90 protein-coding genes, 2 tRNA genes and 1 riboswitch (1 of these 93 running past the window's edge) are annotated in these 115,343 nt (G+C 32.7%); of the genes, 21 read left to right on the forward strand and 71 right to left on the reverse strand.

Annotated elements, in window-relative coordinates; translation table 11 throughout:
- Positions 1-174: 174 nt before the first annotated feature.
- Together ACREWB_RS15580 and ACREWB_RS15585 are read right to left on the reverse strand one after the other, a co-directional pair.
- On the reverse strand, positions 175-3,231 hold the full coding sequence (locus tag ACREWB_RS15580) for an insulinase family protein (protein WP_431548382.1): 3,057 nt from the start codon (positions 3,229-3,231) through the stop codon (positions 175-177).
- Positions 3,232-3,396: 165 nt separating this feature from the next.
- The gene (locus ACREWB_RS15585) at positions 3,397-4,338 is read right to left on the reverse strand and encodes a VgrG-related protein (protein ID WP_431548383.1); all 942 of its coding nucleotides are present in this window, start codon (positions 4,336-4,338) and stop codon (positions 3,397-3,399) included.
- Positions 4,339-4,632: 294 nt separating this feature from the next.
- On the opposite strand from ACREWB_RS15585, the gene ACREWB_RS15590 reads away from it, so the two are divergent.
- A complete protein-coding gene (locus ACREWB_RS15590; RefSeq protein WP_431548384.1) occupies positions 4,633-6,219 on the forward strand; it encodes a ClC family H(+)/Cl(-) exchange transporter in 1,587 nt (528 codons plus the stop codon).
- A gap of 49 nt (positions 6,220-6,268) precedes the next feature.
- On the opposite strand, the gene ACREWB_RS15595 is transcribed toward ACREWB_RS15590, so the two are convergent.
- Positions 6,269-6,715 carry a hypothetical protein gene (locus ACREWB_RS15595; RefSeq protein WP_431548385.1) on the reverse strand — a complete coding sequence of 149 codons (447 nt, stop codon included), beginning with the start codon at positions 6,713-6,715 and terminating at the stop codon, positions 6,269-6,271.
- A gap of 308 nt (positions 6,716-7,023) precedes the next feature.
- On the opposite strand from ACREWB_RS15595, the gene ACREWB_RS15600 reads away from it, so the two are divergent.
- From ACREWB_RS15600 to ACREWB_RS15610, 3 genes are all read left to right on the forward strand, one after another.
- The gene (locus ACREWB_RS15600; protein WP_431548386.1) at positions 7,024-7,848 is read left to right on the forward strand and encodes an undecaprenyl-diphosphate phosphatase; all 825 of its coding nucleotides are present in this window, start codon (positions 7,024-7,026) and stop codon (positions 7,846-7,848) included.
- 79 nt (positions 7,849-7,927) lie between these two features.
- Positions 7,928-8,212 (forward strand): hypothetical protein, encoded by a 285-nt coding sequence (locus tag ACREWB_RS15605; protein ID WP_431548387.1) that lies wholly within the window; start codon positions 7,928-7,930, stop codon positions 8,210-8,212.
- Between the two features lie 23 nt (positions 8,213-8,235).
- Positions 8,236-8,829 carry an NUDIX hydrolase gene (locus ACREWB_RS15610; protein WP_431548388.1) on the forward strand — a complete coding sequence of 198 codons (594 nt, stop codon included), beginning with the start codon at positions 8,236-8,238 and terminating at the stop codon, positions 8,827-8,829.
- 163 nt (positions 8,830-8,992) lie between these two features.
- Here the strand turns inward: ACREWB_RS15610 and ACREWB_RS15615 are convergent.
- The 3 genes from ACREWB_RS15615 to ACREWB_RS15625 all read right to left on the reverse strand — a co-directional run bounded on the left by ACREWB_RS15615 (position 8,993) and on the right by ACREWB_RS15625 (position 10,583).
- Positions 8,993-9,069: transfer RNA gene (locus tag ACREWB_RS15615), tRNA-Lys, on the reverse strand.
- A 108-nt stretch (positions 9,070-9,177) separates the two neighbouring features.
- Positions 9,178-9,993: a purine-nucleoside phosphorylase gene (locus ACREWB_RS15620; protein ID WP_431548489.1), complete on the reverse strand. Its 816-nt coding sequence runs from the start codon at positions 9,991-9,993 to the stop codon at positions 9,178-9,180.
- Positions 9,994-10,022: 29 nt separating this feature from the next.
- On the reverse strand, positions 10,023-10,583 hold the full coding sequence (locus ACREWB_RS15625) for a nitroreductase family protein (protein ID WP_431548389.1): 561 nt from the start codon (positions 10,581-10,583) through the stop codon (positions 10,023-10,025).
- A 180-nt stretch (positions 10,584-10,763) separates the two neighbouring features.
- Here ACREWB_RS15625 and ACREWB_RS15630 point away from each other — a divergent pair, with 180 nt between their 5' ends.
- Positions 10,764-11,882, forward strand: coding sequence for a serine hydrolase (locus tag ACREWB_RS15630; protein WP_431548390.1), 1,119 nt, complete (start codon positions 10,764-10,766; stop codon positions 11,880-11,882).
- 122 nt (positions 11,883-12,004) lie between these two features.
- The gene (locus tag ACREWB_RS15635) at positions 12,005-13,630 is read left to right on the forward strand and encodes a methyltransferase (protein WP_431548391.1); all 1,626 of its coding nucleotides are present in this window, start codon (positions 12,005-12,007) and stop codon (positions 13,628-13,630) included.
- A 68-nt stretch (positions 13,631-13,698) separates the two neighbouring features.
- Here the strand turns inward: ACREWB_RS15635 and ACREWB_RS15640 are convergent, their stop codons facing one another.
- The 6 genes from ACREWB_RS15640 to ACREWB_RS15665 form a co-directional block, all read right to left on the reverse strand.
- Positions 13,699-15,471, reverse strand: coding sequence for an aminopeptidase P family protein (locus tag ACREWB_RS15640; protein ID WP_431548392.1), 1,773 nt, complete (start codon positions 15,469-15,471; stop codon positions 13,699-13,701).
- Between the two features lie 56 nt (positions 15,472-15,527).
- Positions 15,528-16,841 carry an HD domain-containing phosphohydrolase gene (locus ACREWB_RS15645; protein WP_431548393.1) on the reverse strand — a complete coding sequence of 438 codons (1,314 nt, stop codon included), beginning with the start codon at positions 16,839-16,841 and terminating at the stop codon, positions 15,528-15,530.
- A gap of 198 nt (positions 16,842-17,039) precedes the next feature.
- Positions 17,040-17,666, reverse strand: a complete 627-nt coding sequence (locus ACREWB_RS15650; protein WP_431548394.1) for a cyclase family protein — start codon at positions 17,664-17,666, stop codon at positions 17,040-17,042.
- A gap of 10 nt (positions 17,667-17,676) precedes the next feature.
- The gene (gene zwf / locus ACREWB_RS15655) at positions 17,677-19,182 is read right to left on the reverse strand and encodes a glucose-6-phosphate dehydrogenase (protein ID WP_431548395.1); all 1,506 of its coding nucleotides are present in this window, start codon (positions 19,180-19,182) and stop codon (positions 17,677-17,679) included.
- Between the two features lie 271 nt (positions 19,183-19,453).
- Positions 19,454-19,825, reverse strand: coding sequence for a CoA-binding protein (locus tag ACREWB_RS15660; protein ID WP_431548396.1), 372 nt, complete (start codon positions 19,823-19,825; stop codon positions 19,454-19,456).
- Positions 19,826-19,927: 102 nt separating this feature from the next.
- Complete coding sequence (locus ACREWB_RS15665) at positions 19,928-20,125, reverse strand: hypothetical protein (RefSeq protein ID WP_431548397.1); 198 nt, start codon at positions 20,123-20,125, stop codon at positions 19,928-19,930.
- A gap of 215 nt (positions 20,126-20,340) precedes the next feature.
- On the opposite strand from ACREWB_RS15665, the gene ACREWB_RS15670 reads away from it, so the two are divergent.
- Both ACREWB_RS15670 and ACREWB_RS15675 read left to right on the forward strand, forming a co-directional pair.
- Positions 20,341-20,655, forward strand: a complete 315-nt coding sequence (locus ACREWB_RS15670) for a PadR family transcriptional regulator (protein WP_431548398.1) — start codon at positions 20,341-20,343, stop codon at positions 20,653-20,655.
- Positions 20,656-20,664: 9 nt separating this feature from the next.
- Positions 20,665-21,285, forward strand: coding sequence for a DUF2812 domain-containing protein (locus tag ACREWB_RS15675; protein ID WP_431548399.1), 621 nt, complete (start codon positions 20,665-20,667; stop codon positions 21,283-21,285).
- Positions 21,286-21,374: 89 nt separating this feature from the next.
- On the opposite strand, the gene ACREWB_RS15680 is transcribed toward ACREWB_RS15675, so the two are convergent.
- From ACREWB_RS15680 to fliB, 6 genes are all read right to left on the reverse strand, one after another.
- A complete protein-coding gene (locus ACREWB_RS15680) occupies positions 21,375-21,836 on the reverse strand; it encodes a hypothetical protein (protein WP_431548400.1) in 462 nt (153 codons plus the stop codon).
- 2 nt (positions 21,837-21,838) lie between these two features.
- A complete protein-coding gene (locus ACREWB_RS15685; protein WP_431548401.1) occupies positions 21,839-22,033 on the reverse strand; it encodes a helix-turn-helix transcriptional regulator in 195 nt (64 codons plus the stop codon).
- 166 nt (positions 22,034-22,199) lie between these two features.
- Complete coding sequence (locus ACREWB_RS15690; RefSeq protein WP_431548402.1) at positions 22,200-23,093, reverse strand: MYG1 family protein; 894 nt, start codon at positions 23,091-23,093, stop codon at positions 22,200-22,202.
- Positions 23,094-23,203: 110 nt separating this feature from the next.
- On the reverse strand, positions 23,204-24,256 hold the full coding sequence (locus ACREWB_RS15695) for an N-acetylmuramoyl-L-alanine amidase family protein (protein ID WP_431548403.1): 1,053 nt from the start codon (positions 24,254-24,256) through the stop codon (positions 23,204-23,206).
- Positions 24,257-24,566: 310 nt separating this feature from the next.
- Complete coding sequence (locus ACREWB_RS15700; protein WP_431548404.1) at positions 24,567-24,755, reverse strand: ferredoxin; 189 nt, start codon at positions 24,753-24,755, stop codon at positions 24,567-24,569.
- Positions 24,756-24,784: 29 nt separating this feature from the next.
- Positions 24,785-26,011, reverse strand: a complete 1,227-nt coding sequence (gene fliB, locus ACREWB_RS15705; protein WP_431548405.1) for a flagellin lysine-N-methylase — start codon at positions 26,009-26,011, stop codon at positions 24,785-24,787.
- A gap of 301 nt (positions 26,012-26,312) precedes the next feature.
- Between fliB and ACREWB_RS15710 the strand changes: the two genes are divergently transcribed.
- A complete protein-coding gene (locus ACREWB_RS15710; RefSeq protein WP_431548406.1) occupies positions 26,313-27,749 on the forward strand; it encodes a L,D-transpeptidase family protein in 1,437 nt (478 codons plus the stop codon).
- Between the two features lie 129 nt (positions 27,750-27,878).
- Here ACREWB_RS15710 and ACREWB_RS15715 read toward each other — a convergent pair whose 3' ends face one another.
- The 7 genes from ACREWB_RS15715 to ACREWB_RS15745 all read right to left on the reverse strand — a co-directional run bounded on the left by ACREWB_RS15715 (position 27,879) and on the right by ACREWB_RS15745 (position 36,086).
- On the reverse strand, positions 27,879-28,082 hold the full coding sequence (locus ACREWB_RS15715; RefSeq protein WP_431548407.1) for a hypothetical protein: 204 nt from the start codon (positions 28,080-28,082) through the stop codon (positions 27,879-27,881).
- Positions 28,083-28,245: 163 nt separating this feature from the next.
- Positions 28,246-29,316 (reverse strand): glycoside hydrolase family 113, encoded by a 1,071-nt coding sequence (locus ACREWB_RS15720; RefSeq protein WP_431548408.1) that lies wholly within the window; start codon positions 29,314-29,316, stop codon positions 28,246-28,248.
- 26 nt (positions 29,317-29,342) lie between these two features.
- Positions 29,343-31,436 (reverse strand): cellulose biosynthesis cyclic di-GMP-binding regulatory protein BcsB, encoded by a 2,094-nt coding sequence (locus ACREWB_RS15725; protein WP_431548409.1) that lies wholly within the window; start codon positions 31,434-31,436, stop codon positions 29,343-29,345.
- A gap of 27 nt (positions 31,437-31,463) precedes the next feature.
- Complete coding sequence (locus ACREWB_RS15730; protein ID WP_431548410.1) at positions 31,464-32,726, reverse strand: glycosyltransferase family 2 protein; 1,263 nt, start codon at positions 32,724-32,726, stop codon at positions 31,464-31,466.
- A gap of 4 nt (positions 32,727-32,730) precedes the next feature.
- A complete protein-coding gene (locus ACREWB_RS15735) occupies positions 32,731-34,383 on the reverse strand; it encodes a DUF2334 domain-containing protein (protein WP_431548411.1) in 1,653 nt (550 codons plus the stop codon).
- Positions 34,373-35,218, reverse strand: coding sequence for a GGDEF domain-containing protein (locus ACREWB_RS15740; protein WP_431548412.1), 846 nt, complete (start codon positions 35,216-35,218; stop codon positions 34,373-34,375). Before ACREWB_RS15740 ends, ACREWB_RS15735 begins: the two co-directional genes overlap by 11 nt.
- A 232-nt stretch (positions 35,219-35,450) precedes the next feature.
- On the reverse strand, positions 35,451-36,086 hold the full coding sequence (locus ACREWB_RS15745; protein ID WP_431548413.1) for a CatA-like O-acetyltransferase: 636 nt from the start codon (positions 36,084-36,086) through the stop codon (positions 35,451-35,453).
- 383 nt (positions 36,087-36,469) lie between these two features.
- On the opposite strand from ACREWB_RS15745, the gene ACREWB_RS15750 reads away from it, so the two are divergent.
- Together ACREWB_RS15750 and ACREWB_RS15755 are read left to right on the forward strand one after the other, a co-directional pair.
- Positions 36,470-38,023 carry an Eco57I restriction-modification methylase domain-containing protein gene (locus tag ACREWB_RS15750; RefSeq protein WP_431548414.1) on the forward strand — a complete coding sequence of 518 codons (1,554 nt, stop codon included), beginning with the start codon at positions 36,470-36,472 and terminating at the stop codon, positions 38,021-38,023.
- Positions 38,011-38,949: a BsuBI/PstI family type II restriction endonuclease gene (locus tag ACREWB_RS15755; protein WP_431548415.1), complete on the forward strand. Its 939-nt coding sequence runs from the start codon at positions 38,011-38,013 to the stop codon at positions 38,947-38,949. Before ACREWB_RS15750 ends, ACREWB_RS15755 begins: the two co-directional genes overlap by 13 nt.
- Before the next feature lie 74 nt (positions 38,950-39,023).
- Here the strand turns inward: ACREWB_RS15755 and ACREWB_RS15760 are convergent, their stop codons facing one another.
- The 7 genes from ACREWB_RS15760 to ACREWB_RS15790 form a co-directional block, all read right to left on the reverse strand.
- Complete coding sequence (locus ACREWB_RS15760) at positions 39,024-40,058, reverse strand: DMT family transporter (protein WP_431548416.1); 1,035 nt, start codon at positions 40,056-40,058, stop codon at positions 39,024-39,026.
- A gap of 16 nt (positions 40,059-40,074) precedes the next feature.
- Positions 40,075-40,356 carry a metal-sensing transcriptional repressor gene (locus ACREWB_RS15765; protein ID WP_216300845.1) on the reverse strand — a complete coding sequence of 94 codons (282 nt, stop codon included), beginning with the start codon at positions 40,354-40,356 and terminating at the stop codon, positions 40,075-40,077.
- Between the two features lie 337 nt (positions 40,357-40,693).
- Positions 40,694-40,785 (reverse strand) — tRNA-Ser (locus tag ACREWB_RS15770).
- A gap of 144 nt (positions 40,786-40,929) precedes the next feature.
- Positions 40,930-43,365 carry a heavy metal translocating P-type ATPase gene (locus ACREWB_RS15775; protein WP_431548417.1) on the reverse strand — a complete coding sequence of 812 codons (2,436 nt, stop codon included), beginning with the start codon at positions 43,363-43,365 and terminating at the stop codon, positions 40,930-40,932.
- A 15-nt stretch (positions 43,366-43,380) separates the two neighbouring features.
- Positions 43,381-43,626 carry a metal-sensing transcriptional repressor gene (locus ACREWB_RS15780; protein ID WP_431548490.1) on the reverse strand — a complete coding sequence of 82 codons (246 nt, stop codon included), beginning with the start codon at positions 43,624-43,626 and terminating at the stop codon, positions 43,381-43,383.
- Between the two features lie 163 nt (positions 43,627-43,789).
- Positions 43,790-43,972 carry a CC/Se motif family (seleno)protein gene (locus ACREWB_RS15785; protein ID WP_431548491.1) on the reverse strand — a complete coding sequence of 61 codons (183 nt, stop codon included), beginning with the start codon at positions 43,970-43,972 and terminating at the stop codon, positions 43,790-43,792.
- A gap of 268 nt (positions 43,973-44,240) precedes the next feature.
- A complete protein-coding gene (locus ACREWB_RS15790; protein ID WP_431548418.1) occupies positions 44,241-44,684 on the reverse strand; it encodes a tellurite resistance TerB family protein in 444 nt (147 codons plus the stop codon).
- Between the two features lie 279 nt (positions 44,685-44,963).
- Between ACREWB_RS15790 and ACREWB_RS15795 the strand changes: the two genes are divergently transcribed.
- A complete protein-coding gene (locus tag ACREWB_RS15795; RefSeq protein ID WP_431548419.1) occupies positions 44,964-46,484 on the forward strand; it encodes a ThiF family adenylyltransferase in 1,521 nt (506 codons plus the stop codon).
- Between the two features lie 48 nt (positions 46,485-46,532).
- Here the strand turns inward: ACREWB_RS15795 and ACREWB_RS15800 are convergent, their stop codons facing one another.
- From ACREWB_RS15800 to ACREWB_RS15895, 20 genes are all read right to left on the reverse strand, one after another.
- On the reverse strand, positions 46,533-46,757 hold the full coding sequence (locus tag ACREWB_RS15800) for a MoaD/ThiS family protein (protein WP_431548420.1): 225 nt from the start codon (positions 46,755-46,757) through the stop codon (positions 46,533-46,535).
- Positions 46,758-46,786: 29 nt separating this feature from the next.
- Positions 46,787-48,583, reverse strand: coding sequence for an aldehyde ferredoxin oxidoreductase family protein (locus ACREWB_RS15805; RefSeq protein WP_431548421.1), 1,797 nt, complete (start codon positions 48,581-48,583; stop codon positions 46,787-46,789).
- Positions 48,584-48,761: 178 nt separating this feature from the next.
- On the reverse strand, positions 48,762-50,663 hold the full coding sequence (locus ACREWB_RS15810) for a sigma-54-dependent Fis family transcriptional regulator (RefSeq protein ID WP_431548422.1): 1,902 nt from the start codon (positions 50,661-50,663) through the stop codon (positions 48,762-48,764).
- 3 nt (positions 50,664-50,666) lie between these two features.
- Positions 50,667-51,101 (reverse strand): MOSC domain-containing protein, encoded by a 435-nt coding sequence (locus ACREWB_RS15815; protein ID WP_431548423.1) that lies wholly within the window; start codon positions 51,099-51,101, stop codon positions 50,667-50,669.
- Positions 51,101-51,580 (reverse strand): cyclic pyranopterin monophosphate synthase MoaC, encoded by a 480-nt coding sequence (gene moaC, locus ACREWB_RS15820; protein WP_431548424.1) that lies wholly within the window; start codon positions 51,578-51,580, stop codon positions 51,101-51,103. The genes ACREWB_RS15815 and moaC overlap by 1 nt, the downstream gene beginning before the upstream one ends.
- Before the next feature lie 32 nt (positions 51,581-51,612).
- On the reverse strand, positions 51,613-52,050 hold the full coding sequence (locus tag ACREWB_RS15825; RefSeq protein WP_431548425.1) for an MOSC domain-containing protein: 438 nt from the start codon (positions 52,048-52,050) through the stop codon (positions 51,613-51,615).
- Positions 52,051-52,115: 65 nt separating this feature from the next.
- A complete protein-coding gene (gene moaA / locus ACREWB_RS15830) occupies positions 52,116-53,075 on the reverse strand; it encodes a GTP 3',8-cyclase MoaA (RefSeq protein ID WP_431548426.1) in 960 nt (319 codons plus the stop codon).
- Positions 53,076-53,086: 11 nt separating this feature from the next.
- Positions 53,087-54,994: a molybdopterin biosynthesis protein gene (locus ACREWB_RS15835; RefSeq protein ID WP_431548427.1), complete on the reverse strand. Its 1,908-nt coding sequence runs from the start codon at positions 54,992-54,994 to the stop codon at positions 53,087-53,089.
- A gap of 36 nt (positions 54,995-55,030) precedes the next feature.
- Entirely contained in the window at positions 55,031-56,254 is a 1,224-nt protein-coding gene (locus ACREWB_RS15840; protein ID WP_431548428.1) for a molybdopterin molybdotransferase MoeA, read from the reverse strand.
- Positions 56,241-56,750, reverse strand: a complete 510-nt coding sequence (locus ACREWB_RS15845) for a MogA/MoaB family molybdenum cofactor biosynthesis protein (protein WP_431548429.1) — start codon at positions 56,748-56,750, stop codon at positions 56,241-56,243. The genes ACREWB_RS15840 and ACREWB_RS15845 overlap by 14 nt, the downstream gene beginning before the upstream one ends.
- On the reverse strand, positions 56,719-57,453 hold the full coding sequence (locus ACREWB_RS15850; RefSeq protein ID WP_431548430.1) for an ATP-binding cassette domain-containing protein: 735 nt from the start codon (positions 57,451-57,453) through the stop codon (positions 56,719-56,721). The genes ACREWB_RS15845 and ACREWB_RS15850 overlap by 32 nt, the downstream gene beginning before the upstream one ends.
- 10 nt (positions 57,454-57,463) lie before the next feature.
- Positions 57,464-58,150: an ABC transporter permease gene (locus ACREWB_RS15855; RefSeq protein WP_431548431.1), complete on the reverse strand. Its 687-nt coding sequence runs from the start codon at positions 58,148-58,150 to the stop codon at positions 57,464-57,466.
- Positions 58,119-58,937, reverse strand: coding sequence for an ABC transporter substrate-binding protein (locus ACREWB_RS15860; protein ID WP_431548492.1), 819 nt, complete (start codon positions 58,935-58,937; stop codon positions 58,119-58,121). Before ACREWB_RS15860 ends, ACREWB_RS15855 begins: the two co-directional genes overlap by 32 nt.
- A gap of 84 nt (positions 58,938-59,021) precedes the next feature.
- Positions 59,022-59,137: riboswitch (molybdenum cofactor riboswitch) on the reverse strand.
- Between the two features lie 153 nt (positions 59,138-59,290).
- On the reverse strand, positions 59,291-60,289 hold the full coding sequence (locus ACREWB_RS15865) for an SDR family NAD(P)-dependent oxidoreductase (RefSeq protein WP_431548432.1): 999 nt from the start codon (positions 60,287-60,289) through the stop codon (positions 59,291-59,293).
- A 13-nt stretch (positions 60,290-60,302) separates the two neighbouring features.
- Positions 60,303-61,361, reverse strand: coding sequence for an FkbM family methyltransferase (locus ACREWB_RS15870; protein WP_431548433.1), 1,059 nt, complete (start codon positions 61,359-61,361; stop codon positions 60,303-60,305).
- Positions 61,362-61,373: 12 nt separating this feature from the next.
- The gene (locus tag ACREWB_RS15875; protein WP_431548434.1) at positions 61,374-62,234 is read right to left on the reverse strand and encodes a dTDP-4-dehydrorhamnose reductase family protein; all 861 of its coding nucleotides are present in this window, start codon (positions 62,232-62,234) and stop codon (positions 61,374-61,376) included.
- Positions 62,235-62,246: 12 nt separating this feature from the next.
- Positions 62,247-63,323: a non-hydrolyzing UDP-N-acetylglucosamine 2-epimerase gene (gene wecB, locus ACREWB_RS15880; protein WP_431548435.1), complete on the reverse strand. Its 1,077-nt coding sequence runs from the start codon at positions 63,321-63,323 to the stop codon at positions 62,247-62,249.
- A 2-nt stretch (positions 63,324-63,325) separates the two neighbouring features.
- The gene (locus tag ACREWB_RS15885; protein ID WP_431548436.1) at positions 63,326-65,311 is read right to left on the reverse strand and encodes a glycosyltransferase; all 1,986 of its coding nucleotides are present in this window, start codon (positions 65,309-65,311) and stop codon (positions 63,326-63,328) included.
- Between the two features lie 229 nt (positions 65,312-65,540).
- On the reverse strand, positions 65,541-66,023 hold the full coding sequence (locus ACREWB_RS15890; protein ID WP_431548437.1) for a hypothetical protein: 483 nt from the start codon (positions 66,021-66,023) through the stop codon (positions 65,541-65,543).
- Between the two features lie 151 nt (positions 66,024-66,174).
- Complete coding sequence (locus tag ACREWB_RS15895; RefSeq protein ID WP_431548438.1) at positions 66,175-67,551, reverse strand: hypothetical protein; 1,377 nt, start codon at positions 67,549-67,551, stop codon at positions 66,175-66,177.
- A gap of 142 nt (positions 67,552-67,693) precedes the next feature.
- On the opposite strand from ACREWB_RS15895, the gene ACREWB_RS15900 reads away from it, so the two are divergent.
- Positions 67,694-69,478, forward strand: coding sequence for a glycosyltransferase (locus tag ACREWB_RS15900; RefSeq protein ID WP_431548439.1), 1,785 nt, complete (start codon positions 67,694-67,696; stop codon positions 69,476-69,478).
- 67 nt (positions 69,479-69,545) lie between these two features.
- Here ACREWB_RS15900 and ACREWB_RS15905 read toward each other — a convergent pair whose 3' ends face one another.
- From ACREWB_RS15905 to ACREWB_RS15915, 3 genes are all read right to left on the reverse strand, one after another.
- A complete protein-coding gene (locus ACREWB_RS15905) occupies positions 69,546-70,340 on the reverse strand; it encodes a DNRLRE domain-containing protein (protein ID WP_431548440.1) in 795 nt (264 codons plus the stop codon).
- 89 nt (positions 70,341-70,429) lie between these two features.
- On the reverse strand, positions 70,430-70,717 hold the full coding sequence (locus ACREWB_RS15910; RefSeq protein WP_431548441.1) for a hypothetical protein: 288 nt from the start codon (positions 70,715-70,717) through the stop codon (positions 70,430-70,432).
- A 95-nt stretch (positions 70,718-70,812) separates the two neighbouring features.
- Positions 70,813-72,207 (reverse strand): glycosyltransferase, encoded by a 1,395-nt coding sequence (locus tag ACREWB_RS15915; RefSeq protein WP_431548442.1) that lies wholly within the window; start codon positions 72,205-72,207, stop codon positions 70,813-70,815.
- Between the two features lie 162 nt (positions 72,208-72,369).
- Between ACREWB_RS15915 and ACREWB_RS15920 the strand changes: the two genes are divergently transcribed.
- A complete protein-coding gene (locus ACREWB_RS15920; RefSeq protein WP_431548443.1) occupies positions 72,370-73,443 on the forward strand; it encodes a tetratricopeptide repeat-containing glycosyltransferase family 2 protein in 1,074 nt (357 codons plus the stop codon).
- 74 nt (positions 73,444-73,517) lie between these two features.
- Here ACREWB_RS15920 and ACREWB_RS15925 read toward each other — a convergent pair whose 3' ends face one another.
- The 7 genes from ACREWB_RS15925 to rfbF are packed head-to-tail and all read right to left on the reverse strand — an operon-like array spanning position 73,518 to position 81,899.
- Positions 73,518-74,423 (reverse strand): glycosyltransferase family 2 protein, encoded by a 906-nt coding sequence (locus ACREWB_RS15925; protein WP_431548444.1) that lies wholly within the window; start codon positions 74,421-74,423, stop codon positions 73,518-73,520.
- A gap of 20 nt (positions 74,424-74,443) precedes the next feature.
- Positions 74,444-75,796, reverse strand: a complete 1,353-nt coding sequence (gene rfbH, locus ACREWB_RS15930) for a lipopolysaccharide biosynthesis protein RfbH (RefSeq protein ID WP_431548445.1) — start codon at positions 75,794-75,796, stop codon at positions 74,444-74,446.
- Between the two features lie 49 nt (positions 75,797-75,845).
- On the reverse strand, positions 75,846-77,315 hold the full coding sequence (locus ACREWB_RS15935) for a glycosyltransferase (protein ID WP_431548446.1): 1,470 nt from the start codon (positions 77,313-77,315) through the stop codon (positions 75,846-75,848).
- A gap of 10 nt (positions 77,316-77,325) precedes the next feature.
- Positions 77,326-79,092 (reverse strand): biosynthetic-type acetolactate synthase large subunit, encoded by a 1,767-nt coding sequence (gene ilvB, locus ACREWB_RS15940; RefSeq protein WP_431548447.1) that lies wholly within the window; start codon positions 79,090-79,092, stop codon positions 77,326-77,328.
- An 11-nt stretch (positions 79,093-79,103) separates the two neighbouring features.
- Positions 79,104-80,042 carry an NAD-dependent epimerase/dehydratase family protein gene (locus ACREWB_RS15945; RefSeq protein WP_431548448.1) on the reverse strand — a complete coding sequence of 313 codons (939 nt, stop codon included), beginning with the start codon at positions 80,040-80,042 and terminating at the stop codon, positions 79,104-79,106.
- A 1-nt stretch (position 80,043) separates the two neighbouring features.
- The gene (gene rfbG, locus ACREWB_RS15950; RefSeq protein WP_431548449.1) at positions 80,044-81,147 is read right to left on the reverse strand and encodes a CDP-glucose 4,6-dehydratase; all 1,104 of its coding nucleotides are present in this window, start codon (positions 81,145-81,147) and stop codon (positions 80,044-80,046) included.
- On the reverse strand, positions 81,129-81,899 hold the full coding sequence (gene rfbF / locus ACREWB_RS15955) for a glucose-1-phosphate cytidylyltransferase (protein WP_431548450.1): 771 nt from the start codon (positions 81,897-81,899) through the stop codon (positions 81,129-81,131). Before rfbF ends, rfbG begins: the two co-directional genes overlap by 19 nt.
- Before the next feature lie 197 nt (positions 81,900-82,096).
- Between rfbF and rfbA the strand changes: the two genes are divergently transcribed.
- Positions 82,097-82,978: a glucose-1-phosphate thymidylyltransferase RfbA gene (rfbA, locus tag ACREWB_RS15960; protein ID WP_431548451.1), complete on the forward strand. Its 882-nt coding sequence runs from the start codon at positions 82,097-82,099 to the stop codon at positions 82,976-82,978.
- An 85-nt stretch (positions 82,979-83,063) separates the two neighbouring features.
- Here the strand turns inward: rfbA and ACREWB_RS15965 are convergent, their stop codons facing one another.
- The 4 genes from ACREWB_RS15965 to ACREWB_RS15980 form a co-directional block, all read right to left on the reverse strand.
- Positions 83,064-84,275 (reverse strand): hypothetical protein, encoded by a 1,212-nt coding sequence (locus ACREWB_RS15965; protein ID WP_431548452.1) that lies wholly within the window; start codon positions 84,273-84,275, stop codon positions 83,064-83,066.
- A 75-nt stretch (positions 84,276-84,350) separates the two neighbouring features.
- Complete coding sequence (locus ACREWB_RS15970) at positions 84,351-89,879, reverse strand: beta strand repeat-containing protein (protein ID WP_431548453.1); 5,529 nt, start codon at positions 89,877-89,879, stop codon at positions 84,351-84,353.
- Between the two features lie 365 nt (positions 89,880-90,244).
- On the reverse strand, positions 90,245-93,352 hold the full coding sequence (locus ACREWB_RS15975) for an exosporium glycoprotein BclB-related protein (protein ID WP_431548454.1): 3,108 nt from the start codon (positions 93,350-93,352) through the stop codon (positions 90,245-90,247).
- A gap of 196 nt (positions 93,353-93,548) precedes the next feature.
- The gene (locus tag ACREWB_RS15980) at positions 93,549-94,289 is read right to left on the reverse strand and encodes a hypothetical protein (protein ID WP_431548455.1); all 741 of its coding nucleotides are present in this window, start codon (positions 94,287-94,289) and stop codon (positions 93,549-93,551) included.
- Positions 94,290-94,547: 258 nt separating this feature from the next.
- Between ACREWB_RS15980 and ACREWB_RS15985 the strand changes: the two genes are divergently transcribed.
- On the forward strand, positions 94,548-95,684 hold the full coding sequence (locus ACREWB_RS15985; RefSeq protein ID WP_431548456.1) for an aminotransferase class V-fold PLP-dependent enzyme: 1,137 nt from the start codon (positions 94,548-94,550) through the stop codon (positions 95,682-95,684).
- 34 nt (positions 95,685-95,718) lie between these two features.
- Here ACREWB_RS15985 and ACREWB_RS15990 read toward each other — a convergent pair whose 3' ends face one another.
- Positions 95,719-97,287, reverse strand: a complete 1,569-nt coding sequence (locus tag ACREWB_RS15990) for a hypothetical protein (RefSeq protein ID WP_431548457.1) — start codon at positions 97,285-97,287, stop codon at positions 95,719-95,721.
- A gap of 179 nt (positions 97,288-97,466) precedes the next feature.
- Between ACREWB_RS15990 and ACREWB_RS15995 the strand changes: the two genes are divergently transcribed.
- The 5 genes from ACREWB_RS15995 to ACREWB_RS16015 all read left to right on the forward strand — a co-directional run bounded on the left by ACREWB_RS15995 (position 97,467) and on the right by ACREWB_RS16015 (position 110,403).
- Positions 97,467-98,345 carry a hypothetical protein gene (locus ACREWB_RS15995; protein ID WP_431548458.1) on the forward strand — a complete coding sequence of 293 codons (879 nt, stop codon included), beginning with the start codon at positions 97,467-97,469 and terminating at the stop codon, positions 98,343-98,345.
- A gap of 192 nt (positions 98,346-98,537) precedes the next feature.
- Positions 98,538-99,422: a single stranded DNA-binding domain-containing protein gene (locus tag ACREWB_RS16000; RefSeq protein WP_431548459.1), complete on the forward strand. Its 885-nt coding sequence runs from the start codon at positions 98,538-98,540 to the stop codon at positions 99,420-99,422.
- A 180-nt stretch (positions 99,423-99,602) separates the two neighbouring features.
- The gene (locus ACREWB_RS16005) at positions 99,603-99,863 is read left to right on the forward strand and encodes a putative Se/S carrier-like protein (protein WP_431548460.1); all 261 of its coding nucleotides are present in this window, start codon (positions 99,603-99,605) and stop codon (positions 99,861-99,863) included.
- A 27-nt stretch (positions 99,864-99,890) separates the two neighbouring features.
- On the forward strand, positions 99,891-109,709 hold the full coding sequence (locus ACREWB_RS16010) for a beta strand repeat-containing protein (RefSeq protein WP_431548461.1): 9,819 nt from the start codon (positions 99,891-99,893) through the stop codon (positions 109,707-109,709).
- A 214-nt stretch (positions 109,710-109,923) separates the two neighbouring features.
- On the forward strand, positions 109,924-110,403 hold the full coding sequence (locus ACREWB_RS16015) for a hypothetical protein (RefSeq protein ID WP_431548462.1): 480 nt from the start codon (positions 109,924-109,926) through the stop codon (positions 110,401-110,403).
- Between the two features lie 140 nt (positions 110,404-110,543).
- On the opposite strand, the gene larA is transcribed toward ACREWB_RS16015, so the two are convergent.
- The 4 genes from larA to ACREWB_RS16035 form a co-directional block, all read right to left on the reverse strand.
- Positions 110,544-111,818, reverse strand: a complete 1,275-nt coding sequence (gene larA / locus ACREWB_RS16020; protein ID WP_431548463.1) for a nickel-dependent lactate racemase — start codon at positions 111,816-111,818, stop codon at positions 110,544-110,546.
- Between the two features lie 12 nt (positions 111,819-111,830).
- Positions 111,831-113,354, reverse strand: coding sequence for an L-lactate permease (locus tag ACREWB_RS16025; RefSeq protein WP_431548464.1), 1,524 nt, complete (start codon positions 113,352-113,354; stop codon positions 111,831-111,833).
- Between the two features lie 110 nt (positions 113,355-113,464).
- Complete coding sequence (locus ACREWB_RS16030; protein ID WP_431548465.1) at positions 113,465-114,862, reverse strand: FAD-binding oxidoreductase; 1,398 nt, start codon at positions 114,860-114,862, stop codon at positions 113,465-113,467.
- A gap of 53 nt (positions 114,863-114,915) precedes the next feature.
- Positions 114,916-115,343: the final stretch of an electron transfer flavoprotein subunit alpha/FixB family protein gene (locus ACREWB_RS16035; RefSeq protein WP_431548466.1), read on the reverse strand. 787 nt of this gene lie beyond the right edge of the window; only the last 428 of its 1,215 coding nucleotides appear in the window; its start codon lies off the right edge, out of view; the stop codon is at positions 114,916-114,918.

The following is a 115,343-nucleotide window of genomic DNA, read 5'->3' on the forward strand; positions in this document are numbered from 1 at the left end:
GCCTAGACCTTCCTTCAGATTCCTCATCGCTAAGGACACCCTTGGTGTCGGCTATGTGCTTGGCACTATCAACCCGCACTCGGGACTTACACCCGTTAGATTGCGCCCATGCCGGGCGCACAAAAAATAAAAACCAGTAAATTCTACTGGCTTTTTATGCTTATATTCTAACTATTACTGTTTAGAATTCTTAATAGGAACAATAATTCTATGAAATAGCTTCTTGTTTTCATTTACTTTAGTTTCTCCACCAACAACGCAATAAAAATTTTGTTTTATCACATTTTCAATTAGTGCTGCATAGTTTCTTATATCCTCTGAAGTAGTAGCTAGCACCTCATCTCGCTCTCTTTGAACATCCTCCTGCGTTATGCCTTTAAAATACATATTGTCGCCTATCACACCTTTATATTGTGGAGATGTTAGCGAATCCATATTTCCTATAGTCCCTATTATATAATTAACCATTTCACTATCATCGGCTTTAAAGTTTTTTAAAAAATTTATAGCCTCATCGAAAGTATTCAGTGTTTCTTTTAAATTAGGATCACGGTAAGAGTAGAATAAGACTTCTTCACTTGTAAAACTCATAGCCCCACCATAGGCACCACCTTTTATTCTAAGCTTTTGCCATAAATAATCACTATTTAAAATATTTTCAAGAACCTTCATGCTTCCATTATAGATATACCCTGCTTGTTTAAAACTTCCAGCCTTCACCACATATTGTACTTGTGAGGGAATGACAAAAGCCTCATTCTTAGTTGTAAAATCAAACTTATATTCCTGTTTCGCAAATTTTTCATCCTTTATTTTTTCTTCCAAACTCTTAAGGCTATAAGCAAATTCAGGATAAAATTTTTCATCCCCCGTGTAACTTACCACCAATTTTTCTTTATTAAAAACAATATCTTTAACATGATTTAAGCTTTTTACAATTTCATCAAATTCTGTATCAAAGTTATCATCTAAATTGCAAATGAAATCGTAATAAGTCAAATAATCCAAGTCATTATACTTACCACTGTCTGATATATATGATAACGCACGTTTCATAGCAAGAATATTCCCTCCACTTGTAAACATAGATTCGTAATTTATTCTTAACATTTTAATTAATTCTTTAATACGATTCTTATCATTAAACACACTATGATTTATTATTTCATCTAATATCTCCAAGGCATTTGATAAGGTATTATTAAGCGTTTTAACTGAAATACTCATTTTAGGTTGGTACTCATCACTATCAGTATTTTTTTTAAATGCTGTTGAAGTAAAACTAATCCCTCCAGTATCCTTCATTATTTTATTTGATAACTGCATGTGGTCATATTTTTCAGTGTTAGTATTCCCCAGTATATTAGACAAAAGTTTCAAATATAATAGTTCTTTTTGGGGCACTTTTGAACTGTCAAAATACAAATTGCAGTAAGTAATCCCATCAGTAAACATAGGATGATCTAGTACTTTTATATCACCTTCTTTTTTTTCTATTGTATGAATTTGTTCAGCTAATATGTTTAAATCTCCCCGTGTTAGTGTTGGTATTTTGGATAAATTCACTTTTGAATCTACATTATCCTGCCATTTTTTTAAGTTTTCTGTGTTTTTTATAATTTTATCTAGTTCAATCTCTGATATAGATGATTTAAAGGATGCGAGTTTAACTTTTGTTATTTCTTCTTTGACTTCATTTAAGCCACTAGATGGTTTTAATACAACTAATGAATTATGATTGTTATCCAATAAATATTTTTGTATTAACTTTTCAAAATATCCACTAAATAGTTTAGATTTTATTTTGTTAAGTGCAGGAGTTACCTCTAGATATTCTGTAGGGCTCATGTCGTAATTCCAGGAATTCAAAGCAGCGGACATATAGTTCATACCTCTATTGGCATCTGAATGTTCGGTCCGCAAACTAAACTCAATAGCGTTAAATACAGAATTTACTAGTTCCTCGTCAAAACCTTCACTTACTATTTTCTTTAATGCATTCTCAACAATTTTTTTGAAATTATCTTTTTCCGACTCATTTGTATTAGTGATAACAATGCTAAAGGTCGGCTGTGCCATTGAGGAATTAAAATTTGCAAAAGAATTAGCTCCAATATGGCTATCCCCTAAAGCTTTCCTTAGAGGTGACGCTTTAGTATTTAAAAGGATTGATTCTAAAATTTGGAAAGCTAAAACGCTCTCTACATCCGATCCATTATTTATCAAATAATTAGATGATAGATAAGTCATATTCGCTGTAGTTGCATCTTTAGCTACTGGGTAAAATGCTGTTTTTTCAGACTTTGCTTCAGGTGAATTTTCTAATTTAATTACACTATCCACACTGGTTTTTTTAAACTTAGACAAATAATTTTCATCCATAAATTTCAAAGTATTTTCAATATCTAATTTTCCATATAAATAGATAGAACTATTTGACGGAACATAATACTTTTTATATGTTTGTATAATTTTGGAGTAGGTTAAGTCAGGTATATTTTCTGGATTACCACCAGATTCAAAAGCATAGGAATTGTCTTTAAAAAGTGACTTATTAATAGTGTTTCTTAGTATCATTTGAGGTGAAGAATAATTTCCTTTCATTTCATTGTATACTATTCCATTATAATTTAATTCACCTGTTTCCCTATTAACTTCATAATGCCAACCTTCTTGCTGAAGTATTCTAGGATCTTTAGATAAATTAGGGTAAAACACTGCATCCAAATACACACTCATTAGATTCCGAAAATCTTTTTCATTTTTACTGGCTACTGGGTACATTGTAAAATCCGGACCTGTAAATGCATTTATAAAGGTATTCAATGATTGCTTAGTCATAATTAAAAATGGATCTTTAACCGGATATTTCTCTGAACCACAAAGTACTGAATGTTCAATAATATGATTCACTCCAGTATTATCACTTACCGGCGTACGGAAACTTATAGAGAAAACTTTATTTTCATCCTCATTCTGTAAATAGATAAGTTTAGCTCCGCTTTTAACATGTTTAAATATCATTGCAGTACATTGTATATCCTGTATCCATTTTTTAGATTCCAGCTTAAAACCAGAAATATTTTCCCCTGTTTTAATTTCTTTTACACCACTTATGGCAGCAGAAGCATTCCACCTTTGAAACTGAGTGCCTTTTGCAACTCCTGTTAAACTATTAATAAATAATCCCATCGCTAGTATAATAGACGTAATTTTAGTAAATTTCTTCATCTTATTCCCCCGATCAAATATATTTTTTTTAACACATTTATTTTCGTGTTATATTTAGTATGTTTTATTTTTAATATTCCATTCATTAATCATTTTTTTTAATTAAATCCATAAAACAAAAAAAGTCCAGTAGAATAATTATTCTACTGAACCTTTGAAATGTCGTTAAATAATCTGACTATTTAACATGCTTAGCATATCTTGTTTTTCTTTTGTAAACCTATTATATACACTTTGTTTTACTTGCGCTGAACTACTTTTAAAATAAATATTAACCTTTTGACGTTCCTTATATAAATCATTTATGATATTACCATCACTGTTATTTAAATTAATTTTCGAGAACAGGGATGAAGTTCCACCTACACCATGTTGAACTACTGTGGAGAAGAAGCTTTCTTTTAAAGCATCACTCTTTTGATTTATATCAAACCCATATTTCAATTTCAAATTTTGCGCTGCACTATCATAATAATCTTGTTTTATACAATCATGCTGAAGCTTTAAAAAATTTTTTTTATTAGATGTGGCAATGCCTGTCCACTGCGCGTCAAAATTTACACCAAATCTGTTACCATCTTTAGCTTTTGCTCCTGATAATTTTTTATATAACTCATTATTATTTCCTTTAAGTGAGTTTATAAAAGAATCTAAAGATCCTGTTTTAGATGAAAATTGCCATGCTCCATAAGATTTGCCACCATAATCTCCTGGTGTATTGCTTATAGTTCCTGGATTAGCATTGGATTCATATTTAGCAGCTGTAAGCCCTAACCCATCCACTTTATTATCTCCCTGTGTGTAATCATTAAATATTTCACGGGATGCACCTCGCATGTTTGAATTAAAATTACTTATAGCCCCCAGTGAATCGTCTAAACTAAAAGATCCCTGCTTTGATAATGCCTCCGACATAAGCTCTGCCATCATTGAATTGCCTGAGCTATCCGTCATCTGCATAAGTATTGTTTGAAACGCAGCTTCTTGCATTTCTTTTTCATTCTGAAGATTCACTGTGCCTATATCAGAGGTGGCATTATTTTTTTTTATTTCAGCTGTATATTGCTTTAACAGTGTACTATTAATCATATTTGCAGATAAAGCCATAATTATCACCCGTTTTATATAAATTTTTGTTCTATAAATTTATTATCGTATGTTTTAAGAATAAAATAATTCTAGTATTATTTTTATATTTTACCATTTAAATCACCACATATCAACATTTAAATGTGTAAATAATATATTTATAATCAGTGCTATTACTGTATTAATAAGAGTCTTTTTCATTAATTAAACCATTCTTTGGTTTTAGTTATAACACATATATCTGCTTGTGTATGTTATTATATATATAGTGACACATAATAATATTTATTTATTCTAATGGAGGCATAAAAAATGGCAGTAAAAAACAAACATAATACCTATAATACATTATTTCACTGGCACAGCTTTAGATTAAAACTTATTTTAGAGGGAATTGGTGTTGGTATTATTACCGGCTTATTAATTGTACTATATCGTTTTATTCTCTCAAGGGCAAGCATTCTTATAACTGAAGTTTATAAAACTATATCTATAAAGCCTATACTTGTACTTCCATGGATTTTGGCTTTAATAATTATTGGATACATCGTAGGACTTATGGTTAAACATCAACCCATGATCAGTGGAAGTGGAATTCCCCAGGTAGAAGGGGTTTTACTTAGAGAAATTGATATGTCATGGTGGAGAGTTATACTTGGTAAATTTATGGGCGGAGTTCTTTCAATAGGTTCAGGTCTTTCTCTTGGACGCGAAGGTCCATCTGTTCAATTAGGTTCAGCAGTTGGTCAAGGCTTTAGCAAGATATTTAAAAGAGTGAAAATAGAAGAAAAGTATCTTATCACAAGTGGAGCTTCTGCCGGACTTGCCGCTGCCTTTAATGCTCCTCTGGCCGCAGTTATGTTTGCCTTAGAAGAGGTTCATAAGAATTTTTCGCCCTTAGTTTTACTCTCAGCTCTATCTGCATCATTATCAGCAGTATTGGTAGCTAGTAGTTTCTTTGGCTTAAAACCAGTTTTCACTTTTGATAATCTAGCCATATTACCCCTTAAATATTATCTTTACATAATTTTACTTGGGATTATTATAGGGGTTTTAGGAGTAATCTTTAATAAACTTCTTTTAAAGACTCAGGACTTATATTCGGGTCAAAAGTGGCTTCCAAAAGAAATGAGAATAGTTATACCCTTACTAATTTCAGTTGTACTTGGGATAGCACTACCTCAGGTTTTAGGTGGAGGACATGATCTTATAACCTCATTAATTTCTACGAATTTTCCACTAACTATTTTAGTTATCCTACTTCTAGTTAAATTTTTATTTACTATGGCAAGCTATGGATCAGGTGCGCCAGGAGGAATCTTTCTTCCACTACTTGCTATTGGAGCATTAATAGGAAATCTTTACGGGGTAGCACTTGTAAATATTTTAAATTTTGATAGCATGTATATCAATAACTTTATAATACTTGCAATGGCAGGATATTTCACAGCTGTAGTTAGAGCACCTATAACTGGAACTATTCTAATTACTGAAATGACAGGTAACTTTACTCATTTGCTTTCACTTGCAATTGTATCAATAGTTGCATATATAGTTGCAGATATTTTAGCATCAAAGCCTATTTATGAATCATTGCTAGAAAGATTTTTACACAATGCAGGTGAAAAACTATCTTTTGGTAATAAGAAACATAAGCATCTATTAGAATTTTCTGTTTGCATGGGCTGTGAATTAGATGGTAAACTAGTCAAAGAAGTTAAGTGGCCACAGAGCTGTCTACTAGTCGCAGTTAAGCGAGGAGAACAAGAAATACTTCCAAAAGGAGATACTGTTATTTTCTCCGGCGATTATTTAATAGTACTTACTGATGAGAATAAAGTATCTGGCATAAATGATGTTTTAAATAAAAAAACTGCCTCGTCTGAGACATTAGACTAAATTAAACTACCCTAAACCTTCTGAACAAAAAAAAATAACTAGTACATTACTAGTTATTTTTTATGTCAATCTGCTTGCCACCTGACATATGGGTAGCACCAATATAATTGGTGCTACCCATTATATGTTTTATCTTAGTATCAAATAAAATTTTAGAGCATGTCCTACTCAATCTTAATCTTAAGTTGTAGTTGTAATTTTCAAATTCAGGTCCCATTTTTTGTTTAATTCTATTATGTAAAATATCATGAGTATAATCTAAATCCTCATAAGGAATATCATCTATAATAAAAAAGTCCAACTCTTCTCCTGCTACCCCTTTAATCTGAAAATTGTTAGCCATTTTATTAAACATAAACCATTTTTTTATATTTTCATATTCTTTAGTTATCTTTTCTAATGACATATTATATATGGCTTCTTCCAAAAATGGAACTTGCTTTAAGCAATTTACATTCATCACATCGTCTTCTATGTCCTTCACAAAGTAAAACATTTTCTCACCCTCCCAAATCAGCATGTTTATTTCTCTTTTTTTATTTCTTTCTAATTTTAAAATTCATATGTAGTATAACAAATTTTATTCTACTTTCCCATGAATTTTTAAACCCAAAACATAAAGACTTTAACTATTATTAAAAATATTTCCAAGTAAAAGTCAAATATATTTCTTTTTTACTTTTTATATCATTAAATAATTGTAAAGTTGTAGAATTAATAATAATATGTTGTATACTATAAAGGAATTGTTTTTACATAAATATTTAGTTTTAAAAATATGCTATTAATGGGAGTGATTAACATATGCAATTTATTGAAATAATCAAGGCAATTATTCTTGGTATTGTTGAAGGTTTAACCGAGTGGATACCCATCAGTAGTACAGGCCATATGATTTTAGTTGATGAGCTTTTACAACTCAATACAAGTGCAGCATTCAAAGAAATGTTTTTAGTAGTTATACAGCTTGGCGCAATCATGGCAGTTGTAGTTTTATATTTTAAAAAACTAAATCCATTTTTATTCGTTAATGATAAGTTAACTATAAAAGACGATACTATTTCGCTTTGGCTTAAAATTGTTGTAGCCTGTGTTCCAGCAGGAATTATTGGTTTTTTATATGATGATACCCTTGAGGCAATGTTCTATAACTATCAAACTGTTGCAGTTACACTGATTCTCTATGGTATTTTGTTTATTGTTATTGAGGCTAAACACAAAAATTTTAAACCTAAGATTAATGAACTAACGCAAATCACCTATAAAGCTGCAATTATTATAGGTATCTTTCAAATACTAGCATTAATTCCTGGCACATCTCGTTCAGGAACTACTATAATTGGTGCAATACTAATAGGAACATCTAGAACTGTTGCAGCAGAATTCACATTTTTCCTAGCTATACCTATTATGTTCGGAGCAAGTCTTCTAAAACTTGTTAAATTCGGTTTGGTTTTTACAAAAGCAGAGGTTATTATTTTATTTGTAGGTATGTCTGTTGCTTTTGTAGTGTCTATATTGGCAATCAAATTTTTAATGGATTACATAAAGAAGCATGATTTCACTGTATTCGGATGGTATCGAATTATTCTAGGAATTATAGTGATTTTTTATTTCTTAGCTAATTAATATTATCTTCATTATTTGTTTTTTCCCTTTCGAAGTGTTATTATATAGGATATAAATATTGTACGAAAGGGGAATTATAATGAATACAATGAAAGCATTTGTTTTTGAACCTCGTTATTTAAGTTTGGCTGTTATACCCGATGTAAATGCAGGAAATAAAATATTAAACGAACTTATTTTAGATGAAGAAACTCTTTTAGGGCATAGACAGGTTGGTAGCCGAAGTTATCATATCTTCTATTTTAAAAATGATCGTTTTTCTGTTTATTATCATAAAGGCGGAACAGACGCAATGTACTCTTCTAAATCACTAGATGTAGTTTTAGAGTATGTTAATAATTTAAAACCAGAAGATTTTGAGTAAATAGTATAATTATAAAATAGAATATGATTGGAGAAAAAATGTCAGTAAATAATATTACATTACTAGCAGATACAGAGTATTTAAAACTTTATAATGCAGAGTATACCAATAAAAAAGGTAGAATTAGAAATTGGTCAATAGCTTCTAGAAAAGATTTAAATACATTGAAAAATAATTACTTTAATGGTGCAGAAGGAACTATAGACGCTGTTATAGTAGTAGCAACTCATATAGATGAAGATAAAATAGTTGTTATAAAGCAATTTAGAATTCCTCTTAATGATTATGTTTATGAAATTCCTGCTGGACTTATAGATTCTGGTGAAGATGTTGAAACTACTGCCAAACGTGAACTTAAGGAAGAAACAGGACTTGATTTAATTAAAATTGATTACAATAAGACCAAATCTAAAGTATATGTTTCAACAGGCATGACAGACGAATCCGTAGCCTTAGTTTATTGCACTTGTAACGGCAAAATTTCAAAAGAATATTTAGAAGATGATGAAGATATTGAAGTTATGCTACTATCAAGGCAAGAGGCTGCTTCACTTATAAACTCTAATGAAAAAATAGATATTAAAGCTTTTCTTGCGATACAAAATTATATTGGTTAGCCCCAATTAGGTGCCACCCCCAATTACATTGGGTAACCACATGGCAAGTGGCATATGGTAAGTAACGTAAAAAATCCAGTGGAATATTAAATTATTCCACTGGATTTTTATTACATTAGTCTATAAAAAAACATCAAGATCATAAGATCTTGATGTTTTTTTATGGTGCTACATCAGGGATTCGAACCCTGGGCACCCTGATTAAGAGTCAGGTACTCTAGCCAACTGAGCTAATGAAGCACGTTGTGGAACTTCTTTAGTATATACTACTTTTACGTATTTGTAAATACCTATAGAAATTTCCAATAGTTGGCGGCGCACTTACTAACTTAAAAGTAAACATATAGGCTAACCCATACCTTCAATAATTTTTACTACCCATTTAGACAAATTTACAGATGATTTTTTTGCAACTTCTACTACTCTTTCGTGAGAGTGCTTAACTTTTTGTATTCCTGTAGCCATATTTGTTATACATGCAATTCCAAGAACATCTATTCCTAAATAGTTTGCTGCTATTGTTTCAGGCACTGTTGACATGCCTACTGCATCTGCTCCCTGTCTTCCAATAGCTCTAATTTCTGCAGCAGTTTCGTAGTATGGCCCCATAAAACCAGCGTAAACACCTTCTTTATACTCCACACCAATGTCATCTGCAATAGCTTTCGCAATACCTATAAGTTCTATTTTATAAGGCTCCGACATATCTGGGAATCTCACTCCAAATCTCTCATCATTAACTCCAATTAGCGGATTATCACTTATAAGATTAATAAAATCATTAATAATCATTAATGTACCTGGACTGAAGCTTGTATTTATTCCGCCACAAGCATTTGTTACAATAAGTTTTTTAATACCTAACTGTTGCATAACATATATAGGGTATGTTACCTGTTTCATTGAATATCCTTCGTAATAATGGAACCTTCCCTGCATTAATACTACTTCTACGCCTTTGATTTGACCAAAAACTAATCGTCCCACGTGACCTGAAACCGTAGTCTTCGGAAAATTAGGAATATCCTTATACTCAATGAACACACTATTATCCACAACACTAGCTAAATCCCCTAATCCCGATCCTAAAATCACTGCAACTACTGGCTTATTTTTCACTTTACTTTTTATGTAATCAACTGACTCTATAACCTTATCGTACATCATAAATGCCCCCTTATGTGACTATAATATTATTTAATATAATTCACCGTGTTTTCTTTTCTTGTTGGTGTATTTGTTATATTGATTTTCTTATAGCCAAGGCATGTTGCATGAATTTGTTTGAATCCTTCTGGTATACCAAGTTCCTTAACAAATCTTGCTCCCTCTTCGCTATTTAATAGATAAGCAATAAGTCCAACCCAGCAAGATCCAATTTCCAAAGATTCAGCTGCTATAAGCATGTTTTCTACTGCTGCTGCGCAATCAACTAAGGCGAGATCATTTTTTTTGTCTCCCGATACTAATACTACTGTTGGAGCATTATAAAAGACATGAAATTTTTCATTATCCGCAAATCTTCTAATATATTCATTATCAGATTTCCTGGCAATTCCTTTAAAAGCCACACTTAATCTATCTATCATGTCCTTGTTTTGTATTACTGTAAAATGCCATGGTTGCTTATTTGTAGCACTTGGTGCATAAATTCCTGCCTCTACTATCTTTTGCATATCTTTATCCATAAGTTGTTCTGGTAAAAACGCCCTTGTGCTTCTTCTGTTTCTTATATTTTTTAGTGTTTCATTCATTTTAAAATCCTCCATTTTGTTAATATATTCTTTTTTACAAGAGTACCATTGTTATAATTAATTTTCAACAAAAAAATTTTCAGCTTGTTAAAACTTTATATTAATTATTTTTACTAAAATATTAATTATTCCACATAATATAAAGTAAGTGAATATTTCTTATTAAAAGGAGTTGAACTAATGAAAAAGTTTATTTCTAGTTTAATTATTGTATTATTGGTTTTATTAAACTTTTCCAATTTTGCTTATGCGGAAGTAGAAGAAGAGGCACTTATAAAGGATCTTTTCTTGGAAAATAAAAGCATGTTCAACTTTGATATTATAAGTAATCCTAACAAGTATAATTTACAGATTCTTTATACGGAAATTGATAGAGATGAAGAAAATATTCCAATATTTACATCTTATAAATATAATGTAGATGCTAAAAAATACTTTTATCCTGCAAGTAGCGTAAAACTATCTGCTTGTATATTGTCATTAGATAAAATAAACAACTTAAAAATTAACGAATTATCAAAATACACTACTATGAATATCGGTGTATCAAGAAATGGTCAAACCCCTAGAAATGGAGAATCTATTTCAAGCTATATACAAAAAATTCTCTTATATAGTGACAATGATTCATTTAGCAGACTGTACGAATTTTTAGGACAAAAGTATTATAATGATATATTATCATTAAAAGGGTATAAAAATTCCAAAATTATTCATAGGTTATCTGGAAATAATAGTTATGAAAATAATAAATATACAAACCCTATAAATTTCTATTCTGGTGATAAAATTATATACACCCAGCCATTAATATATAGTGGCAGCTCCTATAACAACAAGGGTCTTACAAATACTTCTATGGACAAAGGTGAAGCTAGTTATTCTTGTAATAATTTTACATATAAAAATTATATGTCTATAGAAGACCTTCAAAACACGGTTAAAACTGTATTTTTTAATAGCTCTATGAATAAAGATAGACAGTTCAATTTAACTGTAGACGATACAAATTTTCTAAAAAAATATATGAAGGGTACAGGTAATATAGCTTATAAATATTTAGTTTGTGGGGGCAATTCTAACGTCCCCTCCGGTATAGAAATATATAATAAGATAGGAATTGCTTATGGTCAACTTACAGATAATTCATATATAGTTGATAAGCATAATGGCAAAGAATTTATGCTGACAGCAACTATATGTGTATCTAACAATGGTAATTATGATTATTATTCAAAAGGTATGCCTTTCTTCAAAAATTTAGGGCTTATGTTTCTAAAATATAATAAAAACAGATAAAACACTAATAAGCCCCAATTACCTTGAAATATAGGTTATACTTATAGTTATTAAACTAAAATTTACGAGTCAAAACAATTAATAACTGTTTTGTGCCCCAGCGAACTACAGGAGGGAAACAAATGATAGAAATAAATGATACAGTAGAAGCTCTCTTAGAGAGTCTAAAAACTTCAGATGATAAGCAAAGATCTGCAATAGTAAATAAACTTTCCTTAGATTATAATAATTCAATTCCATCGTTATGGTCAAAAGTTATAACTCAGGAAGAGCCAAGGGCAATCCTTTCCGTTTTAAGAGATATTTTAAAAAAGGAAAAACCCAAAGGAATGTTAAGAAGAACTATTGGAAACTCTAAAGATAAACTCAGCGCTCTTCTTATACATTCAGATCCAAAAGTAAGAAAGAATGTATGTGGTGTTATTGGAGAACTAGGAGACCCTGATTATTTAGAAGCACTATATAGTGCTTATGATTCTGAAGATAAGCTCTTTGTAAGGTATTCCTATGTACTTGCAATAGGAAATTGTGGTAGCTATGTGGACGCAGAGAAATTAAATAACATGTATGAAAATGTATTAGCCAATGAAAAAGCTTGCAATGAAGATAGCACCCTCGTAACCACTAATAAGCATATTAACGAGGAGAAACTTGCGTTTACAAGAGCCATAGATAAATTATCTCCTACCGTGCTCCATAAATTCACAGGCCTTGAAAACCCTGTACCTATGCTACTTACTGTTATGAATTATCAGTACCAGCACACTTTAAGAGAGCTTGACGAAAACTCCATTGAAGGTAGGCTTGTAGATGATGGCATAATTATTCACGAAAAAGATTTAGATAAGGTCTTCAACTGTAGGACTTTTTATGAGCTTTTATACCCACTAGAAGCGTGCAAAGACTTAGAGATGGATTATAAGATAATAGCTGATGAAATAATAAATGCAAACATCGTGGATTTTCTAAAGGAATGTCATGATGAAGATTCTAATTCTCCTTTTTGGTACAGAGTTGAATTTAGAACTATGAATTATAACAGAGATAGGTCAGAGTTTATAAAGAACTTATCAAGAGAACTGGATGAAAAATCTTCTGGGAACTTAAAAAATAGTCCTTCTTCCTATGAAGTTGAAATTAGAATAATTGAAAATAATGATCATTGTAGTGTATACGTTAAGCTATATTCTTATAAAGATAATAGATTTGCATATAGGAAAAACGACATAGCAACATCAATAAATCCTGTAACTGCAGCTATTGTAGTGAAGTCCATAGAAAAATGGCTAACCCCCGATGCTAGAGTTATAGACCCCTTTTGTGGCACTGGGACAATGCTTATAGAACGAGCTAAATTACAAGAGTTTGAAAGTTTAACAGGAGTTGATATATTTAGAACGGCTATATCTGCTGCAGAAATTAATTCTAAATCAGCTAATTTAACCATAGAACTATTAGATGAAGATATATTAGAGTACTCTACTGCAGAGCTTTTTGATGAGATTATAACAAATATGCCTTTTGACAATAAGTCCACCACCCATAACAAGTACGCAGACCTTTATACTGAATTTGTAAATAAGATTCCTAGTCTTGTAAAACCAGGTGGAATGGCATTTGTTTATACAATAGAAAAACAATTATTTAGGGAAGTTCTATTGGACAACGAAGAGCTTGAACTACTACAAGAGATTAAAATTGAAAGTGGAAGACTTACTCCTCATGTGTTTGTACTGAAAGTTAAATAAGGCCAATAAAAAAAGTAATAGAGCACCTAATTAGGTGCTCTATTACTTTTTAATTGTTAATAATCCATTTATATTTCTACTGTTGCACTTTTTAAATACTCTAGTTCTTCTCCCTTTAAGTAGGTAGAAAGTTTCTCAAATACAGTTTTATGATAATTATTTAGCCATGCTTTTTCCTGAGGTGTAAGTAAAGATACATCCATAGCTTGCACGTCTATAGGACAAAGTGTTAAAGTTTCAAATTTCATAAATTGTCCACCATACTCAGTCTTTTCTTCTTCACTCACAACAACTAAGTTTTCTATTCTAATACCATGCTTTCCTGCTTTATAAACTCCTGGTTCATTTGATACTACCATTCCTTTTTCAAGCACAATAGTATTGGGCACCATTGATATCCTATGTGGCCCCTCATGAACATTAAGAAAGAAACCTACTCCATGTCCTGTTCCATGTTTATAATCCATGCCAGCATTCCAAAGCGGTATTCTAGCTATAATATCTAAGTTCGAACCTGTAGTCCCATGTAAAAATCTTTGCATTGTTAAATCAATCATACCTCTTAATACTAGTGTAAAATCTGTTCTTTCTTCGTCAGTTAAAGTTCCAACCGCTAGTGTTCTTGTAATATCTGTTGTTCCATCTAAGTATTGCGCACCAGAATCTAATAAATAAAGCCCCTGTTGCACTATAGTAGCTTGATTCTTTTCTGTAGGTGAATAATGAGGCATAGAAGCATTTGCACCGTAAGCTGAAATTGATCCAAAGCTTAAATCGTAGAAGTTATCCCCTTCTCTTCTTAAACCCTCAATTTTGTCTGCTGCTTCTATTTCAGTAATATTACGTGTTTTAACAGTTTTCTTTAGCCAACAAATAAATTTAACCATAGCCACACCGTCACGTACCATTACATTTCTAATATTTTCGACTTGAATATCATTTTTTGAAGCTTTTAGTCTTGTAGTTATATTCATAGCTTCTACAATTTTAATATTTATTGAACTGTATATGAAAGTGCTGGTTTTTTCTGCATCAAGTAGTATTGTTCCCACTTTAATATTTTCCAAGAATTTTCCTATACTGTCATAAGGCAATATTTCTACATTAGCCTTTTCAAGTTCAGTTCTAACCTCTGAACTAATTTTAAGATCATCGATAAACAAACAACATTTTTCCTGAAAAATTACTGAGTAAGCTATTGTTAATGGATTGCATTTAACATCTCTTGCTCTAATGTTTAATAGCCACGCTATATCATCAAGACCTGATATAACATAGCAGTCTGCTCCCATACTCTTCATTTCGCCAGCTACTTTAGCAAGTTTTTTTTCTCTTGACTCTCCTGCATACTTTACATCATGCAAAATCACCTGGCTGCTAGGTTTTTCTGGTCTACCCTTCCAAACTTTATCTATTAAATCTTCATTAACCTCAAAGGTAAATTCACAACTTTCTACGACTTTCTTTAACCCTCTAAAATACTCTTCTGAAATAACCTTTCCATCAAAACCAACTTTCGCTCCCTTCTGAAGAGATTCTTTCAAAAACGCCTCAACAGTTGGGACTCCACTATTTCCCATTCTAAATAGAGTCACGCCAGTATCTTTAAGTTCAGTTTCTGCCTGTATGAAATATCTTCCGTCTGTCCATAAATTAGCGTCCTTTAAAGTTATAATGGCAGTACCAGCTGAACCTGTAAATCCTGTTATAAAAGCTCTAGCAGTATAATGCTCAGCTACATATTCACTTTGATGTGGATCTGAACTAGGTACTATGTATGCATCAATACCTCTTTCTCTCATCTGATTTCTTAGCTCTTCAATTCTTTCTCTTACGTTCACTACATTCACTCCTTAAATTATAAATTATAACATTTTCATATTAATTGTTAACTTCATTAAATACTAAAATTCATGGATTCACTAAAAAACTCGGTAAAAACATCTTCATTTGTTGGTCCATTAAACTTTAATTCAATACTTTCTTTATACTTCAGTATTTTATCAATGTTATTTAAAAACATGTCTAATAATTCACCATCAAAATGCTTATTCCTTTGTTGCCTTAACATCTCTAAACAAGTTTCAATTGGATAAGCACTCTTATAGACCCTTTTTGTAGATAATGCATCGAAAACATCTGCAATAGCTACAACTCTTGCAGTCAATGGTATATCTTTGCCCAAAAGTCCTTTTGGGTACCCGCTACCATCCCATTTTTCATGGTGATTCAGTGCAATTTCATAACCCATTCTAATAACATCTCGCTTGGAATTACCAAGAATCCTTGCACCATTTATTGTATGGGTTTTCATTATATTAAACTCTTCTGGTGTTAACTTTCCCGGTTTTAATAAAATTGAATCTGCAATACCTATTTTACCTATATCATGCATCAGTGCTGCATAATTAATCAACTTAATTTTTTCCTTCGATGTCTCTATCATTCCATATAAAATTGATGAATAAGAGCTCACTCGAATCATATGTAATGCTGAATCTTCGTCTTTGTATTCAGCTGAATAACATAACCGCTTTATAATTTCGTTTGTAAGTTCTTTATTTTCACTAAGTGCATTTTCAAGCAAGGTATTCTTGTCTATCAATTGTGAACTTTTATTTTCCATATCGCTAAGTGTACGATTAAGGAAAAAGCTCATTTTTCTAGTCATTATATCTTGTTCATTATTTTTATAATCAATATTTAACAGATTATAATTAATACCATATCTACTTAATTTTTTCTTCATTACAGCTAATGTTTCTACCAATATATCCGCTGAGAAACTTAAAAAACCACTGAATTTTCTAAATTGATCTTCTTTCACAAATTCAGAATTAAACATCTCCTTAGTTAAAAAAACAACGGGATGTTCAGAATGATTAATAATAATATCCCAATCGTTCACCAATGGGTCTCCTTCATCAAGTTCAATAAATATTGTATTTTTAAAAATTTTTATAGTATCTCTATTTATATTTCGAGCAAATATATAAACTTTTTCGCATAGTGAATCAAGAATTTTATATCTTTCGAATTCCGCCATAAAAAATTGAAATTCTTGAAACGTTACAAAAAGCTCTGACTTTAGTTTAAACTCAATAATCATATCTTCAAGACCGTGACTTATAGCTATGAGCGAAGACTTTGTATATACTTTACGCTCTATACTTGATGATTTTGTCACAGTAATGTCGCTTAATTCCGGCATTTAGACACCAACCTTTTCACACTTTTTTTTACATTAGTAAAGATTATTACCATATTTAATTTTGAACACCTCAATAGGTTGATAATACTCTATTTTCTTAATCATTGCAATTCTTTACATTCTTTAAGATAACTATTATATATTTAAATTTACAAAAACGAAAAATAAAATCATAATTTAATTCCATAATTTTTGCACTTATATTAAGTCTTTAATTAAAACTATCCTAGCAGGCGCACCATCTACCCCTTTAATTTTAAGTGGTAGTGCACACATGAAATATTCACCTTCTCCAATTTCTTTTAGTCTAACCCCTTCTATAATAATTATTCCCTTATTAAAAAGAATTTTATGAGTTTCATGTTCTGGCTGACCTCTTTCTATTCCATAAGAATCTATTGCCACGCCAACTATTTCCTTTTGAGCTAAATACTCAGCACCACTTTTTTCAACATAGACAAAGCTTGGGTCAAATTCTTCAGTAAAAGAATTTATAGTTTTAAGCAATAAGAATTCACCTTGTTCAATATTTTTATCCATAAGTTCTTTTTTTGTTATCCTATTCTTTACCTTTGTTAAATCTAGCACTCTACACTTTGTAAAAAGTTTAGTTAAATCAATAGCTTCTATAGTAGCCCCCATATCATCTACATGATATGGGGCATCGATATGAGTCCCAGTATGCAGATTCATACACATACTAGATTCATTAATGCTATCCTTTGGAATTTTTCTATCAAATTTAATTACTGGCCTTTTTTCCTCTATATTCTTGTACACTCCCATACTTTTTTCAATAGTCATCGATATATCATAAATAATCATGTTGCCCTCCTTAATCAGCGGAAGTATTCCACCACTGCCTACCATCTTTCTCTATTAAATCTATTGCACCAAGGGGTCCCTTCGTCCCCGCTGAATAATTAGGATAATCAGGTGTGCTCTTCTCAAATTCATTTTCAATGCTTTTAATGAATTTCCAAGAATATTCGATTTCGTCCCATCTAGTAAATAGTGATGAGTTATTTCTAATTGCTTCAAGGATTAGCCTCTCATAAGCCTCAGGTGAATCATTTAAATTCCTACAGCTTTGACAATAATCTAATTGAACCTTTTCCATTTTAAAATCACTACCAGGTTTTTTAGCATTTATCTGGAAGAAAAAACCCTCATCTGGTTGAATTTTTATAACTAAAAGATTATGAGAAATACCATTAAATTCACTGTAATAATTAATTCCAGGAAGTTTTTTAAACTGAATAACTATCTCAGTGCTTTTAGTATTCATTCTTTTTCCTGCTCTTATATATATAGGTACTCCTCCAAAACGGAAATTATCAATACAAGTCTTTAAAGCTATAAAAGTATCTGTATTCGACCCTTCTGATACTTTGTCTTCATCTCTATATCCTAACACTTGCTTGCCATTAACCACACCTTTACCATATTGACCTCGAACAATATTTTTTTTAAAAGATTCAGTAGTAAAATGTCTTAATGAACGTAACACCTTAACTTTTTCATCCCTTATAGATTCAGATTCAAAATCAACTGGCGGTTCCATAGCAATCATAGTTAATATTTGTAATATATGATTTTGAAGCATATCTTTTAGGATACCAGACTTTTCATAATATGCACCTCTGTTCTCCACCCCTAAAAGTTCGCTTGACGTTATTTGAATATTGTCAATATAATTTGCATTCCATAGTGGTTCAAATAATGAATTACCAAATCTAATTGCTAATATATTTTGAATCATTTCTTTTCCTAGATAGTGATCTATTCTAAATATATCCTTTTCAGGTATAAGCTTAGATATATTCTGATTTAAATTTCTAGCTGTTTCCAGATTTGATCCAAAGGGTTTTTCTATCATTATCCTTTGCCAACCATTATTTTTACAAACCATCCCATTATTTTTTAAATTTCTTATTATTTCTTCAAAAAATTCTGGTGCAACGGCTAAATAATATAATCTTTTACCTCCTGTTAAATATTTAGTCTCCATTGTTTCTAAACATGAATCTAACTCCTTATACCCATCATTATCTGAAGTGAAATCAAATTTCTTATAAAAAATCCTCTTACTGAATTTAAGCCATAACTCAACATTCAAAGGGAATCTAGAGAAACTCTTCACATATTCATACATTTCTTGCCTATATTCCTCGTTTGTTTTTTCACGTCTTCCTATAGCTAAAATAGTAAAATTTTCAGGTAATCTTTTCTCATACATTAAGCTAAAAATAGCTGGAATAAGTTTTCTTTTTGTAAGATCACCAGTTCCACCAAAAATTACAAACATACTTGAAAGCTCTTCATTTACATTTTTATTCAATAAAAGTACTCCTTCCCAAATTCTTTACATAATGTACTAGTCTCCATGTATCTTTATTAACTTATTTGAAAATTTCGCAGTTATCTTTCCTTTATATTCAACGCTAATTTTATTATTTTTTCTATACAGTTTAGTTACCTAAATTTTAGCACATCTTTCTTTAAGACACAATGATAATGTATTTTTTTGGAAATTTGATAAAGAGAAAACTCTAAGGCATCCCTCAGAGTTTTCTCTTTACTATTACTATATTTTTAGATAAAATTAAATCTTATCTTTTTCTTAATTCTACTAACACACATCCCTCTATTGCCTCAATTCCATTATCCCTACAAAAGTTAAGTATTTCAGGGCTATCTGCTCCTGGTTGAATAAATATTTTATCTATTTTTAGTTCATGAGCTTCCTGAATAATTTTAATACCTTTACTTGGATGAATGCATAAATCTAAAACTTCTATCTTGTATGGTATATCTTTTAGACTTTTATAAGCTTCTCCACTATCAACGGATGGGTTTAAACCCACTGCATTAAAATCATTTTCTTTTAAAGAACTTAATATTTTATGGGCGTATTTTAAACGGTTTAGTACATCCCCAACCACAACCCAGTTTTTATATTCTAAAAATTCACTGGCCTTCAATAATATCATCTCCTAATATAATCATCTATTGATATTTATTATACCTCTTTCAAATACATTTTATATCAAATAGAAAAAATTATTACAAAGAAGGTGATCTTTTTATACGGGAAAGAAAATTGGTATAAAAAGTATAGCACTTAAAATGATACATATTCCTGTAACACTCGTACCTCCAAGTATATATTTAATACCTTTTTTATTATATTTATCATTTTTAATATATTTTATACCTATGCCCCAAAAAACTAATGCAGTTATTGTTACTATAAACACCATTACAAAAAATATTTTAAGCATTTTAACCTCCAAAAGATTTTAAATTTTTGTTACTAGTACTTCTATTTTAAATTACATTTCTATACTTTTTATAAACTAAATATAAACATTTGTTTATATTTAGTTTTAAAGTTCTATATTTACTTTCTTACTATTGACATATACAGTTTAACTGTATATACTTATACTATATAGTCAAACTGTATAATAAAAAATGTAATTAGTCGGAGGAAAATATGAATAGAGATAACAATTTACCAGTAACAGAAACCACCTATTATGTTCTTTTAGCATTATTAGAACCTGCTCATGGCTATCTTATTATGCAAAAAGTTGAAGAATTAAGTAATCAGCAAGTAAATATAGCTGCTGGAACACTTTATGGTGCTATTGAAAATTTGCTTAAACAAAAATTGATACAATCTGTGAAAAGTGAAGATAAGAGAAGAAAAGTTTATGTTATTACTAAAAAAGGAAAAGAAGTTTTACTCTTAGATCTTGAAAGAATGCGTCAAATGATTGAAATAACTGAGACTCAATTAAAATTTTAGGAGGTTATGATGAGAAAATTTAAATTTTTTATTGATTGTAATAAAGAAGAAAAATGGTTAAGTGAGATGCTTCAAAAGGGATATGAATTAGAAAATGTAAGTTTTGGATATAAATTTCATTCTATAAAACAAGAAAATACTAAAATCAGAATTGACTATCGTACTTTTAAGAAAAAGGAAGATTTTATTGATTATTGTAGTATGTTTTCAGATAGTGGATGGAAACATCTAGTAGGTAGTAGATGTTCAGAAGCGCAATACTTCAAAAACAATAGTGAAAACACTGAAGAAGATATCTTCTCTGATTCAATATCGAAAGCAGGAAAATACAAAAGATTATCTACTATGCGAATGACAACTGCAGTATGTTTTTTTATGCTATCTTCATCATTAATATTTGGTGGTAATCCTAATGTTAAATTATTCCTCCACAATCCTCCTAAATCACTATACTTCACACCAGGATTATGGGAAAGCACTGGTATAACATTCTGGGTAGGTTTTTTATTTGAAACACCATTTGCAATAATGAGAGGTTGTTTATTTATACTACCTTTAGCAATGATTATATATATTTTTTTATTAATTAAAGCTAGAGCATCATATAAAAAACAAAAAAAATCCATTTGAAAAGCATGGATTTAATCCTTTAACTTAAGGAATTGAACCCATGCTTTTCTTTTAATATTCACAAGTAGCAGTTGATAATTCTATAATATCTACTCCACATAACAAAGCGACTTTTTATAAATTGAGTTAAAAAATAAGTATGATAAAAATATAAATAATGGAACTATTAATATACTAGGTATTGCTATATAAGCTACATAGCTTTTAAATACCACCAAAGGTATCTCTGACAAAAGGAAAGAAGGAAATATCATTGCAGAAAATAAAATAGTAAAGCTTCCTGAAGCTACAATTAGCCCTTTCTTACACAGTGAAATAGAACAAATAAAACAACTAATTCCAATAATAAACATTATTTGTTGAGACAATGCAAATGGCATAATAAATCCAAACCTGCCCCCTATTGTCTCTATAATAATAACGTAAACAATGAGCGCAGAGCATAATAAATTGAACGCCAATGATAAAACGCGGTTCATTTCCTTTGCCTGCCGTTCATCACCTTCCATATGATTTGCTGCTAATAATTGTTTAAAAAGATTTGCTTTCATTTTCATTCCTCCCAAAATAAATCGTTTAATGTTTTGTTCATAGTTTTACAAATAGCTATACATAATTTTAAAGTTGGATTGTATTTTCCAGATTCAATCATGCCAATTGTTTGCCTTGTAACCCCTATAGCTTCAGCCAATTGTTCTTGGGATAGATCACATTCTACTCGGGCCATTTTCATCGCCTTATTCTTCAAACGAATCCCTCCTTACCTTATTATTGTAACATATGTTAACTATAATGCAAACTATACATTGCACTATAAACGTAATTTAAACACCAAGTCCAATAAATTAAATTTTCGAACTAAAAAAGTAGCTCTGAGTATTTCTCAAAGCTACTTAAAATATTCTTTATAAGTTTTAAATTGATAATTCTGCTATTTTTAAAGCACTTTCCACGCTCTTAGCTGATGCTATAAACCCTGCTTTGTGACAAAATATAGCGTCATCTATTTTAATTATAGAATTTATTTCTTCACTTGACTTTCCTCTAATGGATTCCAATAAATCTTTTCTTGCTTCAAAAGTATCTGGGGTTTTTTTAACAGTCTGAATCTTGTACTCTACATTATTATCATCTGGTGAAATAACGAATAATACTTCGATATTTACATCTATTTTAAGTAACTGTTGGAGCCAAGGACAACCATTTTTCAAAACCACTATTTCTTTAATGTCTCTATTTTGAAAAGCTTCATTTACTATTACCCGTGCTTTTATAACAGAAACTTGCCTACTTATTATTCTTTTTATAATTTCAGTAGCATATCCAACTGCTTCTTCAAATGCCTCATCTTTGGATGAGGTAGAATCCCACGCCGGATTAAAACTTTGGATAATATCGCTTATTGTCGCTACTCGGATTTCCGACTTTATATCTATGCCATTATCTGTAGCGTCAATTCCCTGCAATATATTTTTATCAACATAATCAAATATTGAAATTATATCATCTTCATCAAACTCAGAATTAAACTTTTGTATTACACGCAGCCCAAACTCTCTCCAAACTAAACCACAAGCAGCATATGGAACATTATTTTCTCTTATTTCTTTATTTAATTGGTGATGGTCAAATTCTCCAAGGCCTATGTCATAAACAAAATCTAGACCACTAAGTATATTCTCATCTCTTGTTCTTGTTACCTTTATATCTCCTAATAGTAGTCTAAGTATAGCTGTAGCCATAACATCGTCTGCATGGAATTTACCACTATGTGTTCCTAGTGTTTTAACATTCTTTTCATTAATCATAAGTTACCTCTTTCATATTTATATTTAAAACTATTAAATTATGTTCACTTCTAAGTAAATATTAACATATACATTTATACAAGTCGACATATTAAGAATTTATATTTCTGCTATTCATCGACTTCCTCTAAATGTTTTATCATTCCATTCGAAATATTTAGACCAAAATTTATTAAGGCCTCCTGGCTAGAAAGCTTGTCCCTATCTATAGAATTAGTGATGAAACCACATTCCACAAGTACACTAGGCATTTTTGTAAGTCTTAAAACTGCTAAATCGCCTCCATGTATCCCCATATCATTCCATGTACCACTTTTTAATAATTCCTTTTGAATAGTACCTGCAAGTTTACCCTTATCCTTTTGCTTATAATTAACATCATCATAGTAATAAGTAGAAACACCATTATACTCTTTAGCTGTATTAGAATTTATATGAACAGAAACAAATATATCTGCATTTTCATCATTTGCCAAGTTTGCTCTCTTATTTAAATCTTTTATTTCAAGCTTGTCCAATTCAATATCACTATTTCTTGTAAATATGACTCTGCAACCGTTATATCTCAAATTATCCACCATGTATTTAGAAATTTTTAAATTTAGATCCTTCTCGAACAATTCTCCGTATTTTGCACCAACGTCAACCCCCCCGTGTCCGGGGTCTACTACAACCTTATATTTAAAAGAACTTTGTTTCTTCTTTATAAAAATCAATATCTTTTTATCATTTCCATAATCTAAATGTACATAGTTTTCATCTTCAGTTAACTTAACAAAATTAAGTATAAATAAATTTTTATCTTCTTTAAAGTTAATTTCACTTAAATTAACTTTGGTTCCATTTTTAATAGCTATGTTTGATATCTTAGACTTATCTAATATAATTTGGAATTTCCTCATATCTTCTTTAGGTTTGAAATTAGGTATAGCTTCAGTACAATTGATTGTATACTTTTTATAGAATTCATTTTCTTCAAAGTCAATACTTCCATTTTCGGTTTTGCTTAACACTAGTTGATTTAAAATTTTATTTGCTTGATTTTTGTTTTCTCTATTCATAAAAGAACTTGTTACCATTAATAAAACTATTAATACTAAAACACACATTATCCTTCTTATTAGATATTTAGCCTTTAGTTTTTTCTTTTTTTGTTTAGCCATTAACTTACTCCCTTCCCGATATTTATTTACCTTAAATGTATAATACCATAATTTTATAAATATAGTAATATATTACATTAAAATAATTTCATATCGTTAAAGAAAAGTTGGTGCCACCCACGTGGCAAGTGGCATGTTTGTTTTTGTTTCTAGTCATATATAACTTATTCCAAATGCTATAGGTGAAATTACAATAGGATAAATATAAAACTGCCCATCAAGATGTTTTAATCACCTTGATAGACAGTTTTTAAAAGTTACACCATTTATAAATAGTGTAATTGCAATCACCATAGTTACATACTGATGATTACTGAATTGTTATAGCACTTACAGGACACTGCTCTTCGGCATCTTTAGCGCTTTCCATTAGTTTATCTTCAATTTCATTTTCCGATGCTTCTGCCAATCCATCATCATTCATCTCAAAAATTTCTGGACATACCGCAGCACACAATCCACATCCAATACATGTATCCTTATCAACAAAACCTTTCATAAAAATTAAGCCTCCTTAAAATAATACCTTTACAATTTTGGTAAAAGTATTTTAGCAAATTGCATATTATCTAACTTATTTTCTTTAATATAATTTAGTACATCAACTGTATAAGTTTTATGATGCCCTATAATTTTTGAAAAAACCTGTATAAATTTAACTACATTTTCTTTAGAATCCTCATTATTATATAAATATTTTCCAACCAAATAAAATTTAATAAATGAATATCTTGTTAAAAGCATAATATATCCATCAAAAATTGATTCTGTTTCAGAAAATGGAAACATATTGTTATAAATAAAATTCACTAAATAATTTTCAAAAATATAATTATTATTTATAAATTTTGCAGTATAATCTTCAAATGCTTTTTTGTACAATTCTGAATGTACACTTATTTCATCTTCTTCCTCAAGCTTAAAAGCAACTATAATTTGATTAGTATATTCCTTAAAAGAAAGACTATCTACTTCTTTAGACACATTTAAGAATCCCAACATCTTCTTAAAAAAATCCATCTGAATAATGTAACTTGATTGATTTTTTCCGTAAGAATCACTAACTGAATCTATATTATATTCTTTAATAAATTTAGGTACATTATTATAATTTTGTTTAGATTTTTTTTCTAATGCACTTAAAAACTCACCTAATATATAAAATCTTTGACTTAAATCAAATTTTCTATTTTTAATTATTTTGATACTCATATCTCTAATTTCACTAAAATACTTTACAAGCGAATTATTAAATTTTTTAGATTTAGTATCAATATCGCTTGATACTATATGTTTTTCTAATGTTTCAGTTCCCTCTTCGAACTCTATTCCACCTTCTTTTAGTAAAATAATTCTTGCTGCTTCCGGACAAGCTACATCAAGTGACATTTCATAAACTCCATCTACTATATTGATTATTCTAGGAAAGGATGTACAAACATTTGAAAGATATTCTTCTCCAAGCTTAGAATAAATAACACAATAATTCTCTTCATCTAAAAAAGGACACCTTTTTTCCTTTGTTAATTTTACTTTTCCGTAATCAACTTCACTATTTAAATAATTATCATTATTATGAACATTTTTTTGGAACATTCTTTTCATTTCTTTATCTTTAACTTTATAATACTGCCTAAAGGTTATCTTATCAATATCTATATCCCATCCAATACAACAGCTATCTTCACACTTCCCAGCTATACACTTAAATTCTTTAAAATAACTCGGATATCTTTTTTTTATATTTTTTCCCATTATATACTTCCTTTGAAAACAAATCACTTCAAGTTTTCTGTTTTATATTTATTTTACTATATTATTTTAAATTTGTCAGATGTGAAAACAACATACTAATTTACTCTATTATATAATATTTACCTCAACAACTCAATTCATAATGCACCCTAATTATAGAACAAAATAAAGAAAAATAATTTAACTTATAACAGTAATATTGTAAATATTACTGTTATAATAGATAAAGAGAAAGTAATAGTCAAATAAATATTAATACGGTACAATAAAAAATTATAATTTCAAAATCGGGAGGTTAATAATGGAAATACAACCAATAAAAGAAAATAAATTTATAATTAAACTAAAAACTTTGAACATTAATAACTCTATAAAAGCAATCATAATTCCTATTTTTATTTTACTTATTCTATATTTGGGTATATCAATATATTTTAGCAATCATTTTTATTTTAATTCTGTAATTAATAGTTCTGTAATTAATAACATTAATTCTTCTGGCAAAACCGTAGAGGAGTTACATAAAGAAATATTATCTAAATGCGACTCATATACACTGGAACTTAAAGAACGAAATGGTGTGACCGAACAAATTAAGGCTGCTGACATTAAGCTTAAATATAATGCAAAGGATAAAATTCAAGCTTTAAAAGATAGTCAAAATTCTTTTAAGTGGATTTATGCTATTTTTAATCCAAAAGTTTCTGAAATATCTGATATAGTGACCTATGATGAAAAGCTACTAAAAGAACGTTTTGATAAGCTCTCTTGTTTTGATAGCAAAAAAGTAATTGAACCTAAAGACTCTTACACTAAATATTCAACTACCAACTATGTTGTTGTAAATGAAATTATGGGAACTAAAGTAAGTAGCAAGCCTTTGTATGCAAATGTAGTAAATTCAATTGGTATGGGAGAAACAACAATAAATTTGGAAGCCGAAAATTATTACATTAATCCAAAATATACTTCAAATTCCAAAGAAATTTTAAACACTAAAAAAATGCTTAATAAATATATAGCTTCAATAATTACTTATACCTTTCCTGACGGTAAAGAAGTTTTAGATGGTTCTATAATTAATACCTGGATTAGAGTTGACAAAAACCTTGCAATTTCATTTGATGAAATTAAAATAAAAAAGTTTTTAAGTAACCTTGACACTAATTATGATACCTATGGTAAGAAAATAAGTTTTGTTACATCTCTTGGAACAAAAGTAAAGGTTAATGGTGGAAACTACGGATGGTTGGTTGACCATAAAGGAGAAGTCCAAGATTTAATTGTGGCTATAAAGGGCGGACAAGCTATAGCAAAGGAACCTAAATATATTCAAACCGCCGCATCTCATAATGTTAATGATATTGGGAATACCTATGTGGAAATTAATATTGCAAAACAGCATTTATGGTTTTATAAAAATGCTAAGCTTATAGTAGATGGCGATGTTGTTACTGGTAATGTAAGCAAGAAGTTTGCAACACCCACAGGCGCTTTTAGACTTAATTACAAAGAAAAAAATGCCACATTAAAAGGACTGGACTATAGTACAGACGTCAATTGCTTTATGCCATTTAATAAAGGAATTGGAATACATGGTTCAGATAGTTGGCGACATAAATTTGGTGGAACTGAATATTTAAAAAAAGGTTCTCATGGTTGTGTAAATGCATCAGACAAATTAGCAATTACTATATTTAATAATATTGATGCCGGTACTCCAGTTATTTGTTATTAACATTGATTTAACAAAACGTGATCTTGTTTTAAGTTCAAAAAAATTAAAACCGAGGTGTATTTAAACCTCGGTTTTATCTATTGGATAAATTTCAAAACTAACAACCAAATAATGCTTGCGCCCAATAAATTATTTGACCATACTAGCCTCTTTAATAAATTTTTCTATCGCCCTATTAAACTCCGATTCAAGATAATCAATATAATTTTTATCGCTTGGGTCAAGTTCAATCACCAGATCTTTTAATTGTTTATAATGAGATTTTATCTTTTCAAATTCATTAGTGAAAAATATTTTCCTGCTTTGTTCTAGTATATTTTTTTCAATATCCATACTAACACATCCCCCTTAAACTTTTAATAAAGCTGCAAATAGCTTAATATTATAATTCTACATTAATGTCTAATTTCCTTTGTATAATGCTAATTAACCCCCTTTTCAAAATAATAAAAAGGTAAAATAACTCCCGATACAGCGAGTTCTTTCACCTTTTTTATTATTTATACCATTGATTAATAACCTTTACGCTTTCATCGCTTGGTAGATAATGTTTATCTTCGCTATGCTCTCCTATAGCAAAAATTGAGATGCCAAGCAACCAATCTTCCTTCTCAAACACTCTTCTATATGCTTCAAAGCAATTTGCTTGTTCTAAACTGTTTACCACATTGGAAGGGTTAGGATCCCATGGATGAAGTGCCGCAAAGTTTGCTTTAGGAAACCCAAGTTCTGCTAAGTATATTGGTTTTTTCCATTTTATATTAAAGTTTTCTATCTCCTGTTTAACATTTTCGTTTCTATTTAAAACCTGAGTATTAGAAAGTGAATTAACTAAGTTTTCTACTGTATTAGTTGGTTTATTAGAAAGTTCAAAGTAGGCACCTATAGAAATAAAATCAAGCTTAGAAAACAATTTATTGTTTAACTTTACATTGTAATCTTCAATAGATTTTTTATCCGAGGTAGAAGTATACCACCAAGTGGTCTTGTAAGTCACTAGCCCCTTATAAGATTTCCTAACATAGTCTACTGTATCACACCAATAACCCTCTGCATACTCTAGCTCCGTCATATTAGAGGAAATAATCAAAGCATCTACACCATAAGGCATCGCAATATCCTTTATCAAACCACTTAACACCTTCTTTTTCCAGTTCAAAAAAAAGGCATTGGTGTCGGTTGGCTTCCATTTAGTTTCAGACAGGCTACCATTACTAATCCATGGATAAGGTTCTAATACAACATTAATATTATTTTTCTTCAAAATTTTGATTAGTTCAATCGCTCTATTTTTACTGTTTATATCAATTGACATCTCATTGTCTGTTAGTGATTCTATATTAATTACTACTGGCACATTTACAGTGTTAAGACCTAATTTTTTAATGTCCTTTAGTGTAACGGGGATAGTATAATCCGTAGACAAGTTTCCAGATTTAATTTCGCCTTCCATAAAGGGTTTGTTGTTTAAAAAGGACTTCGGATTAGTTTTAAACGAAATTGTTAGCCCTAAGATACTAATAATTAAAACCATAACACCTACAAATAATATTTTTTTAAAGAACATTTCTTAGTACTCTCCTTCAATTAAAATTACTTTCTTCTGTGATAACGCTTTATAAAAACTATCAGAGTAACAATGAGGAAAACTACAATAAAAGCTAAAAATACAAACAGTGACTTTATTTCGTTACTTATGTCAGCTTTCTTAGTTACAGTATTATCTTCAATAATAGTAGGAGCTTTTACATTAAAATAACCGTTTTTTATATTTCCATCTCTATCGATAAGTGCCGCATCTCCAGTGAGTTTCTTAATTAAACTAAAATCTGTTAAAATGTTTTTAGAAAGTGCTAAGTCCTCTTCTTTGGAAGCAGTAATTACCATTACTATATTTTTTTCATTATAGGGTGAAGTAATCATCTGTATAGATGCTAATTTTTCATCATATCCATCTAACAAGGTCATTTTATCATTAGATAAAAACGCTGTAAATGTATCATTAAATTTAATATTCATATTTTTATTTAAATCTTTTATTAGTTTGTTTCTTGAAGGTGTACCAAATACTATTAAATTGTCATTGTAATATTCTGATTTAAACTCATTACTTTTTATTACATATAATTTTCCTGTATTAAGTTTTAAGCTATGACCTTGAAACGCAATTATATTAGCCAAATAATTTAGTTCTGTAGTGGTTGGTTTTTCGGGTAAAACTACTGTAGTATTATTAAAGCTTCCATTTGAAACAAAAGGGCTCGGATAGTTTTCCAAAGTATAATCCTTTGAACCTTCAGAAGGTAAATAAATAGTGGACTTATTTGAGATAAATGCCCAAGGCGAAGTATCCTCCTTGAACCTACAAGTTGCATCCACTACTTCTAAATCAAAGCTTACAACAATGTTATAATTGCTCAAATTTCTTACTTCTTTAGGAAGTTTAAATTCAGCAACATCATTTTCAGCATCTTTAGCTGTTAATTTTTTACTACCAATAGGTATATCGTTTATATATACTGTCATAAGAGATCGATTAAAGTCTAAGTTTTGAGAGTATCTCATTTTGATACTAATTTTTGAAGTATCTTTTATCAATTTGTTATTAGGTATTGAAATATTGTAGGTGGCTTCTTGTTTAAATAAACCTTCTAAATTTGAATTATCATAACCCATATCTAAAAAAGAAAAAGTATTTCTCAAAGGTACAATAATATCATAAACACTCATTGAACTGTCTACAGTAATACTATTGGAATCAATTTGAGTTAAAAGATCTTTGCTAGAAAGAAGATTACATGCCTTTATAAGGTTTTCACTATTATTTGAGATGATTAATAAAAGTTTTTTGTTTTTATTATAAGGGGACACCACATATTTTATAATCGCATTGCTATCTGCACGCTTTAACTCGCCTTCCGTTAATATGCTTAATAACTCCTTCGATGTGTCATCTTTTCTTCCAATATATATTATGTCTACATTTTTTTTAATTTCAGAAGAAGATTTTACATATATATTTAAATTAATATTGGAGAAACTTCTCCTTTGACCAAAGTTTGAAGCTAGAATCATAGCACCAGTAACTTCATTTTTATCAATACTATCTGGCAATAATATTATACTATTAGTTGGAGTTTCTTCTCTGGTTTTCATAAAAGGGAAGGGATAATTTGCAATCATATTTGAATCTGTTTTATCTTCAAAATCAATATGTACAGTGGAATCCTTATGGATTGTTATCCAATTTCCACTATTAACATCATCTGCACAAGGTTTATCAGTTATTCTATTGTATGTTTTAATTTTTATTTCATTAAAACCAGCAGTTAACTTATCTACAGGAATACCCACTTTTATAGTTTCCTTGTAGCCAAATTTTTGGCCAATATTTATTGAGTATATTGGTTGGTTATTAATCAGCACTGTAAGTGTATCTTGATCTTTATTTAAAAGCTGACTCTGAGTAAAAACTAGATTTAAGTAACATTCCTTAACAATCCAAAACTTGTCGACATTTATAGAAAAGTTATCCGTTCCAAATACACCACTCATAGTGGTATCCTCATCAAAATTATAGTTTTTAGTTTTTATCGGATTATTATCATCGCTTGTAATAGCTTTCACATTTAAAACAGGAATGAACATAAAGATTAAAACCACTAAAAACCATATATGTTTTTTCATAGCATCCTCCTAAAATATCTCACTTTTTTAAAATCTCTCGGTTTTGTACCATTTTGTTTCTAGTTTAAATATTTTATCTTTAATAAATAGGTACATTCCCTTTATTGCAACTATCATCCACATCTGACAATAAGTAAAATACATTATTGGTATAATCACAAAGTTTTTAAGGTTACTTTCCCCCTTTTCCATTGTTAGGGTTATATTAACCTCAAGAATAAATAGTAAATAAGCAAGTATCCATAATATTATGAAATTTCCTGATATGTGAATTCTAATACCTAAAGTAATACTGAGTATAAAAAAAATATCTGATACTATAACAGAAGATAAAAACAAGAAATAAATTAAAAAGTAATAAAATATATCAAAAACTATTCTTTTAGGACTGTCAGAAAAAACTTTTCCTAAATATTTCATTAGCACATAAATATTTCCTTTAGACCACCTAGTTCTTTGTTTAAACCAAACCTTTAAGGTCTCCGGTTCTTGTTCAAAAGTAACAGAAAGAGGCATAAAGGTTATTTTATATCCTAGCTTATACAATCTAAAGCTTATTTCTGTATCCTCAGCTATAGCATGTATATCCCAACCACCTAATTCTTCTACTACAGTCTTTCTAATAACGAAGTTTGTGCCAGGAATAGTACATAATTTCAAAAGCTGCCATCTCCCCGCTTGGGACAACCACTGAAAGTTTAAGGTTTCAATATTTATAAATTTTGTAAGTAAATTTTTCTCCTTATTTCTCGTTCTAAACTTTCCAATAACAGCTCCAAGCTCATCATCATAAATGATTCTTTGAATTAGAAATTTTAATGCATTTTTGTCAGGTGTATTATCGGCATCATAAACCGCGATAAAATCACCAATAGAGCTAGCATAACCAATATTTAATGCATTTGATTTTCCTTTTCCACCATTTGTTTTACCTGTATTAATAATTTTAAAATTATATCCTGAAAACTCAATTTGAATTTTTTTAAGTTTCTCTCCTGTATTATCTGAGGAGTTGTCATTTATAACAATTAACTCCATTTTATCTCTAGGGTAATTTAATTGTAATAAGGACCTTACAGTTCTTACTATTACTTTCTCCTCATTATGAGCAGGAACCAAAATTGAAACCATAGGATATTCTTCATACTCTAATTCCCTAAAGACCATTTTTTCAACCTTTAAATAGTATATATACCCTGACAAAGTCAAAATAATATTTATTAATAGAAGCATCCATATACACACAAGCGAAAATATAAACAAATAATCAATTAAAGTCAAATTTTCCATCTACTCACCTATAATATTTATTTTTATATATTTTTCTTGACATTACAATTAGTATAATAAAAATGATACAAAATATTGAAACTAACACAATAACAAAGGTATTAATACTTGATATATAATTTAATTTAGTAGTAGGCTTTTCTGTACTTTGAGCTTCACCCTGCACATTAATGCTTCCATTTTTAGAGGTTATTTTTATATTCCCAAATTTTACCCAATTTTCCTCCATCTTTAAGTCAAAGAAGCACACATCCTTACTTTTCAAGTAACTAACAATAGACTTTAGATAACTTATATCAAGATACGGATGAAAAAACAGTCCAGCAGTATAACCTCTTACAATAGAGATCTGACGAAAACTCTCCTCCATCTCAACAAGGGTCATTGGATTTGTAGGGTCTATATATCCCAGGTTTTCAGGCACTAATTTATTAAAATATTTAGTGTTATATAATTTATAAGGAAATTTAGATAATGTAAAGCTTGCATCGCTACTTTGAAACTCCCCAACATAAGTTGAAAAATATTTCTTTATAGCTAAATATCCCTTAGAGCCCATTGCATAGTGAGGTGCTTCAAACCCTAGAGGATATATACCATTTTCTACACAACTGGATATTCCACTTCCAATCCTGTCATCAATATACTTGTTTACATCTAGATTTAATGGGGAATCCTTAACGTGGTCCCAAAATTCAAAGCCTTCGCCAGTAGTAACACCAGTATAATGTTGGTGTGTGTATCCATGTAGTATTACACTTCCACCCCTATTTTGCATATATAAGATAGTATTTACAAAGTCACTTTTCTCAGAAAGTGTAGTAATATAGCTGGTTTGCGGATTAACATAGGTAGGTATCAACGCAATAATAAAAGGAATTTGCTCACTATAAAGATAATTCGCTACAGCTTTAAGTTTACTTATGTCCGCAAAAGGATTCACGTCCTCTATCCTTATAAAAACTTGACTTTTCGGAATATTAGACCTTTGAAAGATATCATTTAAAATATCAGAGAAAATATATAATAAAATAAAGTTATCATCTACTACTGACATATACCATAAATTCCCTTGATTAATTACAAGAGGATAATAATTTAAGCCATCACTTACATAAGATAATACACTCGCAGCAGAACCAGTAGTCTTTACTGTGGGAAAGGTGCCATTAGCCTGTAAATAGAATTTATCCATTTTATCATAGGTTAATGTAGACTCTCTATTATTACTATAAAAAACCTGGTTACAATTAGTTTTATCGCCTAAGTAAACTAAATCGTATTTCTTAGTATTTTTCAAAATATCGTCCATACCTTTACCTATTATGCATAACTTGTTTTTATACTTCTCCACATCATTTATAAAAGTTTGATTGTTAAGTCCCTTATCAATAGTATAAATAAATACATAATCGTATTTATTAAGGGTAGAAGAAGTATAGTCAATAATATTTACAGTATCAACATCCGTATCAAAGGCCCCCATAAGTTCCTCTAGTGTAGAAACGAAATCATGACTGTAGCCAAACTCAGTTTTTCTATCATACACAATTAACACCTTCGACTTTTGGACAGTAGAAGCAAACACTTTTATTTGTGCTAATTGAAAAACCATACAAGAAATTATAGTGAATAGAGCTACTTTTTTAAACATCATATTCTAGTTCCTTTTCAGCCAGTTCCTTAAACTCAAAGGAATCACTAATATTATCATTTAATTCTAAAGCTCCTATCTTTGTTTCCAAATTGACGTTTTTTCCTTTTTCATTAGCTTTAAAAGTCAAATTAGTTAGATTTTCTTTAATTCTAAGTTTTACAATTTCAGAACCTTTAAAATCAGTATTTGACATAAGAATGGCAAATACATCCTCATTAAGTTTATATCTCTCATCTTCATTTCTTGTTGCATCGTTAATACAACTACTTATATCTAACAATATCTCTGTTAACTTAGTATTACCAAGAATAGCTTTAAGATCATCAAAATAATGAAGTTTAACTATCATTAGCGTGAGTGGTGTCTTATGCCTTCTTGAAAAGCTCAGCTGTTTATTTAAATTCATATAGAATCCTTTTATATTATTTAAACCAGTTTCACTGTCAATAGTAACTAAATTCTTGTAATCTCGTGATAGTTTTTCATTATCGTCTTGAAGTTTATGGATATTATCAGATAACATTCCCGTTATAAAAGAACTTAATGGAATAAATAGCATCCATACATAAGTATTTAGAGCAACAGGAGAATTAAATGACAGGTTTACGTATAGCTTGAAGGTGCCATAAAAAAATATTATAACGGTGCTACTCAGGAGACCAACTATTGGTCCAAGAAAATAAGAAATAATTATAACCGTAAATAAAATTCCTATAATAATCGAATTCTCTAAATTGTTATTTGGGAAATTGAACCCTAAAAAATTCATTACGCAAAATAAATCTAAAAAAAGAAGTATAAAATAAATATTAGTTTTCTCTAAAAATCTATTCATAAACCCTCCTACCAAATAAAGACATAATAACAGTTATCTAATCTCAATTCTATTTTATCCAAATTCATTATTTATATGTTATAAGATTCAGAGTTCTAATAACAACTTATATTAATTGCATAAAAATGCAAAACTCCTGTTGATAAATTATGCAGCGACGCAAAAAAAGTTCACCTTAATTAAGATGAACCAAATTTCAATGTTACCTGACAAAATCATATATCCCTGCATATTATAAATACTTTAGTGGATTATCTAAAATTTCTTGTATCCCAGTGTAAAATTTCCCAACAAGTACACCGTCAACTAATGCGTGATGTACTTGAACAGATAATGGCAACTTTATTTTTCCATTTTCCTCAAAGTATTTACCCCAGGCTATTCTTGGAATAGTGTCAACGGGGTTCATTTGAATCGGATGCATTATACTCGTGAATGATACCCACGGAATACATGTAGTATATATAAGATCATCACGCCCTGACTTATCTTCAAGACTTATGTTGTCTTTTGATTTTTGTATTTCATTTGATGCAGTAACCATAAATTCTTTAAATTCATCTTTAAATTCAGCTGTACAAAATCCAAATACTTCATTTGAATTCATTACTGTAAAAGCAGGATTAATAACTTCATTCTCAATTACCTTATCCCCTCTTATCCTATAGCGAAATTCCTTTATGGTATTTGCCGTTTTTGTAACAACATACAACATTGATATAAAAAATGGTTGTTCCTCTTTCTTAAGATAAGTGTAAAATTCCGTAATATCAACATTTGCACAAATATTAAAATGAGGATAATCAAGTTGCTTGAAATAATTGTAATGCTTCTTTCTTTCCCAATTTTCTATATCTACAAATTTCATCTATATACCACTCCCCCTAAAATTGATTTAATACATCTGATTTTTTTCAAATATCTCTTTAATTATAACGCACCTTTGCATAAATTTTCTAAAAACATTGCGAATTATTATGTGGTCCTTTTTTTATGTACCTAACCATTAATTTTGTTGACTATTTTACAAGTAAATTAAAAGTAAGTGGTTCAAAGATTTAAGATTATTTCCATTTTTCATGAGTAATAAGAATTGAACTCCTTGCATAGTATCATAAGGTTATAAAAAGATATTTAATAAAATACACTTTCACTTAATCAACTATGTAAAAGTAATGATAATAATGATATTATTAATATGAAGTATTGTTATATTGTATAACCACACAATATTTCAGGAGGCCTATTCATATGTTAGTTGAACAAATATACGATAATACAATGCTATATATAAGTTCAGTACCCAAAAATAACAGAAAAAAGATCGGACAGTTTTTTACACCACCATCTGTTGCAACATTTATGGGCAGTTTAGTAGAATATACTAAAAAAGAAATAACCATCCTAGATGCTGGAGCAGGAAGTGGAATTTTAAGCAGCGCAATATGTGATGAGGTTCTTAAAAATCCTAATATAGAAAGTTTACATATCGATTTATATGAAAATAATGATGACATACTCCCTATTTTAAATCAAAATTTGGAATGTATGGTTAATACACTTAAATGTAATGGTAAAATTCTTACTTACAAAGTACTGAGTGAAAATTTCATTATTTATAATACAGGATATTGGCGAGGTGATATAGGGGCTACTTCACCCTTATATGATGTAGTAATTTCCAATCCACCATATAAAAAAATAAGAAAACAAGATCTTGAAGCTTTAGCTATGTTAGATATAGTTTTTGGTCAACCTAATATTTATTTTCTTTTTATGGCTATGTCTGCAAAACTACTTAAAGAAGAAGGTCAAATGATATTTATTACTCCTCGTAGTTTTAGTAGCGGGGCTTACTTCCAAAATTTCAGAAAATGGTTTTTTCATAATATTAAACTTACTAATTTACATCTATTTGTATCAAGAAATGATGTCTTTTCCTGTGACAGCATCTTACAGGAAACCATTATAACTAAGGCTATAAAGACAGAAAAAGTATTGAAAAACATTACTATTACAGAGAGTCCTAATATGTCAATATTTAATAATCTAACTACTTTTATTGTCCCCTATGATCTGATTGTAGATACCAATGACAAAAATTGTTTTATGAGAATACCAACAAATGAAGATGATATAAATACTATTAGTTTTATAAATCAGTGGCATCATAACCTTTTAACGCTTGGATATAAATTAAAGACAGGTCCGGTGGTAGACTTTAGATCAACAGAATTCACAAGATATGAACCAAGTGAAAACACTGTACCTTTGTTTTGGGCTTATAATTATGGGCATAACAATGCTATTGCTTTTCCTATTAAAGATAATAAAAAGCCTCAATATATTGAAAAATCAAAAGAATCTTTAGGTCAACTGGTAAAGAATACTGATTATATATTCGTTAAGCGATTCAGTTCCAAAGAGGAACCTCGCAGGATACAACCTGTTATATATAATTCTAATGAATTCAATTTTGATTATATTGGTATAGAGAATCATATTAATTATATAGTTAAAACAAATGATGAAATGAACGAGAGCGAACAATATGGTCTATTTACCATATTAAATTCAACTTTTATTGATAAATATTTCAGAATATTAAATGGAAGCACACAAGTTAATGCTAATGAAATGAACGTCATACCATTTCCGACAATTGAAGATATATGTGAAATAGGAGCTAAAGCAATTAGATTAAAAAATCTCACTACTGAAGAATGTGATAAAATAATAACTGCTAAATTTAATAAGAAAATTAAAAAAGAAGAAATTCAGGAGGTACACAAATGGGGAAATTAGAAGAAGCAAAAGGAGCCTTAAAGGCAATTGGTATGCCAGTACAACAACAAAATGATAGAGGAGCATACACCTTATTATCTTTACTTAGATTAAAAGAGTATGATAATTGGAATACAGCAACAAATGAGCCAATGCGAATTGTGGAAATTATGGACTTTATGCGAACTTACTATGGTAAAGATTATAAGCCTAACTCCCGAGAAACTATTAGAAAAGAAACTATCCACCAATTTTGCGAAGGTGCAATTGCAGAACGTAATACAGATGATAACGAGAGGGCTACTAACAGTCCTAAATACGGATACCGTATTACTGAAGAAGCTTTAGAGCTATTTAAATCATACAATTCTGGAACATGGAATACAGCAACTGAGAGTTTTATATTAGAGAAAGGTACCCTTTATGGAAAATATCAGCAAGTTAGAGAGATGGCTTTTATTCCAGTTAAAATCAACGATGAGGAAATTCAATTTAGTCCTGGTAAACACAATATACTTCAGAAATCTATAATAGAAGATTTTGCTCCAAGATTTGCACCTGATTCAGAGGTTTTATATGTTGGTGATACATCAAAAAAAGATTTAGTTAAAAACAAAGTAAAATTGCGTAAGCTTGGTATTAAAATAACTGACCACGATAAACTTCCAGATGTAGTATTATACAGGGAAGATAAAGATTGGATTTATTTTATAGAAAGTGTTACTTCTGTGGGCCCTGTATCTGTTAAAAGACGTACAGAAATTGAGGACATGCTAACAGAATGTCATTGTGGAATTATCTACATTACGGCGTTTTTAGATATGTCGTCTAAAAATGGTTTTAAAAAATTTATTGATGCAATTGCTTGGGAAACTGAAATTTGGGTGGCAGATCAACCAGACCACATGATACACTTAAATGGTGATAGATTTTTAGGACCTAGATAAATTAACTCCCTAGAATAATTATTTAAATAAAGTTATTACATAAACCTCTAACACCATGTTATAAATTTCCTCTCTTATATATCTTGTGTGTGTATATGGGAATGAGTATACTCCTCATGAGTATGAATATGATTATGCTTTCCAATAATAGTTTTATTGTGAATATGGCTATGATGACCATCATCATGACTATGGCTATGCTCATGGGATATTACAATATGGCTATGACTATGCTTATGTTTTTCTGTTGACGCAAAATACGTACCTATGATCATAATGACTAATGCGATAACGAATGAAAATGTTGGTATTTCTCTGAAAATTATCAGAGATAATCCCACTCCAATAAATGGTGCTATAGCATAATAGGCACTTGTTCTTGCTGCTCCTAAATCTCTTTGAGCATAGATATAAAAAGATATACCTAATCCATAAGCAAAGAACCCGAGTAGGAGGGCTGCTATGATATAAGGTACATTATTTGTTTGTTCACCTAAAGCACGTGCAATTAGTAAAGACCCAATTCCAGAACCAAATCCTTTAATTACAACAATTTCTAATGGATCTTTTACAGATAATTTTCGTGTACAGTTATTTTCAAGTCCCCAACAGATACATGCAATCAATACAAAAATTGAACCAAAAGAAAAGGAAAAACCACTTAAATCTTCTACAGATAAAATAATACTTGATAAAGTAATTAAAAAAATGGCACCCCACAGTCTTTTACTAATAGATTCTTTAAAGATTAATAAAGCAATTAAAGAGGTTGCAACAATTTCAAAATTGTTAAGTAGTGACGCATTCGCAGCAGTTGTAATAGTAAGTCCATACATTAAAAATATAGGTGCCACAATATCTAACAAAACCATTCCAATTATATATGGAAGTTCATGTTTAGTAAGTCTCGCTTCAACTTTCTCCCTATATTTCTTATGCTTAATAAATTGAACAATAGCTATTCCGCATCCTGCTCCTAGATAGAGAAATGATGCCATTAGCGTAGGGGGAATTTCTTTTAACAGCAATTTAGATAATGGTGAACTAATACCATATAATGCCGCTGCTAGTATAGCAAAAAAAGTTGCCTTATATTGTTTAATTCCCATTTTAAACCCCCAAATATTATTTTATAAATTTATCAATGGCACTATTCAAATCTTCTAGTACCTTTTTATCTCCAGTTTCTACTGCATTTACAACACAGGTATTAATATGGTCTTGTAAAATAATTTTCCCAATATTATTCACTGCTGATTTTACTGCTGCAATTTGAATAAGAACTTCGCTGCAATCTCTATTATCTTCTACCATCTTTTTTACAGATTGTAAGTGACCTATGGCTCTAGATAGCCTATTGATAACTGCTTTAGTATTTTCATGTTCGTGATTATGTTGTTCACACATATTTAAGCCTCCATTCAATATCCCCCATAGGGGGTTAACAAAATTATAGCATTATTTTGTTTGAATTCCAATATTAATATTAAAACTTAATTTTAAATAAAAAAGAGCCTATTCTGTAAAAAGAATAAGCTCTTCTAAACCCTTAATTTTAGCGGAGAGAGGGGGATTCAATTGCTGCTACGCATCAATTACGTCGACACCCGGTCCGGGTCCTGTCTCCGCGCGTATAGCTAAAAATGTGATACCATCACATTTTTAGCTATACGCCCTCGCGGGTTCAAATCCCCCTTATAAATTGACATAATAAAGAACTCGCCTACAGCGAGTTCTTATATTTTGGCGGAGAGAGGGAGATTTGAACCCCCGGAACGGAATAACCCGTTCGCCTGTTTTCGAGGCAGGTACCTTCGGCCACTCGGACATCTCTCCATATATTTAATTGCTTTTTTATTATAACACATTTAAATTACTAAACAAAGCCTACACATGCTTTTTATCCTAATAAACAACATAAAAGCCTAAGTACTATTTTTAAATAATACTTAGGCTTCTTAGATTTCCATTAAAAACATTCTACATTAATGGCTTAAACCCTTTTAACCTCAATGCATTTGTTAAAACAGAAACAGAACTAAAGCTCATTGCAAGGGCTGCAATAATTGGATTTAAAAGTGGGCCTCCGAATAAATGTAGTACTCCCATTGCAACTGGTATTCCCAGTGCATTATACCCAAATGCCCAAAATAAATTTTGCTTTATATTTGTTATAGTTTTCTTACTTAATTGTAGCGCTGTCGCTACATCCATTAAATCGCTTCTCATAAGAACTATATCTGCAGATTCCATTGCAACGTCTGTACCCGATCCTATAGCAATGCCAATATCTGCCTGAGCTAGTGCAGGTGCATCATTAATTCCATCGCCAACCATAGCAACTTTTTTACCTTCTGCTTGAAGCTTTTTAACCTCATTTGCTTTATCCTCAGGCAAAACTTCAGCTAATATTCTATCAATGCCAACTTGCGCTGCAATAGCTGCTGCTGTCCTCTTATTATCGCCAGTTATCATGGCAACTTCTATTCCCATACTATGAAGTCTTTCTATAGCCTTTTTACTATTTTCTTTGACTGTGTCTGCAACTGCAATTATTCCGCTTAACTTATTTTCTATAGCGATATACATTGGCGTTTTTCCTTCTTCAGCAAGTCTGTTTGAAACTTCCTCTAAATTATCTAAGGAAATTTCTCTTTCTATCATAAGTTTCCTATTACCAAGTAATATTTTGCTACCTTCTATACTAACTTCAATTCCATAACCAGGTATAGCTTTAAATTTATCTACCTTTTTAAATTCTAGTGAATTCTCTTCTGCATCCTTAACTATTGCTTCACCTAATGGATGTTCAGAACCTTTTTCAGCAGAGGCTGCTACTTGAAGTAAAAATGAATCAGTAATGCCTTCTGCAGTAACTATATCAGTTACCTTTGGTTTTCCTTCAGTAAGTGTTCCTGTCTTATCAAATACTATAGTTTGAATTTTATGTGCAGTTTCAAGTGCTACCCCACTTTTTATAAGCACTCCATATTCTGCACCCTTTCCTGTTCCCACCATTATTGCTGTAGGTGTCGCAAGCCCAAGAGCACAAGGACAGGCTATTACAAGTACTGAAATGAATATTGTTAACGAGAACACTCCCGTTTCTCCAGATATAAACCAAGCTAATGAGGAAACTAAGGCAAGACCTATAACCACAGGTACAAAGTAACTTGATATAATATCCGCCATTGCAGCTATTGGAGCTTTTGAACCTTGAGCATTCTCAACTAAGGTTATTATTTGTGAAAGCGCCGTATCTTTACCAACTTTAGTTACTTTATATTTGATAGATCCATTTTTATTTATACTTGCGCCAATTATATTATGTCCAATACTTTTTTCCACTGGCATGCTCTCACCAGTTAGCATTGACTCATCTACAGATGTAGTTCCTTCTATTACTTCACCATCTACTGGCATTTTCTCGCCTGGCCTAACTACTACTATATCTCCAACTTCTACTTCATCTATTGGAATCTCTGTTTCTATATTATCGCGGATTATTCTAGCCGTCTTTGGAGCAAGACCCATAAGTTTTTTGATTGCCTCAGAGGTTTTACCTTTAGTTACAGATTCCAAATATTTACCAAGCGTTATAAGTGTAAGTATTACACCTGCAGATTCAAAATACATTTCATAACCATGTTCACCTTCAAGTATTTTTATTACAGCAAATAAACTGTACAGAAATGCTGCTGATGTTCCAATTGATATTAATGAATCCATATTGGGACTCAATCTAAATAATGATTTAAATCCAACTATATAATATTTTTTCCCTGTATATAGTATTGGTAGAACAAGTGCTAATTGTAGAAGAGCATAAACCTTCATATGCATCATTGGATTAATAGCTTCAGGCAAACTAATAATCATAGGTAGCATGGCAACTAGTAAAAGTGGGACTCCAAAAATTGCAGATATTAAAAACCTATTCCATAGAGCCTTTATTTCTTTTTCTTTCTTTACTTTATCCAGGTCTACATTACTTTCATCCTCTACAGCCTTATAGCCTGATTTCTCAATTGCCTTCTTTATATCTGACATCCGAACTAATGCTGTTTCAAAAGATATAGTTAATTTTTCAGTGGCAAAGTTTACATTTGATTCTACTACTCCCGGTAGTTTCTTAGTTACTCTTTCTATATTCTTTGCACATGCCGCACAAGTCATTCCCTCTAGTTTTAAGGTTTTTGTGGTTGTTGGGACTAATATTTTGTACCCAGCTTTTTCAACTGCACTTTGTATATCTTCTAATTTAATTTTTGATTCATCATAATTTAAATTTAGCTTTTCAGTAGCAAAATTTACATTTGCCTCCTCAACGCCGGGTAACTTTTTTGAAACTCTTTCTATAGCCTTAGCACATGCTGCGCAGGTCATTCCTTCTATTTTAAGTGTTTTATTTCCCATATTACATTCCTCCAATTATTTACTTCCAATTAATTTAGCAAGTAATTCAATTATTTCATCGACTTTATCCTCACCTGTATTATTCATAAATGCATCTTTTACACAATGATTAAGATGCTGTTTTAAAATTAACATATTTGCTTTTTTAAGTAGAGATTGTGCTGCAATTATTTGATTTGACACATCAATACAATATCTACCGTCTTCCATCATCTTGATTATCCCCTCAATTTGTCCCTTAGATGTCTTAAGAGAACTCATTGCTTGTTCTTGATCTTTATTCAATTTAATCCCTCCTTTTATATGTTTTCTATAATATATAAGTTTTATACCCCTCCCTATAGGGGGGAGGTTTAAAATTAAAAAATATTATTTTTGACATTATAAACAAAATCGATCATAGTTTTTTCTATACAGCATTACACTAATAATAAATCTGTATGCCATCCACTTCCAGATTCTTTATCCAGAGAAATTTTCTCATGAATATATGCAGCTTTTCGTTTCTAATTTGTGTGTTTTTTATCAAAAATACACTTATATCATCTACTTTATACATATCATAATCATCTACTAATGCAGGTTTACCCAACTGAACTGTCGGGATATTTACCTTGGATCATCCTTCACCTGTGGATTTAACAAAAAGTGCTACTGAATTCTCTTTAGAATGTTTTCTAATATAATCAGCAGTATTTTTCTCTATAATTATATTCATAAACACAACTCCTTTTCTTAGTGTATTATTTGTTTATCTATGTAGTTATTATACCTGATATTTATGAAGAATTTATGAAGGAAAATCATTTTGATTTATTTTATTATAAAAAACCTGTAGAACATTTTTAGTTCTACAGGTCTGTATGTATCTATTATTATAGCTTGAAATCTGCTGGATTTACACCCAGGTTTGAGCACATTTCTTTAACCAAAGCAACTTCTTCTTTGTCGAAATTTCCATCTGCCGCGCCTATAGAGCAGCATACTGCTATTAAGGTTTTTCCTGCATCAGTTTTGCTTTTCATTTTAGTAATTGACTTCATAGCCTCAGCTTTTCCAACATTATAATCGAATGCAAACATATCTGCATAATGATTAAACCTTGTTAACACATCATTTAATTTAAAAACCTTTAATGAATCATTAAGATTAATATATCCTACCATCTTTTGTTTTTCTTCTGAGCTTATATCTCCATCAGCACTTGCGATCAGTGCACAACCCGCAGCAATTGCCTCCATAAAATCTTTGTTTGCAAATTGCTTGATTCCTGCTTCTGCTTTAGTCTTCTGTTCTTTTAACCAATCACCAATTCCCATAATAAACACTCCTTTGATTTTTAGTTTACAAATGAATTTTAAATAACCTTATTTACTATTATTCAGAATATTTGTATATATAATATATCATATACTGATGAAAATAGAAAGGACAAGCTACGACTAACCTTGTTTCCATCCTTTTCGTTAATATAACTGTGTTGAACCTTGCACTTAAAAGCATTATAATATACATAAGGTAGGGACAATTATATCTCAAAAACCTAAAAATGTATATATCTTTCAAAATATGTATTTACACTTTGTGGAGGTGTTTTAATGGTTTTGTCAAAAAATCAGATTAATAGATATTTAAGACATATAATAATTCCTGAAATTAGTGGTCCTGGTCAAAAGAAAATAACTGAAGCCAAAGTATATTTATATGCATCCACCGTACAAGAGGCCTCTTCACTTATATACTATCTTGCTGCCTCTGGAATAGGCTATATATATTGCACTTTTAAAAACGATGATGGATATGAATCATTATTTAAAAACATTTATGACCTTAATGGGGATGTAGTTATTGAGCTTTTTAATAATCAATCAAAAGTAAGCTGCAATAGCCCTCACTTTAATGAATGTTTTATAATTAGAATATTAATTAGTAAATACGATAACTTTAAAGATAATCTTATAAGTTTTTCTAACCACATGTTTAGTTCTAAATTCATTCCTACAATTGTAGCAATTAACAATGGTTGGAATGGATATCTTCAAACCTTTAGTAATCAAGAAGATTTGAATACTTTACTTTCAAATCTACCGCCCTTAGAATTGGAATCTGTTTGTAATATTACTGAAGAAAAAGAGGGCCCTATACTTACAGCTTGTCTTCTTGGTCCTCTTACCACAATTGAATGTATAAAGCTTATTTTGAACGTTGGAACAATATTAGATAAACCACTATATTTTAATCTATTGTCTATGGAATTCTACAAGTCAGATAATGTAGATTTCAAATTAGCAATTAATGCTTTTGTAAAAAATAGTTATTCTGATAATCAATTGACTTCAAATTCTCAAAAAAACTACAATAAAAAAAATCTTTCAGATAGTAAAGTGTTAATTGTTGGTGCTGGAGGACTTGGGTCTCCTGTGGCTTATGCACTATCTAGTTTAGGTGTTGGAACCATAGGTATTGTTGACTATGATAGCGTTGAAATTAGTAACCTTAACCGTCAAATACTTCATTCGGTTTCTAGAATTGGTATTCCAAAGGTAGAATCAGCAGAAATTTTCTTAAATAATTTAAATCCAAATGTGAAAATAGTAACTCACAATACTAACCTCAATATAAGTAATGCTTTAGATATAATTGAGGATTACGATGTAATTATAGATGCACTTGATAACTTTCCAGCGCGTTATCTTTTAAATGACGCATGTTATTTTAAAAATAAGCCCCTTGTAGATGCAGCCGCAGTAAGGTTTCACGGCTTAATTATGACAATACTTCCAAATAACGGCGCCTGTTATCGTTGTGCATTCCCTGTAATGCCTAATCAAAAGCCTGGTACTAGTTGCTCTGAATTAGGGGTTTTAGGACCAGTACCAGGCGTCATGGGATTTCTTCAAGCAGCTGAGATTGTTAAACAACTCCTAGGAAAGGGTGTGCCCCTATCTAATAGAATAATCTACTATGACGCTTTGGATTCTGACTTTGATACTATTAATATTAATAAATCCATAGATTGTGCTTTATGTGGTAGTCACCCAACCATAACTGCGCTTACTGAATATAATAGTTCCTGCGATAATAATAATAATAATAATAATAATAAGGGAATCAGCTAATATTGCGCTGACTCCCTTATTATTATTATCTTCTCCACAAACTCCAAATTATCCTCCACCAACTGGTGGGAACAGCGCTATTAGATCTGACTCTATCAGCGGTTTATCAAATTGTCCATCGCGTCCATTCACAAGCATAATTGCAACCTCTGACTTTTCTATCCCTAAAATAGCAATAACATCTTCAGGAGTTTTACCTGGATCTAGTTCCAAAACCTGAATTTTATCTCTACCATCTCTAAAGGTGGCAAATAATTTCACTGTAATTTTCACATTCTCACCTCTCAATCAGAGCATAGGTACTATAATCCCAATTTTTCTAACTTTTCTGCCGTTGGAATACCACTTTCATCCCAGCCTCTTTCCTTATAATACTCTGGAAGAAGTTCAGATAATCTGTGTACATTGCCTTTAGAAGGTCCTTCTTGAATTGGCTCCTCCAGTAATCTTTTTGGCAGTGTATCTTGGGTGGAATCTATCCCAGCAGCTAAATTAAATTGTCTTTCAATATTCCAAATTCTATCTCCTGCTTCAAGTATGGAATCAGCGGTGTGATCTGTGCCACATACTGCATTATACAAATCAGCATAATCAGGAGCTCCCATAGCAAATGATGTAAATAGACATAATCCAAGAGAATCTATAGATGCAGTTAAGTCTTGGAAAATTTTAACCCAAGTAGCTTTTCCCTCAAGTGCAAATCTATCCAATTTTTCTGGAAGTCCTAATATTTCTGGTGATATCATATATCCTCTTACATGGCATCCACCCCTGTTAGATGTAGCAAATTCAAGTCCTTGACCCTGTATAGCTCTTGGATCATAAGCAGGAATTTCAAGCTTTTTAACTGACATTGAAAGATCAGCTGCGCCGTAAGAATCGCAAAGTCTATATGAACCCATCGCCATTTTTGCTCCTAGTCCTTCTGATTTTCCTATTTTTATTGTCCAATCAAGCATTCCTTGCGCATTGCCAAATTCTAGTGGAGTTCCCTCTAGTTCTTCTTCTTTAATATATCCCTTTTGGTAAAGTTCCATTCCAGCGGCAATAGTCGCTCCTACAGAAATTGTATCCATACCATATTCATTACAGAAGTAGTTTGCCTTGCATATTGCATTCATATCAGCTATACCACAATCCGAACCAAAAGACCATAGTGTTTCATATTCTGGTCCCCCAACTTCTATACCCATATCTGGTATTTTTACATATCTACCACAAGCGATTGGACATCTATAACAAGGATTTTTTCTAACTAAGATATCTTTAGTCATTGCCTCGCCACTAATATCATCAGCTTTTTCAAAATAAGACTGCTGGAAATTTTTAGTTGGATGTACGCCATTTTCATTAAGTATGTTTACAAGAACTGCAGTTCCGTATGTTGGAAGACCTGCACCTGTAACCCCATTCTCTTTTATATTCTTCATCCAAACCTTTGAAACCTCTTTTAGCTTTTCAGTATCTGCTATTTGTGGTTTTAAACTTCCTTTAACCGCAATAGCTTTCAGATTTTTTGAACCCATAACTGCTCCGACACCAGAACGACCTGCTGCTCTGTCATACTCATTCATTATGGAACCCATTTTAGATAATCTTTCACCTGCAGGTCCAATAGTCATAACTTTTGCTTTATCTGGCATTTCACTCTTTATAGTATCAGTCGTTTCTGTAACAAGTTTCCCCCAAAGACTACTAGCATCCTTTATTTCTACCTTATCATCAATTATGGTTAAGTAAACTGGTGAATCTGCTTTTCCTTCAAGTATAATTATGTCAAAACCTGTGGCCTTAAATTCAGCTCCCCAGTGACCACCCGAATTTGAGCATGCAATTGTACCTGATAGTGGAGATTTTGTAACTACCATATATCTTCCACCAGTAGGAACAGGTGTACCTGTTAATGGTCCTGTAACAATTATAAGCTTATTTTCAGGGCTTAATGGGTCAACCATCGGATCTACTTCGTCCATGAATATTTTTGTTCCAAGGCCTCTACCGCCAATAAATTTTTTAGCCATTTCTAAGTCAAGTGCCTCAACCACAATAGTTCTATCCTTTAAATTAATTCTTAATATTTTACCATTATAACCATACATAGTAACCCCTCCTTCATACATTTTGTTCTACATGTATTTATACAAAGCAAGTTTGATGCCAAGACAAAAAAATATAATGCCACCGAAACATAGCCATTCTGCAACGTTTCGGTGGCATTTTAAAAAAATTAAAGTAATATATATTTACTGTCCTAATTTAGGACACTCTATTAATTGTTTACTGTTGCATTTTAGAACAGTGTTCTGTTTCAGGACAGTCAATGTTATACTTTTCAATTTTTCTATACAGGGAACTTCTTGCAATATCTAATATTTTAGCAGCTAGACTAATATTACCTTTAACTTCTTTAATAACTTTGGTTATATGTTGTTTCTCCATCTGTTCCAAAGTAATTCCTGTATATTGTTCTATTGACTCCTTTTGTTTTTCAGCTTCTTCATTATATAAATTCATTTGAAGCACTTCGGAATTAACTATACGTTCAATAACATTTTCAAGTTCTCTTATATTTCCCGGCCAATCGTAATTTTTAAGGTAGTTCATATATTCTTCGGAAATATCCACACTGTGCTTATTAAGTTTTTTAGATGTTTTCCTCATATAATAACTCACCAGCTGCGCAACATCTTCCCTACGTTCCCTTAGTGGTGGTAAGTGTAATGGAAGAACATTTAGTCTATAATAAAGATCTTTTCTAAAATTGCCCATTTCCACCTCATGTTTTAAATCCTTATTTGTAGCTGCCATAATCCTTACATCGATATTTATTTGTTTTGAACTTCCTATTCTATTTACTACTCCTTCTTCTATTACTCTTAATAATTTGTTCTGCATATCTGAAGGCATTTCTCCTATTTCATCCAGAAAAATTGTACCACCATCGGCAATTTCAAATTTGCCTACATTTCCGCCTTTTTTTGCACCTGTAAATGCTCCACCTTCATAACCAAAAAGTTCTGATTCTATTAGAGTTCTTGGGATAGCACCACAGTTTACTGCTATAAATGACTCTTCACTACGGTTACTGTGATTGTGGATTGATTGAGCAAAAACTTCTTTTCCTGTTCCACTTTCACCAGTAATTAATATTGTAGACTTACTATCTGCTATTTTTTTTGCATACTCAATAAGATTTCGGAATTTTTTATTTATCCCTATTATTTTATCAAAAGTATATATTGCTTGCCCACTTAAAATTCTCCCTGCAAGCTTCCTACTCTTTCTTAATTCATAAAACACAAGTGTTATTTCTTCAATCTTATTAGTAATACCGCATATAGGGTATGCTGTAAGAGTAAATTGCAATTTATTCACTGGAGTATTTACATATATATCTTCATCTGTAAATGTACCCTTTGACTTAAGACGCTCTATTATTTCATTAAAGTTTAAAATTAAATCAGGTATTTTCATACTTTTCATTTTGAGGGCGTCATACCCAAACATATTAGCAATTTGCTTATTCATTGTTGTAATGTTTCCTTCTAAATCACAAGTCAAAATCCCTGAAGAAATGGAATCAAAGGTGGTTTCTAGACGCTTCTTGCAAATTTCAATCATTAGATTATATTTGTTGTTTTGGAGCATTCTTTCAATAGCATTTGCCGCTGCTACTACCATGCCCAAAGTGTGAGGATTTACATTTTCTATATACCCAGTTAAATTTATCATTCCAATTATATTGCCATATTCATCCTTAATTGGTGCAGCAGAACATGTCCATTTATGATATGCATTAATAAAATGTTCCTCGCCAGACACCTGAGAGGGACGCCTTTCAGAAATTACAAGGCTCATTGCATTAGTCCCAATATGAGCTTCATCCATGTATGCACCAGTAATCATTTTAAGTTTAGAAGATTCTACTAATATATTTTCATCTCCAACTACGTTTAAGATACATCCATCGCCGTCGCACAGTAATGCAAAAAACTCAGAACCTCTTACGAAATCATATAAATGATTAATAAATGGAGCTGCATTTAATATAAGTTCACTGTTTTTTTCTAAGTTTTCCTGTAATTCATCGCCTTCTATTACTTTGGTGCTAAATAAATTGCCAGGTAGTAATTCCATTGTCTTACATCTATCATGTGACGCTTCGATGTGTTTATCCATAACTTATTCCTCCACTAAAATCTCATCTCCAGCTTTAATATACCCTTCAGTAAGTACCCTAGCAAATATACCTTCTCTTGGCATAACGCAATCACCAACCAATTTTCTTATTTCACATCCGCCATGACATTCCTTCCCTATCTGTGTTACCTCAAAACGTACCTCTCCAATTTTAAGCACAGTTCCCACTGGAAGCTCATACAAAATTATTCCTTCGGTAGTAAGATTTTCAGCAAACTTTCCTGAACATAAGCCTTCTACTCCAGTAGCTCTCATTTTATCAATGCTCTCTTCCCCAAGGAAGCTCACCTGTCTATGCCATTTTCCTGCATGTGCGTCTCCCTCTAGGCCGTGATTAAATTTAAAAAACCCTTGCTCTATAGGGTGTTTTATTACCCCTTTTTTCTCACTTATATTTACAGCTGTAACCTTTGCCATTACAATCCCATCCTTTCAAATATTCCTGATTTTCCACCAGATTTTTTTATAAGACTAATATTATTTATAACCATTCCTCTATCTATTGCCTTGCACATATCATAAATAGTTAGTGCAGCAACTGATACAGCAGTTAGTGCTTCCATTTCGATGCCAGTCTTTCCTACAGTCTTTGTGGTTGCAGTTATTTCAATTTTAGTGTTTTCAAAATCAAAATTAAAACTAATATCGCAACCAGATATCATTATTGCATGACACATTGGTATTATTTGAGAAGTGCTTTTGGCACCCATAATTCCGCCTACCTGGGCTACAGCTAGTACATCTCCTTTTGAAATTGTTCCTTCTTTTATTCTTTCCAGTGTTTCCTTTTTCATTGATATTGATCCAACTGCTATAGCTACGCGGACAGTGTCACACTTTTCAGATACATCCACCATTTTGGCTCTTCCTTCTTCATTTATGTGGGTAAGTTCCATTTTTTATCTCCTTTTCTATTTATTTAGCCTCTTCATATTATTTCTACGGAATCTCCCTTTTTTAATTTACAACCCCTAATTACCTTACAAAATACACCCTCGCTTGGTAAAAGACTTACACCAAATGTTCTACTAACTATACTAGGATGATCCTCTTTGCCAATCTGAGTTACCTCCAAAACAGCACATGAACCTAATCTTATTCTGCTACCAACAGATAAACTAGAAAAGTCTAATCCATCAATTAAAATATTCTCTGCAAAATCGCCGGGCCCAACATTCAAATGATACTCTTTATTAACCTTTTGAACACTAGCCCAATTTAAACACGTAACCTGACGACCCCAATCGCCGGCATGCCCATCATTTTCTATCCCATAGCACTCTATAAAATTAGCTTCAGGCACTTCTTTTTTAAGTTGTCCTCTCTCTGGACTAATTGAGATAGCGTATAAACTTCCTTTATTCATAGAAACAATCATTCCTTTCCACGTGCTCAAGGCACAAAAATTTATAGGTTCCTGATTTCTGTTTATTAACCGCCTATCTGAGACATTCCCTTAATACTTCTACTGGCACTTTCTTCCTTAAGATGATGTTCGAGTGGTTTGTTTAAAATTGCAGATTTTAATGCGGCAGTTAACCCGGCTTCGTCATTTAAGTATTTCCTAAGGTTTATTTCTTCCTTGGAATGAAGGCATGGTTTAATGGTTCCAGTAGATGTAAGCCTTATTTTATTACAATCCGAGCAGAATTTACAACTTACAGGGCTAATGAATCCAATCTTCCCTTTTGCCCCTTGTAGCTTGTACAACTCTGCAGTGCTACTTTTCTCAGTTTGTATTTGAGTTAGTTCAGGATGTAGTTCTAGTACTTCCATAAAACTCAATTTATTTTTCTCGTACATCTTGACACCTTCACCTATAGGCATAAGTTCTATAAATCTTATTTCTACAGGTATTTCACGAATTAAGTTTAAAAAGTCCACAAACTCTATATCATTAATGCCTCTAAGTAATACTGTATTTATTTTTACAGGGTTTAATCCAAGGCTTAAACACTTGTATATACTTTCCATTACTTTATTTAAATTACCAACTCTTGTAACACTCTTAAATTTATCAGTATTCAATGTATCAAGACTAATGTTAACTCTATTAAGTCCAGCCTTCTTTAAATCAGCTGCCATATCAGAAAGTAAAATACCATTTGTAGTTATAGAAATGTCATCTATGCCTGATATTTTAGAAGTTTCATATATGAGTTTGTCTATATCTTTCATTATTAAGGGTTCCCCACCAGTAAATCTAATTTTATTAATACCAAGGGAAGCAGACGCCTTTATTATTTTTAGAGTATCTTCAAAACGTAAAATATCATCATGACTTAGACTTTTAACTCCCTGTTCTGGCATGCAATATATACATCTTAAATTACATCTATCCGTTACTGATATCCTTAGATAATTTATGTTCCTTCCATAATTATCTCTCATAAAACCACCTCCTATAATGTAATTATTTCCCCTATATCTGTGTAATCATAGCCAGAAAGTTTATCAAGTTCAACTTTAAATTCATCAGTTCTAATTACTTTAATAAATTCACTTATCATATCCATATCTAAAAACTCCACAGGCACAGCAAAATCATATTCTTCATTCCCAAGTGCTATAAAATCGAGTCCCATGAGCTTCGCTGCTGAATAAACTCCCAGGCCACAATCTGCATCACCAGCGGCTATTACAGCTGCTACAGCAATATGTGTAAATTCTTCTCTTTCATAACCGGATATATTTTTAGGAGCAAGTTCTAGTTTTTTTAAGTTATAATCTAAAAATAACCTTGTACCTGAGCCTCTTTGCCTATTAACGAATCTTCTTCCCTTTGTAACTATATCTGTTAGCGATTTAATATTTAATGGATTCCCTTTAGGGACTATAATTCCCTGGATTCTTTTGACTCCTTTAATTAATGCCATTGGTTTATCACCCAAATACTTCTTAAGATAAGAAACATTATAGCTACCATTTTCCATATCTAATAAATGAATAGGTGCTATATGGGTTTCTGATCCAATCAGTGCCATTATTCCTCCCATACTTCCCACATGGGCAGAGGATAAAAAATATTTTTCGTTTTTAATGTGAAATAGGTCTGATGCTATATCTACTATTGGATCATGGCTTCCAATACACACAAGTGTATTTTTAATTTCTTCCTGGCTTCTTAAAAGCTTCACCTGAACCTTTGTTCCAACTTCATATCCTTCTATGTTTTGCGGAATTTCAAGTACTCCATCTGCCCTAACTAAGGACATTGTTGTTCCCGCTCCACGACTTATAGGTGTTGCAATATATTTCCCAGAAACAAATCCAAGCTTAACTCTTACAAATTCTAAATATTTCAAAGTTGACATAGTGCGCCTTGTAAGAACAGCCTCAACAGTTTTTTCTACTTCATTATTAATTCCAAGATAAGTATGGACTATTTTCTTCACAATGTTTTCCATTACGAAATATGCAGATACAGGAAATCCTGGTATACCAACCACAGGTTTCCCAGCTATGCTTCCAAGTATAACTGGCTTACCTGGTTTTATTGCAATTCCGTGTACACAAACTTCACCTAGTTCTTCGATTACTGTGCAAGTAAAGTCCTCTCTACCTGCTGATGAGCCAGCGTTTATAAGTACAATATCACACTTCTCTACTGCATTTTTTACCGCCTCTTTAATAAGCTTATAATCATCTTTTACTATATCAAATCTGAGTGGTATTCCTCCCCAGTGCTGAACCTGCGCTGAGAATACCCTTGAATTAAACTCAATAATATCTCCAACCTTAAGTTCTCCTCCTGGCTCAACCATCTCTGTTCCAGTTGGGATTATTCCAACCACTGGTTTTTTATACACCTGAATCTCATTTACCCCACCTGCTATTATAGACCCTATATCAACAGGCCTAATTAAGTGCTTTGATGGAATAATAAGCTGAGTTTCAACAATATCTTCCCCAATAGTTCTAATGTGTTGAAAGGGAGCAGCACTCTTATAAATTGCCACTTTTCCCTTAGCTACGTTTATTAAATCCTCTACCATAATTACAGAGTCATATTCTTTTGGTATTGGATCCCCAGTATCCACTACTATATAATCAATTCCTTCTTGAAGTTCAATATGACTTCTATCTGATGCTCCATAGGTTTTTGTACTCAGAGTAGCAATGCCATCCATTGCTGAACTATTATAAAAAGGCGATGATATTTTTGCGTAAATTGCTGAGTAGGAAACCCGTCCTGCAGCCTCCCATGTTGCCACATGCTCCATTTCACCTTTAATTCCTAATAACTTGTTAAAATATAATTTAACTGCATCATTCAAATCCATATTTGATAAAAAAACTTCTTGAGCCAATCCCCTCATCTCCTTCGTGCTTTCATTTATGGAACTTTATAATTTGTGAACTTCAACTGTCTGTCCTTCCTTTAAGCCCTCATCATTTTTCTCTATTTTAACATACCCCCATGCCTTTGAGAATGCTGTTATTATCCCTGATTTACCAAATACAGGTTTTGCAATAATCTTATCATTAGAAGTTTCAAGTTCTACAGGTAAATACTCTTCTCGCCCTTTAGCTTTATGATAATTTATGCTCATTGTTGCACTAGTTCCGTAATTTTCATCATTATAAGACATTAAATTATATATATAATTTTTAACAAGTATTTTATATATTATAGAGCATGCAAGAGGATGTCCTGGGAGACCAAATATTATTTTTTCTTCATGTTTTCCAATTATAGTTGGTTTTCCAGGTTTTACTGCTATGCCATGTACCAAAACTTCCCCGTCTCCGTAAGATCTTATAACCTTTAAGGTTTGGTCCTTTTTCCCTACAGAGCTACCTCCAGAAATAAGAACTAAATCACACTCCTTAAAAGCCTTATCAACTGTAAACTTTAAAAGCTCATAATCGTCTTTTATGATTCCATAGCTTACTGGCTGAATTCCATCCTCAAGTAGCAATGACCAAAGAAGGTACGTATTTATATCTCGCACCTCCCCAAGCTCCGGTTTAACGTTACAAGGTACTACTTCATCTCCAGTTGAAATAATAGCAACTCTTGGCGCTTTATATACTGTTACCTCGCTAATTCCGATGCTTGCAAGAACACCTATCTCATAAGGTCTTAGCTTATCTCCTTTTTTTATAACAATATCCTGGGAACCTATATCTTCTCCCACCTGTATCACATTATCACCAAAGGCCACAGGTGAATAAATCATCACAGTATCTTGGCCTAGCTTATGGCTGTACTCAACCATCACTACACTATCTGCACTTTTAGGAAGCATTCCACCCGTAGGTATGTATAAACATTCCCCGGGTGATATATCGGAAGGAGGAACTTTTCCCATAAATATCTCACCCTTTATAAGTAACATAGAAGGTATTCCTTCGCTAGCCCCATGAACATCTCTTGAACACACTGCATAGCCGTCTACTGTTGATCTTTTGAATTCAGGTATATTACATTTTGCTTTTATATCCTCAAAACAAATTCTACCAACGCTTGCAAAAATGTTAACCTTTTCATATGAAAGCTCATAATTAAATGAACTATCTATAATTTCTTTAGCTTTTTCTACAGATACCACATTAAAAAGTTCCATGCTCATCCCTCCTAGCACACTCGCTGGCTTCTCCTATAAGTATATCAATACCATGTGGAATTGCCTCTATTATAAATCCAAGATTTTCTACTGCAGCCTTAGGGCTTCCTGGAAGATTAATGATTAAGGTTTTTCCTCGAATTCCTGCTATGCTTCTTGATAGCATTGCCTTTGTCGTAATCGCAAGAGATTTCATTCTCATTGCTTCCCCGATGCCTGGTACATATTTCTCTATTACATTTTTAGTTGCCTCTGGCGTAACGTCTCTTTCTGAAAAACCAGTTCCACCATTAGTTAATATTAAATTCACCTTAAGTTCATCACACAAATAAATAAGTTCTCTTTCTATTTCCTCTTTTTCATCAGGAATCATTTTATAGTAACTTATAACAAAGCCCTTTCCTTCTAGTTCACTTTTTATTGCAGGACCTGTCCCATCAATTCTTTCTCCTCTAGAGCCTTTATCACTCATAGTTAATATTGCAGTCTTTATCATATTCATCGCCCCTTTTCAAAATCTTTCTTAACAATTTATGCTTCGGAAAATTAAGAACCATATTAGTTTCTCCCTGCTCAATAATCCTTCCACTATCTAAATAAATAACAAAATCAGCTACTCGCGCCGCTTGTAATAAATCATGAGTGATTAAAATTACACTTCTCTTCCCTCCAGCCATTGTCTTTATAAGCTTTTCCGCTGTCAACGTACTTTCAATATCCATACTGGCGGTAGGCTCGTCTAGAAAAGTAACCTGTGTTTCCAAAATAGCTGTTCTAAGTAGTGATACCTTGGCTTGTTCTCCGCCTGATAACTCTCTGGTATTTTTACTTAGCAACTCATCTATTTTGAAATAAGGAACATAAGAATCTATTCTATTCTGTATTTCTTCACTAGTGAACTTTCTGAACTTTAATCCCATTTTTATATTTTCAATTACGGAAGTATTAAATAAATAAGGTTTTTGAAGCATAACTGATATATCTTTTTTTACAAATTCAGTGACTCTACAATTCTCATACAATACGGTTCCCTTTGTAAATGTATCAAGCCCTGAAACGCACTGCAATAGTGTAGTCTTTCCACTACCATTTAAGCCCATTAATGCATACACGTAGCCTTCTTCAAAATTTAACTCTTCTATATATAATGCTTCTTTTTCGTTATATTTTTTACTTGCGTCTATTACTTTAATATTCATATATTATCACCTATACTCTATCCATTTTAATAAGTCCATGTAAAATAAAATTAACCACAAATGCAACAAGGAGTAATATAATGCCTATTGTTATGGCCCCACTAAAATTACCCTGACCAGTTTCTAAGGCTATATATGTTGTCATTACCCTTGTGTCTCCTTTTATATTGCCCCCTACCATCATTACTGCACCAACCTCAGAAATCGCTCTTCCAAACCCAGCCGCTGCAACAGACAAAAGTTGAACTTTGCACTCTTTTATAATTAAAATCAAGGTATCTCTTTTCCCTGCCCCTAGTGCAATACAGTTCTTTTGAATTTTCCTTCCTCGAGTTCCTATAGCTGAAACTGTAAGCCCGAATACTATAGGAAATACCAAAAGACTCTGCGCTATAATCATTGCAGTGGGAGTAAATAACAGCCCAAGCTCCCCTAGAGGTCCCTTCCTTGAAAGCACTAGATAAACAACCAGTCCCATTAGTACTGGTGGAATGCTCATAAATGTTTCAGATAATCTTACAATATATTTTTTAAGTCTGAAATCTTTTAGAGCAATTGGTATGGCAAGTACCATACCTGTAAGTGAGGCTATTAATGTTGATGTAATTGAAACAAACAGTGATAAAAAAACCACCCTTATAACTTCTCCAGACAAACTCATTTCATCACCTATTTTTCGTATTAGTTCTAATTGCATTAGGGGTAAATAGAGGCATTCCAAACTTTCCCTTACCATATTCACCTATAAGCTGCTGTCTTTTACTTGAAATCATCCACTCTATAAATTCATTTGCCTCTTCTTCTTTAATTTTGTTCTTACTTGAGTCTAGTCTTATAAAAGCATATTGATTTAAAAAGTCACTTCCCTTTTCAGTAACTATATCTAAATCTAGATTATCCTTCATATTTAAATATGTTGCTCTATCTGTTAAAGTGTAAGCTTTTTTCTCAGATGCCATTGTAAGTACTGCTCCCATCCCTTTTCCTGCTGATATATACCATTCCCCAGTAGGTTCTATTCCTGCATTCTTCCATATAGCAAGTTCTTTTGTATTAGTACCTGATTTATCTCCTCTAGATACAAAGCTTGCCTGACTACTATTAAGTAATTTAAATGCCTCTACTGCGTCTTTTGGGGCTTTTTCTTTAAGCTTTGCAGGATCATCTTTTGGTCCTACTATTATAAAATCATTATACATAACCTCAAGTCTTTCAGTTCCAAATCCTTCCTCTACAAATTTAACTTCCTGCGACTTTGCATGCACGAGTAGTCCATCCGCGTCTCCACGTTTAGCAACCTCTAATGCTTCTCCTGTTCCTAAAGCCAGTACCTTAACTTTAATTCCTGTATCTTTTTCAAATAATGGTAGCAAATAATCCAAAAGCCCTGAGTCTTGTGTGCTTGTTGTTGTTGCAAGAATCATGGTCCTCTCTTTTTTAGAACAAGCAGTGATTGTAAAAACCATAACAATACAAATCGACATTGCCAAAAGCCTGGAAAATCTTGATTTACCTCTTAATTTTAACATAAAAAAAACCCCTTTATATTTTTAATAATATAAAAAGGAATGACAATTAAGCATCCCCCTTTTCAAATGGAAGGCTAAATCGTTTCCAATTTAACCCTAACGGTCATAATTCCATAGAAGCCCTTAGGAACTATGACTCGGAGAATAAATTTGAATATTTAGTATATTTGTACGTATAAATAATATATCATAGATTATTGAAAATAGAAAGAGAACTAAACCATTTTTACGCTTGAGTCTATTTTAAAATTTGTTATGTCTCCAATTGTTGTTGTAGTTAATAATGATACAGGTTCTATCCAAAATTTTTATTTATTATTAATGAATCCACCTTTAATAAGCATTTTCTTAGCTTCATTGTATCCTAATACACTATCACTTGAGGAATATTCCTTTTTACTTAATGGATTCAAATTTAGTTTTTTATAATATTCCTTTAAGCCCTCTATATTTATTTGAGGTAGTATAACAAAATAGTCGTTATCATAAATATATGCATTTTCAGCTTCATACTTAGATATTAATACTTCATTAACCTTTTCACCGGGTCTTTTACCTATTATTTTAACCGTGCAATGTTCATCTCCAAATTCAGCTTGTATAATAGTCGCGATATCTACTATCTTATATCCTGGCATTTTCATTACAAAAATTTCCCCGCCTATACTACTTCTAATTGCTTTGAATATTAACTGTATTGCCTGCTTTAAAGTTAGGAAATACCTTGTCATTTCAGTATCTGTAACTGTAATTTCATTACATCTCTTCACTTGATCTATGAAATATGGCACAACACTTCCATTTGTACCCAAAACATTGCCCGCCCTTATGCAAACAAATTTTGTTTTACTAGTTATAACATTAGCATGAATTATTAATTTCTCACCAATAGCCTTTGTCATTCCATAAACGTTTACCGGCTCAACAGCCTTATCTGTAGAAACATCAATCACTTTGACAACATTATTTTGAATTGCTGCACTAATAAGGTTTTTAACACCTATAATATTAGTTTTGATTGCCTCATCTGGTTGCTGCTCACAAATAGGAACATGCTTTAAGGCTGCTAAGTGAAAAATATAATCTACATTTTTGGTAGCCTCATTTATTGACTCATAATCCCTTATATCCCCTATAATAAATTCTAACTTAGTATTATTAAATTTACGTTGCATATTGACTTGATTTAATTCACTTCTAGAATATATAATTATTTTCTTGGGATTCATTTCTAACAGCTGAGTTGTGAGCTCATTCCCCCAGGACCCTGTACCTCCTGTTATTAAAATAGTTTTATTTTCAAACATAGCAAACCTCCACTTATAAAGTTGCATATAGTACAGTTTCGTACCAACATTTTTTATTATGATGTCTAAGGTAAAGCTTATAATTCTTGTCAAAAGATTTAATTAAAAGCGGAATTTTCCACAAATCTTCTGCTAAATGATACACACAGATTGCCAATTTGGGCTTAGTCCGTAATATTGCATCTTTACTACCTGTAAGTGCCTCATATTCGCTTCCCTCTATATCCATTTTAATCATTGTAATAGGCTCATTTTTGCATATTGAATCGATATTTATTACATTTATAAAACTACTAGAAAACTCATTAATATTGGAGGCCGAACTATTTAAGCTTGAAAAACCTATTGTTTTTTCACTGCTGTATAAACCATATGGATATATTTTAATGCTTTCCTTCATCTCCAGCTTCCCAACATGCTCCTTAAGCTTCTTAAAATTAATACCGTCTGGTTCAAAACAATAGTACTTCTTAAACATTCCTTTACTGTGGTCCAAATAACTTTCTAAGGTATCACCTGTAAAAGCTCCCCCATCGATAATGATTTCATTATCTTCAAACACAAAAATATCATCTAAAAAATATTGATTTTCGTTTAATGTAATGGACTCAAAAATATCTGGATTTTGATCAAAAACATATTTTATTAGTCCTAAAAATATAGTTTTAGATACCTCATCTTCAAGATGTGTGTAAACACATTGGAGGTCATCTAAATGCATTAGATACTCTAGTGAAAATCTATTGTACACCTGTTTTAGTCCAAGGGTTTTTAAGCGTCTTGATATATCATCGCTCCATTTAGAGGTTATTATAATAGGTACGTTATTATGAGAAAACCGGAGTTCATTTATTGAAATAATGGGTATTCCATTTATACTTTTACCGATTTTATCAGCACTGTCATCACAGTAAAACTTTACGTTAATATTATCATAAGTACTTAAAAACAGTTTTGCTTTTTCTCCTGCACCATATAGTATTACATCCATTTTATTATTCTTTAACAGATGTTCCTCGTAAGTATTATAAAAATCTAAAGCTTTGCTTTTTATATACTGTCTTATATTCATGTTATCACCTTCTCACATACGATATTGCGAATATAAATGACTGTTTTTTATCATCCAATCTTTTAATTCGCTAATCATTTCTGTATAAGAAGGTAACTCTACAGAGAAATCACTTCTGATACTAATTAGTGATTTATCATTTTCGATTTCCCCAAAACTTTCAATTATTATATTTTTATCAAATACACAATTAATAATCTTTAATAAATCATATTTGCTTATTGAGGCTTTTGAAGTCAGATTGTATAATCCATTTAAATCATTTTCTATCATAAGGTCCAGGCACTTACCAAGTTGCAATGTAGTAACTCCTGACCATATAACTTTGGAATATCCTATAACAGTTACATTTTGTTTCATGAACCAATGGAATAGCCCTGTACCGTTCTGTTTTAATTCGGGTCCTATTATTGAAGTGCGTACTGTTAGGTCTTTATTATTATTTATTTCACCCAGTATTTTCGTTTTAGCATACAGATCTTTTCCATCCGGTACGGAAGTTTCATTATAATTACCTGTATCCCCTGAAAAAACACAATCTGTACTTAGGTGAATAAGCTTCATATTAGTATTTTTAAATTGTTCTTCTAAATATCTTGGTAAATAGGAGTTAATGAAAATAGTATTAGAAGGGTCCTCTTCAGCATTTTTATTAAGAATTCCGATTGAATTAATTATGATATCCGGATTAAGTTCCACAATAATTGCGTTTAATAAATTTAAGTCATGTATATCTAAGACTAGAGAATTTTCTTCCAATTTAATAATATGGCATAAATCATACACTATATATTTTTCTGATAGTGTTTTAAAATAGCTACTAATCATATGACCAGCCATACCAGTTGCACCTAAAACTAAAATTTTTTTCACATGCCATCACCTCTAATTTGATAATAAGAAATTTACAACTTTACTTGAAACATTATTGTCAATATAACCATCTGGATAGCTCCAGCATTTATTTACATTTGCCATAAGCCTTGCGCACATAATAATTTTGTCGTAATTAACACCTGAAACCACATTACTTCCACATTCAACTGTTTCTGGCCTTTCAGTAGTATCTCTTATTGTAACTGTAGGTATTTGAAATATGCAGCACTCTTCTTGGACAGTGCCACTATCTGTTAGTGCAAAGGCTCCATTCTTTTCAAGCTTTATAAAATCAAAAAAACCAAATGGTTCACTATAAATTATATTTTTATTGACATTCAGTAAGCCAAATTTATCTATTTTACTTTTAGTTCTTGGGTGAACGCTAAAAATTACTTTACACTTAAATTCCTTTTGTATTGAATCAATAGCATTTAGTATGATTTCTAACCTTTCCTTCACATCCACATTTTCAGCTCTATGAATGGTTGCTAATATATATCTGCCTTTTTCTAAATTTAAAATCCTTAAAATATCACTTTTTTCAATATTTTCATCATAGTATCTCAGTACTTCAAATATTGGGTTACCTGATACAAATATTTTGTTTTTTGATATTCCATCTCTTAAAAGGTTTTCTCTACTCCCTGCAGTATAAGGCATAGCATAAGTTGAAACTGCATCTATTATCTTTCGATTTTTCTCCTCTGGTACCTTTAAATCAAAACATCTGTTACCTGCTTCCATATGAAATACAGGTATGCCAAGTCTCTCAGCTATAATTGCAGATAAGCCGCTATTTGTATCCCCAAGTATTAAAATTTTATCTGGTTTTTCACTTAATATGACTTCTTCTACAAGTTGTAGTAATTTCCCCACTTGTATGCCAAAACTATCCGCAGGTATTTGTAAATAGTAATCAGGTTTTCTAATGTCTAACTCCTGAAAAAATATATCATTTAAAAGAGAAGAATAATTCTGACCTGTATGAACCAAAATATGATCACAGTTCTCGTCTAATTTTTTTATAATTAATGACAGTCTTATTATTTCTGGTCTAGTTCCTAGAATTGTCATTACTTTCATAGCTAAATCACCCCTAGGTCTTTGACTTGTTCCAAATACTTATCATATTTTTCTTTAACCATAATAAGTTCATTTAAAAAATTTGTTCCTTGTTTTAAGCCTTCATCAATATACTTCATTCCCTCTTTTGCAAACACATAACAATATTTAATTAATTCTTCCTTGGTAACATTTCCTTTTACATATTCAGGTATTGCATTCATATTTATATGATTTTCAATTTGATTATAATAAAACAGTGCTAATACATAATTTTTTAATTGATCACTATTTTCAAATCTATTCCATTCAATATCTGGAGCATATACTTCTTCTTTAAAATTTTTAATAATATAATCAAAAATTGAAACTGCTGAATCTATTCTTTTTTGTAGATTATGGGACAAGTTATTGGAATGGATTCTATAATTTATTACAGCAGTATCAATTTTACCGTAGTTCCAGTTATATTTAATAAACTGTAATGAGTTTAAAGTATCTGAGGAAAAATCATTATTTCTATATATTATCCAATTTATTTTATTGCTCCTAAAAAAACTCAATCTATAGAGGCAATTCATAGGTATAAGTCCAGACCCAGTAGCAAATATATGTTTAACCACATCACTTTGTGGATAAACTGCATTATCCCACTGCTGAACTTTCATATTATTTTCATCTACTATATTAAGACTACTAAATACATAGTCTTTATCAGGATTTTTTTCTAAATAATCTACAAATTTCTGGATAGCATCAATTTGAACAAAATCATCACAAGCAAGCCATTGAAAATATTTACCCTTTGCATTACTAATAATTTCTTGAATTCCCCTTGATGCTCCACCAGAGTTAGATTCATGATAAATAACATTTATATTTTTATATTTTTCCTCATAATTACTTATCATTTCCCTAGAATCATCTGTTGAACAATCATCAATAATTAATATTTCAATGTTAGCGTAGGTTTGATTTATAAAAGAATCTACACATTTTGAGAGATATTCTTTACCATTATAATTTGTTATTCCTATAGTAACTAATGGTCCATCTATTTTTATCACATTTTTTATTTCTTCCAAATTTCTAATCAGTGACTTTATTTTTTCTACTTGATCCTTAAATTCAAACCCATTTTTAACAAAATCATGATACTCTTGTGAGTTGTATTTATCCTCAGCTATAATATTAGTAGCCTCAGAAATTGTATTCCAAATTGACTCTTCAGGATATATATTTCTTGCTCCAACAAAATTATGAATTATAGGTTTTATTCCCTTAGTCATTGCTTGCATAATGCTCATATTTTGTGATTCTAAAACACTAGTACATAAAATATAATTCTTATTTTCTAGCCAAGCGTCTAAATCATCCTGCCAACCTTCAAAAATAAGATTATTTTCTATGCCAAACTCTTTTATCATTTGATTGAAATAAAGAACATCTCTTTCATCTTGAAATTGCCCCGCAATAAATAGTTTATAACGATTATCCATATCATAAATAGCTTTAAAAGTATGGAGTAATAACATTGGACCTTTTTTATAATTTATATATCCCACATAAGCAACATTAAAACCCTGTTTTCTCTCAGAAAATGTCCATTTTTTAAAATCAATACCATTAGGGATTACAATTACTTTTTCTTTCGCTAAATCAAATTTATCAACGACAAAATTCATAATATGTTCTGCTACAAATATGATTTTATCAACATTTTCAAAATTAGCCTTAGAAGGGTAATCAGTAAAAGCCTCATAGCTGTGGAGCCTGCAGATGATTTTCTTATTTTTTACATTATTTAAGCTTCCATAGGCTACTAGTTCATCACACCACTCAAACCAACATACATCAGCCCATTCCATTCCTTCATCTATATGTGAATAGTCCGTTACAATCATTTTTTTCGTTTCATATTCCACTGATAATTCATTAATAATATCGCCTAAAAAACTATCTAACCCTTGTTTAACAAAAAAAGCAATTTTCATTCTATGACTCTCCATTAAATCCCTCCTTATTCGGACTTATGTGTCAATATATATTTTCAGCATAATATATATAACATTTTCAGTATGTTTTTATGAATGATTTAAGTTGATATGCAACTACCCCGCTTAATATTTTATGCTTTATCTAGGTAATAGGTGAGTCCTGCATAAAAGAAAGAGCTACTGAATATTATCCAATAGCTCCCTTTATATCAACACCACTAACTAATAATTATAAACTATCCTAAATTTGAACTTCCATAGCAGTTAGTGAATAGTAGTCTTCAATAGCACTTATAGTTACATTTTCTGTGACTGCTATTGTATCTGGTACACTTAATATAAATTCATATACTACTGTAGTGTTACATATTGAAGAAGTAACTGGATCATCTAACCATTCGAAACCTAAAGTATTGTATCCAACGTAAGGTTCAACAATAGATACACCTGTTTCTCCTATTCTTGCAGCATATATCTCAGTACCATTGCTTGTAATTGTAAGAAGAAGTGGTCCAAGTTCTGTTATAAGTGCTACAGTTTCTGGTGTTGCGTTGAATCTAAACCCAATAGCACCGGATAAAAGCACCTTGTTGTTTATATTTTTCATATCTAAGGTCAAAGTTCCTAAAACAACTGATGTGGTAACGCTATCTAAAACTATATCAGCAGCAGGCTGCTTGGAAATATTTTTTAAATCAACAACTATTCCTGTACCTAAAATCAAGCTACTTGATATTTTAAATACCCCCTTTAATATTTTCTCAATATATATTTTCTCAATATATATTATGAGTGTTAGGAATATTTTGTTACAGAAATTGTACAAGTCCTCAGTAGTACTATTTAACATTATTATTAATGTTTAGCATGAAAAATCACTTGTTACTTTTCATATATAAATCATTAATTAACTTATCTTTTTCTCTAATTAGATTGAATAATTCCCATAATTTATTATTATTAGAAAGAAGCAGTATATCATTTTTTTTATTTAAGGATATTACTTTATCTAAGAAATTATTTTTATATATATTTATTTCGTGATGGGATGATACTTGTCTCTTATTTAATTCAATTATATTATCTTCAAACTCAGCGATTAAATTATTAAGATTCACAATATTTTTTTTCATCAAATTATTTTCGCTGGTGTTTCTTTCTAGCCTTTTGCTTAAAATCAGAATCTTTTCTTCTAAAAAATCATCATTAGATTGTCCACTTTCTAAAGATAAACATTCATTTGATATTTCATTTATAGGATTAAATTTTATTAATTGATTGGCATTTATGGCATTTAATAAGCTCACGCTATTTATCTTACGCTCTAAATTTTTAGAATTATTATTCATATAGAAACACTTTAAGTGATCATTGAAATTTTTATTAAATGTAATTACGTCCTTCCATAATATCAAGTCCTTGGAACGCTTTAATAAAATTTCATCTCCTTGCTCCCATGTCATATAGTAATCATCTTTTTTAAAGAATATGGAAGGCTTTAATGTGTTGGCATTTTTATCTGACAAAATTGATTTATCCCAAACTTCCTGTGTTTCCATGGCTAAATTTTTATGCATTATTATAGTTTGAATGTTTTTGTAAATTAATTTATTATACGCAATTACCGCTATGTTACTAGGACTTATGAAAAAACACACATTACTGCTATCTTTAAGTTCTATATGTTTGTCCATTTCTACCCAATTACCATTTGCGTTATCTAGCCTGTATAATGCTAATTTGCCTTTATCGTGGTTTAAATATATTAGTATATATATTTCACTATTTTGTCTTGCCATGAAATAAGGTTTAATTAATTTGGGACCCACAGACTGAAAAGTTTCTTTTAATTGCCAGTAACCATTCATGAAAAAGCTATGATGTATAATATGACTATTGCGTTTTGCATCTGTAAGCACATAAAATATATGGGGTACTGTAAGCAACATTTTTATACTTATACAGCGTAAAATAAGGTCCTGTTTTTCAGATGCAACATTAATAATGTTATTACACTCAGGTAAAACCATGTACTTAAGGTCTCCACCGTCATTAATAAATATAATATGGATTTTATCTTCCATATCTATAGATGCTGAGTAGTCTTTTATATTGTATGCAATCTCATTTTGGCTCACTACTTCTCCATCTTTTATTTCTTGTTGAACTAAATTATTACTATTATTTATAGTAAATCTATTAAGTAAATTCCATGAATTTCTAAGAATAGATATTTGCCTATCATCAGTCATAATATTCCTCCATATAAGTTACTCAATTTATTACTTATTATAATTTATGTTGAAATATTTAATTAAGAACTGTTAAATAAATCCTACATAATATAAAGGGAAGTAAAATATAGTTAATTATTTAAAAGTGGAGGATATTGTTATGAAGAATGAAGTAAGTTTATGTATGATTGTTAAAAACGAAGAGAACTACTTACCTAGATGCCTAAGCAGTATCAAAGATATTGTTGATGAGATAATTATAGTTGACACCGGTTCTACAGATAAAACTGTGGATATAGCTAAAAGTTTTGGTGCTAAAGTTTACTATTTTAAGTGGAACAATAACTTTAGTGAGGCTAGAAATGAATCATTAAAATATGCTACTAAAGATTGGATATTGATATTAGATGCAGATGATGAATTATACGCGCAGGATCAACAAAAATTAGTGGAATTCTTAAATAGCCAGTTAGAAGAAAATGCAATTTATAATTTTGAAACACTTAACTATTATGGAGATACTATTGATGATAACTCAATAACTATAAATTTAAATCCAAGACTTTACAAAAATAACCATGGAACTCACTATGAGGGTGAGGTTCATAATCAATTAATAACTTCAGAAAGTAGTTATAATGCAATTTACAGCCTTATAAAAATTCATCACTATGGATATATGAATGATAGTATAGCTTCTAAAAACAAGAGAAAGCGAAATATAACTATCTTAAATGAGCAACTAAAAAAAGACCCAGATGACTCTTTTACTCACTTCAATCTAGGCACTGAATACGCGGCATTAAATGATTATAAAACTGCCTTAGAACATTATTATAAATCCTATGAAAAGTTTGAACCTCATAATGGATACAGTTTTCTATTAATATTTAGAATAGTTTTTTTAAATTATAATATAAAAGAATATGAGTTAGCTTTAAAGTTCATAGATATTGGTGCTCAGCATTATCCAAAATTCACGGACTTATATTTCCTAAAGGCTCTTATCTTAAAAGATATGAATATGCCTACACTTCAGATAAAAGCTCTAGAAAAATGTATTGAACTAGGCGAAGCACCTTCTGAATTAAAATGTTTATATGGAGTAGGGGACTTCAAAGCATACTACGAGTTAGGCAATGCTTATTTAAAACTCAGAGATTATGATGCTGCGTATAATTATTATATTGAAACAATGAAATCAAAACCAGATTTTATTAACCCTTTATTCAACATCGGTCATATATTAAAAAACAAAAATACACCTTTTGATGATTTCAAAAGGATTATAGAAGAGTTTTTTTCTGAATGTCCGAAATCCAATATCATTATTGCAAATTTATTTTACAAAGAAGGTTTTTATAGCACTACCTTAGAGTATATAGAAAAATGTGAGCTGGCTGGAATTAATACAGATGACCTCATGCTACTTAAAGCTAAGTGTTTTGTAATGTCAGGCTCCTTTGATGAATGCATTAATATGAATAGTATAGTTGAAACTAGTTATTCTTATTTATATCTTTCAATGTATAAAGTTATAAGTTGCATATTAACTAATAATTGTGATAATGCACTATCACTATTAAGTAATTTTAAAGAAGATGATTTATCAATATACGATACAAAACTACTAAAAGTATATACTCAATTTTTAAAATTAGTAACCAAAGAGCCTACCTCTATTATATCTGAGGAGGAAAATGAAAGTGATTACCTTGCTATCATTTTAGAAATCTGTGAAATACTCCTAATTAACAATGAATTTGATAAACTTGACATAGCTGTAAATTTGCTAAATTTAATAAATAATAACTCTGTGCTGCTTAACCTTGGAAAACTATATTATAAATATGGATATATTGAACTTGCTAAAAAAGAAATAATGAGATCAATAAGTGAATTTGAAATATATGATGGGGAAGGTTTAGAGGTATTAATGGGCTAGGCAAAGGTTTTTCGGCATATATATAAGCAAAGAAGGAAACCATTATTTATATGGTTTCCTTCACACTCTAAGCCTTATAAGATCCAAAAAACTCTGTAGTTTCAACATCACCTGGCTTTTCCTTTGGAATAACAGCCATATTATACGTCTTATCTATATAAAGGGGGCTTCCACTTAATAAATTATTATATTCATCCGCAACGTAATAATTGTCTGTATGACCACTGTCATTTCTTTTTACTCCAATATTTATTATAGCCTCGTATTGCGAATCCTCTGCCACTGTTCCTATAACCCTAACTTGTCTCATAGTAGCTCCTACTGGATTACAATGGGTTTTTTTATAATCATTGCACTCATTACTAATAACAACTTTAATAAAAGGAGTAAGATAGCTGTCCACACTCATTGAAGAGCCAAATTCAGCAAGAACACTATGGTTTTCACTAAATAATGCTATACCAGTATTATTCAATTTATTACTTAACCATAATGAAACAAAGTAGGCTAAATTTACCGATACAGCTACATCCGAAATTATGGGATTAAACTTTTTTTTAAGACTTCTATTTACTCTTGGCTGATTATTGAAACTTGTATAAGTACTAAAATAGTCACTTAACGGGTGAATAAAAAATTCTTGTTTACTATCATTATAGAATTTATTTGTCTTGAATAATACAAGCTCTGCACTAGAAATAGAAACATTAGTTGGTATAGCTGAAATATCAAAAAATAAATAGCTAATATAGTTATACCCACCATCATTTCCTACAAATATGGTATTGTCATTTATATTTCCGTTAGGCAATCTATTTGTAACAGTGAGACTTCTAGTAGCCGGAATTAGTATGCTTGCCAAATTTACCACCTCTTTTCTATAGCCTCACTTTAAATCATGGAGCCATATGTGGCTCCATGAAATTTCAAAACAATTATTTTTAACTAGTACTAAACGGTATATGACCAAGCTGCTTCTACAGCACCAACTGTATCTGATCCCAAGAGCTTTGGTACAATTGACAACGTATAAGAAGTATTAACTGCTACAGCTGTGATGGTTGCATTTTCTATCTGTAATATTCTATAGAATGAGCGATTTCTAGCTGCAGTAGCAGAATTAGTAATGTTTAATTTAACGGTTAAATAAGCAAGACTATTTCTGGCAATAGTTCCTGTAACAAGAACCGGACGTGGTGTGCCAGTTTTAGGAGTATCAAAATTAAGCGTTGTAGCCATAAAATATTCATCTCCATGAATTTATTTTTTTAGGATTTTCAGTCCTTGTTTATTATATGACGATGTAAATATAATGTACCATTTTAATCTTCACACTATAAACTTTTCTGGAACTTAGCTACATACTCATAAGACAAGAAATATCCTTTCATATCAGCACCTACAATACTACAAATATCATTTAAGAACTTATCATCCTCAGGTGTTAATTCAGCATAGTAATGAAATACATATGGATTAATATATCCACACTCATGGAATATTCTGTATATATCTGTTAAAGTAAAAAATTTATTACTTCTTTTATCTAAAATCGAATTTTCATTATACATAAATTTTCCTTTTAATAACTCTTTTATAACTGAATGGTGCATTAAGTTAGGAATCGTCGCAATTATATATCCTCCAGGTTTTAAAAATCTTTTTATTTCATTCAAAAGTTTAAAGGGGTCTTTACTTTGTTGAAGTCTATTTCCAAGAATTATATAATCAAAAAAATCTATTTTGTCACTCTTAAAGTTCATACTATAATTTTCTTCGAAATCATTTGTCATGAGTTCTAAAATTTTCTCACCTAACCTTGCTACAGGTTCATTTATCTCTATTCCATATATTTTAGAATTTGGATACAAATATTTTAATCTAAGTAGTGTCGCTCCAAGTCCACAATCAAACTCAAGAATGTTTAATCCATTCTCTTCTGAGTCATCTATACGCTGTATGATGTCAAATTTTAATGTACTGCATAGGTTAGAATTAAACCCCCATTTGTCCTCAATTTTTTTTCGATTTACAGTTAGTAGATTACTAAATTTAGTATAATCCTTACTAAAAGATAAACTACCAAAATGATGTATGAAGCTATCATTACATAGCATCATCTTATATCCTGATTCTATAATCCTCATGCACAAATCATCATCTTCAAAGTTTCCAGGTGTAAATTGCTCGTCCATAACTCCAATTTTATTAAGAACCTCTCTCTTAATAAGCATACAAAATGCTACCAGTCTTACTTTTTGCTCCCATTTCTCGGGATTTGAAACATTATTAGCATCAGCAAAGATCATCATATCTTTAATATCACTATAAGGCACACTTATAGATTGATAATTAGAACAATTATTAGTTATAGATGCAGTAGCTCCAATGCTGTCACTACTGTAAAGACATACTTTAAGATTATCAAGCCACCTTGGAGTGGCTACAGTATCATTATTTAAAAACAAAATATCATTTTCTTTACCCGCTGCATCTATTCCTATATTACATCCCTTTGGGAAGCCAACATTTTCATCGTTTAAAATAACTACAATATCCTTTTGCTCTTTAAGCCATTCTCTTGTTCCATCAGTAGAATTATTATCAACAACAATTATCTCATAGGTATTCTCCTTAGTGTATTTCCTTATGCTATCAACACAAATTTGATTATAAATAAGGTTGTTATAAGTTAAAATTATTATTGATGTTTTTCTATTTTCAATCATTATTTTATCCCTTCCTCTAAAACATATTACTATCAAATTATGCTTCAACTACATATTATGCTAGTAATTAAAAAGCGTACCTTTACATTTTTATTCATAAATATGTTTCTTATTTTAAACCAAAGCATATTATATACTGTAGATTTTTCTTAGGAGGTTTATATGGTAACTATAAGTTTATGTATGATTGTAAAAAATGAAGAAGATGTTTTAGGTAGGTGCCTGGACTGTGCTCTAGATATTGTTGACGAAATAATCATAGTAGACACAGGTTCTACCGATAACACAAAAAAAATTGCAAATGAATATACAGATAAAATATTTGATTTCAAGTGGATAGATGATTTTTCTGCTGCTAGAAATTTCTCTTATTCTAAAGCAAAAATGGATTTTATTCTTTGGTTAGATGCAGATGATGTCATTCTGGAAGAAGATATCAAAAAATTTAAAGAACTCAAACAGAGTCTAACTTTAGATGTAGATAATGTAATGATGATGTATAATGTAGCCTTTGATGCAAATGGAACAGTAACCTTATCATATTTTAGAGAACGCTTATCAAAAAGAACAAATAATTCTAAATGGTCGGAGCCTGTTCACGAATGCCTAATAATGGGCGGAAATATTAAGAATGTAGATATTTGCATAACACATAGAAAAGAACATGGGGCAGTACCAGGTAGAAATATATCAATTTATAAAAAATTACTGTCAGAGGGAAAACCTCTGAGTCCAAGAGGTCTTTTCTATTATTCCAGAGAACTTCATCAAAATGGATTTATAGAAGATGCAATAAAATATTTTAATGAATTTTTAGACACAGAAAAAGGATGGGTAGAGGATAATATAAGTTCCTGTTTTGATCTTTCTAAGTGTTATAACATTATAGGTGATAAAAAAAGTATGCTTAAAATATTACTTAGAAGCTTTGAATATGATACTCCAAGGGCTGAGATATGCTGTAATATAGGAACTTACTATTTTGAATATGGTGATTTTAATAAGGCTATCGTATGGTATAAGATAGCAGCAGAACTTGATAAGCCAGTTAATGGCTGGGGCTTTATATCTCATGATTTCTGGGGTTATATACCCAATATACAGCTTTCGGTTTGCTATGACAGATTAGGTAATAGAGATGAGTCGATTAAGTATAATGATAAAGCAGCTGAATATAAACCTAACTCTGCAGCAGTGATTGCAAATAGAGATTATTATAAACGAACTGCTATATAAATTATTATTGAATATGGTTATTAAAAATAACAAATAATTGAGGTTATGTTCTTGAGAACATAACCTCAATTATTTTAATTTTTCAAATCAAAAATAGACTTAAGTTCTTCTAATTTGCTATCAAAGTAAGGCTCACTTGAATAATATTCTGTAAATATATCAATTCCTCCATCTATACTTAATGGTAGTCTACTTTGTATTATCCAACGAATCAATGGAAAGGTAATACCTAATGAAGCAATTTTATGATATGCTATCTCTTCCACCGTTAATCCATTATTTTTAAAGCTATATAATATATCTAAATAATTTCTTATAGCTACTTCCATAATATTATATCCAGATGCGCCTGCCGACCCAGTATCCGCTCTATTAATTTGTCCACTTAAAATACAGTAGTTTGGATTATTTCTTAACAGTTCAAGTTGTATATATATGTGGTTAAGATTTGAGTATAGAAATTTTTCCTTTTGGCGAATTTTCTTATAGGCATCATTTTTTATAACCATACCAGAAATCCACCCTCCAGTTCCTGAATCTATTTGATAATTACTCATACCCATGCCACGTTTTATATTTAATGAATGCCACTTCATTGACAAATACATTAAATCACAATCTCTATTAGAGTTAATCATATTAATTATTGTATAATAAACTCCTTCATTAAAATAATCATCATCACCGTGTAAATTAATATATTCTCCCTTTGATAGTTCTAATACCTTTTGTATATTTTTTGATACACCTATATTCGTTGGATTTTTATAATATACTAATGTTTGATATTTCTGCTTAAATTCTTCAATAATTGTAGAAGTATTATCTGCAGAGTCATTGTCGCATACTAAAACTTCTACTCTAGAATCATTACCAACCTCCGAGTATATATTCTCAAGGCACTTTCTCAAAAATTCAGCTCTATTATAAGTGGGGATTCCTATAGTCAAAATAGGCCTTGTTTTATCATTCTTATCCATGAAACCATTCTCCATTTTTATTATTTTTTACTTATATTCTTTAAAATATATTCCTCAATGTTCGATGTCATATAATTTATCATATCCTCAGTTATTCCAGGATACACACCTACCCAAAATGAATTAGTAGTAATTAAATCTGTATTTTTTAGTTCTCCTACAATTCTATATGAATCCTTATTATTTTTATATTCTTCAAATAATGGTTGCCTTGTAATGTTTCCTGCAAAAAGTAATCTGGTTTGAATTCCTTTATCCTCTAAATATTCAAGCAAATCCTTTCTATTTATAGATGGATCTTTAATTGTAATTAAAAATCCAAACCAACTAGGCTTAGAGTATTTCTCAGCAACAGGTAAAATTAAATATTCATCTAAATGCTTTAATTTATTTTTTAAAAGTTCCCAGTTTTCTCTTCTGCTTTTTATAAATTTTGGCAGTTTCTTAAGCTGTGCGCAACCTATAGACGCTTGCATTTCTGTAACTTTTAAATTATATCCTAAATGTGAATAGATATATTTATGATCATATCCAAGAGGCATATCTCCATACTTTATAGCAAACCTTTTCTTACAAGTATTATCACATCCTGATTTGCAGTAACAATCTCTTCCCCAATCTCTAAAAGATTCTACAATTCTATTTAAGATAGCACTATTAGTATATACAGCTCCCCCTTCTCCCATAGTAATATGATGTGGAGGATAGAAGCTTGAAGTTCCTATATCTCCAATGGTACCCGTATATTTTAACTCTCCTTTAAATTCATATTGTGAACCAAGGGCGTCACAATTATCTTCTATTAACCATAATTTATTCTTATCACAAAATTCTTTAACTCTTTCTAAATTAAAAGGATTCCCAAGTGTATGCGCTATAACAACAGCTTTAGTCTTTTCAGATAAGGCATCTTCTAATAAATTAACGTCAATATTATAAGTTGGTAGTGTTATGTCTACAAATACTGGCACTGCTCCATATTGCAATATAGGCGCTATGGTAGTTGGAAAACCTGCTGCTACTGTTATAACTTCATCACCTTTTTTTATTCTCCTGTTTTTTAATTTAGGAGATGTTAGTGCCATAAATGCAAGAAGATTTGCTGATGAGCCTGAATTTACTAATGAACAATATTTTACCCCTAAGAAATCTGCAAACTCATTTTCAAATTTATCACAAAATCTACCAGTAGTAAGCCAAAAATCTAGAGTAGCCTCCGTGAGATTTATCATTTCATCTTCATCAAAATATCTTCCTCCATAGTTTATTTTATTACCCTCTTTCCATTCTTCTTTATTTTTAAAAACCTCATTGTAATATTCTTTAACATTTTCTATTATTTTAAGTCTTAAACTGTTTTCTTTGTTTGACAATTATATGCCCCCTCTTATGGTAGATAGTTATATATTGAATTCTTCTTACTCACTCACTTGCCTCTGGAATATGTGTTTCATCACCTATCCAAAAATCCATAATACCTGTTGTGTTTTCTCTTATATATACAGGTTGCTTTATCTTTATTTTTATATTCTTTGTTCTTTGCTGATGTACTAAAAAGATATTAAATAACCGTTCCCCTAAATAGGCGAAATCCTTAACATTGTACTCAGGATTTAATCTCTTCTTAAGCTCTTCAAAAATATCCATTATCCAAGTCATATAACTATCAAATAAATCTCCTGTCATAATAAATAAATTAATATAATATACTTCATTGCTAAAAAGTGCTGCATAGCAATCTACTTCATAACTTGGATACTTTTCTTTAATAATTTCTAAAGCCGTATTTAAATATGAACTTTTATGCCACCTATTATATTGGTTCCACATATTACCTAGTCCAAACATTCTGAAATTTAAAGACGTAGGAAGTAATACATCGCAATCTTCAAGAAGATTCTCTAATTCCTCCTTATTCCAACCATATTTATTTATTGCCTCACTAAAATTATTACAACCAGCTACATTATCCTTAAAGGATATATATCTTCGATATTGAAAGAATCCTACATACTTTGGTATTTTTCTATTTTTCCATACCCAGTAGTAGGTTGTGAACTCAGCAAATAGTGGATTTTCATTAGAAATGTTATCTCCTTCATCAGAGCATAATATATTGTAATCATTTGGGACAATTTCTCTTTTAGTAAATATGGGTGTAAACATTTCAGATTCTATCATTTTATAAGGTTTATGACTAATAACATAGATATCCACTAACTCATTTAAGTTCACAGCTTTATGGTAATTTTTTATATATATCAATCTATTTTCATCAAATCCATTCATTGTATTTACAATACCGCAGTCATGGGTACACCAAGGAGTATTTTGTTTTGGTACAACTACTTTATACCCTCTCTTTTTAAACTCCATGCATTGTGATAAATCATAAAAATGCCAACCCTTAAATATATCTTCCCTCCAAGGAATATCATATTGGGTTATTATTATTAATCCATCAACCCCATCCACCTCATTATATTCTGATTCTGTTTCATTAAATTTAAGTAATGCCATCTTTCCTGTATGACTTTCATAAACCTTTCCTACTAACTCAGAGCCCTCCCACCATATTCCATTATCTGGTATAGTTTTAGTTCCACACATTCCAATAACACCTATACTATCTAAACTAAACACCTTTAATATATCATCTATAAAATTAATATTTATAATAGATACATCTTGATGAAGATATACTTTATATTTAGAATCACAGCTATTCATAGCATTGTTATAGGCTTTAGTTAAGTATTCTGCATTTCTTATGGGAATTATTTCGATTTGAAAATCATTAGGTACTATTAAATTATTTATATGAAATTCGCAATCTCTAAACGTTGCTTCATCATTGACTGCTATTATAAAACTAATCTTATTATTATTCATACTTAGCCCCTTATAATTCAGACTTATACATATCAATTATCATGTTTTCTTCAAGTTCCACTCTATCTAAAAGCGGTTCTTGGTCTTCTATTGGCCTGCCCATACCCAATTTGGGTGTTACATAAGTTATATTTTTAAGCTCCACCTCAATAACATAGCTTTCATCATCATTTAACTTTTCTTTTAATTCATTCATATGACTTTCATCACTTATTTTAAATGATTTTATACCATAAGCCTCACTAATTTTTGTAAAATCAGGAGCAGAATATCCGTCTATAGTTCCATAATAATTTGATTCAAAATACATTTCTTGAAAATGTCTAATCATTCCTAAAGCTTTATTGTTCATGATAATAATTTTTATAGGTATTTTTTCCCGGACTATAGTTTGTAGTTCTTGAATATTCATTTGAATACCACCATCACCAGTAATAGCAACTATTTTAGAATTTGATCTAGCATACCATGCTCCTATAGCTGATGGTAGTCCAAAGCCCATTGCTCCCATTCCACCTGCATTTAATAATCTTTGATTTTTTTTCAGCTTCAGTGACTGAGATGCCCAAATTTGGTTTTGACCTATATCTAAACAAATAATAGAATTTTCATCAAGCATTTCACTTATTTTATTTATAAAATCATTAGGATTTATTTCACTTGTATTTTTTTGAGTTTCATATGATGGGTACATTTTTTTGTAGCTATTTATTTTATCTATCCAAGAACTAAAATCGAATTTATAACATGAATTTATTAATTTCTGATTTAATTTATCAATAAATAGTTCTAAATCACATTCAATGCTTAAATCTTCTTTTACCTTAATATTAAGCTCATTTTTATCTATATCTACATGAACTATTTTAGCTTCTCTTGCAAAACTATCGGTTATAGCACTTGTCTGCCTTGTTGTTAATCTTGACCCTAGAACTAATAGTAAATCACAATTAGCTACTGCTAGATTTGAATACCTAGTTCCATAAGCTCCCATATAACCTACATAGCATTTGTGCTCATGATTTACGCTGTCTATTCCCATTAACGTGCATGCTACAGGAATACCCGTCAGTTCTATGAGTTTTTCTAGTTTTTCCTCTGCCTTTGCAAGCCTAATACCTCCACCAGCTAGTATCACAGGTCTTTTACTCTTTTTTATTAACTCTATTAAGCTTTGCACTTCTTCTATATTTACTTGGGTCTTTATTTCTTTTTTATATTCTTCTGAGTCATAAAAACCTACTAGATCATCTGGATTTATCTCTGCCCTTTGCACGTTCATAGGCAAATCTAATAAAACAGGTCCCGGTCTACCTGATTTTGCTATATAAACTGCCTTTTCTAAGAAAAATTTTATTTTTTCTGCAGATGTAATCATAACTGCATACTTGGTTATAGGTTTTATTATGCTTACTATATCAGTTTCTTGAAATCCTTCTTGCCTTATTTCCATTGACCTCTTATATTCATAGGTATTCACTTGACCAGTTATATACAAACAAGGAATAGAATCAAAATATGCACTTCCTATGCCTGTTATTAGATTTGTTGCTCCCGGTCCACTAGTAGCTGTGCATACTCCTATATCCCCGCTAACTCTTGCATAACCCTCAGCTGCAAATGCTGAAGCCTGTTCATGATAATTTGTTATAAATTTAATTCCCTCTGCTTTATATATTGAATCAACAAAATGCGTTATAGCCCCACCTTGATAGCCAAACACTGTAGTAACACCATTATCCTTTAAAAACTCTGCAACATAATCTGTTAGTTTCATAAAACTATCACCTACCTATAGAACTTTAAATTATCTTTAAACCAATTTATTGTATTATTTAATCCATCCCTTATTTCCACATTAGGTTTCCAGTTTAGTTTTTCATAAGCACTCTTATTATCACTAACCCACATAAGCGGCTCATATTGCCTATTTAAATTTTCTTCCCAATCTATTTTCACATCTTTTCCAATTAAATTCTTTACAGTACTTACAATCTCTTCAATTGTATATTGTGTTCCACTTCCTACATTAAATATTTCTCCATGGGAGTTTACTCGCTTGCTTGCAGCTAAGTAAGCTTCCATTACATCATCTATAAATATAAAGTCTCTCACAGAATCTTTTCGTGATAATTTAATCTCATTTCCAATGAGGCAGGAGGTAATAACTGTAGGTATCAATCTTGTTTTAGCATCATAATATCCATAGGGTGAAAATAGTCTAAGGGTTACTAGAGGTATTTTATTGATTTTCGCATATGTGCTGCATAAAATAGTCCCAGCTGCCTTACTGGCACCATACATATTATTAGGTGCCACATTCATCTCTTCGCTCATTGGCTGAGTCTTCTCTCCATATTCAGAAGAGCTACTAGTATTTACAAACATTTCAATACCTTTTCTAGAAAATTCCCTGAATAAATTAAAGGTTCCAATAACATTTGTATTTATCACATCTTCAACTTTATTTTGATAATGATACCCTCCATAAGTCGCTAAATGATAAATTTTATCTACACTTATATCACTAGCGAGTTTTGCTATTTTCTCACTATTTAGCAAACTTAAATTATGAATTTCTATATCCTCTAATATGCCTCCCAGTCTCCATAAATCAGTATTATCCCTTGTTATAACATGAATTTTATAGTTTTCTTTAAGTAATCTTCGAGTTAAGGAGGCTCCTACAAAGCCGCTAGCCCCTGTGATTAATACGGATTTCTCCATATCAAATTACCTCTTGAACTATTTTATTACAGTAACTTTTTATTTGATTAACACATAAATCAAACACGTCTTTGTCCTTATAATTTTTATACCAATCCACTGTATATTCTATTGCCTCATCTATATATAATTTAGGCTCCCAACATAACTTAACCCTTGCTTTAGTGCAATCCAAACATAATAAATTTGCCTCATGCACTGCTTCTTTATTAGATATATCTATCCATTTACCTTTTCCCCATTTATTAATAATGATATCAGCAACAGTCTTTACTGAAACTATAGAATCAATATTGGGTCCAAAATTCCAACCACTACAATAACTCACACCATCGACATACATCTTTGACGCAAGCAGTAAATATCCACTTAAAGGTTCAAGTACATGTTGCCACGGTCTAACTGCCTTTGGATTTCTAATTTCAATATCTTTATTTTCCTCTAAAGCCCTTATGCAATCTGGTATTATTCTATCCTTGGACCAATCACCGCCACCAATAACGTTTCCTGCCCTAACTGATGCTATTGCTGTACCGTGTTTATCATAATTATTAGTATTAAAAAATGAATTTCTATAAGACGCTATAAGAATTTCTGAACAAGCTTTGCTGGAGCTATACGGATCGTACCCACCCATAGGATCTGTTTCCCTATATGGCCAAATTTGTTCTTTATTTTCATAACATTTATCCGTTGTAATCATTATTCCAATCTTTACAGAATCAGTATTCCTTATACACTCTAATACATTTAGAGTCCCCATAACATTTACATCGTAGGTTTCTTTTGGAATTTCATAAGAAAGTCTTACAAGTGCTTGAGCTGCAAGATGAAATACTATCTCTGGCTTATATTTCGTAAATACTTCTTGCAAATATTGTCGATTTCTTATGTCGCCCCTTATATCTATTATTTTTTCCTTTAATCCAGTTACAATGAAATTGTCCTTTTCTGTATATAGATCTAAGCCATAGCCAACAACCTTAGCTCCTAATTCATTTAACCAAATTGAAAGCCATGACCCTTTAAATCCCGTATGTCCAGTGATTAATACTCTTTTATTTTTATAAAAGCCATTAAACAAATCTACTCCCCGCTTCTCCATAAATGCTCTCCTTTGTCCCATAATTTATTTACAGCTTCAACATCTTTAAAAGTATCTATAGCAGTCCAGAAGCCATTATGCTCATATACTGCAAGCTGTTTATCTTTTGCTAGATTTCTTATAGGTTCTTGTTCAAAAAAGCAATCTTCACTTGGCAAATATTTAAAAACTTCTTTATTTAATACCATAAAACCCCCGTTGACCATATCTTTTAAGATAGGCTTTTCTTTAAAGTCCAAAACAATCCCATCTTCAACCTCCATAAACCCAAAAGTCGAAATAGGATTTACTCCTGTGAGTGTTCCAATTCTACCTTTTTTTCTATGAAATTCTAAAAGCTCTAAGATATTTATGTTGCTTAATCCATCTCCATAAGTTAACATAAATTCCTCATCATCTATATATTTTTCTACTTTTTTAAGTCTTCCACCGGTCATAGTTTCAATTCCTGTATCAACAATAGTGACATTCCACTTTTCCTCTTCCTGTGTAAGATATTCTAATTTTCTACCACCATCGAAATGTAATGTAAAATCATTATTTCTCCAGTACATATCCATAAAATATTGCTTTATCATTTCCCCTTTGTATCCAACGCATAAAATAAAGTCATTAAATCCATATCTTGAAAATATTTTCATTATGTGCCATAAAATAGGTTTGCCTCCAATATCAACTAACGGCTTAGGCCGATATTCTGTCTCTTCTCGCATACGTGTTCCTTTGCCACCACAAAGTATTACTACTTTCATTAAATTTCACCACCATAATTAATTAAGAAAATCTTGTTTATATATCTCTATATTTTATGATAACTTCAAGTAAAAGTTCATAATTACAAGAAAACTTTACATGATTTTTAGTTTTCTTAATTATTAGTATTAATAATACACAAGAAGATAAATAGTCAACTATAATAATTAAGATAAACTTTCTCAGGAGGCAAATTATGAAAGGAATTATTTTAGCAGGAGGATATGGTACACGTCTTTACCCAATAACAAAATCAATATCAAAACAAATATTACCTATATATGATAAACCTATGATTTATTACCCATTATCAGTATTAATGCTTGCGGGTATAAAAGAAATATTAATTATTTCAACCCCTAGAGATATTACTACTTTTAAGGAATTACTTTCTGATGGTAGTTTTATAGGTATTAATCTTCAATATGTTGTTCAGATGTCACCTCGCGGCCTAGCAGATGCATTTATAATAGGAGAAGAATTTATAGGGGAAGATAATGTAGCTTTAATACTTGGAGATAATATATTTCACGGTTATGGATTTACCCAAAGACTTAGGACTGCTGCAAATAGAAAAGAAGGTGCTACTATTTTTGGATACCATGTAAGTAATCCAAAAGAATTTGGAATAGTTGAGTTCGATGAAGACAATAATATAGTTTCCATTGAAGAAAAACCAGAAAAACCAAAATCAAACTTTGCTGTTTGTGGCCTGTATTTTTATGATAATGATGTAATAGACATTGCTAAAAATGTTATACCCTCTGCTAGAGGTGAACTAGAAATCACATCAGTAAATAACGACTACTTAAAAAGAAAGAAATTAAAAGTAGAACTAATGGGAAGAGGTATGGCCTGGCTTGATACAGGAACCCACAGAGGCTTACTCGATGCGGCAAATTTTGTAGAAGCAATACAAACAAGGCAAGGATTATATGTGGCTTGTATAGAGGAAATAGCTTATGTTAATGGCTTTATAGATAGAGATCAACTTTTGAAAATATCTAAGCCTTTAATAAAAACGGAATACGGTAAATATCTATTAAAAATAGCATCTGAAGATGATAAAAATATTTAATAATAGAGGCCTTCAAAATATTATTGAAGGCCCCATAAAACAAGCTAATACAATTTTATTACTTGATTAATTGTACCAAATTAATTTACCAACTCTCTGTTACACTAAATGATGCATTTACTGTATTTGTAGCAAAACCCGCGATTCTAACCACGGCTAACGTAACTATAGCATTATCGGGGAGATCAAAACTTAATAATTCAGCAGTAGCTAACACTGACGATATTACTCCTGCTCCAGAGGTAATCCCTTGGAATATTACTTCTCCACCAGTAATGGTTGTAGATGTCCTGTTTACTAAGAGAGCAGTTTCACTATCAGGAATTATAGTAGTGGCCGTTGGATAATTTACAAATGTGCCATTAACGGTTCCCCCAAGTAGTACTTGATAGGCCAAATCAGCGCCTGACGAGATAATATTAATTTCTTCTAAACTAACCTCAACTGAGTTTGTTCTTGCTGACGCCGCTGGAAAAACTGCTTTTCTAGCAAAGGATATAACAGGTGTCAAAGTAGTAGTGACATTACTAACAGTCCTTCGCTCAGAGGTTACTCTAAAGGTAGGCTCATATTTCCCAATTATACTGTATTGTCTTCCTCCTACAAATAAATTAAAGCTAGTAGCTGTTCCAGCGTTATTAATTTGTGCTCTTAAAGGTTGATTTGGGTCGATAAAACTTGTTTGACCCGTTGGTGAAAATCGATTAACCGTAATAACTTCTTGAGCTAAAGTAGTTGGATCAGGTAATACTACCCTAAATTCGATGACACCATACCCATACCAAGTAAAAACGATTTGAAATATATTCCCTTCAGAAAGTGTTAATGTTGCTCCACTTGGTCCTGTTCCATCTAACTTATCAACATTCCAGGCGGACTGATTAATTACTGTATCGACACCTCCCCTTCGCACCGTTATAAAGGTATTTACGCTATTGGCACCAAAGAAAGCACCATTTTGACTATCAAATAACCCCCATAGAGCAATTTGATTTCCTGTTGGCAAAATAGGAATACGAACACCTATCCCTGCTTCTCCTGCATAACCAGGCTCATATCTTCCTCTCATTGCACTCTCTAAAATCGCAGAATCTGCTCCACTTGCTGTAGTGTTGACACTATATTCTGTAGACGTATTTGTAACTGTTCCGCCACCTGTCGTATTAACAACGTCTCTTAAATCAGATACTCCATACACAGACGTTAATTCTATAATTGGAGATTTTCTTGCAACTCTTAGCTCATTAAATTGCGAGCTTACAGTTGGACCAACATTTGAAATAATAATATCCGACATTAAAATTTCCTCCTTTTAAAAATAGGGAGAAATCAATATTTCTATTTCTCCCTTTCTATCTTTATACTTACCTTTTTACCACTCCTCAGTAACTTGGAAAGTAGCTGAAACAGAATTAGTTCCACCTGCCAAATTTAAAACGGCCAATGTTACGGTTTCAGTATCAGGTAACTGGAAATCTAGTAAACTAGCTGATGCTAGTGTACGACCAAAGAAACTAGCTCCAGCTACCAACCCCTGTATTAGTACTTGACCACCTGAAATGCTAGTTAACGTGCTGTTTACTTGCAGCGCCGTCTCATTAAGAGGAATATTAGTGGTTGCTGTTGGATAATTTACAAATGCTCCTCCAACGATTGTACCACCCAATATTATCTGATAAGAAATATCGTCAGAAGTTATAAGATCAATACCTTCCAGTTTCACACTAACGGAGTTAGTCCTTCCTGAACCTGAAGGGAAAACTGTTTTTCGCCTAAATGAAATTACAGGAGTCAATGTTGCTGTAGCTGTTACTGTCCTTCTTTCAGAAGTTATACGGAAAGTAGGTTCATAGTTACCTATTATGCTGTACTGTCTTCCACCTACAAATAAATTAAATGCACTGGCTGTTCCATTATTAGAGATTTCTGCACGTAGGGGTAGATTTGGATCAGCAAAACTCGTTTGTCCCGTTGGTGAATATCTATTAACTGTAATAACTTGTTGAGCTAGAGTAGTTGGATCAGGTATTACCACCCTGAATTCAATAACACCATAACCATACCAAGTAAATACAATTTGAAATATATTTCCCCTTGAAAGTGTCAAAATTGCTCCACTTGGTCCTGTACCATCTAGTTTATCTACATTCCATGAAGCCTGTGGAACAATAGTGTCAACGCCAGCTCTTCTAATGTCTATGAAAATACCATTCGTTACACTTTGACCGAAGAAAGCACCGTTTTGATCATCAAAAAGTCCCCATCTTGCCACTTGTGCGCCAGTTGGAGCAAGTGGTAACCGTACACCTAAGCCTGCTTCCCCAGCATATCCAGGCTCGTATCTTCCTCTCTCCGAGCTGTTTAATGCTGCGCTATCTGCACCATTTGCTGTAGTCGTTAGTTGAAACTCGGTATTATTACTTCCTACTGTGCCTACACCTGTAGTTATAGTAATATCTCTTAGGTTAGATAATCCATAGACTGAAATCAATTCAATAATTGGTGTTTTTTCTACTGTTCTTAATTCATTGAATTGTGAACTAACAGTAGGTCCTACATTCGCTATTGTTGCTGAAGAATCAAAAGTACCAGTTGCTCCTGTGGCTCCGGTATCTCCAGTTGTTCCTGTAGCACCAGTTATTCCGGTTGCTCCAGTGGCTCCTGTTACTCCAGTTATTCCTGTTACTCCTGTTTCACCAGTTGCCCCTGTGGTTCCGGTATCGCCAGTTGACCCTGTAACTCCAGTTATTCCTGTTGCTCCGGTTACTCCAGTATCACCAGTAACTCCAGTTGCCCCTGTTGCTCCGGTATCCCCTGTGGTTCCAGTTGATCCTGTGGCTCCAGTAATTCCTGTTACACCTGTTGCGCCAGTATCCCCTGTGAAACCAGTGGCTCCAGTAACTCCAGTTGATCCTGTTGCTCCTGTTGGACCTGTAGCTCCCGTTAAACCTGTTTCACCAGTTGCTCCGGTTATTCCTGTGTTTCCAGTATCGCCAGTCGTTCCTGTAGCACCAGTTATTCCTGTTGCTCCGGTTGCTCCAGTATCACCAGTAACTCCAGTTGCCCCTGTGGCTCCAGTATCCCCTGTGGCTCCGGTATCGCCAGTTGTTCCTGTAGCACCAGTTATTCCTGTTGCTCCAGTTGCTCCAGAATCACCAGTAACTCCAGTTTCTCCAGTTTCACCTGTAACTCCAGTTTCTCCAGTTTCACCTGTAGCTCCAGTTTCACCTGTAGCTCCGGTATCCCCTGTGGCTCCTGTAGCACCAGTAATTCCGGTTACTCCTGTTTCACCAGTTGCCCCAGTTGCCCCAGTTGCCCCAGTTGCGCCGGTATCCCCAGTGGCTCCAGTTACTCCAGTTTCGCCAGTTGTTCCTGTAGCTCCAGTTACTCCCGTGGTTCCGGTATCGCCAGTCGTTCCTGTTGCACCAGTTATTCCTGTTGCACCAGTTATTCCTGTTGCTCCGGTTTCTCCAGTATCACCAGTAACTCCAGTTACCCCTGTTGCTCCTGTTACCCCTGTGGTTCCTGTTTCACCAGTAACTCCAGTTGATCCTGTGGCTCCAGTAATTCCTGTTACCCCTGTTACTCCTGTTGCGCCAGTAACCCCTGTGAAACCAGTGGCTCCAGTATCTCCTGTAAATCCGGCAACTCCTGTTACACCTGTTGTTCCAGTATTACCAGTTGACCCTGTTAGACCTGTTGCCCCAGTTTCACCAGTAGCACCAGTAATTCCTGTTTCTCCGGTTACTCCAGTAATTCCTGTTGCCCCTGTTACACCTGTTGTTCCTGTAGCACCAGTAACTCCAGTTGACCCTGTTGACCCTGTTTCACCAGTTACTCCAGTGGCTCCGGTATCGCCAGTTATTCCTGTAGCACCAGTTATTCCTGTAGCACCAGTATCTCCAGTTGCGCCGGTATCCCCTGTGGTTCCAGTTGCTCCAGTGGCTCCTGTTTCACCAGTAATTCCTGTTACCCCTGTTACTCCTGTTGTTCCGGTTGCTCCAGTATCACCAGTAACTCCAGTTGACCCTGTTTCACCAGTTACTCCAGTTACTCCAGTGGCTCCGGTATCGCCAGTTATTCCTGTTGCGCCAGTATCCCCTGTGAAACCAGTGGCTCCAGTATCGCCAGTTGACCCTGTAACTCCATTTATTCCTGTTGTTCCGGTTACTCCAGTATCACCAGTAACTCCAGTTGACCCTGTTGACCCTGTAGCACCAGTAATTCCTGTTACTCCTGTTTCACCAGTTGCTCCTGTAATTCCAGTGGCTCCTGTTTCACCAATAACTCCAGTTACCCCTGTTGCTCCGGTATCCCCTGTGGTTCCTGCTTCACCAGTAACTCCAGTTGATCCTGTGGCTCCAGTTGACCCTGTTGACCCTGTTTCACCAGTTACTCCAGTGGCTCCGGTATCGCCAGTTATTCCTGTAGCACCAGTAATTCCGGTTACTCCTGTTTCACCAGTTGCCCCAGTTGCCCCAGTTGCCCCAGTTGCGCCGGTATCCCCAGTGGCTCCAGTTACTCCAGTTTCGCCAGTTGTTCCTGTAGCTCCAGTTACTCCCGTGGTTCCGGTATCGCCAGTCGTTCCTGTTGCACCAGTTATTCCTGTTGCTCCGGTTTCTCCAGTATCACCAGTTACCCCTGTTGCTCCTGTTACCCCTGTGGTTCCTGTTTCACCAGTAACTCCAGTTGACCCTATTGACCCTGTTTCACCAGTTACTCCAGTTACTCCAGTGGTTCCAGTATCGCCAGTCGCTCCTGTAGCACCAGTTATTCCTATTGCTCCGGTTTCTCCGGTTACTCCTGTTGTGCCAGTATCTCCTGTTGACCCTGTAACTCCATTTATTCCTGTTGTTCCGGTTACTCCAGTATCACCAGTAACTCCAGTTAACCCTGTTGACCCTGTAGCACCAGTAATTCCTGTTACTCCTGTTTCACCAGTTGCTCCTGTAATTCCAGTGGCTCCTGTTTCACCAATAACTCCAGTTACCCCTGTTGCTCCGGTATCCCCTGTGGCTCCAGTTGCTCCAGTTGTTCCTGTGGTTCCTGTTTCACCAGTAACTCCAGTTACTCCCGTGGCTCCAGTAATTCCTGTTGCACCGATATCCCCTGTGGTTCCTGTAGCACCAGTAATTCCGGTTACTCCTGTTTCACCAGTTGCCCCAGTGGCTCCAGTTACTCCAGTTTCGCCAGTTGTTCCTGTAGCTCCAGTTACTCCCGTGTTTCCAGTATCGCCAGTCGTTCCGGTTGCTCCAGTATCACCAGTAACTCCAGTTGCCCCTGTGGCTCCGGTATCGCCAGTTGTTCCTGTAGCACCAGTAATTCCAGTTACTCCTGTTTCACCAGTTGTTCCAGTTGCCCCTGTAATTCCTGTGGCTCCGCTTACCCCAGTAGCTCCTGTTACTCCTGTTACTCCATTATCACCAGTTACACCAGTTGCCCCAATTGCTCCAGTTTCACCTGTAGCTCCGGTTGCGCCTGTTTCTCCAGTTACTCCAGTTGCCCCTGTAATTCCTGTGGCTCCGCTTACCCCAGTAGCTCCTGTTACTCCTGTTACTCCAGTTTCACCTGTAGCTCCCGTTAAACCTGTTTCACCAGTTGCTCCGGTTATTCCTGTGTTTCCAGTATCGCCAGTCGTTCCTGTAGCACCAGTTATTCCTGTTGCTCCAGTTGCTCCAGTATCACCAGTAACTCCAGTTTCTCCAGTTTCACCTGTAGCACCAGTTATTCCTGTTGCTCCGGTTTCTCCAGTATCACCAGTAACTCCAGTTACCCCTGTTGCTCCTGTTACCCCTGTGGTTCCTGTTTCACCAGTAACTCCAGTTGACCCTATTGACCCTGTTTCACCAGTTACTCCAGTTACTCCAGTTACTCCAGTGGTTCCAGTATCGCCAGTCGCTCCTGTAGCACCAGTTATTCCTATTGCTCCGGTTTCTCCGGTTACTCCTGTTGTGCCAGTATCTCCTGTGAAACCAGTAACTCCAGTTGATCCTGTGGCTCCAGTAATTCCTGTTACCCCTGTTGCCCCAGTTTCACCAGTAGCACCAGTAATTCCTGTTGCCCCTGTTACACCTGTTGTTCCTGTAGCACCAGTAACTCCAGTAACTCCAGTTGACCCTGTTGACCCTGTAGCACCAGTATCTCCAGTTGCGCCGGTATCCCCTGTGGTTCCTGTAGCACCAGTAATTCCTGTTACTCCTGTTTCACCAGTTGCCCCAATGGCTCCAGTTACTCCAGTTTCGCCAGTTGTTCCTGTAGCTCCAGTTACTCCCGTGGTTCCGGTATCGCCAGTCGTTCCTGTTGCAGCAGTTATTCCTGTTGCTCCGGTTGCTCCAGTGGCTCCGGTAGCACCAGTTATTCCCGTTGCTCCAGTTACTCCAGCGGCTCCGGTATCGCCAGTTATTCCTGTAGCTCCGGTTGCTCCAGTATCGCCAGTTGATCCAGTAGCACCAGTTTCCCCCGTTGCACCTGTATTCCCAGTTCCACTTCCTACCTCTTCTGGTATCTCACCTATTACTAAATTTGCTTTTATCGTTACCGCAGAAGAGTAAAGCACACTATTAGTAGTTTTATTTATTAACCTCAATGCTACTGGTGCAGAATTAACTTGTATAATAGCAAACCCAACAACCTCACCCTGTTTAACAGATGAATTTCCTATTAAATCATCACCATTAGATGATTGAATTGAAAACTTTATATTGCTTGACCCTAGACCTGCTTGTGTTGCTACCCACCAATTAATAAAATATCTTCCTGCTTTATTTATTATTATTTGACCATTTAATAGGTCATAAATTACGGCTCCATTGCTATCAATTACAGTGTCAAATAATACATTAGCATTTGCATTTACTGTTCCTGCTGCTTGTTTCTGAATTTGAAGGCTTATCGTATCCAAACTACTTCCCTCCTTATTTGCAATAAATTTTAACTTTATTGCTCATTCATAATATGATGTTAATTCATAATGTGCTATTAATTGAATCACCTCTATTAAATTGAATTCTTTCAAAATTATAAGAACCTATAAGAGTTTCAAACAATTTTAAAGCCCCATGGATAGATTTATACTTACTCCTCCATAGGGCTAGAATTTAAACGTTAGATTGAAAATGTTAGATTGGCTTCAACTGTGGCTAAGGCATAACCTATGGTTCCAGTTGTTGCATTTACAAGTTGTAATGTTCCTGGTAATGAGCCTACAACAACCTAAATTAAAACATTACTCTATAATCAAGAATAACTTCTCATTAGTCAGTAAAATTAATTTATTCTTATACCTGCACTTCCATATCCAGATACAGTATTAACAAGTGATGATCCTGCAGCTGTTGCAGAGAATACCATTAACAATCGTGTTTCGGAAGTTACTGGTATTGATAATCCAGTAATAACGCCATTACTAATTGTACCTATGGCTATGATACCTGTAAGAGCTGGAGATAATATTACTGCAGCCCCTGCCACTGGTAAAAAAGTGTTGTCAGGTGTAGTCGAACTATATAACTGAGCAGTAACAGTTATTGTTGATCCCACAAGTGCTAGCTCTGCAGAGGTACTAAAATAAGCAGCTATTGAAGTAATAGCACCATCACTAGGAACTGAAAATGCGAAATTAACAACTGCGCTTGCAGAACCTGTAAGATTTATAGATGCTCCAAGATCTGTAGAATCCTGCGCCGAGCTTCCAAATCCAACGAAACAAGGTAGTCCTGCCAATCCTCCTGCAATAGTAGTCATTGAGAAAGGAGCCCCTGATGAAAATGGTATGATTCCACCAGCGCCAGTCGAACTTGCTCCAGTAGTTCCAGTAGTTCCAGTAGTTCCAGTTAATCCTGTAGCTCCGGTAGAACCTGTAGGTCCAATTAAACTAGAACCTGTATCGAGCCAACAAGTATCTAACAGAAGCACCGGTGCTGGTGATATTGTTGTTCTATAACCTACGATGAAACTAGCTGGGCTTGTTGCGCTTGACCATCCAACTGCAAATGACAGGTTAGCAATTGTATTTCCAAAACTAGATATATAGGTAGTACCTGTATAACTTGTATCAATACCTATTAGGCCCTTTCCAACAGTGTTTTGGATATTATTTCCTACGACCTGTATAAATTTGAAAATATTAAGATTAGGACTATTTAGTAAGATTGGTACGTTACCTTCGTTTATTGTGGTATTGTTATTGATATATAATTGGAAATTAGAACCAATAAATTCCTCGATGACAAGCAAGTGTCTGAGAGTAAACGGAGAAGCTATTTGGCTGTTATTGTCTATTAATAACTGACCTTGAAGAGTCCCTCCAGCACCTGAAATATTTGTAATATCAATAAATCTACAGTTCGTAGGTCCTGAATCAGATACAAATGTGTTATTTGCAATAATGCTTTCTCCTGAGGTAGATGATATATTAATATAACGATAGCTATTACCTAGTGCAGCAAGCGGTGCATAGGTAAACTTACAGTTTGTTATTTGGAACTCAGTGGCTATCAAGTATAATCCAAATTCACACACAGAAATCTCACAATTATCTACGTATATGCCTGTAGCTGTCAAATTATTCACGGAGATAATAGATTCAGTGGATATTGATGAAGGATAGTTTTGAACAATCTTCATATCTTGAAAAACCACATTTGGGACAGTAACATTAAACATATTATCAGACGCGACAGTTGGTACTAATTTCTGCACTGTGGTTGAGCCTATACCTTGACCTTGGATAGTAATTGATTTATTAACACTTATTGGTACTGTAATTGTGTGGATTCCGGCATCAAGCACTAACAGATCACCGTTAATCGATGCATTAATAGCTGCTTGGATTGTATCTATACCGGGAGCAACGTGTGTTGTGGTACCTGTCGGAAGTGGAATTGCTCTCAGTGTCGGAGGAGGAGGTATTAAAAATTTTTCATATACCTCTCCAGTAGTCAAATCTATATAAGAGTCTCCAAATTGACCTATTGCACAAGTTGGCACTACATTCCCTGACAAAAATGATGAGCCTGTTTCACCTGTTACACCGGTGGCTCCAGTTACTCCAGTTTCGCCAGTTGTTCCTGTAGCTCCAGTTACTCCCGTGGTTCCGGTATCGCCAATCATTCCTGTTGCACCTGTTGCTCCTGTTACCCCTGTGGTTCCTGTTTCACCAGTAGCTCCTGTAATTCCAGTGGCTCCTGTTTCACCAATAACTCCAGTTACTCCAGTGGCTCCTGTTACTCCAGTGGCTCCGGTATCGCCAGTTATTCCTGTAGCTCCTGTTACGCCTGTTGCCCCAGTTGCTCCAGTTACTCCAGTTTCTCCATTGGCCCCTGTTGCTCCAGTTTCGCCTGTAACTCCGGTTACACCAGTGGACCCAGTTACTCCTATTGCTCCTGTTTCACCTGTAGCGCCGGTATCCCCTGTGGTTCCAGTTGCTCCAGTATCACCAGTTGCCCCAGTTGCCCCAGTTGCGCCGGTATCCCCTGTGGTTCCAGTTACTCCAGTTTCGCCAGTTGTTCCTGTAGCTCCAGTTACTCCCGTGGTTCCAGTATCGCCAGTCGTTCCTGTAGCTCCAGTTATTCCTGTTGCTCCAGTATCACCAGTAACTCCAGTTTCTCCAGTGGCTCCTGTTACTCCAGTTGCTCCAGTATCACCAGTAACTCCAGTTTCTCCAGTGGCTCCTGTTACTCCAGTTTCGCCTGTTACTCCAGTTTCGCCTGTAACTCCGGTTACACCAGTGGACCCAGTTACTCCTATTGCTCCTGTTTCACCTGTAGCGCCGGTATCCCCTGTGGTTCCAGTTGCTCCAGTATCACCAGTTGTTCCTGTGACTGCAGTGGCTCCTGTTACCCCAGTTGATCCTGTTACTCCTGTAATTCCTGTAACTCCAGTTGATCCAGTAGCACCCGTTGCTCCTGTTAATCCAGTTGACCCAGTTGACCCAGTTGCCCCTGTATTCCCAGTTCCACTTCCTACCTCTTCAGGTATCTCACCTATTACTAAATTTGCTTTTATCGTTACCGCAGAAGAGTAAAGCACACTATTAGTAGTTTTATTTATTAATCTCAATGCTATCGGTGCAGTATCAACTTGTATAATAGCAAATCCAACAACCTCACCCTGTTTAACAGATGAATTTCCTATTAAATCATCACCATTAGATGATTGAATTGAAAACTTTATATTGCTTGATCCTAGACCTGCTTGTGTTGCTACCCACCAATTAATAAAATATCTTCCTACTTTATTTATTATTATTTGACCATTTAACGGGTCATAAATCACGGCTCCATTGCTATCAACTACGGTATCAAATAATACATTAGAATTTGCATTTACTGATCCAGCTGATTGTTTTTGAATTTGAAGGCTTATCGTGTCCAAACTACCTCACTCCTTATTTGCAATAAATTTAAATTTATTGCTCATTCATAATATGTTGTTAGTTCATAATGTGCTATTAATTGAATAACATCTATTTAGTTGGATTTTCTCACAGTTATAAAAAATTTATAAAACTTCCAGACAATTTAAAAGCCCCATGGATAGATTTAGACTTGCTCCTCCATAGGGCTAAAATTTAAAACGTTACATTGAAAATTGTTAAATCTGCTTTAACTGGAGTTGTGGAATAACCTATGGTTCCAGCTGTTCCATTTACAAGTTGTAAGGTTAAAGGTAATGAACCTGCAAGAACTTCAATTAATGCATTTCCACTAATCTGTCCCACATCGATAGGAGTTGAAGCTTGTATATTATCTCCTGCCGATGTTGTAACTGCAAATGTGACAAATGTATCTCCTGCTATTCCATCTGCGGCTACCCACCAATCGATATAATATACTCCTGCTTGTGTAATTGTTACTGTACCTGCTGCATAAGATAAAAATAGTGATAAAGGACTTACTATTGTATCAAACAGAATTGGTGCTCCTGAAACCACTGTTGTTGGTGCCGTTCCTTGTAACTGAACTTGCAGACCTCTTATCTGCGTTACAAAACCTGTTGCACCTGTTGCTCCTGTTGGCCCTGTTGCTCCTGCCCCTGTTGCTCCTGCCCCAGTTGCTCCCGTTGCTCCTGGATCTCCCGTTGCTCCCGTTGCTCCTGTTGCTCCTGTTGCACCTGTTGTTCCTGTTGCTCCTGTTGTTCCTGCACCAGTTGCTCCTGTTGCTCCTGTTACTCCTGTATTTCCTGTTGCTCCTGTTGCTCCCGTTCCTGGTCCAGTTACTCCAGTTGCTCCCGTTGCTCCTGTTGCTCCCGTAGCTCCCGTTACTCCCCCTCCGATTGTGAATGGAGGTATAATATTACTACAAATACTCATTTAAATTCACCTCAACTAATATATTTTTAATACTTGTAATTTACATTTAATGTTCTATTCCAATAATATATTATGAATTTGTTGTATCTAATGCTACAACTTATTTGTCTCACCTGAAGAACATTTTTATTTGTAATGATAATAGTGATATAAAATTAATAAAATTCATATTTTATATGAAATATTGAGAATTTTATTAATACAATAGAAGTAAGCATGAAATCAATTATTAGATTTGTTTATAGAAGGGAGGATGTCATGATATATTTAGATAACGCAGCAACTAGTTTTCCTAAACCAAATCAAGTTTACGACGAGATAATTAATTGCATGAAAAATTATTGTGCAAATCCAGGGCGAAGCTCTCATAATATGGCTATTGAAAGTGATATGAAAATTATGGAAGCAAGAGAATCAATAGCTAGACTTTTTAACATTGAAAATCCACTAAATATTATCTTTACAAAAAATGCTACTGAAGCACTTAACATTGGAATAAAAGGCTTACTGAAAAGTGGAGATCATGTTATAAGTACTTGTATTGAACACAATTCCGTGCTGAGACCATTAAATACAATGAGTAAAAATAATGTTGAAGTTACCTTTTTAAATATAAGTAAGGACGGATATTTAGATATTGATGAGTTAAAAAAATATATAAAACTAGAAACAAAGGCTATAATCATAAATCATGCTTCAAACGTTTTAGGAACTGTACAAGATATTAATGCTATAGGACATATAGCAAAAGATCATGGTATAATATTCATGGTGGACGCATCACAAAGTGCTGGAAATATCAAAATAGACGTTACAGCCGATAATATAGACATTATGGCCTTTCCTGGTCATAAAAGTCTCTTAGGGCCTCAAGGTACTGGAGGTTTGTATGTTAATGGCGCTATTAATCTCAATAAATATACTGAGGGTGGCACCGGAAGTAACTCAAATTCAATGGAACAACCCGACTTCTTACCCGATAAGTTCGAAAGTGGTACACTAAATACACCTGGACTTGTAGGTCTATGCGAGGGTGTGAAATTTATAGAAAAAACAGGAGTTGAATCCATTCATAATCATGAAATGAGTTTATTACAATGCTTATTCGAGGAGTTAAATAAATTGAGATTCATTAAAATTTACGGACCAAACAATTGTAAAAATAGATGTAGTGTAGTTTCATTAAATATTGAAGGATTTGAAAGTTCTGAAGTAGGTTATCTTTTGAATGAACATGGTATAGCTGTAAGAACAGGATACCATTGTGCTCCATTAATTCACAGTATAATAAATACAAAAAATATGGGAACAGTTAGAATTAGTCCAGGTTACTTTAATACTTTTAGTGATATATACGCTTTAGTAGCTTCAATTAAATACATCTATAATAGTTAATAAAGCATGGGTTATCTCTCCCATGCTTTATTATTTATTGTTGCCCAAATAACTTTTTAAATAACGAGGTATTTTTTTCATTTGTCATTTCAACTATTTCATCTTCACGAAGACCAATTTTTGAATTCAAGCCTTCAATAATCCTATTTAAATTTGTTATCATTATTTTATATCCATCAATTTCATTTTGCATTGCAGCATTTTTTGTAATTTGACCTTCAGCATTGTTATTATTATTTTTACTTAATTCCATTAACTCTGCTTCCTTTTGGATCATTATTTTCTCTAATTCATGAATTTGCGTTTCCTTTGAGATCAGTGTTTCTTGCAGTAAACTTATATCCTTATATAGCTGTGATTTCTGGTCTTCTTCTTGAAGATAATTTTTTTCCAAAATACTTATTTTATTATTAAGTAAAACTACTTTATTTTTTTCTTCCTTAATAATGTAATTTAATTGATTAATTAATTGATCCTTTTTTATCAACTTAATTTCTATGCTTGCCACATTTTCTTCAGTATTGCTTGGAATACTTTCCTGTACAGTATTAGTGTTAAAATGGTTACTTAATTTGTTTTGCTCTGCCAAAGTATGTTTGTAATTAAAAAAGTTGTTTGGAAGAATTGTTAAAACTCCTCCATCTTGCACATATAATTCATTTGAAATGCATTGCCTATCTGCCAATATCTCAATAAATGCTGATTTTATAATATTTATAGATTTTAGGCCTTCACTTTTTATTGGACTAATGCTATCACCCATACCACTCGTATAATAAGTATAAATACAATTATTGGAAATCCAAAAACCATAGGTGATATTACCTTCTTTAAAAAACGCGCAGGAAGTCAAATTATTGCTTTCAGATATCTTTGTATGCTCAGGGTTTGATATATAATTTCTAACATTATATAGTGCACTAGTTTGACCATTATTTTTAATATATAAAATATTAAGTTTATTATTAACTGAGCATAAGGAATAATCAATATAAGGAGAAATATTTTTATCTACATTAAAAAATTTAGACCAGTTGGCACTACTGTGATTAAGAATTTTATAACCTAATTCATATTTATTAACAAGCTTTTGATACATAATACAAATAGTATTATCCTCTAGTGCGTGTACTACAAATTGATTAACATGATTAACATTTGTAGTATCAATAAGAACTGGCGACGAAACCACCAGATCTTTATTTAAAGTTAATGTCTGATAAAACAGTGTTCTAATATTATCATGTGACTGTAATATGCTGTAAAAAATTTGGATTTTTCCAGAGACATACATAGTTTTAAAGTGTATATCACTTACACTATTAACCTTCTTATGAAGAATAGAGTGTTCTGTCCATTCATTCCCGGAATAAACTTTTAAAAGTAAATTACCAGAAGATGATTGATAAATAATACATATCCTGTTGTCTGGCAATATAAGCGCAGAAAATGACTTTGAGGCATTTTTTACTAATATATTGTAGTTAGTCCATGAATTCTTTTCAAACGTTCTATATATTATCCCAAAATTATCTTTGAATGTAAAATTCCAAAGAGTTCCATCTGTCTGCTTAATTATATAAAAATTCTTTGATTCTAACACCACAAACCACTCCTTATATACTAATTCCTATTTATAAGTTTATTCGAGGTCAACACCTTTTATGAGTTAAAATACTGATTTTTTTCTTTTTATTCAGTACATCTTTTTTAAAAATACATACTATGATAGTGAAAAGAATTACTTATAGTAATGATTATTTTTATAGAGGAGGATATTGTATGGAAGGAAATTTAGAACGCAGTTATGTTGAGCCAAAACAAGTACTTTCTGAAGAATGTATTATTGCGTCAAAAATATACGGAAAATGCAGACAACAAGACTGCTTAAGACCCGATTTTGTATTACCAGAACCCGGTGTGGAGTCAATTCCTATTGCCGGATCCAGATCAGGAGAAGTTGCTAATATTATATCTATAGGAGGGACAGTTTTAACTACACCTATAACCCCTAACAGTTTAATATCATTTCCCCAAAATTTAGTTAACTATGGAAAAATAGTTAATGGAGGTGTCATAATTTCTGGGATTGAACTACTACCTCCTGAAAAACAGGAACATCTTTTTTCATCCGAAGGCTACTGGAAAGTTACAATCGTATACCAGTTCTCTTACAAATTACAATTGATAGGATATGCAGGAACACCTTTAGTAATAGGATTATCAACAGATCCACCTGGACCAATACCAACAAAAGATTACATTTGTGCTTATAGCGAGTACGAAAAACAGATTATTTTATTTGGTGGAATTGGAAACTCAGATATTTATCTTGCCAGTACACTATATTCAAATAACGGACCGTACAATTACCAAAACGCACCTTATGTAGATGTTCAAGCTAAAGCAGTTCCTTTAGCTGTAAACCTTGGAATTTATGTTGATCCATGTTCAGAACAGTTTCCATGTCCAGATAATACTATAGGCGTTACTATCGGACTCTTCACAATAATTAAACTTTTTAGGCTTGTTAACATTACAGTTCAAAGTGAAGGAAATTGTGATATACCTCTTTGTGATCCAATATTACCTGGTGATCCATGCTCATTCTTTAATGAAATTCCATTCCCATTTGATGATTTTGACCCACCAACTATTTAAGCATTAATTTTTTAGGTTATTTGAAAAATAAGTAAGAACGTATGGAACTAACTCTCATACTTTCTTACTTATTATTAATCTGGAATATTTTCTTTTATTTTGTTTGCACAAAATTTCATGCAATACATACTATGGTAATGTAAAGACTTACTTACTTGCAATAATAAATATTTTTATAGAGGAGGATAATATATGGAAGAAAATTTAGATTATGTTTGCCCAGCACCAACCCCACAGCAGTTACTTTCTGAGGAATGCATCATCGCATCAAAGGTATATGGAAAATGTAGGCAACAAGACTGTCTAAGACCTGACTTTTTAGAACCTGAACCAGGAGTAGACTCAATTCCTATTCAAGCGTCCAGATCAGGAGAAACTGCAGATATTATATCTATTGGAGGAACAGTTTTAACTACACCTATAGCTCCAAATGGTCTACTAATATTACCACAGAGTCTTGTTAAATATGGTAAAATAATTGATAATAGCGTTATAGTTTCAGAAATACAAATACCACCACCTGATGAAGAACAAACTCTTTTTACATCCGATGGCTACTGGAAAATTACAATAAGATATCAATTTACTTATAGATTACAATTAATAGGGTATGACGGAACACCTCTAGTAATTGGATTGTCAACAGATCCACCTGGACCAATACCAACAAAAGATTTTATTTGTGCTTACAGTGAATATGAAAAACAAATAATTCTATTTGGTGGAATTGGAAGTCCAAATGTTTATCTAGCTAGTACATTATTTGCAAATAATGGACCATATGCATACCAAAATGCACCTTATGTTAATGTTCAGGCTAAAGCATCTCCATTAGCAGTATCCATTGGAACTTATGTAGATCCATGTGTAGAGCAATTCCCTTGTCCAGATAACATTATAGGAGTTACAATTGGTTTATTTACAATTATTAAACTATTTAGACTAGTTAATTTAACAGTTCTAACTTCCGGAAATTGCGATATACCTCTATGTGACCCAATATTACCTGGAGACCCATGTTCATTCTTCAATGAAATTCCATTCCCATTTGATGATTTTGACCCACCAACTGTTTAAACACTTTTTATAGGATTTACATCCTAATGATATTAAAGAGGGGCTATTTTAAAATAAATAGCCTCTTTTTATATTATATTTACAGCTTTTACAATTTTCTATATAACTAAGCTATCGCACTTTTATATCAGTTATCATATACTATACTAAATTTATAATTAAGAAAGGAGCTATATCCTTATGGAGGAGTTTTATATAATAGTCTTAAATTCTTCTAGTATTAGTGTCCATTTATTTAAACTATTAAAAGATAAAAAATTAGATGTAGCCATAATGTCAACGCCCTGTACAATAAGCGCAGGCTGTTCACGATCTATTAAAGTAAAAGAAAACGACATTGAAATTGTAAAACAAGACATAATAAATAATAAAATTAATATAAAGGGAATATATAAAAAGATTTATAGAGGACGTGTATTTTTTTACCTAAAGGTTCAATAAATGAAAATAATAAAATGAGGTGATCATATGCCTATATCTACTTCAGACTTTACTGCCAGTATATCCCCAAACCCAATAAGCGTAGTTATTGGAATGACTAGCAATATAAATTTATCCTTTTCTAACACAAGCTTAATCGAAAGAGGTTATAATTTAACAACAGTTTTAACTCTTCCTGATGGTGTCTCCTATTCAGGAGGACTTATTCCCCCAACATCTATTGTTGATGGACCCGGTGGAACCCTTATCCTTACATGGATTAATATAAAAGATTTGGCACCTAATGAGATTGGATACATCCTTGGAGTTACTTTAAAAGCAGATGAATATTTTAGAGTTAGTGGGCTTCCAGTACCTTTTGATATACCACTTGTAAGCGTTGACCTTGAAGGAACAGTGGATACTCTTCCAAGGGGTAATGATGACCCTGGGAACGTCAAAATAACTAAAAATGATTCTGCTAATTTTATACCACTTAGATATAGTCTTACAAAATCCGCTCCCGGTAAAATACCAAAAGGTGCAGGGCTTTTAATTCCTCCAACATCTCCCCTTTGGCCTTATCAATATACATTAACAATTATGAATAATAGTTTGCTACCTTCTACAGTTACTTTAATTGATAACCTTCCAAATGGAGTAAGATATCTTGGAGGACTTTCAGTAGTTGGACCAGACAGTGTGACACTTTCTACTCCTACAGTGACTATTCCTTCTATAGGTCCTGGATGTCAAAATTTTGTAACTATAGATTGGGGTTCTGTACTATTATCACCGTCTAGTGAAAATATAATTGTATTTAATGCAGCTGTCTGGGATAACTATACAGTTGGCTGTGTTGAGAACAGTGGATCTAAAATCCCTCATATGGCCGCACTTCAGAATGTTTCCACGTTAAACGGCTTGTCAGGACCAGTTCAAGGTATAGCTACCACTAATGCCATGGATACAACTATAGATAAAAGCGCAAGTCCCTCACCTGTTACAGATGTAGCTGTGACCAATAATTATACATTGACCTATAGAATTAACCAATATGATAATGTAGAAAATGTTATTATAACAGATACCATAAGTGATGGTCAGACTTATAATGTAGGCTCTGCGTCTTTAATACCTGTTAATCCAAATCCACCAAGAAATATTGATGGTACAACAACCTTATCCTGGAACCTAGGAACACTAACTACTGGTACAACTGGTAGTATTACTTTTGATACTACAACAAGCACTAATTACTTCTCAGGAGAGCCTGTTGTTGCTGCAGATGGACTAAGCAACGATGTTATTATTAATGGAATAAATCAGACCACTTTAACACCTACACCGGATAGTTCTAGTGCAAGTTTAGAAATAATCGTATCAAGTATTGTAAAAGAATTAATTGGCTATTTTTACAAAGATGGAAGCCCAAAAACAATTAATGTTGCTGCTCCCTACGACCGAGTAGAATTTAAAATCACTTATAGTGCTGTAGGAATAACTGCTGAGCAACGAGATATCGAAATAGACGAATATGCACCACCAAATATGGGACCACTGACTGCTTTACTCCCTGTAACCTATGGAGGAACCCTTGGAACTGGGCCTTTCCCACTAGTTACTGTAGCACCAAACGGATTAAGATGGACCTTAGGCACAGTGCCTGGTAACACTTTGTGGACTGCTGATTTTACTATTCCTGTTCAAAATATAGATTTTGTAGGTACAAGTAACAACCTTGCTAAGCTTGCAGGTATCAATACAGATGGATTTGCTTATAGCCGTCGCGATCAAGTGGAGGTAGACTTTGGTCATCCAAATATAACCTTTGCTAAAACAGTTGCCGGTCCTGATGTAAATGCTATAAAGGCTGGCGAAACCTATACCTATTCAATTACAATATCAAATCCACAAAACTTAGAAGGCAATGTAACAGATGCTTTTGAGATGGATTTAACAGATATAATACCTACTGGGCTTACCTATACAGGTACCTCAAGTGTTACAGGAACAGGAACTTTTACTACACCTGTGTTTGTAGGTCAAAATGTATCCATGACAATCCTTAAACTTGCTCCTGATGAAAGTTTAACTTTAAACTATGATGTATTGATTACGCCTCTTGTTGCTAGTGGGCAAAGTTACATCAATAGTGCGGAACTTCCAAGACCTTATTCACAACCTGATAGATCATACCAATTTCCAGGTTTACCTTTTACAGATTCCACTACACTAAAAGCTTTAGGAGTTACAATGACAAAATTAGTATCTCCCCCATCTGCTAAAATAGGAGACTCAGTGACTTATTTACTTCAGGTAACAGTCCCTCTTGGCACTACTGCTTATAACGTTCAAGTTGTAGATACCTTTCCTATCGCTACACAAACCTATTTAGGAAATGCTACTGTGGATGGAAATCCTGTATTACCACTTGTTGCTTTAGGTACTGTAACCTTTCCTACCATACCTTCTGTTGATGCAACAGCTGCAGCTGTTACTATACTTTATGCTTTTGATGTAAGAGTTGTAAATGGAACTCAAGTTCCGCCTTATATTGAAAATCAGACTGATAATGCCACTGTAAATTGGGATCTTGATAATATAGGAACTCCTGCTGTACCTTTTAGTACTTCAGCTATTCTTCAAGTAAGAACTCCAAACCTTGTTGGAACAAAACAGCAAAGGAACGCCACAACTGGAGGTACTTTTACATCTGGAAATGTAAACTATAGTATAGGTGATATTATTGAGTACAGGATTACTTTAAATAACACTGGAGCTGAAGCTGCTTATAATTCAGTTTTAACCGATATACTAAATCCACTATTATCCTTTGTGCCAGGCTTTATTACTATCCCTGTCGGTACAACGGCATCTTTCGCACCAAATACTGTTACCTGGAATATACCGCTTCTACTAGCAGGTAATAATACTACAATTTTATTTGGTGTAACTACACTAGCTGGAATAGGGTCTGATGGTAGAATTACAGATACTGCTTCTTTTATATATACTACTAACGATAATGGATTTGAAGTAAGCTATGGACCAACAAATACAAACACTGTGACACTTATTGCTCCAACTGTAACTATTTCAAAAATTGCATCAATTACACAGGGAGAAATAGGAGACGATATTACCTATACAATTACCTATACAGTTCCAAATGGAACTATAGCATATAGCCCTATAATAACCGATACACTACCAGTTGGGCAAACCTATATTGGACCAGCCACAAGGCAAGATACCGCAGGACCAATAGTCCCAGTAGTGCCAGGTGTTGTAGGACAAATAATAACTTTTCCAACTGATCCTGATATAAATGCAAATGCAGGAACCCGAACACTTGTATATACTTTTGTGGCAAGAATAACTAGTGCCACCCATAATCCTCCTTTCCAGGAAACTCAAACAAATACAACTAATATTAACTGGGGACGCACCCCAGTTGGAAACAGAGTAAATAGAGCATCAAGTGTTAGTATTACTGCAAGGACACCTAACATTATTATTTTAAAAGAGCAGAGAAATGTTACAACTGGGGGAAGCTATACCACATCAAATATTTCTGGAATTCCAACAGATGTTATTTATTACAGATTTACAATAAATTCTAATGGAGCTTCACCTGCTTTTAATATAAATTTGAGTGATATACTAAGTAGTAAAATTTCGTTTATTTCAGCTATATCCGGTCCTACGGTAGGCATAATTACGCCTCCACCACCAGGACCAGGTGGAACTTTAACTTGGAATATACCTCAGCTAAACAATGGTTCTAGTGCAGTTTACGAATTCCAAATAGCTATAAATAGCGGCACTGGTGCTGGTGATAATATACCTGATATTGCAACCTCAACCTATGATTCTAATGATGTAAATCCAATAACCTATAACCAAAATTCAAATCAGGTAGTTATAGATATACCTTTAATTAATTTCGCAAAAACTTCTCCTACTAGCGTAGCAGCAATAGGAAGTACAATAAACTATACTTTAACCGTAACAATTCCAAATGGAGTTGCCGTAAACAATTTATCTTTTACAGATGTTATCCCTGCTGGTCAAAATTATGTACCAGGAACTTTTGCAGGAATTCCTCCAGCACTGGGAGTACTAATTCCAACACCAAATCAGTTAATTTATACTGATAATTTGCCATCTAGAGTTGGACCATTAGTTCTAATATATACTTTTGATACAATTGTAATTAGTGGTGTTACAGTACCACCATATACTCAAAATCAACGAAATATAGCGGATGTAACATGGGATATTACGCCACTAGGACCTAGTGCAACTGTATCTGATTTTCATGATGTAGAAATACGTACACCATTTATTGTTGCATTAAAGGAGCAGCGGAATGTAACTACTGGCGGTAGCTTTACTACAGCTCCACTTTTAGGTGTAGCAACTACTGATATAGTTGAGTACAGAATAACCCTTACAAATAATGGAGCAGGAGCTGCCTATAATGTAGTTACTACAGATATTTTAGATCCAGCTCTAACTTATAGTGGTTTAACAAGTGTATCTGCTGGAATAGTAACACCTCCTCCTCCTAATGTTAATTGGACAATTAACCCTGGCCTAATTATCCCAGGTGGATCTGAAGCTCTTGTGTTCCAAGTTCAAGCAAATGCAGGATATGCACCTGGTACACAAGTAATTGATCAAACTTCAACACTATATGATACTCTTGATGTAAACCCTACAACATTAGGACCTGTATTATCTAACCAGGTAGCCTTTAACTTCAATAATCTCGAGATTGCAAAGACCGTAGATAAAAATGCATTATTTATTGGTGATACAGTTAATTACACCGTTGCAGTGACTATTCCTTTTGGTAATATCGCATATAATATTCAACTTACAGACACATTTCCACCAGAACAGACCTATAATGATCCTAGCTTAAAAGTGGATGGGGTTGACACCATACCACTATCAGTAAGCCCACTAGTAACGCCTTTTATTGTTGAAATCGATGCTACTTTAGCTGCAGTAACTGTAATATATACATTTTCTGCAACAGTTAACAGCATAGCTGCAGGACCTCAACAAGCTCAAATAGATACTGCAACAGTTAGCTGGACATTAGATCCAGGCGGGCTTATTCCAGGAACGCCTCAGAGCAGTAACGCTACAGTGTTTGTTACAGATAGCGATATTAGCCTGTTAAAAACACAAAGTAATGATATAGGCGGACCATTTGTTCAAACTAATATTTCAACTTCAGTAGGAAGTATAATATACTATAAACTATCCGTTACTAACCCAGGTCCAAATACAATATTTAATGTAGTTGTTACAGATAATTTTAGTCCACTACTACAAATTAATAGTGTTACTCATTCTGTTGGAGCTTCTATGGTAGCTTTAAACACATTAACTTGGGATATAGCATCTATTCCAGTGCTAACAACTTATGATATTATAATAGAGGTGTTAGTTTTACCTGGTGGAGGCTCAGGCAGTACAATACCCAACTTCTTTACAGCCATATTTGATGCAGTAGCTCCACCACCAGAAATTCAATATGGACCAAGAACTTCAAACACTGTTTTAGCAGATTTACCTTCTACTCAATTTAGTAAATCCGTTTCTAAAAGCGTCGTAGAGCTTGGTGAAGTTATAACTTATACTTTATCAGTAATTGTGCCAAGTGGAACCATAGCCTATAATGTTATAGTTTCTGATACACTACCTGCTGGCCAGAATTATGCAGACAACGCATCTATTGGCGGAAATCCTGTTGTACCAGTGCAAGTAGGACAGCTTATAACTTTCCCATCACAAACAACTATTGATGCTACCGCCGGAGAGGTTACACTAAACTTTACCTTTGATGCAAGAGTAGTAATGGGGAATGATTTACCTCCATATACCCAAATTCAAACTGATAATGCCAATATGACTTATGAAGTAAACCCACAAGGTGATCCTGGTACTCCACTATCAGACACTTTGGATATTACAGTAAAGAGTCCATCATTAGATGTAGTAAAAACTCAAAGTCACGTTACTGTTGGATCTGGCTTAGGATTGGACCCATTTATAGTAAATGTTGGGGATGTAGTAAGGTATCAGCTGGAAGCAACAAGTTCAGGAGCATCTCCAGCTTATAATGTAGTTATAACAGATGTACTTGGACCTTTTGAAGAATTTGTGGGAATAGTACTGGTTCCAGCAGGAATAGCAACTTACAACGCTCTCACCCGTACTGTTACCTGGACAATTGATACAATACCTCCTGGCACTATTTATGCTATGCAGTTTAATATACAAGTACTTCCAGGAGTTGGAGCAGGTGGTAGCAACACAGATGTTGCTAACTTTATTTATAATAGTAATACAACAACTCCAATTGTAATTGGTCCTACAGATACAAATGAAGTAATACAGACTTATCCTGGTATAGATATTGCCAAAACGTCTAATATAAACAATACTGTGGTAGGAAATGTGTTAACTTATACAGTTATGCTAACAGTTCCAAATGGAACGATAGCTTATAATGTTCAACTTTCAGATATAATTCCAGTTGGGCAACAGTATAACAACAATGCCACCTTGGATGGTGTGCCTATAATTCCTGATTCTGTTATTGGGCAATTAATAACTTTCCCATTAATTCCATTTTCAGATGCTACTAGTGGAGCAATTGTTTATATCTATACCTTTGAAACTCTAGTTGTTTCAGCAAATGTAGATCCTATAACCTTAATTGACATTCAAACTAATACAAGTACTGTAAACTGGTTTATAGATCCTCAAACTCCAGCTGAACCAGAGAGTGCAATGGCTGAAGTAAATGTTACTGATAGTATAATTGAAATAACTAAACTTCAAAGAAATGTAACAACCGGTGGAAGTTTCACAGCTTCTAATATAATAGCAAATATAGGGGACGTAATAGAATACAGTCTTACAGTTACAAATACTGGACTCAATACAGTTTATAATATTAACATTACAGATATATTACCAATTGAGTTAACCTTTATTTCACAAGTATCTGTTCCTATAGGAACTTTAGTCCATAGTGGTGCTGTCCTAGGAGGATTCGTTACCTGGTCGTTTAGTCCACTAGCTCCAGGTGAAACTGTAACTGCTGTATTTTCAGTAAGCATTGCAGCCCCAATTCTACCAACTGTTGATAATTTTTCTTCGGGAGATTTTACGCTTACTCCTGATAGTACTATTCCTTTTAAAACAACAGATTCAAATATAGTTACCATAGATGTGCTGTTAATCACAATCGTAAAGACGGCTAACCCTAGCGTGGCAGCCATCGGAAGCATAATAAATTATACTCTAACTGTAAATATTCCAAGCGGAGTTACTGCCTACAATTTGACGTTCACAGATGTTATACCTGCTGGTCAAAACTATGTACCATTAAGCTTTGGTGGAACACCTACTCCACTAGGGGTACTAAGTGCAACACCAAATCAGTTGATATATACAGATTCTGAAGGCTCTAGGGTGGGACCTTTAACTCTTATCTATACCTTTAGTACAACTGTAATCACTGGGACTACAGTACCACCATATACAGAAGTACAACGAAATATAGCGGATTTACAATGGGGTATAACACCTATTGGTCCTCTTGGAACAGCATCTACTTTTGCAGATGTAACTATAAATTCACCGCATATCAATGCATTAAAACAGCAACGACTGTTACCATCAGGTATCTTTACAACAGCTCCACTTTTAGGTATAGCAACTACTGATGTGGTAGAATACCGAATAACTCTTACAAATGTTGGAGCAGCTGATGCATACAATGTAGTTACTACAGATGTTTTAGATGCTACTCTAACTTATCTTGGTTTAACAAGCGTATCTGCTGGAGTGGTAACCCCTCCTCCACCAGGACCAGGCGGTACAGTTAATTGGACTATTAATCCTGGCCCAATTGTCCAAGGAGGATCCGAAATTCTTGTATTCCAAGTTACAGTTAATGCAGGATATGCACCTGGTACACAAGTAATTGATCAATCTTCAACTTTATTTGATACTCTTGATACTAACCCTACAACCTTAGGACCTTCATTATCTAACCATGTAGCATTTAACTTCAATAATCCTGAAATTCTAAAGACAGTAGATAAAAATGCAGTATTTATTGGTGATATTGTTAATTACACCGTAGAAGTAACTATTCCTTTTGGAAATATCGCATATAATGTTCAGCTTACAGATGTGTTCCCTGTAGAGCAGACCTATTTTGATCCTAGTTTGAAAGTAGACGGTGTTGACACGATCCCACTATCAACAAGTCCTTTGGTAACACCTTTAATACCAATCATCGATGCTACTTTAGCTGCAGTAACTGTAATCTACACGTTTTCTGCAACTGTTAACAGCATAGCATCAGGACCTCAACAGGCTCAGATAGATACTGCAACAGTTAGTTGGACATTAGATCCAGGCGGGCTTGATCCAGGAACGCCACAGAGTAGTGAGGTTACAGTGTATGTTACAGATAGCGATATTACTGTAGTAAAAACACAAAGTAATGATCTAGGCGGACCATTTGTTCAAACTGAAATTCCAACCTCTGTCGGAAATTTAATTTACTATAAACTATCCGTTGCAAACCCAGGCACAAATACAATATTTAATGTAGTTGTTACCGATATTTTTAATCCACTTCTACAAATAATTAGTGTTACTCATTCTGTTGGAGCTACATTAGTAACTTTCAATACATTAACTTGGGAAATAGCATCTATTCCAAGTTTAACAACTTATGAAGCTATAGTAGAGGTGTTAGTTTTACCTGGTGGAGGCTCACAGAGTAAAATTCCTAATTTCTTTACAGCAGTATTTGATGCTGTAGCTCCACCACCAGAAATTGAATATGGACCAAGAACTTCTAACACTGTCTTAGCAGATTTACCTTCACTGCAATTTAATAAAACAGTTTCTAGCGGTAATGTGGAGCTAGGGGAAATTATAACTTATACCTTAGCAGTAACTGTACCAAATGGAACACTAGCCTATAATGTATTAGTTTCAGATATATTGCCAATAGGGCAAGAGTATAACGATAATGCCACATTAAATGGTGTCCCTATAATTCCTGATTCTATTATCGGCCAGATAATAACTTTCCCTGTAATACCATTTGCAGATGCTACTATGGGTGCAGTCAATTTTATATATACTTTTGAAGCTCAGATAATCTCTGCAAATGTTGACCCTGTAACACTTATTGATCAGCAGATTAATGAAAGTACTGTAACCTGGTTTATAGACCCACAAACTCCTGCAGTACCTGTAAGCTCAACGGCTGTAGTAAATATTACTGATAGCTTAATCCGTATAACTAAACTTCAGAGAAATGTATCTTCCAGTGGAAGCATTACAGATATGCCAATAATCGCAACTATAGGAGATGTAATAGAATATAGTCTTACCGTAACAAATATGGGCACTAACACTGTTTATAATCTAAACATTACAGATTTATTATCAAATGATTTAGCCTTTATTTCCCCAATATCTGTCCCTATAGGGACCTTGATTCATAGTGGAAGTCCCTTTGGTGGCCTGGTTACCTGGTCATTTAGTCCACTAGCTCCTGGCAATTCGTTAACTGCTGTATTTTCAGTAACTGTTGTAAACAAAACTTCCTTAACCATTAATAATTTTTCATCCGGGGATTTTACGCTTACACCTACTGGCACTATTAATTTTAAAATAATAGATTCAAATGTAGTCACAGTTAACTTCACACCATATATACAGCTTAAAGGATGTATAACAGCTATTGTATTTGCTAAATGTAATAATGAACCTTATTGCCCATGCCAATACTCTAATGATAAAAATTAACTAACTCTACAATCAAAACCAAGCATACTAATATAACCAGAATTATATCTCATATTAAACAAAATAAATTGAGGTTGCTTACTTTTGTAAACAACCTCAATAATCAAAATAAATTAACTAATGAATTAACAATATTTAATCAGTAACAACCTATTTTTAATATCATATTATGTAATGGACAAATTCATATTTAATTAAAAAGGAGAAGATGTATATGTCAAATCCTCTTACATTTAATAATTGTATAGCACCAGCAATTAAAAATACAACAGTAGATAATTTAACAATTTTAACCGCAGATGAAACTACACTTGCAAGCTTAACCTTAAACGTTAACAATATTGGAGATAAGGTATATTTCTCAGCTGATATAACATTTATTTTTGTTAATTTCCTTCCTGAAATGATCCCTGCAGACTATTTAACATTTAGAGTTTACAGGGGTACCACTTTAATATTTGAAAAAGAAATATACTGTTCTAATCATGCTATATTATTAGAAGGACCTAGTCTTGAATATGTATATGAACCAACTGAAGCAAATTTCTTCTGCGTTGATACTCCTACTTTCCCAATCTGTGATTGCCCTAAACAAGTAACCTATAATTTAACTGTCCAATCAACAATGACTGACACTTATACAATAACTCCAAACAATAGTACAAGTACCTTTATTATAGTTGAAGTCAAATAATACCATGGTGCCACCCACGTGGCAAGTGGCAAAAGTGACAAGCTCTGTTAAGTAGAAAAGACTGTAGCAAATTTATTTTAAATTTGCTACAGTCTTTTCTACGGTGCTACCCACATAATAATTGGGCGGCAATATGTTTTTTATTTTACAACAACTGATACTCCATCTGGTATTACTGTGATTTTTGCATCATTTCCCTTTATCTCAAGAGCTCTTTTAAGAGCTTCCTCAAAGGTAAATGCATGCTGCATATGCATACTCACAATCATTTCAGGGGCACACATATCTGTAACAAAAATTACAGTATGTTTGTCCAATATGCGGGCAAGAATCTGAAATTCCCATTGATCTGGCGCCGTATCATTTCTTCCTACTTTGATTACCCTATCAAGAACTTCCCTTGGGCTACTTGCATTTGCTATATTGTCATAGAAGGACTGACCACCATGTCCATCATTACAAGCAGACACCATGATTATAACTCCACCATCATTGCAAGTCGCTTCTGCTGCAGTCATGCCCTTAACAGACTGATATATGTTTTGATCAAGAGGATAACCTCCATTAGTTGAAATGGCAATATCCGCTTTTACAGCCTTCACAGAAGCAAGTTCCATTACAAACTTACATCCTTCTAAGTGGGCGAGCTCACTATCTCCTGCAAATGCTTTTATAACATTTTTTTCACTGTCAATAACAACATTTAATATAAATGCAAGCTTTGCCTGTTTTGCAGCATATAACATGTCCCTATGAAGCGGGTTATTTTCAAGAACTCCAGATCTAGCGTACTCACTTGCTATAAATTCTGAGCAATGATTTGCCATAACCGTCTTCGCTGATGCCACTCCTGGAAGGACACTCTTTCGTCCTCCAGAAAATCCTGCAAAGAAATGTGGTTCTATAAATCCTTCCGAAATTAAAAGTTCTGCTTCCATTGCTAGTTTGTTTAGGAGTAGTTCTCCACCTGAGGGAAGAATTCCTACACTTGCCATGCTACTATAATCCTCTGATACATGATTTATTATAACCTCATTATCTACAATTTCCTGTCCAAATTTACTTATCATTTCTTCTCTTGTAGTAGGCCTATGAAAACCAGTAGCAATTAATATTGTTATTTTAATTTCAGGGTTAACACTTCTAATTCTACTAAGAAGAATTGGAAGTGTTACCTTACTAGGTACAGGTCTTGTGTGGTCACTAGTTATTAGCACCATATTTTTTTTACCCTTTACTAGCTCTTCAAGCTTTGGACTTCCAATAGGACTATCCAGTGCCTTATTTACTATTTCCTCCTGGGTGCCTTCTGCACTATATGCATGAGCTTTCGATTCGAGTATTGCCACCAAATTATTATCTGGTATTTCAATTTCCAAAAACCGTTTTGAATATGGAATTTTAATTTGAGTCATCTAAATTCCTCCTTACATTGTAAAATATTTTGCTCCAAAATACGTAATTAATCCTAATATTGCTACATATCCCAAACAAAATTTTAAAGTTGCCTTTAATATCTTACCTTCAGTTCCTACAATTCCAGTGGCTGCTGTGGCAACGGCAATACTTTGAGGTGAAATCATTTTACCTGCTGTAGCTCCACCAGTATTCGCAGCCGCTAACCAATAAGGACTCATGTGTAGATTTTTTGCAACTTCAACTTGAAGTGGTCCGAAAAGTACGTTAGATGATGTATCACTACCAGTTACAAATGTACCTAGTGCACCTATAATTGGCGCAATTAGTGGATAAAAACTTCCAGTTCCTGCAACTAATACCACAGCAATAGATGTTATCATTCCACTATAGCTCATAACTTTTGCAAGAGCTACTATAGCAATAATTGTAATTGCCGTTTTACTCATTTGCATGCAAGTATCCGTAAATACTTTTATTATTTCTTTAAACTTAGCTCCTTGAATAAGCCCTCCTATAAATGCAGCAAGAATTATAAGTGTACCAGGATTAGCAATCCAGGTAAAGGTACTAAGTTTAGCATGTGGGCCTGTATATATTTGAATAGAAGTTTTTATAGCTGATAATGGTTTATTAATCGCTGGAACAAGTGAGCTTGTAATTAATATAAAAGTTAGAATTAATATAAATGGTACCCAAGCTATTAACGCTTGTTTTAAAGATACGTAAGCTTTATCTTTTGCTGCAGTTTTTTTATAAAATACTTTAGCTATTACAACTGTTACAATAATACATAATATTGAACCTATCAGTGCTGGAAGTTCAGGTCCAACATATTTTGCAATTAGAAGTTCTGGCAATGCAAAAGCTAAACCTGATGCAAGAGAAATAAATACAACTCCCTTTATTGCCTTTATACTTTTGCCTGTAAGCATTACTAAAGCTAATGGTACAATTACAATTAATGCAAATAATTGAATTCCAACTGCATAACCTAAAATGACGGGATCAATCCCTGCCACCTTTGCCAATGTTATTACAGGTAGCCCTATAGCACCAAAAGCTGTTGGTGTTGTATTTGCAATAAGACATATTATTGCCGCAAATACTGGATTAAAGCCAAGTGCAGCTAAAATACTTGCAGGTATAGCAACTGCTGTACCAAACCCTGCAATTGCTTCAAGAAACCCACCAAAACCCCAGGCAACTATTAAAACTAGTATTCTCCTATCAGTTGTTATGCCTGTCATCATATCCTTTATTACATCCATACTTTTTGTATGAATTGATAGGTTGTAAGTAAATACCGCTGCTATTATTACAACAATTATTGGCCATATTGCCATTGCTGCACCATCTAGCGCTGCTGTAAAAGTTTGACCAATAGGCATCTTCCAAACTAAGATTGCAAGTACCACTGTAATTACAAGTGTAATAGAACAAGTTTTATGTCCTGGCATTTTTAAGACACCTAAGGATACCATAAGCCATACAATTGGGATAAGTGCTATGAAAAATAATAAATAATCGCTCATCTTTTATTTTCTCCTTCATTTAGCTATATGAGCCATATAATGAAATCGACTACATAAAACTATTATTTAATCGCCAACATCTTTTGAAGACATTGGCGAAATAGTTTGTTTTATTGACAAACCTTTCCTGGATTTAATATATTCTTAGGATCAAATGCTAATTTTATATTCTTCATAAGGGCTATGTATACAGGCCCCAATTGCTCAAGCATATATGCTTTTTTAGCAAATCCAATTCCATGTTCTCCAGAAACTAAGCCTTTTAGTTGTCTTGATTTACTATACATTGCTTCAAATACTACTTCAATTTTCTTTTCCCATGCACTATCTGTTAGTTCATCCTTTAATACATATACATGTAGGTTACCGTCGCCTGCATGTCCAAAGCTTCTTATTCTTACATCAAACTGCTTTTGAAGTTCATTAGTATACTTAATAAATTCTGCTACTTTATTTCTTGGTACAACAACGTCACATTCATCCATATCGGTTGTTGTTGCTTTAACAGCTTCAAGGAAAGCTCCCCTTGCGGACCAAACAGCTTCTTTTCGCTCATCTGTATCAGTTATAAATACATCTAGAGCGCCTTCCTCAAGACAAATATTAGCAACCCCTTCATAGGCTCTTTCTATTTCTTCTATGTTATTACCATCAAAAGTTAATAAAAGATATGCATCTGATGAATTATCAGGGAATTTCTTACCTAGAAATTCTTCAGCAGCAATAATAACTTCTCTTTGCATAAATTCTATAGCCGTTGGCGCAGCTTTTGATTTAACTATAAGTGGCACTGTATTTATTGCCATATCAAGATTTGGAAAAGGTATTAAAAGCGACACTGCTTTTTTAGGTAGTGGTAATAGTCTTAATATAATCTTTGTAACTATTCCAAGTGTTCCTTCTGCCCCACAGATTAAGTCTTTTATGCTGTAACCAGTAGAATTCTTAACTACTTTTCCTCCGACTTCAAGTATTTCTCCACTTGGAAGAACTACTTCAAGTCCTCTTATGTAATCTCTAGTAACTCCGTATTTAACGGCCCTCATTCCACCTGCATTGGTGCTTATGTTACCACCAATTGTCGCAGATTTTTCACCTGGATCTGGCGGATAAAATAAATCATGTTCTTCAACAAACTTACTTATCTCCATTAAGAGTACACCTGGTTCAAGAGTTAGCATTAAATTATCTTCATCTATTTCAAGTATTTTATTCATCTTGGACATATTTATCATAATTCCACCACAAACTGGAACTGATGCTCCAACAAGTCCTGTTCCTGAACCTCTTGCTACAACAGGAATCATATTTTCATTAGCATATTTCATAATCTTTGCCACTTCCGCAGTTTCAAGAACTTCAACTAATACATCTGGCATTTTGCTTATTCCACCCATCTCATCATGGCTGAAATCATCATTTATTTGGTCATCTGTAAACACTCTATCACTACCTAATACAGACACTAAAAATTCTATATCCGTAGCATCAAGTTTTTTATATCCCATAATATTGCCTCCTTGATTCTTAATTTATTGTAACCACAAGTTTTAACGGTTTACTAAAAATTACTAACACAAGACTCTGCTCCACCATTTTTAATATTCTCTATCAATTGGGGAACTATTTCATATATGTCTCCTACTATTCCATAATGAGCTACATTGAATATGGAAGCATTTGCATCTGTATTTACAGCAAATATACGCTCTGAACTATTCATTCCAGCTGTAAATTGAACTGCCCCAGATATTCCAAGAGCTATTATAAGTTTTGGTTTAACTGTTCTACCAGAAAGACCTATTTGTTTCTTAGCATCAATCCAACCTGTTTCAATTAATCTTCTTGTTCCAGCTATTTGAGCGGAAAGAAGATCTGCAAGTTCCTGAATCATAGCCATGTCTTTTTCTGACTTAAGAGCTCTACCAACTGCAACTATTACCTCTGCATCTGATATATTTTCTTCTATTTCTTTTTCTGTAACCTTTA

The sequence above is a fragment of the Clostridium sp. genome (assembly GCF_050717635.1).
Taxonomy (GTDB): domain Bacteria; phylum Bacillota; class Clostridia; order Clostridiales; family Clostridiaceae; genus Clostridium_AD.

What these genes read in the sequence shown, in the direction of transcription:
- moaA (WP_431548426.1), bottom strand. Translation starts at nt 53,075, where the DNA reads ATGAGAGATAATTATGGAAGGAACATAAATTATCTAAGGATATCAGTA.
- ACREWB_RS15845 (WP_431548429.1), bottom strand. Translation starts at nt 56,750, where the DNA reads ATGATAAAGACTGCAATATTAACTATGAGTGATAAAGGCTCTAGAGGA.
- ACREWB_RS15815 (WP_431548423.1), bottom strand. Translation starts at nt 51,101, where the DNA reads ATGGCAAAGGTTACAGCTGTAAATATAAGTGAGAAAAAAGGGGTAATA.
- ACREWB_RS15670 (WP_431548398.1), top strand. Translation starts at nt 20,341, where the DNA reads ATGAATAGAGATAACAATTTACCAGTAACAGAAACCACCTATTATGTT.
- fliB (WP_431548405.1), bottom strand. Translation starts at nt 26,011, where the DNA reads ATGGGAAAAAATATAAAAAAAAGATATCCGAGTTATTTTAAAGAATTT.
- ACREWB_RS15860 (WP_431548492.1), bottom strand. Translation starts at nt 58,937, where the DNA reads ATGTCGATTTGTATTGTTATGGTTTTTACAATCACTGCTTGTTCTAAA.
- ACREWB_RS15995 (WP_431548458.1), top strand. Translation starts at nt 97,467, where the DNA reads ATGGAAGGAAATTTAGAACGCAGTTATGTTGAGCCAAAACAAGTACTT.
- ACREWB_RS16025 (WP_431548464.1), bottom strand. Translation starts at nt 113,354, where the DNA reads ATGAGCGATTATTTATTATTTTTCATAGCACTTATCCCAATTGTATGG.
- ACREWB_RS15945 (WP_431548448.1), bottom strand. Translation starts at nt 80,042, where the DNA reads ATGGAGAAATCCGTATTAATCACAGGGGCTAGCGGCTTTGTAGGAGCC.
- ACREWB_RS16010 (WP_431548461.1), top strand. Translation starts at nt 99,891, where the DNA reads ATGCCTATATCTACTTCAGACTTTACTGCCAGTATATCCCCAAACCCA.
- ACREWB_RS15590 (WP_431548384.1), top strand. Translation starts at nt 4,633, where the DNA reads ATGGCAGTAAAAAACAAACATAATACCTATAATACATTATTTCACTGG.
- moaC (WP_431548424.1), bottom strand. Translation starts at nt 51,580, where the DNA reads ATGGAACTTACCCACATAAATGAAGAAGGAAGAGCCAAAATGGTGGAT.
- ACREWB_RS15665 (WP_431548397.1), bottom strand. Translation starts at nt 20,125, where the DNA reads ATGCTTAAAATATTTTTTGTAATGGTGTTTATAGTAACAATAACTGCA.
- ACREWB_RS15980 (WP_431548455.1), bottom strand. Translation starts at nt 94,289, where the DNA reads ATGAGTATTTGTAGTAATATTATACCTCCATTCACAATCGGAGGGGGA.
- ACREWB_RS15630 (WP_431548390.1), top strand. Translation starts at nt 10,764, where the DNA reads ATGAAAAAGTTTATTTCTAGTTTAATTATTGTATTATTGGTTTTATTA.
- ACREWB_RS15925 (WP_431548444.1), bottom strand. Translation starts at nt 74,423, where the DNA reads ATGGATAAGAATGATAAAACAAGGCCTATTTTGACTATAGGAATCCCC.
- ACREWB_RS15610 (WP_431548388.1), top strand. Translation starts at nt 8,236, where the DNA reads ATGATTGGAGAAAAAATGTCAGTAAATAATATTACATTACTAGCAGAT.
- ACREWB_RS15775 (WP_431548417.1), bottom strand. Translation starts at nt 43,365, where the DNA reads ATGGGAAATAAAACACTTAAAATAGAAGGAATGACCTGCGCAGCATGT.
- ACREWB_RS15885 (WP_431548436.1), bottom strand. Translation starts at nt 65,311, where the DNA reads ATGGAGAGTCATAGAATGAAAATTGCTTTTTTTGTTAAACAAGGGTTA.
- larA (WP_431548463.1), bottom strand. Translation starts at nt 111,818, where the DNA reads ATGACTCAAATTAAAATTCCATATTCAAAACGGTTTTTGGAAATTGAA.
- ACREWB_RS15680 (WP_431548400.1), bottom strand. Translation starts at nt 21,836, where the DNA reads ATGAAAGCAAATCTTTTTAAACAATTATTAGCAGCAAATCATATGGAA.
- ACREWB_RS15725 (WP_431548409.1), bottom strand. Translation starts at nt 31,436, where the DNA reads ATGAAAAAACATATATGGTTTTTAGTGGTTTTAATCTTTATGTTCATT.
- ACREWB_RS16000 (WP_431548459.1), top strand. Translation starts at nt 98,538, where the DNA reads ATGGAAGAAAATTTAGATTATGTTTGCCCAGCACCAACCCCACAGCAG.
- wecB (WP_431548435.1), bottom strand. Translation starts at nt 63,323, where the DNA reads ATGAAAGTAATGACAATTCTAGGAACTAGACCAGAAATAATAAGACTG.
- ACREWB_RS15710 (WP_431548406.1), top strand. Translation starts at nt 26,313, where the DNA reads ATGGAAATACAACCAATAAAAGAAAATAAATTTATAATTAAACTAAAA.
- ACREWB_RS15840 (WP_431548428.1), bottom strand. Translation starts at nt 56,254, where the DNA reads ATGGAACTTTTTAATGTGGTATCTGTAGAAAAAGCTAAAGAAATTATA.
- ACREWB_RS15865 (WP_431548432.1), bottom strand. Translation starts at nt 60,289, where the DNA reads ATGTTTGAAAATAAAACTATTTTAATAACAGGAGGTACAGGGTCCTGG.
- ACREWB_RS15635 (WP_431548391.1), top strand. Translation starts at nt 12,005, where the DNA reads ATGATAGAAATAAATGATACAGTAGAAGCTCTCTTAGAGAGTCTAAAA.
- ACREWB_RS15580 (WP_431548382.1), bottom strand. Translation starts at nt 3,231, where the DNA reads ATGAAGAAATTTACTAAAATTACGTCTATTATACTAGCGATGGGATTA.
- ACREWB_RS15750 (WP_431548414.1), top strand. Translation starts at nt 36,470, where the DNA reads ATGTTAGTTGAACAAATATACGATAATACAATGCTATATATAAGTTCA.
- rfbF (WP_431548450.1), bottom strand. Translation starts at nt 81,899, where the DNA reads ATGAAAGTAGTAATACTTTGTGGTGGCAAAGGAACACGTATGCGAGAA.
- ACREWB_RS15620 (WP_431548489.1), bottom strand. Translation starts at nt 9,993, where the DNA reads ATGTACGATAAGGTTATAGAGTCAGTTGATTACATAAAAAGTAAAGTG.
- ACREWB_RS15675 (WP_431548399.1), top strand. Translation starts at nt 20,665, where the DNA reads ATGAGAAAATTTAAATTTTTTATTGATTGTAATAAAGAAGAAAAATGG.
- ACREWB_RS15895 (WP_431548438.1), bottom strand. Translation starts at nt 67,551, where the DNA reads ATGACTGATGATAGGCAAATATCTATTCTTAGAAATTCATGGAATTTA.
- ACREWB_RS15745 (WP_431548413.1), bottom strand. Translation starts at nt 36,086, where the DNA reads ATGAAATTTGTAGATATAGAAAATTGGGAAAGAAAGAAGCATTACAAT.
- ACREWB_RS15805 (WP_431548421.1), bottom strand. Translation starts at nt 48,583, where the DNA reads ATGTATGGTTATAATGGTAAAATATTAAGAATTAATTTAAAGGATAGA.
- ACREWB_RS15870 (WP_431548433.1), bottom strand. Translation starts at nt 61,361, where the DNA reads ATGAATATAAGACAGTATATAAAAAGCAAAGCTTTAGATTTTTATAAT.
- ACREWB_RS15915 (WP_431548442.1), bottom strand. Translation starts at nt 72,207, where the DNA reads ATGATTGAAAATAGAAAAACATCAATAATAATTTTAACTTATAACAAC.
- ACREWB_RS15625 (WP_431548389.1), bottom strand. Translation starts at nt 10,583, where the DNA reads ATGAATGAAACACTAAAAAATATAAGAAACAGAAGAAGCACAAGGGCG.
- ACREWB_RS15910 (WP_431548441.1), bottom strand. Translation starts at nt 70,717, where the DNA reads ATGGCTACAACGCTTAATTTTGATACTCCTAAAACTGGCACACCACGT.
- ACREWB_RS15600 (WP_431548386.1), top strand. Translation starts at nt 7,024, where the DNA reads ATGCAATTTATTGAAATAATCAAGGCAATTATTCTTGGTATTGTTGAA.
- ACREWB_RS15965 (WP_431548452.1), bottom strand. Translation starts at nt 84,275, where the DNA reads ATGTCGGATATTATTATTTCAAATGTTGGTCCAACTGTAAGCTCGCAA.
- ACREWB_RS15645 (WP_431548393.1), bottom strand. Translation starts at nt 16,841, where the DNA reads ATGCCGGAATTAAGCGACATTACTGTGACAAAATCATCAAGTATAGAG.
- ACREWB_RS15985 (WP_431548456.1), top strand. Translation starts at nt 94,548, where the DNA reads ATGATATATTTAGATAACGCAGCAACTAGTTTTCCTAAACCAAATCAA.
- ACREWB_RS16030 (WP_431548465.1), bottom strand. Translation starts at nt 114,862, where the DNA reads ATGGGATATAAAAAACTTGATGCTACGGATATAGAATTTTTAGTGTCT.
- ACREWB_RS16015 (WP_431548462.1), top strand. Translation starts at nt 109,924, where the DNA reads ATGTCAAATCCTCTTACATTTAATAATTGTATAGCACCAGCAATTAAA.
- ACREWB_RS15695 (WP_431548403.1), bottom strand. Translation starts at nt 24,256, where the DNA reads ATGGCTAAACAAAAAAAGAAAAAACTAAAGGCTAAATATCTAATAAGA.
- ACREWB_RS15920 (WP_431548443.1), top strand. Translation starts at nt 72,370, where the DNA reads ATGGTAACTATAAGTTTATGTATGATTGTAAAAAATGAAGAAGATGTT.
- ACREWB_RS15900 (WP_431548439.1), top strand. Translation starts at nt 67,694, where the DNA reads ATGAAGAATGAAGTAAGTTTATGTATGATTGTTAAAAACGAAGAGAAC.
- ACREWB_RS15850 (WP_431548430.1), bottom strand. Translation starts at nt 57,453, where the DNA reads ATGAATATTAAAGTAATAGACGCAAGTAAAAAATATAACGAAAAAGAA.
- rfbG (WP_431548449.1), bottom strand. Translation starts at nt 81,147, where the DNA reads ATGGAGAAGCGGGGAGTAGATTTGTTTAATGGCTTTTATAAAAATAAA.
- ilvB (WP_431548447.1), bottom strand. Translation starts at nt 79,092, where the DNA reads ATGAAACTAACAGATTATGTTGCAGAGTTTTTAAAGGATAATGGTGTT.
- ACREWB_RS15700 (WP_431548404.1), bottom strand. Translation starts at nt 24,755, where the DNA reads ATGAAAGGTTTTGTTGATAAGGATACATGTATTGGATGTGGATTGTGT.
- ACREWB_RS15730 (WP_431548410.1), bottom strand. Translation starts at nt 32,726, where the DNA reads ATGGAAAATTTGACTTTAATTGATTATTTGTTTATATTTTCGCTTGTG.
- ACREWB_RS15790 (WP_431548418.1), bottom strand. Translation starts at nt 44,684, where the DNA reads ATGGGAATTGGTGATTGGTTAAAAGAACAGAAGACTAAAGCAGAAGCA.
- ACREWB_RS15810 (WP_431548422.1), bottom strand. Translation starts at nt 50,663, where the DNA reads ATGGATAAACACATCGAAGCGTCACATGATAGATGTAAGACAATGGAA.
- ACREWB_RS15720 (WP_431548408.1), bottom strand. Translation starts at nt 29,316, where the DNA reads ATGTTCTTTAAAAAAATATTATTTGTAGGTGTTATGGTTTTAATTATT.
- ACREWB_RS15760 (WP_431548416.1), bottom strand. Translation starts at nt 40,058, where the DNA reads ATGGGAATTAAACAATATAAGGCAACTTTTTTTGCTATACTAGCAGCG.
- ACREWB_RS15715 (WP_431548407.1), bottom strand. Translation starts at nt 28,082, where the DNA reads ATGGATATTGAAAAAAATATACTAGAACAAAGCAGGAAAATATTTTTC.
- ACREWB_RS15735 (WP_431548411.1), bottom strand. Translation starts at nt 34,383, where the DNA reads ATGATGTTTAAAAAAGTAGCTCTATTCACTATAATTTCTTGTATGGTT.
- ACREWB_RS15935 (WP_431548446.1), bottom strand. Translation starts at nt 77,315, where the DNA reads ATGAATAATAATAAGATTAGTTTTATAATAGCAGTCAATGATGAAGCA.
- ACREWB_RS15690 (WP_431548402.1), bottom strand. Translation starts at nt 23,093, where the DNA reads ATGATTAATGAAAAGAATGTTAAAACACTAGGAACACATAGTGGTAAA.
- ACREWB_RS15595 (WP_431548385.1), bottom strand. Translation starts at nt 6,715, where the DNA reads ATGTTTTACTTTGTGAAGGACATAGAAGACGATGTGATGAATGTAAAT.
- ACREWB_RS15780 (WP_431548490.1), bottom strand. Translation starts at nt 43,626, where the DNA reads ATGAGTTCTCTTAAGACATCTAAGGGACAAATTGAGGGGATAATCAAG.
- ACREWB_RS15585 (WP_431548383.1), bottom strand. Translation starts at nt 4,338, where the DNA reads ATGGCTTTATCTGCAAATATGATTAATAGTACACTGTTAAAGCAATAT.
- ACREWB_RS15740 (WP_431548412.1), bottom strand. Translation starts at nt 35,218, where the DNA reads ATGAATAGATTTTTAGAGAAAACTAATATTTATTTTATACTTCTTTTT.
- ACREWB_RS15825 (WP_431548425.1), bottom strand. Translation starts at nt 52,050, where the DNA reads ATGAATAAAGGAAGTTTATACGCTATCTCAATTAGTCCAGAGAGAGGA.
- ACREWB_RS15765 (WP_216300845.1), bottom strand. Translation starts at nt 40,356, where the DNA reads ATGTGTGAACAACATAATCACGAACATGAAAATACTAAAGCAGTTATC.
- ACREWB_RS15605 (WP_431548387.1), top strand. Translation starts at nt 7,928, where the DNA reads ATGAATACAATGAAAGCATTTGTTTTTGAACCTCGTTATTTAAGTTTG.
- ACREWB_RS15795 (WP_431548419.1), top strand. Translation starts at nt 44,964, where the DNA reads ATGGTTTTGTCAAAAAATCAGATTAATAGATATTTAAGACATATAATA.
- ACREWB_RS16005 (WP_431548460.1), top strand. Translation starts at nt 99,603, where the DNA reads ATGGAGGAGTTTTATATAATAGTCTTAAATTCTTCTAGTATTAGTGTC.
- ACREWB_RS15755 (WP_431548415.1), top strand. Translation starts at nt 38,011, where the DNA reads ATGGGGAAATTAGAAGAAGCAAAAGGAGCCTTAAAGGCAATTGGTATG.
- rfbA (WP_431548451.1), top strand. Translation starts at nt 82,097, where the DNA reads ATGAAAGGAATTATTTTAGCAGGAGGATATGGTACACGTCTTTACCCA.
- ACREWB_RS15650 (WP_431548394.1), bottom strand. Translation starts at nt 17,666, where the DNA reads ATGATTATTTATGATATATCGATGACTATTGAAAAAAGTATGGGAGTG.
- ACREWB_RS15855 (WP_431548431.1), bottom strand. Translation starts at nt 58,150, where the DNA reads ATGCAATTAGAACTAATACGAAAAATAGGTGATGAAATGAGTTTGTCT.